Source organism: Arsenicicoccus sp. oral taxon 190, assembly GCF_001189535.1.
GTDB lineage: Bacteria > Actinomycetota > Actinomycetes > Actinomycetales > Dermatophilaceae > Arsenicicoccus.
In genome coordinates this window covers 3,322,712-3,438,054 of record NZ_CP012070.1, presented here as the reverse complement: position 1 = coordinate 3,438,054, position 115,343 = coordinate 3,322,712, and the positions used below count along the sequence as shown (strand labels likewise).

General features: G+C 72.0%; 101 protein-coding genes and 1 tRNA gene (2 of these 102 running past the window's edge). 65 read left to right on the top strand and 37 right to left on the bottom strand.

All coding sequences use genetic code 11. The features are described from left to right. Positions 1-800, bottom strand: partial view of an acyl-CoA carboxylase subunit beta gene (locus tag ADJ73_RS15960; RefSeq protein WP_050349088.1) — the 5' portion only. It extends 811 nt beyond the left edge of the window; 800 of the gene's 1,611 nt are visible here — the first part of the coding sequence; the start codon lies at positions 798-800; its stop codon lies off the left edge, out of view. Between the two features lie 74 nt (positions 801-874). Between ADJ73_RS15960 and ADJ73_RS15955 the strand changes: the two genes are divergently transcribed. Genes ADJ73_RS15955 through ADJ73_RS15945 form a run of 3 tightly spaced genes read left to right on the top strand, consistent with a single transcriptional unit; the run spans position 875 to position 3,630 of the window. Further along, positions 875-1,624, top strand: coding sequence for a biotin--[acetyl-CoA-carboxylase] ligase (locus ADJ73_RS15955; protein WP_082177198.1), 750 nt, complete (start codon positions 875-877; stop codon positions 1,622-1,624). 48 nt (positions 1,625-1,672) lie between these two features. After that, entirely contained in the window at positions 1,673-2,830 is a 1,158-nt protein-coding gene (locus ADJ73_RS15950) for an adenylate/guanylate cyclase domain-containing protein (protein ID WP_156188267.1), read from the top strand. Next, positions 2,827-3,630 carry an enoyl-CoA hydratase/isomerase family protein gene (locus tag ADJ73_RS15945; RefSeq protein ID WP_050349085.1) on the top strand — a complete coding sequence of 268 codons (804 nt, stop codon included), beginning with the start codon at positions 2,827-2,829 and terminating at the stop codon, positions 3,628-3,630. The genes ADJ73_RS15950 and ADJ73_RS15945 overlap by 4 nt, the downstream gene beginning before the upstream one ends. A 132-nt stretch (positions 3,631-3,762) precedes the next feature. Here ADJ73_RS15945 and ADJ73_RS17670 read toward each other — a convergent pair whose 3' ends face one another. Both ADJ73_RS17670 and ADJ73_RS17665 read right to left on the bottom strand, forming a co-directional pair. Next, the gene (locus tag ADJ73_RS17670; protein ID WP_050349084.1) at positions 3,763-4,287 is read right to left on the bottom strand and encodes a GtrA family protein; all 525 of its coding nucleotides are present in this window, start codon (positions 4,285-4,287) and stop codon (positions 3,763-3,765) included. Next, a complete protein-coding gene (locus ADJ73_RS17665) occupies positions 4,269-5,963 on the bottom strand; it encodes a hypothetical protein (protein WP_253272612.1) in 1,695 nt (564 codons plus the stop codon). The genes ADJ73_RS17670 and ADJ73_RS17665 overlap by 19 nt, the downstream gene beginning before the upstream one ends. A 51-nt stretch (positions 5,964-6,014) precedes the next feature. On the opposite strand from ADJ73_RS17665, the gene ADJ73_RS15930 reads away from it, so the two are divergent. Next, the gene (locus tag ADJ73_RS15930) at positions 6,015-7,244 is read left to right on the top strand and encodes a 5-(carboxyamino)imidazole ribonucleotide synthase (protein WP_050349082.1); all 1,230 of its coding nucleotides are present in this window, start codon (positions 6,015-6,017) and stop codon (positions 7,242-7,244) included. Next, entirely contained in the window at positions 7,241-7,750 is a 510-nt protein-coding gene (gene purE, locus ADJ73_RS15925) for a 5-(carboxyamino)imidazole ribonucleotide mutase (protein ID WP_050349081.1), read from the top strand. Before ADJ73_RS15930 ends, purE begins: the two co-directional genes overlap by 4 nt. 57 nt (positions 7,751-7,807) lie before the next feature. Here the strand turns inward: purE and ADJ73_RS15920 are convergent, their stop codons facing one another. Further along, entirely contained in the window at positions 7,808-10,117 is a 2,310-nt protein-coding gene (locus ADJ73_RS15920) for a VCBS repeat-containing protein (protein ID WP_156188266.1), read from the bottom strand. A gap of 182 nt (positions 10,118-10,299) precedes the next feature. Between ADJ73_RS15920 and ADJ73_RS15915 the strand changes: the two genes are divergently transcribed. Continuing rightward, complete coding sequence (locus tag ADJ73_RS15915; RefSeq protein WP_050349532.1) at positions 10,300-11,310, top strand: LLM class F420-dependent oxidoreductase; 1,011 nt, start codon at positions 10,300-10,302, stop codon at positions 11,308-11,310. Positions 11,311-11,342: 32 nt separating this feature from the next. Continuing rightward, positions 11,343-13,019, top strand: a complete 1,677-nt coding sequence (locus ADJ73_RS15910; RefSeq protein WP_050349079.1) for an alpha-amylase family protein — start codon at positions 11,343-11,345, stop codon at positions 13,017-13,019. A 6-nt stretch (positions 13,020-13,025) separates the two neighbouring features. Here the strand turns inward: ADJ73_RS15910 and ADJ73_RS15905 are convergent, their stop codons facing one another. Beyond that, the gene (locus ADJ73_RS15905) at positions 13,026-14,234 is read right to left on the bottom strand and encodes a cupin domain-containing protein (RefSeq protein ID WP_172669739.1); all 1,209 of its coding nucleotides are present in this window, start codon (positions 14,232-14,234) and stop codon (positions 13,026-13,028) included. Next, positions 14,231-14,500, bottom strand: a complete 270-nt coding sequence (locus ADJ73_RS15900) for a hypothetical protein (RefSeq protein ID WP_050349078.1) — start codon at positions 14,498-14,500, stop codon at positions 14,231-14,233. Before ADJ73_RS15900 ends, ADJ73_RS15905 begins: the two co-directional genes overlap by 4 nt. A gap of 145 nt (positions 14,501-14,645) precedes the next feature. On the opposite strand from ADJ73_RS15900, the gene ADJ73_RS15895 reads away from it, so the two are divergent. From ADJ73_RS15895 to ADJ73_RS15885, 3 genes are read left to right on the top strand one after another with little or no spacing between them, the layout of a single operon-like run. Beyond that, positions 14,646-15,812 carry an acyl-CoA dehydrogenase family protein gene (locus ADJ73_RS15895; RefSeq protein WP_082177068.1) on the top strand — a complete coding sequence of 389 codons (1,167 nt, stop codon included), beginning with the start codon at positions 14,646-14,648 and terminating at the stop codon, positions 15,810-15,812. Between the two features lie 7 nt (positions 15,813-15,819). Then, positions 15,820-16,764 carry a glycosyltransferase gene (locus tag ADJ73_RS15890; RefSeq protein WP_050349077.1) on the top strand — a complete coding sequence of 315 codons (945 nt, stop codon included), beginning with the start codon at positions 15,820-15,822 and terminating at the stop codon, positions 16,762-16,764. Next, on the top strand, positions 16,761-17,597 hold the full coding sequence (locus ADJ73_RS15885; RefSeq protein ID WP_253272611.1) for a glycosyltransferase: 837 nt from the start codon (positions 16,761-16,763) through the stop codon (positions 17,595-17,597). The genes ADJ73_RS15890 and ADJ73_RS15885 overlap by 4 nt, the downstream gene beginning before the upstream one ends. 59 nt (positions 17,598-17,656) lie before the next feature. On the opposite strand, the gene ADJ73_RS15880 is transcribed toward ADJ73_RS15885, so the two are convergent. Genes ADJ73_RS15880 through ADJ73_RS15870 form a run of 3 tightly spaced genes read right to left on the bottom strand, consistent with a single transcriptional unit; the run spans position 17,657 to position 20,119 of the window. Next, positions 17,657-19,009, bottom strand: a complete 1,353-nt coding sequence (locus ADJ73_RS15880) for an LCP family protein (RefSeq protein WP_253272610.1) — start codon at positions 19,007-19,009, stop codon at positions 17,657-17,659. A 1-nt stretch (position 19,010) separates the two neighbouring features. Continuing rightward, positions 19,011-19,439 (bottom strand): DUF2304 domain-containing protein, encoded by a 429-nt coding sequence (locus ADJ73_RS15875; RefSeq protein WP_082177067.1) that lies wholly within the window; start codon positions 19,437-19,439, stop codon positions 19,011-19,013. After that, the gene (locus tag ADJ73_RS15870; RefSeq protein WP_050349076.1) at positions 19,436-20,119 is read right to left on the bottom strand and encodes a glycosyltransferase family 2 protein; all 684 of its coding nucleotides are present in this window, start codon (positions 20,117-20,119) and stop codon (positions 19,436-19,438) included. Before ADJ73_RS15870 ends, ADJ73_RS15875 begins: the two co-directional genes overlap by 4 nt. Before the next feature lie 150 nt (positions 20,120-20,269). Between ADJ73_RS15870 and glf the strand changes: the two genes are divergently transcribed. The 5 genes from glf to ADJ73_RS15845 are packed head-to-tail and all read left to right on the top strand — an operon-like array spanning position 20,270 to position 27,142. Beyond that, positions 20,270-21,457 carry a UDP-galactopyranose mutase gene (glf, locus tag ADJ73_RS15865; RefSeq protein WP_050349075.1) on the top strand — a complete coding sequence of 396 codons (1,188 nt, stop codon included), beginning with the start codon at positions 20,270-20,272 and terminating at the stop codon, positions 21,455-21,457. Further along, complete coding sequence (locus ADJ73_RS15860) at positions 21,454-23,415, top strand: glycosyltransferase (RefSeq protein WP_050349074.1); 1,962 nt, start codon at positions 21,454-21,456, stop codon at positions 23,413-23,415. The genes glf and ADJ73_RS15860 overlap by 4 nt, the downstream gene beginning before the upstream one ends. Positions 23,416-23,431: 16 nt before the next feature. Further along, positions 23,432-24,322, top strand: a complete 891-nt coding sequence (locus ADJ73_RS15855; RefSeq protein ID WP_082177065.1) for an ABC transporter permease — start codon at positions 23,432-23,434, stop codon at positions 24,320-24,322. Position 24,323: 1 nt separating this feature from the next. Continuing rightward, positions 24,324-25,076 (top strand): ABC transporter ATP-binding protein, encoded by a 753-nt coding sequence (locus ADJ73_RS15850; RefSeq protein WP_082177064.1) that lies wholly within the window; start codon positions 24,324-24,326, stop codon positions 25,074-25,076. After that, positions 25,073-27,142, top strand: a complete 2,070-nt coding sequence (locus tag ADJ73_RS15845; RefSeq protein ID WP_050349073.1) for a DUF6541 family protein — start codon at positions 25,073-25,075, stop codon at positions 27,140-27,142. Before ADJ73_RS15850 ends, ADJ73_RS15845 begins: the two co-directional genes overlap by 4 nt. 69 nt (positions 27,143-27,211) lie before the next feature. Here the strand turns inward: ADJ73_RS15845 and ADJ73_RS15840 are convergent, their stop codons facing one another. The 3 genes from ADJ73_RS15840 to ADJ73_RS15830 all read right to left on the bottom strand — a co-directional run bounded on the left by ADJ73_RS15840 (position 27,212) and on the right by ADJ73_RS15830 (position 31,329). Beyond that, entirely contained in the window at positions 27,212-28,978 is a 1,767-nt protein-coding gene (locus tag ADJ73_RS15840) for an N-acetylmuramoyl-L-alanine amidase (protein ID WP_050349072.1), read from the bottom strand. Between the two features lie 27 nt (positions 28,979-29,005). Continuing rightward, positions 29,006-30,244 (bottom strand): SpoIID/LytB domain-containing protein, encoded by a 1,239-nt coding sequence (locus ADJ73_RS15835; protein ID WP_050349071.1) that lies wholly within the window; start codon positions 30,242-30,244, stop codon positions 29,006-29,008. A 386-nt stretch (positions 30,245-30,630) separates the two neighbouring features. Next, on the bottom strand, positions 30,631-31,329 hold the full coding sequence (locus tag ADJ73_RS15830; RefSeq protein ID WP_050349070.1) for a TIGR03089 family protein: 699 nt from the start codon (positions 31,327-31,329) through the stop codon (positions 30,631-30,633). 60 nt (positions 31,330-31,389) lie between these two features. On the opposite strand from ADJ73_RS15830, the gene ADJ73_RS15825 reads away from it, so the two are divergent. Together ADJ73_RS15825 and ADJ73_RS15820 are read left to right on the top strand one after the other, a co-directional pair. Beyond that, on the top strand, positions 31,390-32,145 hold the full coding sequence (locus ADJ73_RS15825; protein WP_050349069.1) for a hypothetical protein: 756 nt from the start codon (positions 31,390-31,392) through the stop codon (positions 32,143-32,145). Continuing rightward, the gene (locus tag ADJ73_RS15820; RefSeq protein WP_050349068.1) at positions 32,146-33,045 is read left to right on the top strand and encodes a DNA-3-methyladenine glycosylase family protein; all 900 of its coding nucleotides are present in this window, start codon (positions 32,146-32,148) and stop codon (positions 33,043-33,045) included. 12 nt (positions 33,046-33,057) lie between these two features. On the opposite strand, the gene ADJ73_RS15815 is transcribed toward ADJ73_RS15820, so the two are convergent. Both ADJ73_RS15815 and ADJ73_RS15810 read right to left on the bottom strand, forming a co-directional pair. After that, entirely contained in the window at positions 33,058-35,634 is a 2,577-nt protein-coding gene (locus ADJ73_RS15815; RefSeq protein ID WP_050349067.1) for a S8 family serine peptidase, read from the bottom strand. Between the two features lie 171 nt (positions 35,635-35,805). Further along, positions 35,806-35,877: transfer RNA gene (locus ADJ73_RS15810), tRNA-Arg, on the bottom strand. An 85-nt stretch (positions 35,878-35,962) separates the two neighbouring features. Here ADJ73_RS15810 and ADJ73_RS15805 point away from each other — a divergent pair. The 26 genes from ADJ73_RS15805 (at position 35,963) to atpD (ending at position 63,337) form a co-directional block, all read left to right on the top strand. Then, entirely contained in the window at positions 35,963-36,376 is a 414-nt protein-coding gene (locus ADJ73_RS15805; protein WP_050349066.1) for a response regulator, read from the top strand. Beyond that, the gene (locus tag ADJ73_RS15800; protein ID WP_050349065.1) at positions 36,373-37,185 is read left to right on the top strand and encodes a hypothetical protein; all 813 of its coding nucleotides are present in this window, start codon (positions 36,373-36,375) and stop codon (positions 37,183-37,185) included. The genes ADJ73_RS15805 and ADJ73_RS15800 overlap by 4 nt, the downstream gene beginning before the upstream one ends. Positions 37,186-37,188: 3 nt before the next feature. Further along, positions 37,189-38,616: a diaminopimelate decarboxylase gene (lysA, locus tag ADJ73_RS15795; RefSeq protein ID WP_050349064.1), complete on the top strand. Its 1,428-nt coding sequence runs from the start codon at positions 37,189-37,191 to the stop codon at positions 38,614-38,616. Positions 38,617-38,775: 159 nt separating this feature from the next. Continuing rightward, a complete protein-coding gene (locus ADJ73_RS15790; protein ID WP_050349063.1) occupies positions 38,776-40,110 on the top strand; it encodes a homoserine dehydrogenase in 1,335 nt (444 codons plus the stop codon). Between the two features lies 1 nt (position 40,111). After that, entirely contained in the window at positions 40,112-41,200 is a 1,089-nt protein-coding gene (gene thrC / locus ADJ73_RS15785) for a threonine synthase (RefSeq protein WP_050349062.1), read from the top strand. Position 41,201: 1 nt separating this feature from the next. Beyond that, the gene (thrB, locus tag ADJ73_RS15780; protein ID WP_050349061.1) at positions 41,202-42,152 is read left to right on the top strand and encodes a homoserine kinase; all 951 of its coding nucleotides are present in this window, start codon (positions 41,202-41,204) and stop codon (positions 42,150-42,152) included. A gap of 495 nt (positions 42,153-42,647) precedes the next feature. Next, positions 42,648-44,789: a transcription termination factor Rho gene (gene rho, locus ADJ73_RS15775; RefSeq protein WP_050349525.1), complete on the top strand. Its 2,142-nt coding sequence runs from the start codon at positions 42,648-42,650 to the stop codon at positions 44,787-44,789. 189 nt (positions 44,790-44,978) lie between these two features. After that, complete coding sequence (locus ADJ73_RS15770; RefSeq protein ID WP_050349060.1) at positions 44,979-45,374, top strand: response regulator transcription factor; 396 nt, start codon at positions 44,979-44,981, stop codon at positions 45,372-45,374. Continuing rightward, complete coding sequence (locus ADJ73_RS15765) at positions 45,371-46,468, top strand: HEAT repeat domain-containing protein (RefSeq protein WP_050349059.1); 1,098 nt, start codon at positions 45,371-45,373, stop codon at positions 46,466-46,468. Before ADJ73_RS15770 ends, ADJ73_RS15765 begins: the two co-directional genes overlap by 4 nt. Beyond that, positions 46,461-47,915, top strand: a complete 1,455-nt coding sequence (locus tag ADJ73_RS15760) for a glycosyltransferase family 2 protein (RefSeq protein ID WP_253272609.1) — start codon at positions 46,461-46,463, stop codon at positions 47,913-47,915. The genes ADJ73_RS15765 and ADJ73_RS15760 overlap by 8 nt, the downstream gene beginning before the upstream one ends. Further along, on the top strand, positions 47,912-49,885 hold the full coding sequence (locus ADJ73_RS15755; RefSeq protein WP_050349058.1) for a sensor histidine kinase: 1,974 nt from the start codon (positions 47,912-47,914) through the stop codon (positions 49,883-49,885). Before ADJ73_RS15760 ends, ADJ73_RS15755 begins: the two co-directional genes overlap by 4 nt. A gap of 139 nt (positions 49,886-50,024) precedes the next feature. Beyond that, on the top strand, positions 50,025-50,237 hold the full coding sequence (gene rpmE / locus ADJ73_RS15750; protein WP_050349057.1) for a 50S ribosomal protein L31: 213 nt from the start codon (positions 50,025-50,027) through the stop codon (positions 50,235-50,237). Between the two features lie 98 nt (positions 50,238-50,335). Further along, positions 50,336-51,415 carry a peptide chain release factor 1 gene (gene prfA / locus ADJ73_RS15745; protein ID WP_050349056.1) on the top strand — a complete coding sequence of 360 codons (1,080 nt, stop codon included), beginning with the start codon at positions 50,336-50,338 and terminating at the stop codon, positions 51,413-51,415. Beyond that, positions 51,412-52,341, top strand: a complete 930-nt coding sequence (gene prmC, locus ADJ73_RS15740; RefSeq protein ID WP_050349055.1) for a peptide chain release factor N(5)-glutamine methyltransferase — start codon at positions 51,412-51,414, stop codon at positions 52,339-52,341. The genes prfA and prmC overlap by 4 nt, the downstream gene beginning before the upstream one ends. Before the next feature lie 61 nt (positions 52,342-52,402). Continuing rightward, positions 52,403-53,170 carry an L-threonylcarbamoyladenylate synthase gene (locus tag ADJ73_RS15735; RefSeq protein WP_082177062.1) on the top strand — a complete coding sequence of 256 codons (768 nt, stop codon included), beginning with the start codon at positions 52,403-52,405 and terminating at the stop codon, positions 53,168-53,170. 47 nt (positions 53,171-53,217) lie between these two features. After that, positions 53,218-54,495 (top strand): serine hydroxymethyltransferase, encoded by a 1,278-nt coding sequence (gene glyA / locus ADJ73_RS15730; RefSeq protein ID WP_050349054.1) that lies wholly within the window; start codon positions 53,218-53,220, stop codon positions 54,493-54,495. A gap of 21 nt (positions 54,496-54,516) precedes the next feature. Further along, a complete protein-coding gene (locus tag ADJ73_RS15725; RefSeq protein ID WP_050349053.1) occupies positions 54,517-55,653 on the top strand; it encodes an MraY family glycosyltransferase in 1,137 nt (378 codons plus the stop codon). Positions 55,654-55,760: 107 nt separating this feature from the next. Next, positions 55,761-56,195 (top strand): hypothetical protein, encoded by a 435-nt coding sequence (locus ADJ73_RS15720; protein ID WP_050349052.1) that lies wholly within the window; start codon positions 55,761-55,763, stop codon positions 56,193-56,195. Further along, positions 56,192-56,422, top strand: coding sequence for an AtpZ/AtpI family protein (locus ADJ73_RS15715; RefSeq protein WP_050349051.1), 231 nt, complete (start codon positions 56,192-56,194; stop codon positions 56,420-56,422). Before ADJ73_RS15720 ends, ADJ73_RS15715 begins: the two co-directional genes overlap by 4 nt. Before the next feature lie 85 nt (positions 56,423-56,507). Then, entirely contained in the window at positions 56,508-57,308 is an 801-nt protein-coding gene (gene atpB, locus ADJ73_RS15710; protein WP_253272608.1) for a F0F1 ATP synthase subunit A, read from the top strand. Positions 57,309-57,418: 110 nt separating this feature from the next. Next, a complete protein-coding gene (locus tag ADJ73_RS15705; RefSeq protein ID WP_216593729.1) occupies positions 57,419-57,631 on the top strand; it encodes a F0F1 ATP synthase subunit C in 213 nt (70 codons plus the stop codon). Positions 57,632-57,682: 51 nt separating this feature from the next. Continuing rightward, positions 57,683-58,297 carry a F0F1 ATP synthase subunit B gene (locus ADJ73_RS15700; protein WP_082177060.1) on the top strand — a complete coding sequence of 205 codons (615 nt, stop codon included), beginning with the start codon at positions 57,683-57,685 and terminating at the stop codon, positions 58,295-58,297. After that, positions 58,297-59,109 (top strand): F0F1 ATP synthase subunit delta, encoded by an 813-nt coding sequence (locus tag ADJ73_RS15695; RefSeq protein WP_050349050.1) that lies wholly within the window; start codon positions 58,297-58,299, stop codon positions 59,107-59,109. The genes ADJ73_RS15700 and ADJ73_RS15695 overlap by 1 nt, the downstream gene beginning before the upstream one ends. Positions 59,110-59,175: 66 nt before the next feature. Beyond that, the gene (gene atpA, locus ADJ73_RS15690) at positions 59,176-60,810 is read left to right on the top strand and encodes a F0F1 ATP synthase subunit alpha (protein ID WP_050349049.1); all 1,635 of its coding nucleotides are present in this window, start codon (positions 59,176-59,178) and stop codon (positions 60,808-60,810) included. 109 nt (positions 60,811-60,919) lie between these two features. Then, on the top strand, positions 60,920-61,846 hold the full coding sequence (locus tag ADJ73_RS15685; protein ID WP_050349048.1) for a F0F1 ATP synthase subunit gamma: 927 nt from the start codon (positions 60,920-60,922) through the stop codon (positions 61,844-61,846). A 30-nt stretch (positions 61,847-61,876) separates the two neighbouring features. Continuing rightward, positions 61,877-63,337 (top strand): F0F1 ATP synthase subunit beta, encoded by a 1,461-nt coding sequence (gene atpD, locus ADJ73_RS15680; protein ID WP_050349047.1) that lies wholly within the window; start codon positions 61,877-61,879, stop codon positions 63,335-63,337. 95 nt (positions 63,338-63,432) lie between these two features. On the opposite strand, the gene ADJ73_RS15675 is transcribed toward atpD, so the two are convergent. From ADJ73_RS15675 to ADJ73_RS15665, 3 genes are read right to left on the bottom strand one after another with little or no spacing between them, the layout of a single operon-like run. Next, the gene (locus tag ADJ73_RS15675) at positions 63,433-64,707 is read right to left on the bottom strand and encodes a glycosyltransferase (RefSeq protein WP_050349046.1); all 1,275 of its coding nucleotides are present in this window, start codon (positions 64,705-64,707) and stop codon (positions 63,433-63,435) included. 25 nt (positions 64,708-64,732) lie between these two features. Beyond that, positions 64,733-65,599, bottom strand: a complete 867-nt coding sequence (locus ADJ73_RS15670; RefSeq protein ID WP_253272745.1) for a glycosyltransferase — start codon at positions 65,597-65,599, stop codon at positions 64,733-64,735. A 5-nt stretch (positions 65,600-65,604) separates the two neighbouring features. Beyond that, positions 65,605-66,597 (bottom strand): glycosyltransferase family 2 protein, encoded by a 993-nt coding sequence (locus tag ADJ73_RS15665; protein WP_050349044.1) that lies wholly within the window; start codon positions 66,595-66,597, stop codon positions 65,605-65,607. A 200-nt stretch (positions 66,598-66,797) separates the two neighbouring features. Between ADJ73_RS15665 and ADJ73_RS15660 the strand changes: the two genes are divergently transcribed. The 3 genes from ADJ73_RS15660 to ADJ73_RS17085 all read left to right on the top strand — a co-directional run bounded on the left by ADJ73_RS15660 (position 66,798) and on the right by ADJ73_RS17085 (position 70,040). Beyond that, a complete protein-coding gene (locus ADJ73_RS15660; RefSeq protein ID WP_050349043.1) occupies positions 66,798-68,342 on the top strand; it encodes a lipopolysaccharide biosynthesis protein in 1,545 nt (514 codons plus the stop codon). A gap of 202 nt (positions 68,343-68,544) precedes the next feature. Continuing rightward, a complete protein-coding gene (locus ADJ73_RS17880; protein ID WP_367379602.1) occupies positions 68,545-68,898 on the top strand; it encodes a serine O-acetyltransferase in 354 nt (117 codons plus the stop codon). A 254-nt stretch (positions 68,899-69,152) separates the two neighbouring features. After that, positions 69,153-70,040, top strand: coding sequence for a DUF4124 domain-containing protein (locus ADJ73_RS17085; protein WP_156188265.1), 888 nt, complete (start codon positions 69,153-69,155; stop codon positions 70,038-70,040). A gap of 95 nt (positions 70,041-70,135) precedes the next feature. On the opposite strand, the gene ADJ73_RS16750 is transcribed toward ADJ73_RS17085, so the two are convergent. The 4 genes from ADJ73_RS16750 to ADJ73_RS15650 form a co-directional block, all read right to left on the bottom strand. Then, entirely contained in the window at positions 70,136-70,606 is a 471-nt protein-coding gene (locus ADJ73_RS16750) for an acyltransferase (protein ID WP_082177057.1), read from the bottom strand. 86 nt (positions 70,607-70,692) lie between these two features. After that, a complete protein-coding gene (locus ADJ73_RS16745) occupies positions 70,693-72,051 on the bottom strand; it encodes an O-antigen ligase family protein (protein ID WP_156188263.1) in 1,359 nt (452 codons plus the stop codon). Continuing rightward, positions 72,048-72,887 carry a hypothetical protein gene (locus ADJ73_RS15655; RefSeq protein ID WP_050349042.1) on the bottom strand — a complete coding sequence of 280 codons (840 nt, stop codon included), beginning with the start codon at positions 72,885-72,887 and terminating at the stop codon, positions 72,048-72,050. Before ADJ73_RS15655 ends, ADJ73_RS16745 begins: the two co-directional genes overlap by 4 nt. Before the next feature lie 153 nt (positions 72,888-73,040). Then, positions 73,041-74,048, bottom strand: coding sequence for a glycosyltransferase family 2 protein (locus ADJ73_RS15650; RefSeq protein ID WP_050349041.1), 1,008 nt, complete (start codon positions 74,046-74,048; stop codon positions 73,041-73,043). A 289-nt stretch (positions 74,049-74,337) separates the two neighbouring features. Between ADJ73_RS15650 and ADJ73_RS15645 the strand changes: the two genes are divergently transcribed. Then, positions 74,338-74,610, top strand: coding sequence for a F0F1 ATP synthase subunit epsilon (locus tag ADJ73_RS15645; protein WP_050349040.1), 273 nt, complete (start codon positions 74,338-74,340; stop codon positions 74,608-74,610). Between the two features lie 12 nt (positions 74,611-74,622). Beyond that, positions 74,623-75,054 (top strand): DUF2550 family protein, encoded by a 432-nt coding sequence (locus ADJ73_RS15640; protein WP_050349039.1) that lies wholly within the window; start codon positions 74,623-74,625, stop codon positions 75,052-75,054. A 9-nt stretch (positions 75,055-75,063) separates the two neighbouring features. Here the strand turns inward: ADJ73_RS15640 and ADJ73_RS15635 are convergent, their stop codons facing one another. Continuing rightward, complete coding sequence (locus tag ADJ73_RS15635) at positions 75,064-75,681, bottom strand: cob(I)yrinic acid a,c-diamide adenosyltransferase (protein WP_050349038.1); 618 nt, start codon at positions 75,679-75,681, stop codon at positions 75,064-75,066. A gap of 149 nt (positions 75,682-75,830) precedes the next feature. On the opposite strand from ADJ73_RS15635, the gene ADJ73_RS15630 reads away from it, so the two are divergent. The 3 genes from ADJ73_RS15630 to ADJ73_RS15620 all read left to right on the top strand — a co-directional run bounded on the left by ADJ73_RS15630 (position 75,831) and on the right by ADJ73_RS15620 (position 79,101). Beyond that, positions 75,831-76,166, top strand: coding sequence for an STAS domain-containing protein (locus tag ADJ73_RS15630; RefSeq protein ID WP_050349037.1), 336 nt, complete (start codon positions 75,831-75,833; stop codon positions 76,164-76,166). Positions 76,167-76,291: 125 nt separating this feature from the next. Further along, the gene (locus tag ADJ73_RS15625; protein ID WP_253272744.1) at positions 76,292-78,379 is read left to right on the top strand and encodes a protein meaA; all 2,088 of its coding nucleotides are present in this window, start codon (positions 76,292-76,294) and stop codon (positions 78,377-78,379) included. A gap of 98 nt (positions 78,380-78,477) precedes the next feature. Continuing rightward, positions 78,478-79,101 (top strand): histidine phosphatase family protein, encoded by a 624-nt coding sequence (locus ADJ73_RS15620; protein ID WP_050349035.1) that lies wholly within the window; start codon positions 78,478-78,480, stop codon positions 79,099-79,101. A gap of 7 nt (positions 79,102-79,108) precedes the next feature. Here ADJ73_RS15620 and ADJ73_RS15615 read toward each other — a convergent pair whose 3' ends face one another. After that, positions 79,109-79,948, bottom strand: coding sequence for a beta-1,6-N-acetylglucosaminyltransferase (locus ADJ73_RS15615; protein ID WP_050349034.1), 840 nt, complete (start codon positions 79,946-79,948; stop codon positions 79,109-79,111). Between the two features lie 128 nt (positions 79,949-80,076). Continuing rightward, positions 80,077-80,772, bottom strand: coding sequence for an endonuclease NucS (gene nucS / locus ADJ73_RS15610; RefSeq protein ID WP_050349033.1), 696 nt, complete (start codon positions 80,770-80,772; stop codon positions 80,077-80,079). Between the two features lie 140 nt (positions 80,773-80,912). Between nucS and ADJ73_RS15605 the strand changes: the two genes are divergently transcribed. The 3 genes from ADJ73_RS15605 to ADJ73_RS15595 all read left to right on the top strand — a co-directional run bounded on the left by ADJ73_RS15605 (position 80,913) and on the right by ADJ73_RS15595 (position 83,893). Further along, positions 80,913-82,685 carry a 3-hydroxyacyl-CoA dehydrogenase family protein gene (locus ADJ73_RS15605; RefSeq protein WP_050349032.1) on the top strand — a complete coding sequence of 591 codons (1,773 nt, stop codon included), beginning with the start codon at positions 80,913-80,915 and terminating at the stop codon, positions 82,683-82,685. Positions 82,686-82,781: 96 nt separating this feature from the next. Next, positions 82,782-83,060, top strand: a complete 279-nt coding sequence (locus ADJ73_RS15600; protein WP_050349031.1) for a hypothetical protein — start codon at positions 82,782-82,784, stop codon at positions 83,058-83,060. A gap of 89 nt (positions 83,061-83,149) precedes the next feature. Next, positions 83,150-83,893: an alpha/beta hydrolase gene (locus ADJ73_RS15595; RefSeq protein WP_050349030.1), complete on the top strand. Its 744-nt coding sequence runs from the start codon at positions 83,150-83,152 to the stop codon at positions 83,891-83,893. A gap of 22 nt (positions 83,894-83,915) precedes the next feature. Here ADJ73_RS15595 and ADJ73_RS15590 read toward each other — a convergent pair whose 3' ends face one another. From ADJ73_RS15590 to ccrA, 3 genes are all read right to left on the bottom strand, one after another. Beyond that, on the bottom strand, positions 83,916-84,920 hold the full coding sequence (locus ADJ73_RS15590) for a glycosyltransferase (RefSeq protein WP_050349029.1): 1,005 nt from the start codon (positions 84,918-84,920) through the stop codon (positions 83,916-83,918). Between the two features lie 155 nt (positions 84,921-85,075). After that, positions 85,076-86,362, bottom strand: a complete 1,287-nt coding sequence (locus ADJ73_RS15585; RefSeq protein WP_253272607.1) for an AI-2E family transporter — start codon at positions 86,360-86,362, stop codon at positions 85,076-85,078. Positions 86,363-86,452: 90 nt separating this feature from the next. After that, positions 86,453-87,790: a crotonyl-CoA carboxylase/reductase gene (gene ccrA, locus ADJ73_RS15580; protein ID WP_050349519.1), complete on the bottom strand. Its 1,338-nt coding sequence runs from the start codon at positions 87,788-87,790 to the stop codon at positions 86,453-86,455. 241 nt (positions 87,791-88,031) lie between these two features. Here ccrA and ADJ73_RS17375 point away from each other — a divergent pair, with 241 nt between their 5' ends. Next, a complete protein-coding gene (locus ADJ73_RS17375) occupies positions 88,032-88,826 on the top strand; it encodes a polysaccharide deacetylase family protein (protein WP_050349028.1) in 795 nt (264 codons plus the stop codon). Positions 88,827-89,256: 430 nt separating this feature from the next. Here ADJ73_RS17375 and ADJ73_RS15570 read toward each other — a convergent pair whose 3' ends face one another. Together ADJ73_RS15570 and mce are read right to left on the bottom strand one after the other, a co-directional pair. Beyond that, complete coding sequence (locus tag ADJ73_RS15570) at positions 89,257-90,174, bottom strand: hypothetical protein (protein ID WP_156188262.1); 918 nt, start codon at positions 90,172-90,174, stop codon at positions 89,257-89,259. A gap of 365 nt (positions 90,175-90,539) precedes the next feature. Further along, positions 90,540-90,986 (bottom strand): methylmalonyl-CoA epimerase, encoded by a 447-nt coding sequence (mce, locus tag ADJ73_RS15565; RefSeq protein ID WP_050349026.1) that lies wholly within the window; start codon positions 90,984-90,986, stop codon positions 90,540-90,542. Positions 90,987-91,156: 170 nt separating this feature from the next. Between mce and ADJ73_RS15560 the strand changes: the two genes are divergently transcribed. The 9 genes from ADJ73_RS15560 to ADJ73_RS15520 all read left to right on the top strand — a co-directional run bounded on the left by ADJ73_RS15560 (position 91,157) and on the right by ADJ73_RS15520 (position 99,247). Continuing rightward, positions 91,157-92,356, top strand: a complete 1,200-nt coding sequence (locus tag ADJ73_RS15560; RefSeq protein ID WP_050349025.1) for an acetyl-CoA C-acetyltransferase — start codon at positions 91,157-91,159, stop codon at positions 92,354-92,356. Positions 92,357-92,459: 103 nt separating this feature from the next. Next, the gene (gene meaB, locus ADJ73_RS15555) at positions 92,460-93,419 is read left to right on the top strand and encodes a methylmalonyl Co-A mutase-associated GTPase MeaB (RefSeq protein ID WP_050349024.1); all 960 of its coding nucleotides are present in this window, start codon (positions 92,460-92,462) and stop codon (positions 93,417-93,419) included. A gap of 124 nt (positions 93,420-93,543) precedes the next feature. After that, positions 93,544-94,311, top strand: a complete 768-nt coding sequence (locus ADJ73_RS15550) for a DUF4184 family protein (protein WP_050349023.1) — start codon at positions 93,544-93,546, stop codon at positions 94,309-94,311. Positions 94,312-94,321: 10 nt separating this feature from the next. After that, positions 94,322-94,633: a thiamine-binding protein gene (locus tag ADJ73_RS15545; protein ID WP_050349518.1), complete on the top strand. Its 312-nt coding sequence runs from the start codon at positions 94,322-94,324 to the stop codon at positions 94,631-94,633. A 64-nt stretch (positions 94,634-94,697) separates the two neighbouring features. Then, positions 94,698-95,213, top strand: coding sequence for a MarR family winged helix-turn-helix transcriptional regulator (locus ADJ73_RS15540; RefSeq protein WP_050349022.1), 516 nt, complete (start codon positions 94,698-94,700; stop codon positions 95,211-95,213). 119 nt (positions 95,214-95,332) lie between these two features. After that, positions 95,333-97,147, top strand: a complete 1,815-nt coding sequence (locus ADJ73_RS15535; RefSeq protein WP_050349021.1) for an acyl-CoA mutase large subunit family protein — start codon at positions 95,333-95,335, stop codon at positions 97,145-97,147. Between the two features lie 155 nt (positions 97,148-97,302). Then, on the top strand, positions 97,303-98,238 hold the full coding sequence (locus ADJ73_RS15530; RefSeq protein WP_050349020.1) for a co-chaperone YbbN: 936 nt from the start codon (positions 97,303-97,305) through the stop codon (positions 98,236-98,238). 50 nt (positions 98,239-98,288) lie between these two features. Beyond that, positions 98,289-98,705, top strand: a complete 417-nt coding sequence (locus ADJ73_RS15525) for a hypothetical protein (protein WP_050349019.1) — start codon at positions 98,289-98,291, stop codon at positions 98,703-98,705. Further along, a complete protein-coding gene (locus tag ADJ73_RS15520; RefSeq protein ID WP_050349018.1) occupies positions 98,702-99,247 on the top strand; it encodes an ArsR/SmtB family transcription factor in 546 nt (181 codons plus the stop codon). The genes ADJ73_RS15525 and ADJ73_RS15520 overlap by 4 nt, the downstream gene beginning before the upstream one ends. Here ADJ73_RS15520 and ADJ73_RS15515 read toward each other — a convergent pair. The 8 genes from ADJ73_RS15515 to ADJ73_RS15480 all read right to left on the bottom strand — a co-directional run bounded on the left by ADJ73_RS15515 (position 99,180) and on the right by ADJ73_RS15480 (position 112,743). Beyond that, the gene (locus tag ADJ73_RS15515; RefSeq protein WP_050349017.1) at positions 99,180-100,421 is read right to left on the bottom strand and encodes an MFS transporter; all 1,242 of its coding nucleotides are present in this window, start codon (positions 100,419-100,421) and stop codon (positions 99,180-99,182) included. The two genes, ADJ73_RS15520 and ADJ73_RS15515, sit on opposite strands and share 68 nt — an antisense overlap. 51 nt (positions 100,422-100,472) lie before the next feature. Then, positions 100,473-100,910, bottom strand: a complete 438-nt coding sequence (locus ADJ73_RS15510) for a GNAT family N-acetyltransferase (RefSeq protein WP_156188261.1) — start codon at positions 100,908-100,910, stop codon at positions 100,473-100,475. Beyond that, positions 100,907-101,707, bottom strand: a complete 801-nt coding sequence (locus tag ADJ73_RS15505; protein WP_050349016.1) for an inositol monophosphatase family protein — start codon at positions 101,705-101,707, stop codon at positions 100,907-100,909. Before ADJ73_RS15505 ends, ADJ73_RS15510 begins: the two co-directional genes overlap by 4 nt. Before the next feature lie 54 nt (positions 101,708-101,761). Further along, a complete protein-coding gene (gene pgm / locus ADJ73_RS15500) occupies positions 101,762-103,426 on the bottom strand; it encodes a phosphoglucomutase (alpha-D-glucose-1,6-bisphosphate-dependent) (RefSeq protein ID WP_050349015.1) in 1,665 nt (554 codons plus the stop codon). Between the two features lie 114 nt (positions 103,427-103,540). Then, positions 103,541-104,815 carry a lipase family protein gene (locus ADJ73_RS15495; protein WP_050349014.1) on the bottom strand — a complete coding sequence of 425 codons (1,275 nt, stop codon included), beginning with the start codon at positions 104,813-104,815 and terminating at the stop codon, positions 103,541-103,543. Between the two features lie 157 nt (positions 104,816-104,972). Next, complete coding sequence (glgB, locus tag ADJ73_RS15490) at positions 104,973-108,974, bottom strand: 1,4-alpha-glucan branching protein GlgB (RefSeq protein ID WP_082177053.1); 4,002 nt, start codon at positions 108,972-108,974, stop codon at positions 104,973-104,975. 1 nt (position 108,975) lies between these two features. Next, positions 108,976-110,718 (bottom strand): maltose alpha-D-glucosyltransferase, encoded by a 1,743-nt coding sequence (gene treS, locus ADJ73_RS15485; RefSeq protein ID WP_050349013.1) that lies wholly within the window; start codon positions 110,716-110,718, stop codon positions 108,976-108,978. Positions 110,719-110,721: 3 nt separating this feature from the next. Continuing rightward, positions 110,722-112,743, bottom strand: a complete 2,022-nt coding sequence (locus ADJ73_RS15480) for a maltotransferase domain-containing protein (protein ID WP_050349012.1) — start codon at positions 112,741-112,743, stop codon at positions 110,722-110,724. Between the two features lie 171 nt (positions 112,744-112,914). On the opposite strand from ADJ73_RS15480, the gene ADJ73_RS15475 reads away from it, so the two are divergent. Then, positions 112,915-115,343 carry the 5' portion of a glycogen/starch/alpha-glucan phosphorylase gene (locus ADJ73_RS15475; protein ID WP_082177052.1) on the top strand. It continues 139 nt past the right edge of the window, so 2,429 of the gene's 2,568 nt are visible here — the first part of the coding sequence; its start codon is at positions 112,915-112,917; the stop codon falls past the right edge of the window.

Genomic DNA, 115,343 nt, shown 5'->3' with positions numbered 1-115,343 from the left:
TCGTGGTTGTTGCTCGGCAGGTAGCTCAGCAGCTCCTTGACGTAGTCCATCGCGTCGGCCTCGTCGGAGCCCATGTAGTGGGCGCAGCCGGACTTGGAGTTGTGCGCCATCGCGCCGCCCAGCTCCTCCATCCCGACGTTCTCCCCAGTGACGGTCCGGATGACGTCGGGGCCGGTGATGAACATGTGCGACGTCTGGTCGACCATGACCGTGAAGTCGGTGATGGCGGGGGAGTAGACCGCCCCGCCCGCGCAGGGGCCCATGATGAGCGAGACCTGCGGGATGACGCCGGACGCGAGGACGTTGCGGCGGAAGATCTCGCCATACATGCCGAGGGAGGCGACGCCCTCCTGGATCCGGGCGCCGCCGGAGTCGTTGAGGCCGACCACGGGGCAGCCGATCTTCATGGCGAAGTCCATGACCTTGACGATCTTCTCGCCGAAGACCTCGCCGAGGGAGCCGCCGAAGACGGTGAAGTCCTGCGCGAAGACGCACACCTGGCGCCCGTCGACGGTGCCGTAGCCGGTGATGACGCCGTCGCCGTAGGGACGGTTCTTGTCCTGGCCGAAGGCCGAGGAGCGGTGCCGGGCGTACTGGTCCAGCTCGACGAAGGAGCCCTCGTCCAGGAAGGCCTCGACCCGCTCCCGGGCGGTCTGCTTGCCGCGGGCGTGCTGCTTCTCCACGGCCTTGTCCGAGGCCCCGTGACGGACCTGGTCGTTGCGGTGGTGCAGGTCGGCCAGCCGCCCTGCCGTCGTCGCCAGGTCGAAGGAGTCCACCGTCGTCGTGGAAGCGTCAGCCATGGCGACACCATAGCCTTGGGCGCGTGACCTCCGCTCTGCGACCAAGCCGTCTGACCAGCGTTGTGACGGACGCCATGTCCCCCTGGGCGTCGGTCGAGGTCCGCGACGCCGTGGGCAGCACCAACGCCGAGCTCCTCGCCGACCCGCGCCCCTGGCACGTGCTCACGACCGACCACCAGGTGGCGGGCCGCGGCCGGCTCGCCCGCTCCTGGCAGACCCCGGCCGGTATGGCGGTGGCCCTCTCCGCGACGGTGCCCGTGCCCCCCGCCCGCACCGCCGACGTGGGCTGGCTGCCGCTGCTCACCGGGCTCGCGGTGCGGGACGCGCTGACCGCGCTGGCCGGGCCCGGGCGGGCGGGTGACGTCGTGCTGAAGTGGCCCAACGACGTGCTGGTGCGCACCGACGCCGACCGCAAGGTCTGCGGGGTCCTGTGCGAGCTGGCCCCGGCCTCCAGCCTCGCGGTGCTCGGCATGGGCATCAACGTGCACCAGGGCCGGGCCGAGCTGCCGGTCGAGACGGCGACGTCGCTGGCGCTGTGCGGGATCGACGTGGGGCGCGAGGAGGTCGTCCTGGCGGTGCTGCAGGCCCTGGCGCACCGGCACTCCCAGTGGGCGTCGCCGTCACGGATGCCGACGCTGGTCGAGGACTACCGACAGGCCTGCACGACGCTGGGCCGGCGCGTGGCGATCACGCTGCCCACGGGCGCGGTGCAGTCCGGCGAGGCGGTGCGGGTGGACGACGCCGGCCGGATCGTCATACGGACCCTCGGGCGCGAGCTGACCCACGCGGCAGGGGACGTGGTGCACGCGACCCTCACGGGCTGAGGCATCATGGCGGGGACCGACAGCGACGACGTGACCGGGGAGGAGCGCATGAGCGAGCCCACCGACCGGCCGACGTCCCTGTCGCAGGCCAACGCGCGCCTCGACCCGCGGGTCGAGGCTGCCCAGCGCGAGATCCTCGGCGGCGCCCTCGACCTCGACCGCCGCGACGTCTCCCGCACCGTGGGGGTCTCTCTGCGGACGGCCGAGAGGTTCTGGCACGCACTGGGATTCCCCGCCAACGAGGACGGCGCCGCGGTCTTCTCCCACGGCGACCTGACCGCGCTGCGGTCCGTCGCCACCCTGGTGCGCCGGGGCGACCTCGACGAGGAGACCGCGCTGGCGCTGACGCGGGCCTTCGCCCGGACCGCCGACCGGCTGTCCGTGTGGCAGTGCTCGGTGCTCGCCGAGTCGTTGTCGCCATGGGCCCAGGGTGACGTGCACCTGCAGCGCTCGGCCGTCGCCGACGAGGGCCACGACTCCACGCGGGCCGAGCCAGACGAGGCCACCGCGCTCGCCACCGCCGAGAAGGTCGCCGCCCTCGCCGAGGAGCTCGAGCCGCTGCTCGTCTACGCCTGGCGCCGGCACCTGGCCGCCGCCACCGCCCGCATGGTCGCTGACGCCGACCCCTCGGTGAGCGACCAGGGGCTGCGGCGGTGCGTCGGCTTCGCCGACCTGGTGTCCTTCACCTCGCTCGTGCGGCGGCTCTCCGAGCGCGAGCTGGCCCACGTGGTGCAGCGGTTCGAGGCGCTGTGCTCCGACGTGATCACCAGCCATGGCGGGCGCGTCATCAAGACCGTGGGCGACGAGGTGCTCTACGTCGCCAAGGACCCCGCCGCGGCCGCGCGCATCGCCCTCGACCTCGCCGACGCCATCCGCTACGACGACCTGCTGCCGCCGGTGCGGGTCGGGCTGGCGCACGGGCACGTCGTGTCGCGGCTGGGTGACGTCTTCGGGACCACCGTCAACCGCGCCGCCCGGCTCACCGCCGTCGCCCCGTCGGGCAAGGTGCTGGTGGACGAGCAGCTCGCCCGCCTGGTGGCGGACGTGCCCGACCTGGCCACCGTCCGCCAGCGCACCCGCACCCTGCGCGGCGTGGGTGTCGTCACCCCCTCGCTGCTGCAGCGGGCGGTGGTGCAGGCGTCGCTCGACGACCTGGAACCCCTCGACCACGACCGAGCCATGCCCAGCACGCAGGAGGACCCATGAGCGTCTATGAGCACGTGACCATCACCCGCCACGGCGAGGAGGAGCACGTCGCCGAGCTCGCCCTGGACCGCCCCGAGGCCATGAACGCCGTGTCCACCGCCCTCGCGCGCGACCTCGGCGCCGCCACCGCGACGCTCGCGGCGCTGGCCGAGTCCGGCGCGGTGAGGGCGGTCGTGGTGACCTCGACCCACCCCAAGGCCTTCTGCGTCGGGGCGGACCTCAAGGAGCGTAACGGCTTCACCGACGCCGACCTGATGGCGCAGCGACCCGTCGCGCGAGCGGCGTACGGCGGGGTGCTGGCGCTCCCCGTCCCCACGATCGCCGCCGTCGACGGCTTCGCGCTGGGGGGCGGCTTCGAGATCGCGCTGTCGTGCGACCTCGTCGTGTGCGGCGAGGTGGCGACCGTCGGGCTGCCGGAGGTGTCGGTCGGCGTGATCCCCGGCGGCGGCGGCACCCAGCTGCTGACGCGGCGCGTCGGGTGGTCCCGGGCCGCGCGGATCATCTTCGGTGCGGCCAAGATGACGGCCGCCGAGGCGCTCGCGCTGGGCGCCGTGGACGAGGTCGTGCCGGCCGGCAGCGCCCGCGAGCGCGCGCTGGGGCTGGCGGCCTCGATGGCCACCCACTCGCCGGTGGGGGTCCGCAACGCCAAGAAGGCGATGCGGCTCGGCTTCGACGTCGACCTGGCGGCGGGGCTGGAGATCGAGGACGGCTGCTGGCGGGCGACGGCCTTCAGCGGCGACCGGCGCGAAGGGGTGGCGGCCTTCGCCGAGAAGCGGGCGCCCCGCTGGCCCGGCGTCTGACCGGGAGGTCGCGCGGCTGCTGCCGATGATCGGGGAACCGTGGTGGCGCCAGTTGCACGCGGGGTTCCCCGATCCCGGGTCACGCCGCCGTCGAGGTCGCCACGACCTCGCCCCGGTCCGTCGGGGCCGCGGTCAGTGCGACCGCGACGGCTCCTGCGCCTGCGGCAGGTCCGCCGCCAGCTCCGGGTCGCCGCCCCGGTCGTGGGTGAAGACGAAGGTGCGGTAGGCCCAGAACCGGAAGGCCGTCCCCAGCACCAGCCCGACCCCGTTGCCCGCGATGTTGCGGGCCAGCGCGTTGCGCAGCTCCAGCACGTAGTCGTTGACGACGAGGCACGCCGCAGCGATCGCCATGCCCACGACGTTGAAGAGGACGAACAACGCGAACTCGTGCGCCACCGCAGGGCGTTGGCGGTGCCGGTAGGTCCAGCAGCGGTTGCCGAGGTAGGCCACCACCGTCGCGACGGCGACCGACAGGCACTTGGCCTTGGTCGCGCTGTCGTGCATCGGCCCCGGGTGCGAGGCGGTGCCCCACAGCCAGTTGGAGATCCCGACGTCCACCACGAAGGCGGCGAGACCGACCACGCCGAACCTCGCGACCTCCCGCCACAGGGCGTCGACGAGGTGCTGGGCTCGGGCGCTCAACGCGGTGGTGGGCACCCGTGCACGGTACCTGACGGATCCGCCTGCGGCCCCGAGCGCCGACCCCTCGTATGGCGCGCCGCCGAGCCGCCGGCCGCGAGCACGACGACGAGGGGCGCGAAGTCGAAGAGGTATCGCGACCGGGTCTCCATCACGCAGGTGAACGCGACCGCGCCGAGCACGACGACGGCCACGGCGGCGGCCACCGGGACTGCCACGGCGACTGCCACGGCGCCCGCCACGCGGGACGCCTCCGGCGAGAGCTCGCTCCTCGACGAGCCGCGCCCCGGACCGCGTCGTCGTGCAGCACCGTCCACACCCACCCGCAGCGCGCTGATCCCCGCGGCGGCTAAGGTCGCGAGCCACAGCCCCTGGGTCAGGCCCTCGCGCACCGCCGCCGCGGGGGCACCCGGCGTCGACAGCTGCCGCAGCGGTCCGCTCCATGCCGGTGCCGCAGCCACGGCGCGGGGCGCCGCGTCGCGGTCCCAGCCCTCGCCATACGCGTAGAACGTCCCGTCGCCGAGGTTCCAGCGGGCCTTGTCCAGCGTCCACAGCGCGAGGCCGCCGGGCCCGAGCGCGCGCACCCGCGCGGCGATCTCGCCCCGCGCGAGCCCGCGGGTCTGCGTCGTGGTGCGGTCGCCGATCTGCTGGTCGATCGCCGCCGTGTAGCCGCCCGGCACGAGCGTGCCGTCCCCGCGATGGACCGGGGTGAGCCCCAGCCAGATCCAGCGCTCGACCGGCAGCGCCAGGTCGCGGTCCAGCGCCACGTCGTGCGTGGCGACCCGGGTGGCGGTGACCGTGGTGGCGGCATACGCGCAGGCGGCGGCCACCGCGCACAGCACGAGGGGCAGGATCCACCGACGCCCACGCTGGAGGTCGAGCCGGCCGCGCCGCACCAGCAGCGGTGCCGCGAGCGCGGTCACCAGCACGGTCGCCTTGACGGCGGCCCCGACGCCGACGACCACGCTGGCCGCCACCCACCACCAGGCGGCCCGTCGGCTCGGCGCCCGGGCCGCGCGGACCATGAGCCACACCCCGAGGATCGGCAGCGGCAGCACGAGCAGGTCGCTGTAGAGGACGGTCGTCCACGGCGAGGCCGCCACGAGCAGGACGCACACCACCTGCGCGAGCACGCTGCGGGTCGTCGCCGCGGAGCGCAGCAGCCCTGGGCGCCCGCAGGTCAGCGACCCGACGAGCGCCACACTGACGCCGGCCGCCACCGCCGCGACGGCCGCCACGGGCAGCTCGGGCGGGATCGGCACCTGGGCCCGCACGCCCTCGATCGTCCGCAGCACCGCGAGCACGGGCAGGTTGTTGGGGTAGTGCGCGAGGTAGGTGGCCTGCTCGGGCGTTAGCCCCTCGCCCGCCTGCAGCCGCTGAGCCATCCACCGCAGCGTCCCCGCGTCCCACCCGGTGTCGTAGTGCAGGCCCCACGAGGTGACGCCCGCCACCGCCGCGCCCACCAGCCCGCCCGGCAGGCTGCCGCCAGGGACGGGGGCGCTCGCCGTCGGCCGCCGGGCCAGCCACGTCACCGCCGCGAGCAGCACCACGACGGTCGCCACCACGAGCCAGCCCCGGTGCGGGCGCAGCACCCGGACGGGTGCCACGACCTGCGCGACCGCCACCCCGAGCAGGAGCGCACCGGTCAGCGTCGACAGGAGCCGCGCGGCTCGGGTGGTCGGGTGGACGGTCACCCGGGCATTGTTGGGCACGACCGTCTCGCCGTGCGCCGTAGGCTGTCCCCCGTGAGCTCTCCCCGCACCGCACCCGGTGGATTTCCCGTCGTCGGCATCATCGGCGGCGGACAGCTGGCCCGTATGACGGCCCCACCCGCGGTGGGTCTCGGGGTCACCGTCTCGGTCCTCGCCGAGTCGCCGCAGGCCGCCGCCGCCCTGGTGGTGCCGTCGTCGCCGGTCGGGGACCATACGCGCGTCGAGGACGTCGTGGCGTTCGCCCGGGGGTGCGACGTCGTGACCTTCGACCACGAGCACGTGCCCACCGAGGTCATCCGCGCCGTCCAGGCCGCCGGTGTCACCGTCGAACCCACCCCCGAGGCCCTCGTCCACGCCCAGGACAAGCTGGTGATGCGCCGGCGGCTCACGGAGCTCGGCATCCCCTGCCCCCGGTGGGCGCAGGTGCGCTCCCGCGAGGACCTCGAGGCGTTCGGCGCCGAGGTGGGCTGGCCGCTCGTCCTCAAGACGCCGCGCGGCGGCTACGACGGCAAGGGGGTCCTGGTCGTCGACGGGATCGACGCCGCCGAGGGCTGGCTGGCCGAGATGACGCGGGAGGTCGAGGCGGGGGAGGGCGGCCTGTCCGACGGGCTGCTCGCCGAGGAGGCCGTGGCCTTCCGCCGGGAGCTGGCCGTGCTGGTCGCCCGCTCCCGCTCCGGGCAGGCCGCGGTGTGGCCGATCGTCGAGACCGTCCAGACCGACGGCATCTGCACCGAGGTCCTCGCTCCCGCACCGGATCTCGACCCCACCCTCGCCTCCGAGATCAGCGCGGCGGCGCTGCGGGTCGCCGGCGAGCTCGACGTGACCGGGGTGATGGCGGTCGAGCTCTTCGAGCTGGAGGCCGCGCGAGACGGCGCCGAGGGGAGCGGCGGGCGGGCGGCATACGTCGTCAACGAGCTCGCGATGCGGCCGCACAACTCGGGGCACTGGACCATCGACGGGTCGGTGACGAGCCAGTTCGAGCAGCACCTGCGGGCCGTGCTGGACCTGCCGCTCGGCTCCACCCGCGCCCACGCGCGCTGGACCGTCATGGGCAACGTCCTCGGCGGCGACTACCCCGAGCTCTACGGCACCTACCGCCACCTCATGGCCCGCGACCCCGCGATGAAGTTCCACCTCTACGGCAAGGAGGTGCGTCCCGGTCGCAAGATCGGGCACGTCAACGTCTCCGGGGACGACCTCGAGGACCTGCGTGAGCGCGCCCGCCACGCGTGCGACTACCTGCAAGGAGTGGTGACCGCATGACCAACCCCGTCGTCGGCCTGGTGATGGGCTCCGACTCGGACTGGCCCGTGATGGAGCTCGCGGCGCAGGCTCTCGAGGAGTTCGGCATCGCCTACGAGGCCGACGTGGTCTCGGCCCACCGGATGCCCACCGAGATGATCGCCTATGGCGAGTCCGCCGCCTCCCGGGGGCTGCGCGTCCTCGTCGCCGGGGCCGGTGGTGCGGCGCACCTGCCGGGGATGCTCGCGGCCGTGACGCCGCTGCCCGTCATCGGCGTGCCCGTGCCCCTGAAGCACCTCGACGGGATGGACTCGCTGCTGTCCATCGTGCAGATGCCGGCGGGGGTCCCGGTCGCCACGGTGTCGATCGGGGGGGCCCGCAACGCCGGGCTGCTCGCCGCCCGGATCATCGCCGCCGGGGACGGCCCGGAGGCGGAGCGGGTGCGCGCGGCCATGGTGAGCTTCCAGGCCGACCTGCGCGACCAGGCCCACGCCAAGGGGGAGCGGCTGCGCGCGCGCCGCGGCTGAGGACGCGGTGAGGGGGGCCGACACGCGCCGGCCCCCCTCACCGCGTCACGTCGGTGCTCAGCCCGCCCAGCGGAAGCTCGCCGCGCCGACCGCGATCTGGGTCTGGCTGTAGGGGTAGACCAGCTGGCCGTCCCCGGTGAAGAGCACGTCGACGAGGTTGCCGGCGGAGTTCACCATGACCAGGCTCGTGGCGTAGGACGAGTAGCGCTCCGCCCCGATGATCTGGGGGAAGGCGGCGAAGGAGTCCGGGACGTTGCTGAGGGTCCCGCTCCACGGCAGGTTGGCCCCGCCGGGTCCCCAGTAGTGCATGAGCCGACCGTTGTCGGTGCGGCGCGTCACCAGGTCCGGCTTGTTGTCGTAGTTGGCGTCGCCCACGCCGGCGATGACGTTGAAGATGCCCCAGCCGACGCCGATCCGGACGCGCCCGCTGACCAGCACGCCGGGGGCGTCGATGCGGTTGGTGCCCTGGTACAGCCACAGGTTGCCGCTGCCGTCGCGGGCGACGATGTCGGCGCGGGTGTCGCCGTCCCAGTCGCCGACCGAGACGAGCGTGTAGCCGTTCCAGCCCACGCCGACCTTGACGCGGGAGGAGAAGCCGCCCTGCCCTGCGCCGGGGTAGAGCCACAGGTCGCCGGCACCGTCGCGGGCGAGCAGGTCGCCGATCCCGTCGCCGTTGAGGTCGCCGGGGGTCATCAGAGCGGTCATGCCGCCCCAGCCGGTGCCGATCTGGCGGCGGGTGGCCAGCGGCGCCCCGTCGGTCCGGGTGTTGGGGTAGAGCCAGAGCACCCCGTTGGCGTCCCGGCCGACCAGGTCGTTGAAGCCGTCCCCGTCGAAGTCCGAGGTGCCCTTGCCGGACGCCTCGCGCAGGTCGAAGCCGCGGGCCACCGCGGCGGGTGCGCCGGCGACCGCGCCGATGCTCGTGATCTCCGCGGTGGTGCCGGTGAGGCGGTAGACCGCGGTGTTCTCCGGCCCGTTGGCCGGGTTGCCGTCCCCGTCGGTGTCCATGACGAAGTAGAAGGCGTTGCGGTCCCGGGTGGCCCGCGGGTTGGCGATGATCGAGCCCGCCGCGCCCGTGTAGCGCGTGGACACCGTGCCCGTGGCCGTTGCGTTGGTGCGCACCATGAGGCTGGCCACGCCGGCGGCGCTGCGGGTGGCGAAGGCGACCGCGCCGTTGGTCATCACCGTGGGGTCGTAGCCGCCCGCGGTGCCGCTGAGCGGGGTCGCGGCGCCGGTGGCGGCGTTGACCAGGACCAGCCCGGCCGCCGTCCCGCTCAGGTCGACCGCCACCAGGGAGGCGCTGTCGCGGGTCCAGGTGGGGGAGCCGTAGCGCGCGGCGAGGGTGCGGGTCGCTCCGGTGTAGAGGTCGCGGACCTGGATGTCCACCGGGACGAGCGGGGAGCCCGTGGTGGCGCCGGGACGGTAGCGGGCCCAGGCGAGGTAGCGGCCGTCGGGGGAGTAGCTCGGCTCGGCGTTGATCGGGCCCGTGGTGGCGCTGGCGGCCAGGACGGTCGCCGCGCCGCGACCGTCGGCGCGCTGCACCACGAGGTCGGAGGTCGTGCTCGAGGTGTACCGGCCGAAGGCGACCCACTGCCCGTCGGCGGAGTATGCCGGCGTCACGGTGTCGCTCGGCGCGGAGGCCGGGTTGACGGGCGTCGCGAGGGACAGGTCGTTCTGCATCTGCAGGCTCGCCGCGGCGTTGGTGGCCACCGCGAAGTCCGGGATCCCCGGGCCGGCGTCGGGGAACATCGACAGCCCCGTCACGATCCCGCCGTTGCCGTCGGTCATGTCGCAGGTCGTCGCGACGCCACCGACCGTGGTCTGCAGGCGGTAGGACGCGGGCCCGGCCGGGTTCTGGTTGGTGTCGAGCACCGCGCCGGCGGTCGCGGGCGCGCTGCCCACGGTCTGCCAGGTGGAGCTGCCCTCGCGCAGCCGGGTGACGGTCGTGGTCCCCGTGGCCTTGGTCCCGTCCCACAGCAGCCAGGTGCGGTCGCGCAGCTGGTTGGTCTGGAAGCCGAGGGAGTCGCACGCCGCCGACGCGGTGGTCGCGGCGGGCTTGACCGGGGCGGCCTGCAGCCGGCCCTGCGTCGAGGAGGTGCGCTTGCTCGTGCTCGACGTCATGCCCGTGCGCGTGGCCGTGACGGTGCGCGGGCGTCCCGTGGCGGCGGGCAGCGGGGCGTGCGCGAGCCGGGCGGTGGGTCGCAGGTCGGAGGTCGCCGCCTGCGCCCGGTCGGGACCGGGCCTGCCGGCGGCGGTCGCCGGGCTCGCGGCCATCGGCCCGGCAGCCGCCGAGGCACCCAGTGCGACGGCGAGCGCTCCCGTCGCCAGGAGGTGGCGTCGGCGCCGGTGGGGGGACTGAGAGGGAAGCATCCTCGGCTCCTGGGGGAGATTTCACAGTGGGTAATCAGAAAACTACTCCAAGCAACCACTAAGTGGGAGGAACGTCGCGCACCATCGAGACGCCGAGTCACCGGGCCGCGCCTAGGATGGCGGCGACCACGCGTCGGCATACGGCCTGGGCGACGCGGGTCGCGACCCCCGAGGAGACCATCGTGAAGTTCGGACTGTTCATCCCCCAGGGCTGGCGCATGGACCTCGTCGGGATCGCGCCGGCCGACCAGTGGGAGACCATGAAGGGCCTGGCCGAGCACGCGGACGCGGGCCCGTGGGAGTCGCTGTGGGTCTACGACCACTTCCACACCGTGCCGCAGCCGTCGGACGAGGCGACCCACGAGGCGTGGACGCTGATGGCGGCCTTCGCCGCGGTCACCGAGCGGGTCCGGCTCGGGCAGATGTGCACCTGCATCAGCTACCGCAACCCGGCCTACCTCGCCAAGGTCGCCGCGACCGTCGACGTGGTCTCCGGCGGCCGGGTCGAGATGGGCATCGGCGCCGGGTGGTACGAGCACGAGTGGCGCGCCTACGGCTACGGCTTCCCCCGCGCCGGCGAGCGGATCGCCGCGCTGGCCGAGGGGGTCGAGGTCATGCGCCAGATGTGGACCCAGGGACGCGCCACGCTGCACGGCACCCACGTCCAGGTGGACGGGGCGCTGTGCGCGCCGCGACCGTTGCAGGGCACCTCCCACCCCGGGTCGGCGCACAACGGCATCCCGATGTGGGTGGCCGGCGGTGGCGAGAAGAAGACGCTGCGGATCGCGGCCGAGCACGCCGACGCCACCAACTTCGACGGCACCGAGGAGGGTTTCGCCCACAAGAGCGAGGTCCTGCAGGGGCACTGCCGCGACCTCGGCAGGCCGTATGACGAGATCGTGCGCTCGGCCAACTACAACGTGGTCGTCGGACGGGACGACGCCGAGGTGCGCGAGCGGCTCGACCGCTACCGTGACCAGATGCTGCGCGCCGGGGTGCCCGCCGACCGCGCCGACAGGATGCGCGAGGACCAGGCCGGGCAGCCGCTCGTGGGCACCCCGGAGCAGATCAACGAGACGCTGGACCGCCTGGAGCGGCTCGGCATGACCTACGCCATCACCTACTTCGCCGAGGCGGCCTACGACCGCAGCGGCATCGAGCTCTTCGAGCGGGAGGTCGTGGCCGGGCGCTGACCGGCATACGGCCCCCGGGACCAGGTGGACCCATGCGCATCACCGAGACCGGCGACCTGTGGTGGAAGAACGCCGTCATCTACAGCCTCGACGTCGAGGCCTACAACGACGGCAACGGTGACGGGGTCGGTGACTTCAACGGCCTGGCCGGCCGCATCGACTACCTCGCCGAGCTGGGCGTCACGTGCCTGTGGCTCATGCCCTTCTTCCCCTCGCCGGACAAGGACGACGGCTACGACATCACCGACTTCTACGGCGTCGACCCGCGGCTCGGCAGCCTGGGCGACTTCGTGGAGGTCACCCGCACCGCCCACGACCGCGGCATCCGCGTGATCATCGACCTGGTGATCAACCACACCTCGGACCAGCACCCGTGGTTCACGGAGTCCCGCAAGAGCACGGACAACCCCTACCGGGACTGGTACGTCTGGCGCTCGGACACCCCGCCGGACACCTCCGACAAGGTGGTCTTCCCCGACCAGGAGGACTCGATCTGGGAGAAGGACGACAAGACGGGGGAGTGGTACCTCCACAACTTCTACAGGTTCCAGCCCGACCTCAACATCGCCAACCCCAAGGTCCGCGACGAGATCCTCAAGATCATCGGCTTCTGGGCCGAGCTGGGGGTCGACGGCTTCCGCATCGACGCGGTGCCGTTCATCTTCTCCACGGAGGGCAACCGGCCCGAGGAGAAGAAGGCCTTCGGCGACCCGCAGGACTTCCTGCGCGACATCCGCGCCCTCGTCGGGCGTCGGATCGGGGACGGGATCATCCTCGGCGAGGTCAACATCCCCTACCCCGACCAGTACACCTACTTCGGGGGCGAGCACGGCGACGGCCTGACGATGCAGTTCGACTTCATCGGGATGCAGGCCACCTACCTGTCCCTGGCCCGCCAGGACCCGGAGCCGCTGCTCACGGCCCTCAAGGCCCGCCCGACGCTGTCCCACGGCACCCAGTGGGCCAACTTCCTGCGCAACCACGACGAGCTGACGCTGGACAAGCTGTCGGACTCCGAGCGTCAGGAGGTCTTCGACGCCTTCGGCCCCGAGCCCGAGATGCAGGTCTATGGCCGCGGCCTCAAGCGCCGGCTCCCGTCGATGCTCGACGGCGACCCCCGCCGGATCCGCATGGCCTACTCGCTGCTCTTCTCCCTGCCCGGCACCCCGTCCCTCTTCTACGGCGAGGAGATCGGGATGGGCGAGGTCCTCTCCGAGGAGGGCCGGATGGCGGTGCGCACCCCCATGCAGTGGACCTCCCAGTCGAGCGCAGGCTTCTCCACCGCCCCGGTCCGCAAGCTGGTGGCGCCGCTGCCCAAGGACGGCTACTCCCCGGAGCACGTCAACGTCGCCGACCAGAGGTACGACCGCGAGTCGCTGTACGCCTTCATGCGGGAGCTGATCTTCCGCTACCGCCAGCACCCCGAGCTCGGGTGGGGGCGGCACGAGGTGCTGGAGCAGCCGCACCGCTCGGTCCTGGCGCTGCGCATCCGCCACGAGGACAGCAGCGTGGTGACCGTGCACAACCTCGGCGCCGAGGGTGCCACCGTGGAGCTGACCATCGAGGAGGAGCCCGGCTCGGTCCTCGTGGACATCTTCGGCGGCGACCGCTGCGAGCTGCAGGAGGACGGCCGGCTGCAGGTGGTCCTCGACGGCTACGGCTTCCGGTGGTACGGCGTGCACGGCCCCCACGACCGCCGGTTGTACTGACCTGCCTCAGGCGGGCAGGAGCACCCCGGCTCGCAGCAGCGTGCGCGCGACCTCCACGCCGAGCTCGTCGGCCCTGATGGCGTCGCCGGCGAGCGCCCGGTCCACGGCGTCGCGGACGGCCACCGGCAGGCGCTGCATGCCCAGGCGGCTGGTCAGCATGAGCTGCTCATCGTCGGCCGGGACCGGCTCGACCCGCACCTGCAGGTGCGGGCGCAGCCGTAGCGTCGTGCCCGGCGCCAGGTCCAGCGCGGCCTGCACCTGGGCGATCGGCGAGATGGGCGACAGGCGCCTGCTGGACTCGTCGCGCTTGGCGAGGGCCCGGCTGATGGCGGCGTCGTCGAGCTGCTGCACGGCGCGGACCAGGGCGTCGCGGGCGGTCTCGAAGCCGCTGGTGTCGGTGGTGATGTCCACGCCGAGAGCCAACGAGCGACGCACCTCGGGGTCCGCCGCGACCCGGGCGAGGGCGAGGTCGGTGATGACCTCGGCGGCGGCATACGGCGTCCAGGTGTGCACCCCGATGGTGACGTGCGAGGAGACCTCGCCGAAGGTCGACGCGGCATGGATCGTCCCGCGCGGCAGGTAGAGCACGTCGCCGGGCTCGAGGGTGACGTCGAGGACGGGTTCGGCGCGCGCGGCCTCCTCCACCTCCGAGCGGCGGGCCGCCCACGGGTGGTGCCGCAGCGGCGCGGGCAGCACCGGCTGGTGCAGCACCCACCGCTTGCGACCCGAGGTCTGCAGCACGAAGACGTCGTGCACGTCGTAGTGGTCGGCGAAGCCCTGGCTCTGCGGGGGCGTGATGTAGGCGTTGACCTGCACTGGGTGGCCGAGGTCCACCGCGAGCTGCTGGGCCAGCTCGAGCAGGGGCGGCCAGGTGCGGTGCAGGCCCTGGGCGACGATCGTCGCGCCGGCCGCGAACTCCCGGTGCAGGGCGTCGTCGTCGACCTGGTCGCGCACGCTCGCCCCGATGCCCCCCGCCGTGGTGACGAGGTCGTCCGAGAGGGGGGTGCCGTCCTTGGCCAGGCGCAGGAAGGGCGCCCGCAGCCCACGTCGCGACACCAGCTCGTCCACGGCGTCAGGGCCGAAGACGTCGCTGAAGTCGGACCCGCTCTCGGCGTGCGGGCGCAGCAGGGGACGCCGTCCCCACACATCGCGCGCGAACTCCTCGGTGTCCCCGACGAGCCGGCGCAGCGCGGGACGGTCGACGGCCTCCGTCACGCGCCCGGCTCGATCGTCGGGCCGCGGCCGTGCTCCTGGTCCTCCTCGAGGGCCGCGTCGGCGACCTCGGGGTCGTCGGTGTCGGTGTCGCCGCCGCCACCCCCGCCGTCGCCGCCCTCGTCACCGGACGTGCGCGGGTCCTCGTCGCCGGCGAGGGTGGGGTACAGGCCGGAGCGGGACACCTGGCCCGCGTCGGCGTCCTGCGCCTGCTCGAAGACCGAGCCCGTGTCGGTGGCGGTGGGGTCGGTGCTCTCGTCGACGGTCATGACGCGCCTCCTTGCGTGGTGGGGTGTGTCCACCTCGGACCATACCGAGCCGGTCGGTGCGGCATACGTCACATCCCCCGTCGAGGTCGCGGTCGACACGCTCCGGCGGCGGGTGCCCCGCCCGCTCGGCCGGTAGGCTCGGCCCGTGGCTTCCAACACCGACTTCGACCTCTTCAAGACCTCCGACGAGCACGAGGAGCTCCGCGCGATGCTGCGCGAGGTGGTCGACGAGAAGATCGCCCCCGCCGCCGCCGAGGTGGACGAGAAAGGGATCTTCCCCCAGGTCGCCTACGACGCGCTGTGCCAGGTGGACCTGCAGGCGCCGCACGTGGCCGAGGAGTACGACGGCGTGGGCCTGGACGCCCTCGGCACCTGCATCGTCATCGAGGAGGTCGCGCGCGGCTGCGCCTCGTCCTCGCTGATCCCGGCGGTCAACAAGCTCGGCTCCATGCCGGTGATCCTGGCCGGCTCGGAGGAGGTCAAGCGCCGCTACCTGCCGCCGATGGCGCGCGGCGAGGCGATGTTCTCCTACGGCCTGTCCGAGCGGGAGGCCGGGTCGGACACCGCGGGCATGCGCACCCGCGCCCGCCGTGACGGCGACGACTGGATCCTCAACGGCACCAAGGCGTGGATCACCAACGCCGGCGTCTCCGAGTACTACACCGTGCTCGCCGTCAGCGACCCCGACGGCCGCCGCGGCGCCAACGTCACCGCCTTCGTGGTGGAGAAGGGCGACGAGGGCTTCGGCTTCTCCGAGCCGGAGAAGAAGCTCGGGATCAAGGGCAGCCCCACCCGCGAGCTGCACCTCGACAACGTGCGCATCGGCGACGACCGCCGCGTCGGGGAGGTCGGCGAGGGCCTCAAGATCGCGCTGCGCACCCTCGACCACACCCGCATCACCATCGGCGCCCAGGCCGTCGGCATCGCCCAGGGAGCCCTCGACGCGGCGCTGGCCTACGTCAAGGAGCGCAGGCAGTTCGGCAAGGCGATCGCGGAGTTCCAGGGCATGCAGTTCATGCTCGCGGACATGGCCATGGAGCTGGAGGTGGCCCGGCAGATGGTCTACGTCGCGGCCGCCAAGTCCGAGCGCGGCGACCAGGACCTGTCCTTCTTCGGCGCCGCCGCCAAGTGCTTCGCCTCGGACATGGCGATGAAGGTCACCACCGACGCGGTGCAGGCCCTTGGCGGAGCCGGCTACACCAAGGACTTCCCCGTCGAGCGGATGATGCGCGACGCCAAGATCACCCAGATCTACGAGGGCACCAACCAGGTCCAGCGCCTCGTCATGGCCCGCCAGATCCTCAAGGGCTGAGGCCCGTATGCCGGACGCGACCACCGTCGTCGCGGTCGTCGTCACCTGGAACCGCCGCGAGCTGCTGCGCGAGACGCTCGCCGCGCTGCGTGCCCAGACCCACCGGCTCGCCCGGGTCGTCGTGGTGGACAACGCCTCCGACGACGGCACCGGAGAGCTGCTGCGCGACGAGCTCGCCGCGGGGACAGGCGATCTGGAGGTCGTCACCGCGCGGCACAACACCGGCGGGGCGGGCGGCTTCGCGCTCGGCATACGGCACGCGCTGGGCGACGCGGGGACGGCCTGCGACGCGCTGTGGCTGATGGACGACGACACGGTCCCGACCGCCACGGCGCTCGCGGAGCTGGTGCGCGCCCGCGACACGCATCCGCTGGGGACGCCCGCGGTGGTGGCGAGCCGGGTCGTGTGGACCGACGGGCGGGACCACCCGATGAACACCCCGCGGCCGTCGCCCTTCGCGACGCCGAGGGAGCGGGCCGCGGCCGCCGCGATCGGGTGCGTGCCGGTGCGGTCGGCGTCCTTCGTGTCGGTGCTGTGCGACGCGGCCGTGGTGCGGGAGCGCGGGCTGCCGGTGGCCGACTACTTCCTGTGGAACGACGACTTCGAGTACTCCACCCGCCTGGTCCGGGGCGGGCACGCGATCGCCTGCCCGCGCTCGGTGGTGGTGCACAACACGAAGACCTTCGGGTCCACCGACGCCGACCCGGGGCCGCGCTTCTACTTCGAGGTGCGCAACAAGGTCTGGATGTGGACCCGCTCGCGGTCGCTGTCGCCGTGGGAGAAGGCGGTCTACGGCGGCTCGTCGCTGCTGCGGTGGGGGCGCACCGTGGCCCGCTCGACGGACCGGGCGGTGCTGCTCGCGGGGCTGCGGCGCGGCCTGCGGGACGGCGTCTCGCGCGGTCCCCGCCCGACCGAGGCCGTGCTCGACGACGCCGTGGGGGAGCGCCGGTGACCGAGGGCTTCAGCGTCCTGATGTGCGTCTACCGCGCCGACGACCCCGAGCACCTGGGGGAGGCGCTGCGCTCGGTCACCGTCGAGCAGACGCGGCGCCCCGACCAGGTCGTGCTGGTGCAGGACGGGCCCGTGCCCGCCCGCCTGGCGTCGACCATCGAGGCGCTGGTGGCGGGCTCGCAGGTGCCGGTCGACCTGGTGCGCCTACCCGACAACCGTGGCCTGGGCGTCGCGCTGACCGCGGGGCTCGCCCGGTGCCGCCACGACGTGGTCGCGCGGATGGACGCCGACGACATCGCGCTGCCGCGGCGGTTCGAGGTGCAGGTGCCGATCGTCGAGCAGGGGGTCGACGTCGTCGGGTCCGGGATGCTCGAGATCGGCCGGGGGCGCGACGACGTGGTGGGGCGGCGGGTGCCCCCGCTGACCGCGGAGCACATCGTGGCGTCCTCCCGGATGGCGCAGCCCTTCAACCACCCGACGGTCGTCTACCGCCGCAGCGCCGTGGCGGCGGCCGGCGGCTACCAGGACTTCAAGCAGATGGAGGACTACCTGCTCTTCGCCCGGATGATCCAGGGCGGGGCGCGGGTGGCCAACGTGGCGGAGCCGCTGCTGTGCTACCGGGTGGGCGAGGGAGCGTATGCCCGCCGCGGTGGGTGGTCGATGCTGCGGACCGAGCTGGCGCTGCAGCGGAGGTTCCTCGCGATGGGGTTCACGACGCCGGCGCAGTGCGCCCGCAACGTGCTGGTGCGGGGGGTCTACCGGCTGGTGCCGGAGGGGATCCGCAAGGTGGCCTACCGGGCGATCATGGCGCGTCGGGGCGAGCACTCCCGCTGACGGGTCGCACGCCGGCGACCGCCGACATCAGGTCACGGCAGTCACGACGGTCACTGCAGTCACTGGAGGGGTTGGTCGTTCTTCACCTTGTCGAAGAGCGCCGACGCCTTGGCGGAGTCCCACTTCACCGCGTCGCCCGCAGCCGTGTGGTAGTTGGGGTTGCTGATCGGCACCACCAGCGACAGGCCGTCGCCGCTCGACGAGGCCCGCATCGCCTGCAGGATCCGGGTGACGTCCATCAGGGAGGTGCCGTCGCCGAGCTTGACGCCCTCGGCCGCCGCGTGCGTGAAGCCCCAGTAGCGCCACGGCAGCAGCACCGTCGCCGGGCTGGCTGCCTTGTGCATGATCGCGCCGAGGAACTGCCGCTGCCGCTTGGCGCGCCCGAGGTCGCCCTCGGGGTCGGTGTAGCGGGAGCGGACGAACCCAAGCGCCTGCGGTCCGTCGAGGACCTGCTCGCCCTTCTTGAGGTTGATGCCGGCCTTCTCGTCGTTCATGTCGAAGGGCACGTTGACCGTCACCCCGCCGAGGGAGTCCACGACGTTGGCGAAGCCGCCGAAGCCGATCTCCACGTAGCCGTCCACCCGCACCCCGGTGGCCCGCTCCACGGTCTGGACCAGCAGCTTGGGCCCGCCGATGGAGTAGGCGGCGTTGATCTTGTTCTTGTTGTGCCCCGGGATCGGGACGTAGGAGTCGCGCGGCAGCGAGATCAGCGCCGACTTCTGGCCGTTGTCCGAGACGTGCACCAGCATGATCGAGTCGGTGCGCTGGCCCGCGTCGTCACCCGTGGACAGCTGCTTCTGCTGCTCCGCGGACAACCCGGCGCGGGAGTCGGAGCCGACCAGCAGGTAGTTGCGCCCGCTCACCTGCGCGGGGCGGTCGCCCGCCGGGCTCGCGTCCACCGTGGACACGGACTGCCACGCGTGGAAGGGCGTGACCACCAGGAAGACCAGCCACAGCACGACCAGCAGGAGCACGAGCGCCACGGTCCGTCGCACCCGGTGCACCCGACGCGTCGGCCGGACCGGCCGAGCGCCCCCCGGCACCGGGCCGCGCGGCGGTGGCCCACCGGCCGGTCGGGTCGGCATCTGCCGCGTCCCCGACGGGGAGCGGTCCCGGGCGTCCTGCTCGTATGCCGCGCCCCCGCCGGACGGGGGCGCCGTCAGCCGCTGCTCCAGCGCGCCGCCCCGGTCGTACCGGTCGTCACGGGGGTACCGGTCGTCACGGTCGTCCCACTGGTCCTGCGGCTCGTCCCGGCGGCGACCACCCGTCATACGGCTCGCGCCTCCCAGCGGGCTGCGCGGCGAGCTGACCCGGCCACGTCGCCGCCGGGTGTCGATGACGTAGGACTCGGTGTCGTGGGCCTCGTCGTCGGGGCGGGGGTGGTGGCGCCGGTCGCGCTCGTCGGGCGTCATGTCAGCGGGCAGCCTCTGGGTCGGCGTCGTCGGGGTCGTCCTCTGGACGCATCACCGTAGCGTCGGGTTGTCTGCTGCCGCCGGAGGCCACCTCCGGGTGTCGCTGCAGCGCCTCGTCGAGGGCGATCCGGCGCGACAGCCGGGTGAGGCGGACCTCAAGCTCTCGGAAGCGCAGCTGCGTGCTCACCATGTAGCCGAGGAAGCCGATCACGAGGACGTAGAGGACGAGGTCGGTACCGCGGCCGACGCCGACCTGTCGCGCGACCCAGGTCCACACCCGCGGGTAGAGGATCGAGAACACCGCGAACGCCGCGAAGGCCATCAGCCCGAGCCGGCGGATCGCCTGGGTGCGGGCGCCGCGGGCCGTGACGAGCCGCAGCACCACCACGAGGACGGCGAGGCTCAGGGCGAGCTGGATCAGCGCCTTCACTTGAACATCAGCTCCACGAGGATGTTGACGGAGTTCCACATCGACTGGCCCTTGGCCATGGAGTAGTCGGTGTAGAGGATGTGCACCGGCTCCTCGCCGTAGCGGACCGGCCGACCGCCCAGCGACATCGCGCCGATCTGGGCGACGATCTCCGAGGCGTGGGCCATGCGGTTCTGCCGGATGTCGAGCCGCTCGAGCACGGGTCGGGCGAGCACGCGCAGCCCGTTGTGGGCGTCGGTGAGCCGGGTGCCGGTGGACAGGTTGGTGTAGGCGACCGCGAGCTTGAGGATCAGCCGCTTGAGCAGGCTCGGCCGGGTCCGCTCGTCCAGGAAGCGCGACCCGAAGATCACGTCGAGGTCGTCGCGGCGGATGCGGTCCAGCATCGCCAGCACGTCCTCGATCTGGTGCTGCCCGTCCGCGTCGAAGGTCACGACATAGTCCATGCGGGGGTCGCTGAGGGCGAACTCGAAGCCGGTCTGCAGCGCCGCGCCCTGGCCCATGTTGACCGGGTGCTGCACCAGGCGGGCACCCGCCTCCAGGGCCCGGCGGGCCGACGCATCCTTGGACCCGTCGTCGACGCACACGATGTTGGGGAAGGTCCGGCGGGCGTGCTCGACGACGTCGCCGATGACGGCGGCCTCGTTGTAGAGCGGCACGACCAGCCAGACGTTCTCGTTCACGCGGGACACGATACGGCGTCGGGCCGTGCCGCCCGTGGCGCCATGCGGGCGGCCCGGACCCGGGCGACACCCCCCGTGGGCTCCGGGCCAGCCCGGGCCCGTGAAGTAGGGTGAACCGAAACCTGGACACCCACCCCACGGGAGCATCGCGTGAACCCAGACCTCGTCGTCGTCGGCTCGGGACTCTTCGGTCTCACGGTCGCCCAACAGGTGGCGGAGCGCTTCGACAGGAAGGTCCTGATCCTCGACCGCCGGTCCCACGTCGGGGGCAACGCCTACAGCGAGATCGACCCGGACACGGGCATCGAGGTGCACAAGTACGGCGCCCACCTGTTCCACACGTCCAACGAACGGGTGTGGGACTACGTCAACCGGTTCACGTCGTTCACGGGCTACCAGCACCGCGTCTACACCAACCACGGTGGCGAGGTCTTCCCGATGCCGATCAACCTCGGCACGATCAACCAGTTCTTCCGGGCGGCCTACTCGCCCGACGAGGCGCGCGCCCTGATCCGCGAGCAGGCGGCCGAGCTCGGTGACAAAGAGCCGGAGAACTTCGTCGAGAAGGGCGTCTCCCTCATCGGGCGCCCGCTCTACGAGGCGTTCATCGCGCACTACACCGCCAAGCAGTGGCAGACCGACCCGGAGAAGCTCTCGGCCGACATCATCACCCGGCTGCCGGTGCGGTTCACCTACGACAACCGCTACTTCAACGACACCTACGAGGGCCTGCCCACCCAGGGCTACACGGCCTGGCTGGAGCGTATGGCGGACCACCCCAACATCGAGGTGCGGCTCGACACCGACTTCTTCGACGGGTCCGGCGAGTGCTCCAAGGGCAACGTCGTCGGCAACGTCCCGGTCGTCTACACCGGTCCCGTGGACCGCTACTTCGACTACCAGGCGGGGCGGCTCGGCTGGCGCACCATCGACCTGGAGGAGGAGCGTCTCGACGTGGGCGACTTCCAGGGCTGCCCGGTGATGAACTACCCGGACGCGGAGGTGCCCTTCACCCGCATCCTGGAGTTCCGCCACTTCCACCCCGAGCGGGACATGGCCAAGGACCGGACGATCATCCACCGGGAGTACTCCCGGTTCGCGGGGGAGGGCGACGAGCCCTACTACCCGGTCAACACCCCCGAGGACCGCCAGCAGCTGCTGGCCTACCGCGACCTCGGGAAGGCCGAGCGCGGCGTCCTCTTCGGCGGGCGGCTCGGCACCTACAAGTACTTCGACATGCACATGGCCATCGGCGCCGCGCTGAGCATGGTCGACAACAAGCTCGCCCCGCACTTCGAGCAGGGCGAGGCGCTGATCAGCGGAGGAGTGGACGCGTGAGCACCCAGACGGCCGAGCAGACCACAGGCACCCCGACCGCCTCGGACACCAACCCGGCGGACGGCTACCGGATCGCCCAGCGCGTCGTCTTCCCGCAGGACGGCGACCTGGACGTGCTCCCGCTCTACGTCGACCGCGAGGACGCCGACCACCGCGTCGAGCTGCACCCCGAGGACGTGCAGGGGCGGACCAGCTTCCTGGTGCGTGCGGGCCAGCGGGCCTCCTTCGGGTCCTACTTCAACGCCTTCCCGGCCAGCTACTGGCGCCGCTGGACCGTCGTCACGTCGGTGCGCCTGACGGTCCGCACCACCGGGCCGGCGAGCATCATCATCTACCGGTCCAACGCGCGGGGTAACCAGCAGCGGGTCGACAGCGTGCGGGTCTCGGGCGACAGCACGTTGGTCCGGGACCTGCCGCTCGCGACCTTCGGGGACGGCGGGTGGTACTGGTTCGAGGTCGTCGCCGGCGGCGACAGCGTCGTCCTGGACGAGGCGCACTGGTCCATCGACCCGCAGGGGCGGCCCGTGGGGACCGCCAGCCTCGCGGTCACGACCTTCAACCGGCCCGACTACTGCGTGCGCAACATCGCCGTCGTGGCCGAGGACGAGCGGCTGCGCTCGGTCCTGGACGAGATGATCATCGTCGACCAGGGGACCGAGAAGGTCGCGGCGGAGGACGGCTTCGAGGAGGCCTCGGCCGCGCTCGGGGACCAGTTGCGGATCGTCGACCAGGCCAACCTCGGGGGCTCCGGGGGCTTTTCCCGGGGGATGTACGAAGCCACGACCGCGGGCCGCAGCGACTACGTGATCCTGCTGGACGACGACATCCTCATGGAGCCCGAGTCGATCACGCGCCTGACGACCTTCGCCGACATGGCCCGCAAGCCGGTTCTCGTCGGCGGGCACATGTTCGACCTGCACCACCGCTCTGTGCTGCACACCTTCGGCGAGATCGTCGAGCCGTGGCTGTGGGGCCCCAAGGACGCCGGGATCGGCACCCGCCAGCGCTACGACTTCGCCAAGGAGGGGCTGCGGGAGAACACCGTGCTCCACCAGCGCGTGGACGTGGACTACAACGGCTGGTGGATGACGCTGATCCCGACCTCGGTGGTGCGCGAGCTGGGGCTGTCGCTGCCGGTCTTCATCAAGTGGGACGACGCGGAGTACGGCCTGCGCGCCAAGGCGGCCGGCTACCACACCGTGTCGCTCCCGGGCGCCGCCGTCTGGCACGTCGCCTGGATCGACAAGGACGACATGGTGGGCTGGCAGGCCTACTTCCACGAGCGCAACCGGATGATCAGCGCGCTGATCCACTCACCGGTGCAGCGCGGCGGTGACCTGCTGACCAACTCGACCATGCTGGACCTGCGGCACATGGTGTCCATGCAGTACTACACCGTCAAGGGTCGCCTGCAGGCGCAGCGGGACGTCCTCGACGGCCCGGACCGGCTCCACGAGATCCTGCCCACGAGGCTGGGGGAGATCCGCAAGGAGGCGGCCGACTTCACCGACGCGCGGGTCGCGAAGGACGTCGACGCCTTCCCGGACGTGCGGCTGCGCAAGCCGCGCCGCCCGTCGCGGGCCAACGCCCAGCCGACCCGGCGCACCGTGTGGCCGATGGCGGTCAAGGCGGTGCTGCGGCAGTTCACGCCGGTCGACGAGATGGCCAGGGAGGCGCCGCAGGCGCGGATCGCCCACAAGGACAACAAGTGGTGGCGGGTGGCGCAGTACGACTCCGCCGTCGTGTCCACCGCCGACGGCGTCGGCCAGTCGATGTACGTCCGCGACAACGCCGCCGCGCGCTCCGCGGTCGCCCAGATCGCCGCCAACCACGCCGAGCTGGTGCGCCGGTGGCCGGAGCTGGTGAAGAGCTACCGCGAGGCGCTTCCCCGCATCACGTCCTTCGAGGCGTGGGAGAAGACCTTCGGCATCACGCGCGACCAGCACCCCGAGCAGTAAGGACCAGCGTTCCCCCTTGGACAAGGCATCGGTGATCACCGCCCAGGGATTCCGGGCACCCGGGCACTCCGCCGGTCTGCTGGAGATCCCACGGTGGCGGTTCCTGCTCAAGCTGCTCGTGCGCAAGGAGCTGCGGGTCCGCTACCGCGGCTCCGCCCTCGGGCTGCTGTGGAGCTATGTCAAGCCGGCCGTGCAGATCGTCGTGTTCTACCTGGCGCTGGGCAAGTTCCTGCGCCTGGAGGAGTCGATCCACAACTACGTCGTCTACATGTTCGGCGGCATCGTGATCATCAACTTCTTCAACGAGGTCTTCGGCAACACCACCAAGTCGATCGTGTGGAACGCAGACCTGGTCAAGAAGATCTACCTGCCGCGTGAGCTCTTCCCCGTGGCCAGCGTCTGGGTCGCCTTCGTGCACTTCGTGCCGCAGCTGCTCGTGCTGGTCGTCGGCGCCTTCGCGGTGGGGTGGCGCCCCGGGCCGCTCAACCTGCTGGCCGGTCTCGGCGCCATCGGCATCGTCGGGGTCCTCGCCCTCGGCATGGGTCTGCTCTTCGGGTCCGCCAACGTCTACTTCCGCGACTCCGAGAACTTCGTCGACCTGATCGTCATGGTCGCGACCTGGCTCTCGCCGGTGCTCTACACCTGGCAGAAGGTCCACGCCCAGGTGCCGGAGTGGGCCTGGTGGCTCTACCAGCTCAACCCGCTGACGGCGGCCGTCGAGCTGGCGCACTACGCCTTCTGGGTCCCCACGCGCAACGTCGTGCCGGCCGGTCAGTCGGCGGCGGTCATGATGCCGCCGCACTGGGTCTGGTGGGGTGTGGTCGGTGCGGTCGTCGCCGTCGTCGTCCTGGTCGCGGGCCAGCTCGTCTTCCGCCGGCTCGAGGGCCGATTCGCCCAGGAGCTCTGACATGACCGACACCGACAGCGACCTGACGGTGGTCCGCGTGGACCACGTCGACAAGCGCTTCACCCTGCGCCACTCGCACTCGCTCAAGGAGTGGGCGATGTGGACCGTCCGCGGTCGCAAGGGCGAGCTCGCCGAGACCTTCCTGGCCCTCGACGACATCAGCCTCGACATCGCGCGCGGGGAGTCCGTGGGGCTGCTCGGCTTCAACGGCTCCGGCAAGTCCACCCTGCTCAAGCTGCTCTCCGGCGTCATGCTGCCGGACCGCGGCTCGGTGGGGATCCGCGGCCGGATCGCCGGGCTGATCGAGGTGGGCGCGGGCTTCCACCCCGACCTCACCGGGCGCGAGAACGTCTACCTCAACGGCTCCATCCTCGGCATGTCCGAGCAGGAGATCGACGCCAAGTTCCAGCAGATCGTGGACTTCAGCGAGATCGAGAAGTTCATCGACACCGAGGTGAAGTTCTACTCCTCGGGCATGTTCCTGCGGCTGGCCTTCGCGGTGGCCGCCCACTCCGAGCCCGACATCTTCCTGATCGACGAGATCCTGGCCGTCGGTGACGAGCCCTTCCAGCGCAAGTGCCTGGACCGGGTCGCCGAGCTGAAGGCCCAGGGCCAGACCCTCGTGGTGGTCACCCACGACCTGGACATGGTCCAGCGGGTGTGCGACCGCGGCGTGGTGCTCGAGCGCGGGCACCTGGTGCACGACGGCGAGATCGGCTCGGCGGTGGCGCACCTGCGCGGGGAGCACCCATGACCTGGGTCCCGGTGCTCCCGGCGCTGGGGCTGGTCGCGCTGCTGCTGGTCGGTCCCGGCTGGCTCGCCGCGCAGGCGGCCGGGCTGCGGGGGGAGCGGGCCCTCGGGATGGCCCCGGCCCTGTCGGTCACGGCGATCGCCATGGCCATCGTCGTGCAGTCGCGGCTGCACCTGCGCTGGGGCCTGACCCCGGTGCTGCTCGGCAGCGCGCTGGTCCTGCTGTGCGGCGCGGCCGTCGGCCTCGCCGGCTGGGCCGTCAACCGGCGTCGCGCCGCCCGCCGCGACCGCAGCTCGAGCGAGATCTCCGGCGCCACGGCGGCCGGCGACGGAGACGAGGCCGCCCGCGTGGCCTCCCCCTGGTGGGGCATCCTGCCGACGTGGCCCTTCCTCCTGGCCTGCGTCGTGTGGTGCGGGTGGACCGCGGCGATCCTGGTCTACGCGATCGGCGACGTCTCGTCGGTGCCACAGAACTTCGACGCGGTCTTCCACTTGAACGCCATACAGCGGGTCGTGGAGCTCCGGGACTCCGCGCCGACCGTGATCGCCGCGACCTCCAACTCCACCTCGAGCCTGTCCTTCTACCCGCCGTTGTTCCACGGCGTGGCATCGCTCGCGGTGCTGGCCACCGGGGTGCCCATCGAGGTCGCAGCCAACGTGACCGCCGTCGCCATCGGTGCCGTGGCCTGGCCCCTGTCCGCGATGTTCCTGGTGCGATCGGTGGTGGGCTGGTCCCGGTCGAGCGCGCTGCTCATCGCCGTGCTGGCCCCCACCCTGGCGCTCTTCCCCTACCTGCTGCTGTCCTTCGGCGTGCTGTGGCCCAACGCGCTGGGCCTGGCCGCGGCGCCCGCCGCCGTCGTCCTGGTCGCAGTCACCCTCCGGCTCGTCCGGATCTCGGGCCTCGGGCCCTGGCGGGCGCTCCTGCTCGGCCTGCTGGTCTCCGTCGGGCTGGCCTACGCCCACCCCGGGTCCGTCTTCGCCGTGCTCGCGCTGGCCATCCCGATGCTGGCCGTCGTCGTGGGCGCCCAGGTCGCCCGCTGGTGGCGCGCCGGAGGCCGCTACCGCTACGCCTCCGTCGGCCTCGCGCTCGGCGTCGTCCTGCTGGTCAAGCTGGGCTGGCCGAGCGTCCTGGACACCCCGCTGCTCAGCGTCGTCCCGGAGTTCAACTGGGACCGCGTCGAGACCCTCGAGCAGGCCATGGGGGAGTCGCTCGCGCTGGCCAGCTCCCGGTCGCCGGCCGGCTGGCTGCTCGCGGTGTTCGTCGTGCTGGGCGTGGTCGAGGCCATCCGCCGGCGGCAGCACGTGTGGCTCGTCGTGGCCCACGGCTGCGTGGTCTACCTCTACATGCAGGCCGCGGGCAGCGACGACCAGCTGTCCAGCGACCTCACCCGGTTCTGGTACAACGACCGGTTCCGCGTGGCCGCGATCCTCGCGATGACGGCGCTGCCGCTGGCGGCCCTCGGGGCGGAGGCGGTCCGGCGCGCGGTCGCGTCCTGGGTGGCGGGCGGACCAGCGCGGTGGGTGGGCGGCGCCAGGCGGCACACGGTGCTGGCCACGCTGCTGGTGGGCCTCGCCGTCGTGGCGCTGACGCCGGGCCGGTGGATGCCCACCGGCCCCTACCAGACGATCGTCGACTCCTACAGCCCGACCAACCCGGACGAGTGGCTGCTGGACCGCTACGAGCGTCAGCTCTACGAGCGCACGCTGCGCCCCTCGCACCCCGGCGACGACCGCAAGGTCGCCGGCAATCCTTGGAACGGCGCCGCGCTCGCCGGCCCGGTCAGCGGCCGGCCGTCGCTCTTCGGCCACCTCATCAACATCTCCGACCCCGACCACACGCTGCTGCGCAAGCGGTTCAACACCCTGGACCACGACCCGGCGGTGTGCGCAGCGATCCGCCGGCTGGGCGTGGGTTTCGCGACGGAGGACACGAAGTACTTCCAACCGTGGGACAAGCGGATCGTCGACTACTCCGGGCTGACCGGGTTCGGGCAGGTCAAGGGGCTGACCCTGATCGCCCGCGAGGGGACGACGAGCGTGTATGCCGTGACGGGGTGCCGGGCCGGCTGAGCCGCCCCCTCCCCGGGCAGGCCGAGGGGCGGCGAGCCGGTGGCTCGCCGCCCCCTCGAGGCTTCCTGGCTAGAACCGCCAGGCGGTGTTGTTCCGGGCGTTGAAGCCGATGGAGCCACCCTCGAACTTCTGCTGCCACCCGTTGGATGTGGTGGTCATCGGTGCGACGGGGGCGCCGAGGCTGCCGTTCATGCCGCCGAGCCGCAGCCAGTAGCCGCGGATCCCGCCGTTGGTGTAGAGCGAGATCCCGCTGCGGCTGTGGGTGACCGTCAGACCCTTGCTGGCGTTGAAGTACCACCCCGCCTTGCCGGACACCTCGTCCGACGTGGGGTAGCCGCCCCAGCTCGCGCCGCCCTTGGCGGTGTAGTAGTCGTCCAGGCCCGGGCCGACGATGCGCACGCCGTACGAGCTGTTGTAGAAGCGGCGGTTGCTGCCGAAGACGGTCCGCTGCAGGCCGGCGGCGACGGTGGTCTCGCCGACGTAGACCGGACCCCACTGAGAGGCGCCGCCGGTGGCGACATACCGCTTGTAGATGGGGGAGCTGAAGGTGGAGCCGTTCCACCCGGCGAGGGACGCGGCGCCGTCGCGCAGCTCCTTCAGCCGCGGGTAGAGGTAGCGCCCGGGGCAGGCAGTGTTGCTGGAGTCGCGGTGCCCGGCGATGTTGTTGGCGAGGTAGGCCTGGCCCTTGGCGTACTTCGACGTGGTGCCGTTGTACTCGGAGTACAGCGTGGTCTGGCCGTAGGGCCGGATGTAGAACTGCGAGATCCGCATCGCGATGCCCTGCTTGAGGGCCCACATGCCGGCGTCCGGCACCGGGGTGGTGTCGTAGTTGCCGAGGATCGAGATGCCGAAGGTCCGGGTGTTGAACGAGTCGGCGTGGGCGCCCTTGACCGAGCGGTTCAGACCGCCGTAGCGGCCCTCGAACTTCTGGCCGTACTTGTCGACGATCATGTTGTAGGCCACGTCGCACCAGCCGAGCCCGCCGGTGTCGTAGGCGTAGATGCCGCGGATGATGGACGCGCTCTGCGCGGCCGTGTAGCTGTTCTGGCCCGCGGTGTGGTGGACCACGACGACCTGGGTGGTCGGGTTGATCGACGGGACGCAGCCGTTGCGGAGCCGCTCGTCGGCACCCCAGCCCGCGCGGGAGATCACGGACGGCACGTATGCCGCGTTCGCCGCCCCCGGCACCGCCGTGGGGGTGAGCTGCGCGTCGGCAGCGGTCTCCTTGGAGGTGACGGCGGCGAGCGACGCCGTCTTGAGGAGGTCCTTGGCGGTGGGCGCGACCCGGATCTGCACCCGGGTGGCGCCGTCGACCCAGATGGGCTCGGTGCCGTACTTCTTGACCTTGGTGCTGCCCTGCTCCTGGACGGCGTCGACGGACAGCTCCTGCCAGTCCTGCCAGCCCTTGGCGGTCTGGGCGCGGACCGCGACGGTCGCCTTGGCGGCCATGGCGGTGGTGCCCGGCCAGGTCACGCCGACCAGGTCGCCGGTGGCGGGCAGGTCGACGACGGTGTCCGCGGCGGTGCCGGCCTCGAGCCGGGGGTCCACGGCCTGCTTGCCGGGGGTCGCGACGGGCTTGCCGGCGGCGTCGCGCGGGACCGAGGCCGAGCTGACGACCTTGGTCGCGGGGCCGGCCTGCTGGACCGAGGTGCGCACCTTGTCCGCGAGGGCGTGCTGGGTGACGTCGGGCTTGATCGGGCCGTTCTTGGCGGGCGCCGCGGCGGGGACCGGGGCCTGCACCATGGTGGACGGCAGCGCCACGAAGCCGAAGCTGAGGCCGAGCGTCGCGGACAGCAGGGTGGTGCCCTTGACGAGGGTGCTGCGGGGGGTCTTCACGTGTCTGCTCCTAGGGGATGAGCGGTCTCAGCGACCGGCGAGGGGCTGGAAGTAGGTGGAGCGCAGGGCGGCTGCGCCGACGACGCTGCGGAAGCGGTCGCCCGAGAGGTCGACGTAGCCGCGGGAGCCCTCGAGGCGCAGGGTCAGCACCCGGCCGCCCCAGAGGCCGCGGCCGTCGCGGCGCAGCACGGTCAGGCGCTGGAAGCTGCCGATGGAGGGGTAGGCGCGCTCGAGGGTGGCGACGGGCACCGTCGCGGTCCACTGGTTGGTGCTGGGGGCGAGCCCGGTCTCGAAGCCGTCGGCGGTGCCGGGCAGGTAGGTCTTGAGGCCGTCGACGCGCTGGCCGCCGTTGGACGACCCGAACTCCGCGAGGATCGGCGCGCCGCCGTAGGTGAGGATCGTGCGCGCCGACGCGGCCACGGCCTGCCGCGAGCTGGTCGTCTCGCCGGTGATGCCGCCGAAGACCTGGCAGGACGTGGTGTCGCAGATGTCGTAGGCGGCCGCGCGCGGCTGGCGCAGGGCCTGCGCGGCATACGACCGCGCCGCCACGGCCTGGGCGGCGAGCGCCTGGACGGGCCAGCTGCCGGGGCTCTCGAAGGGCACGACCTGGCGCACGTAGCTCTCCATGGTCGTGGTGACGACGGGGGAGACGGCGGTGCCGGAGCGGATCCCGGTCAGGGAGCCGACGTAGGTGGCGGCCGGCTTGAGGGTGGACCCGAGGGCGGTGACGGTCCCGTCGGTCGCGCGGATCGTCCAGCGACCGGAGGAGGTCGAGCGCAGGGCCTTGCGCTGACCCGTGGCCGTGGTGAACCACAGCGTGGCGGTGGTGCTGGTGCCCCCGGAGGTGGGGAGCCCCACCTGCCAGGAGGTGACGGGGGTGGTGCCGTCGAGCATGGCCAGGCGCACGACCTGGCCGCGGCCGTCGTCGGCCACGAGACCGGGCTCGGGCGCGACCCGCGCCGAGCTGCCCAGCCGGCCGCCGACCCCGACCCGGATGGTGGGGTCGCCGAGGACGGCCTGCGTGGCGCCGGGGTAGTAGTGGCTCACGATCTGGCGCCAGCCGACGCCCTGACGGGCGGCGTTCATGGCGCCGTACTGCGACATGCCCCGGCCGTGGCCGAAGCCGCGTCCGACGATGTCGATGGTGCCGTCGGCGGGACGGGGGTAGTACTCCGCCGCGCCGGCGGGGATGGCCGAGGCCGCCAGCAGGGCGACGCTGACCGCGGCGGTCCCGCCGGCACGCAGCGAGGCTGCAGAGATGCGCATGATCACTCCTGGACCCTGGACAGGGGGCTGGTCCAGGAGTCGTGTCGTCAGATCCGAGGGAGGGTGGCTAGTTCGCCCCAGAACGATCCAATCACTCTTCGTGACCGACCCGTTACTGTCTGTATGTGCTCACATGCGGGCGGCATCATGGAACCTTTGGCGTAGATGTCGCCCTCTTTGGACTAATTACACGCGTGTGTCTTATGGGGTTGTTGAGGACCCTGTGACTCGTGTGGCAGCGCACGGCATCCCCCGCGAGGCAGCCTCGCGGGGCCAGGCTAACCCCCGGTGACTAGCCCTGGGGGATCCGGGTGACTAGTGCGCGAACCCCAGCAGTCCAACGGGTCCCACGACAGGGCGGCGCGGTCCGCGAGGGCGGCGCAGGCTCAGGCGCGCTCGGCCCGCTCGGCCCGCAGCAGGCCCTCGAGGTCGTCCGGCGCCGACGAGGCGCGCACCAGCACCAGGCTGCCGCCCCCCGCCCACAGCGAGGTCATGGCCGACAGCGCCTCGTCGAGGTCCTCGGTGACCACGGCGAGGCGGCGGGTGTCGCCGCGCAGCGGCGCGGCATACGGCCTGGTGCCCGCCGGACCGAGCCAGCCGGTGTCACCGGCAGCGGCACTCGCCGCGGGCACGAACCGATCACCGAAGCTCGCCAGCTCGCGCGCCTCGTCCATCACCCCCGCCGGCACGGGTCCCGGGTGCGCGCGGGCCAGGGCGGCCGGCGTGACGAGCACGGCCTCGCCACCGGCGGCGCCCGCGAGCGCGGGGTCGTCGGTCACGAGCACGTCCGCGTCCACCGCGGCCGGACCGGTCACCAGGGTCGCCCCGACCCACCAGGTCGCGAGCGCCCAGTACCCCGCGCGCCAGTGCGCCGGCAGCGCGAGCCCGACGGTTGTGCCGGGCTCCGCGAGCAGCTCGTCCTGCAGCGCGTTGCCGGCCTTGGCGGCCCAGGTGAGCAGGACGCGGGCGCTGAGCTCGATGCGCTCGCCGTGGGTGGGCCCCCCGGAGCGGTCGTAGCAGGTGATGGCCGGCTGGCTGGTGTCGCCGGCGCCCAGGGTGGGGACGAGATCGCGCAGGGTAGCCACCTGCCCACCCTAGCCAGCGGAACGGCTAGGGTGACGCCAGCACGACGGAGGAGGTGGCCGATGGCGCTGGGGCACGTGGCGCGGACGTTCGCGCGCGTGGCGGGGGCGACGGCGGGAGTCGCGGCGGGCGCAGCCCTCACGGCCGGGATCGTGCGCCGACTCGGTGCCGCCGGGGGCGCGTCGGGTCCTCGCCTGCGTCGGTCGGACCTGCCGGACTGGGTGCTCCCCACCGACGTGCTGGCGTCGTATGACGAGGCCGACGAGCAACGGGGTGTCTCCGACGAGCTGGGGTTGCCGCTCGTCCTGGACGAGGTCGACGCGTGGGCGGCGCTCGGCGCCGTGGCGGCGCTGGAGCGGCTGGTCGACGACGGCACCCGCTCGAGCGTGGTGCTGGACCTCGGGGCGCGGCGCTCGGCGCTGTCCCGGTGGAGCAGGGCGCGGGGGTTCCGGGTGGTGCGGGAGGCCCCGCCGGAGCGTGGCGCGGTGGACCTGGTGACGCGGCTGCATCCCGACGGCGCCGTCGCGGGGGACGTCGACGCGGTGCTCGAGCTGGCGGCCACGGTGCTGCGGCCGGGCGGGGCGGTCGTCGTGACCGTCCCCGTGGGGGGCCTGGAGGCGCCGGGTGCCATGGGCCGGGCGGACCTGCGGGCCCTGGAGGCGCGGGCCCACGACCTGGGCCTGGTCCTCGTGGGGGACCTGGACGGCGAGGTGGGCCGGCGGCTGGCGGCCGCCGTGCAGGGGGCCTGCGACGACGAGGGCCGGCGGGCCGAGGGCAGTGCCTTCGCGCTGGCCCGGCTGACGCTGAGGCGTCGCTGAGTGCGTCGGCTCCGCCCGCGCGCACCGCTGGACCTGCGCTCGACCCTGGCCTGCCTGCAGCGCGGTGGCGGCGACCCGACGGGCCGCCCGACGGCCACCGGCGGGTGGTGGCGCGCCCTGCGCACCCCTGACGGCGCCGCGACCCTGCACCTCGAGCGGCAGGGCGCCGACGTCGTCGCCGAGTCGTGGGGGGCCGGCGCGGCCTGGCTGCTCGACCGGCTGCCCGACCTGGTGGGGGAGCGCGACGACCCGACCTCGCTGGTGCCGGTCCACGGACCGGTGGCCCAGGCGGCCCGGCTGCACCCCGGGTTCCGCGTGATCCGGACCGGTCTGGTCGTCGAGGCCCTGGTCCCCGCGATCATCGAGCAGAAGGTCACCGGCCACGAGGCGTTCGGCGGCTACCGGCGGCTGGTGCGGACCTACGGCGAGCCGGCGCCCGGGCCCGGCGCCGCGCTGGGGCTCGTCGTGGCGCCGCCGGTCGCGGTGTGGCGTCAGGTGCCGTCCTGGGCGTGGCTGCGGGCCGGGGTGGACGGCGCGCGCTCGGCCACGATCCAACGGGCGCTCGCCGTGGCGCCCCGGCTGGAGGAGTGCGCGGGCCTGGAGCTGCGCGAGGCGCACCGCCGGCTGCGGACGGTGCCCGGCATCGGGGTCTGGACCGCCGCGGAGGTGCGCCAGCGGGCGCTGGGCGACGCCGACGCCGTGAGCTTCGGCGACTACCACGTGGCGCGCAACGTGACCTGGGCCCTCACCGGGGTCGAGGGCGACGACCACGCCATGGCGCGGGTCCTCGAGCCGTACGCCGGTCACCGGTACCGCGTCGCCCGGCTGCTCGAGCTGTCCGGGGCGGTCCGGCCGCGGCGCGGGCCGCGGATGGCGCCGCGCACCCACCTGCCGCGCTGACCCGCCGGTCGCTCAGGTGGTGATCCGCAGGAAGGTGCCGCGCGTGGAGGTGGGGTAGCGGGCGTACCCGACATACGTGCGGCCCGGCTCCAGCCCGGTCCACACCAGCCACGGGGTCGACGTCTGGCCGGCCGCGAGGATCGAGATGCGCGGGTTGGTCGTCCACGTGGTCGTCGGGACCGCTTGCAGGACAAGGCGTTCGGTGACGAAGGAGCCGGCCCCGCTGACCCGGTATCCCTGCACCGCGTAGCGGTAGGTCCCGGCGGCGGGGTTGGCCAGCTCCACCTGCTCCACGGCGTACGGCGAGGCCCCGATCGTCACCTCGGTCCAGCCGGTGGTGCCCAGGCGCTGGAGCTGGAGGTCGAGGTCGTCGCGAATGCCGCTGCCGGTCAGCCCGACCCGCAGCAGCGGCGCCCCGGCCGGCACGGCGAAGGAGGGGCTGGTCCACGTCCCGTTGGTGGTGACGGCGCCGCTGACCCGCGCGGGCTGGCCCAGACCGAGCGTTGGCGTGAACCGGCCCGCGGTGGGGCTCGCGACCCGGATCGGCAGCCGGCCCGAGCGTCCCGTCGCGGTCAGGTCACCGGGCTGGGAAAAGCTCGGCCGGGACACGACGGGGAGGTGCTGCGCGGGGGTGCCGTCGCTCGGGGTGAGCGTGACGGTGCCGGACGCCCACTGGCCGGTCGCGGTGCCGGCGGGGCGCAGCGTGACCGCGAGGGTCAGGCGCTGCCCGGCGGCGGTCGCCGTCAGCGGCCCCGCCACCGAGATGGCGTACCCGGGCATCGACGCGGTCGTGGTCCAGGTGCCCGCGCGGGTGGCGGTGAGGGTGCGCCGCACGGTGAGCTCTCCGCCCTGGCGGGGCACCGCGATGGAGGCCAGGTTGAGGTCGGTGGGGTCCAGCGGGACCCGGCCCGTGTCGACGCCCTGCCCCTGCGCGAACCGCGCCATGTCCTCGGGCGTGGCGTCGAGCAGCAGCCCGGGGTCGAGCGCGGCGGCCGGGACCACGTAGCCCGCGCCCTGCGCGAACGGCGAGGGGGTGGACGTGGCGCGGCTGGTCGTCATCAGCGCGGACCGGATGGCGCTCGGGGTCCACAGCGGGTCCGTGGCGTGCCGGGCGCGCAGCAGCGCCGTCAGCCCGGCGACGTGCGGGGTCGCCATCGAGGTGCCGTCATAGCTGGCGAAGGCCGACGGGGCGCTGGTCGACCAGCTGGTCGGGGTGACCGCCGCGACGATGCCGACGCCCGGCGCGGCGAGGTCGGGCTTGAGGATCCCGGCGTCGGCGGCCTGGCTCGGCCCCTTGCCGGACCAGGACGCCACGCCGTATGGCGCGTTGTAGCCGGACGCCGCCACGGTGGTGACCCACGGGGCGACGTGGTCGACGCTGCCGGCTCCCGTGTCGCCGTCGTTGCTCGCGGCCGCCACCACGGAGACCCCGGCGGCGTCCGCGGCCTGGAAGGCGCGGGACACCGGGTCGGCGACGGTGTTGGACGCGCCGGACACCGAGTAGCTGATGACGTCGACGCCGTCGGCCACGGCCTGCTCGACGGCGGCGACCACCGAGTCGTCCAGGCAGTAGTTGTCGGGGTGCCCGTCGTGGTCGTCGTCGACGCCGTAGAAGTCCCAGCAGACCTTGTAGGCGGCGAGCGCGGCCCCCGGCGCGATGCCCGCGCTGGTGCCCCAGGTGCCGCCCATCGGCACCTGCAGGCCGGCGGCGGTCGAGGCGGTGTGGGAGCCGTGGCCCTCGTTGTCGCGCGGGGACCAGTAGTCCGGGTCGGTGGTGCTGGTGGCGGGCGACTTCACGAAGTGGCCGTCGGTGGTGGGGAAGGCGCGGGCGGAGACCAGCTTCTGGTTGCAGGCGGCCGGGCTCCACGCCTCGACGGGGTTGGTGCCGACGGCTCCGGTGCAGCTGCCCGTGAAGGTGGCGCCGGTGGCCTTGACCAGGGAGGTGGTCGCCCCGCCGGTCGTGCTCCACGCCACCCCGGGTGACGTCGAGGGGGTGGTCGCGAGCGCGCCGCCCCGGAAGCTGGAGTTCTCCGGCCACGCGCCCGTGTCGAGCACGCCGACGACGACGCCCTTGCCCGCCTGCAGCGGGCTGCCGGGCACCGGGGACACCTGGCTCCACACCCCGGTGGAGCCGGTGAGGCCCAGCGTGTCCGGGGTGCGGTAGACCTGCGGCCGACGCCGCTGCACCGGGTCGACCGCCGCGACGGCCGGGTCCTGGCGCAGCGCCGCGACCTGGGCGGCGGTCAGCCGGGCGCTGAACCCGTTGGTGGTGAGGGTGAGCTGGCGGTCGATGGTGATGCCGAGCCGGCGGGCCAGGGCTCGCTGCCGGGCGGCCTGTCCCTGGGTGTAGGCCTGCGTGGTGGCCGAGCGCGCCTGGAACCTCGACCGCGGGGTCGCCCTGGTGGCCGGTGCGAGCGCGGCGGGTGGGGCGGTGAGCCGCACGATGTAGGAGCCGGGGGAGGCGGTGGACGCGGCGCCCTGTCGAGCCGGTGGTGCCTGAGCCGCCTGGGCGGGACCGGAGGCGGCGGCGGGCGTCACGCCCGCCAGGGTGCCCAGGGCGAGCAGGGCGGTGACGGCGACGCTGACCACGTAGGGTCGCCGCGGGGAGGGGAGAAAGCGGGGCACCGGGGACACTCCGTTCACTGGGTACCAACGCAGAGTAGTCGTCGGTCCCTCCACCGGGGGCCCGACTCCGGCAATCCGCCCCGAGGGCAGCACGAAGGCCCGCCCACCGTGGCGGTGGACGGGCCTCGTCGAGAGCGCCCCCAGTAGGATTCGAACCTACGCACCCGCCTCCGGAGGGCGGTGCTCTATCCCCTGAGCTATGGGGGCTCAGCAGCACGATCACGCGACGACGCGCCCTGTCGGAGCGTCAGGCTCGTGCGAGGAACGACCATACCAGCCTAGGCTCCCAAACATGGAATGGGTCCACGGCGACACGGAGCGGCTCGCCACCGTGCTCGTCTGCGACGACGCCGACCAGATCCGCACCCTGATCCGGCTCAACCTGGAGCTGGAGGGCTACGCCGTCATCGAGGCGGCGGACGGCATCGAGGCGCTGGAGATCCTGCGCGACCCCACCGTGGCGCGCCCCGACGTCATCACCGTGGACGCGCTGATGCCACGCCGGGACGGCTGGTGGATGGTCGCCATGATCCGCGCCGACCCGGACCTCGAGGACATCCCGATCGTCATGGTGACGGCCTCGGTGCAGCCGCACCACCGGGTGCAGGCGGAGCAGGCCCAGGTGGACGGCTTCATCGCCAAGCCCTTCGAGCCCGACGAGCTCCTCGCCATGGTCGGGATCCTGGCGGCGTCAGGGCGCGTATGACGCCCCCCTGGTCACCGTCCCACCTCATCACCGGGGCCGCGGCGCGGCTGGACCTGCCGCTGCCCGCCGCCGGGCCGCCGCTGGAGCCGGGCAGCGCGGGCGTGGACTGGGTGAGCGCCCTGCCGCTGCGGCTCGCGGCGGGGGACCCGGCGGCCGCGGCCGACCTCGCGGGGCGCCTCGCCACGGTGCTCGCGCCGCACCCCGCTGTCCGCGCCGCCGCCGTCTCGAGCGGGGGGCACCTGCTGCTCACGCTGACCGACGACGCCCTCGTGACGCTGGTGCGGCAGGTCCCGGCGCGGTGGGCCGAGATCGCCGCCCCCGGCCGGCCGCCTACCTCTTCCCCCGCCTCTCCCCCCGCCTCCTCCCCGGTCGCCCGGCGGCGCTCGCTGGAGGACCCGGTCTACCGCGCCCAGCTCGGCCACGCCCGCCTCACGGCGCTGCTGCCACCCCCCGACGCGGCCGGCGCAGACCGCCATCTCCGGGAGCCGTCGTGCTGGGGGACGGGGGAGACGTCGTGGGGCGGGACGGGGGAGACGTCGTGGGGCGGGACGGGGGAGACGGCATACGGGCTGCCGTCGCACGAGGTGCTCGTCGCGGGGGCGGACGCGCTGCGCGTGGCCGACCGGCTGGGGGCGGGTGGCCGCCCGCACCACCTGACGGACTGGCTCGCGCGGACCGGCGAGGCTGTGGTGTCGTGGACCCGCGAGCCGCGTCCCGAGCGCCCCGACCCCACCCTGGTCGCCGCGCTGCGGGACGCGCTCGCGAGCGCCCTGCGCGCCACCGGGACGACTCCGATCGAGAGGTTGTAGCTGATGCACGCACACGAGGCCGGCGCCCTGCACGCCCCGGGATACTCGGCGGCGCCGGAGTGGCTGCCCTGGCCGGACGACGTCAACGCCCTCGAGCCGGGGCTGTGGCCGCGCACGGTCACCAAGGATGACGAGGGCGTGCTGACGGTCGCCGGGGTGCCGGTGACGGCGATCCAGCAGGAGTTCGGGACGCCGGCCTATGTCATCGACGAGGACGACTTCCGGGCCCGCGCCCGCGACTTCAGGACCGCCTACGACGCGGCGTTCGCCGACGTCGGGGGCGGCGCGGACGTGTACTACGCCGGCAAGGCGTTCCTGTGCACCGCGGTGGCCCGCTGGGTCCGCGAGGAGGGGCTGCACCTGGACGTCTGCAGCGGCGGCGAGCTCGCCACCGCCCTGCGAGCGGGCATGCCGGGGGAGCGGATCGGCTTCCACGGCAACAACAAGTCGGCGGCCGAGCTCGAGGCCGCGGTGGCCGCCGGGGTGGGCCGCATCATCGTGGACAGCCACACCGAGATCGACCGTGTCTCGGCGCTCGCCCGCGACCGCGGCGTCGAGGTCGGCGTCATGGTGCGGGTGACCGCGGGCGTGGAGGCGCACACCCACGAGTTCATCGCGACCGCGCACGAGGACCAGAAGTTCGGCTTCTCCTTGTCCGGCGGCGAGGCCTTCGCCGCGTGCGAGCGCATCGTCGCGCGCCCCGGCCTGCGGCTGCTCGGGCTGCACAGCCACATCGGCTCGCAGATCTTCGAGACCAGCGGCTTCGAGCTGAGCGCCCGGCGCATCCTCGGGCTGCACGCCCGGGTCCGCGACGAGCTCGGCGTCGCCATGCCCGAGGTGGACCTCGGGGGCGGCTACGGCATCGCCTACACCACCCAGCACTCCCCGCTGACGCCGACCGAGCTGGCCGAGCAGATGGCCGAGATCGTGCGACGCGAGTGCCGCGCCCTGGAGCTCGACCCGCCGCGGGTGTCCATCGAGCCGGGCCGTGCGATCGCGGGGCCCTCCACCTTCACGCTCTACGAGGTCGGCACCGTCAAGCAGGTGCACGTCGACCGGGCCGCCACGCGGCTCTACGTCTCGGTCGACGGCGGCATGAGCGACAACATCCGCACCGCCCTCTACGGCGCCGACTACTCGTGCACGATGGCGGGCCGCCGCTCCGACGCGCACCCCGTCGTGTCGCGCGTCGTGGGTCGGCACTGCGAGAGCGGTGACGTCGTGGTCCGCGACGAGTACCTCCCCGCCGACGTCCGCCCCGGCGACCTGATCGCCGTGCCCGGCACCGGCGCCTACTGCCGCGCCATGGCCAGCCAGTACAACCACACCCCACGACCCCCTGTCGTCGCGGTGCGTGACGGCGCCGCCAGGGTGATCGTGCGCCGCGAGACGATCGAGGACCTCCTCGCCCTCGACGTCGCCGACGCCTGAGCCCTCGACTGTCTCGCCTGGAGGGACGGCCTCGTCCCGCATGGTGGGCAGCGGCGAGCAGGGCCCGCGAGACCGGACGAGACTGAGACGGCGGGCGACCCGGCATACGGGCTGCTCCCGCAACCCAGCCGCGCCCACGAGGACCGAGGAGCACCACAGGTGGAGGACAGCGACAAGCAGACCCCGATCCGGGTGGCCCTGCTCGGGTGCGGCGTCGTCGGGTCGGCGGTGGCGCGGCTGCTGACCGAGCAGGCCGACGACTTCGCGGCCCGCACCGGTGCGCCGCTCGAGCTCGTGGGCATCGCGGTGCGCCGGATCGGCCGGGACCGCAGCGCCGCCGGCGTCGACCCCGAGCTGTTCACCACGGACGCCGAGGAGCTCGTGACCCGAGCCGACGTGGTCGTCGAGGTCATCGGCGGGATCGAGCCCGCCCGGATGCTGATCCTGCGCGCCTTCGAGCACGGAGCCTCCGTCGTGACCGCCAACAAGGCGCTCCTCGCCGAGCGCGGTCCGGAGCTGTATGCCGCAGCCGAGGCCGCCGGCGTCGACCTCTACTACGAGGCGTCGGTGGCGGGCGCCATACCGCTGCTGCGCCCGCTGCGCGAGTCCCTCGCCGGCGACGACGTGCGCAAGGTCCTCGGCATCGTCAACGGCACCACCAACTACGTGCTGGACAAGATGCACACGACCGGTGCCGGCTTCGGCGAGGCCGTCGAGCAGGCCCAGGCGCTGGGCTACGCCGAGGCCGACCCGACCGCCGACGTCGAGGGCTTCGACGCTGCCGCCAAGGCTGCGATCCTCGCCTCGCTGGCCTTCCACAGCCGGGTCAGCGGCAGCGACGTCTACCGCGAGGGCATCACCGACGTCAGCGCCGCGGACGTCGCCGCCGCCGAGCGGATGGGGTGCGTCGTCAAGCTCCTCGCCATCTGCGAGCGCGTCGACGGCGAGGACGCGCAGCCGAGCGGGGTGAGCGTGCGGGTGCACCCCGCGATGATCCCCACGAGCCACCCCCTGGCCGGGGTGCGCGAGGCCTTCAACGCCGTCTTCGTCGAGGCGCGGTCCGCCGGGGAGCTCATGTTCTACGGTCGCGGCGCCGGCGGCGACCCCACGGCCTCCGCCGTGCTGGGAGACGTCGTCGCCGTCGCGCGGCACCGGGTGCTGGGAGGCCGTGGCGCGGGGGAGTCCGCCTACGCCGACCTGCCGGTGCTGCCCATGGGAGAGGCCCGCACCCGCTACTTCATCAGCCTCGACGTGGCCGACGAGCCCGGCGTGCTCGCCGCTGTGGCAACGGAGTTCGCCCGTCACGAGGTGTCCATCGAGACGGTCCGTCAGCAGCAGGCGCGCGAGGACGAGCACGACGGCGAGGAGCGCGCCGAGCTCGTCGTCGTGACCCACGCCGCCCCCGATGCCGCGCTCGCGGCGACCGTCGAGGCGCTCGCGCAGCTCCCGCAGGTGCGCGAGGTGTCGTCCGTCATGCGTGTCGAAGGAGAGTGACATGGCCCACCAGTGGCGCGGCGTGATCGAGGAGTACTCCCAGCGGCTGCCGATGCTGTCCGGCGCCCCCGTGGTGACGCTGCGGGAGGGCGGCACCCCTCTCATCCCCGCCGAGCACCTGTCCGAGCTCGTCGGCGCCGAGGTGCACCTGAAGTACGAAGGGCTCAACCCGACCGGCTCCTTCAAGGACCGCGGCATGACCGCGGCGATCTCCGTGGCGGCGCGCGCCGGCGCCAAGGCCGTCATCTGCGCCTCCACCGGCAACACCTCCGCCTCGGCCGCGGCCTACGCCACGAAGGCCGGGATGACCTGCGCCGTGCTGGTCCCCGAGGGCAAGATCGCGCTGGGCAAGCTGTCCCAGGCTATCGCCCACGGAGCCACCCTCCTGCAGGTCGACGGCAACTTCGACGACTGCCTGACGGTGGCCCGCAAGCTCGCCGAGGCCTACCCCGTCGAGCTCGTCAACTCCGTCAACCCGGCGCGCATCGAGGGGCAGAAGACCGCGGCCTTCGAGGTCGTCGACGCCCTGGGCGACGCACCCGACATCCACTGCCTGCCGGTCGGCAACGCCGGCAACATCACGGCCTACTGGCGCGGCTACCGGCAGTATGCCGAGGTCACCGACCGCCTCGAGCCGGTCGCGACGCTGCGGCCGCGGATGTGGGGCTTCCAGGCGGCCGGGGCGGCCCCGATCGTGCTGGGGCACCCCGTCGACCACCCCGAGACCGTCGCCACCGCGATCCGCATCGGCAACCCCGCCTCCTGGGAGCAGGCTGAGGCGGCGCGGGACGAGTCCGAGGGCCTCATCGACGCCGTCACCGACGAGCAGATCCTCGCCGCCCACCGCCTGCTGTCCTCGCGCGAGGGCGTCTTCGTCGAGCCGGGGTCGGCCGCCTCGGTCGCCGGCCTCCTCAAGAGCGCCGAGGCGGGCCTGGTGCCCCGCGGCGCGCGGATCGTCTGCACCGTCACCGGCCACGGTCTGAAGGACCCGCAGTGGGCCCTCAAGACCGCCGACGGCTCCGAGGTCGCGCCCGTCACGGTGCCGGTCGACGCGATGTCGGTCGCCGCTGCGCTCGGCCTCGAGGACTGACGTGAGCACCGCGACCGCCCTGCCGCTCGGCACGGCCGTCCGCGTCAACGTCCCGGCCAGCAGCGCCAACCTCGGCCCGGGGTTCGACGCGATCGGGCTGGCCCTCGGCGTCTGGGACTCCTACGACGTGGTCGTCGAGGGGTCCGGCCTCGCGATCGACGTGACCGGCGAGGGCGCCCAGGAGGTGCCCCGGGACCGCAGCCACCTCGTCTACCGCTGCCTCGCGCTCGGGCTCGGCCGGCTGGGTCTGCAGGTGCCCCCGGGTCTGCGACTCGTATGCCGCAACGGGGTCCCGCACTCGCGCGGCCTCGGGTCCTCGGCGACCGCGGCCGTGGCGGGCTACGCGGCCGCGTCCGCGCTCTTCAACGTCGCCCTGTCGGGGGAGGTGGGCATCGACCTCGACCTGGTCAACGAGCTGGCCGCCGACCACGAGGGGCACCCCGACAACTCCTCGGCCAGCGTCTTCGGCGGCATGACGCTGTCCTGGTCGGAGCGTCCGCCGGCCGTCACCCCGGTGCGCACCGTCCAGGTCGTCGTGCACCCCGACATCGTGCCGGTCGTGCTGGTGCCGGGGACCACCCTCGCCACCGCGGCCGCCCGCGCCGCGCTGCCGCAGGACGTCCCCCTCAAGCACGCGGCGCTCAACTCCGCGCGTGCGGCGCTGCTCGTGGAGGCGATGTCGCGCCGGCCGGAGCTGCTGCTGCCCGCCACCGTCGAGTGGCTGCACCAGGAGCCCCGCCGGCTCGCCTACCCGGACTCGATGCGGCTCGTGGACTGGCTGCGGTCCCTCGGGCACGCCGCCGTCGTCTCGGGGGCGGGGCCGTCCGTGCTCGTGCTCTCGACGACGGACCGGGCGGCGGAGGTCCAGGCGCTCGCGATGCCGGACGGCTGGCGGGTGCTGGTGCCGGGGATCCCCACCGTGGGCGTCTCCGCGGTGCGGCTCGACGGCTGACGCCTGTGACGTGCCGGCGCCTGAGGTGACGCTGCGCGACGCGTCGGTGTCGGACCAATGTGCTGCGAGCAGCCACGGCGGTGGTAGCGTGGGGCTTGCATCGAGCACGACCGTGGTCCGGCCCGATGATTCCCGATCTCCAGGCGTCGTCCTGCAGGATCGGTCCTCATCACCCCGGCCGGCATCTCATGTCGTGGCCACGCTCCTCCCCGTGACGGCCGCCCAGGCTGCGCGTCCCGAGCGTCGGGTCCCACCACGACGCGATGCGACCCATCGACGGAGTGGTTCTCCTGGTGCGCGCCTCCGCCCCGCGGCCGGCGCGGCTCCGGTGAGGACCCAGGTCGATGGACCAGTGCCGAGCCACCGACTCGGCTAGACCTCCTGCCCAGGCACGGGTGCCGGGCAGACGACGAGGGGGAAGGAACCTTCGTGACCGACATCATCGAGACCGCCACCACCGGCGGGACTCAGCGACGCACCACCGCCCTGTCGGCGATGCGTCTCCCGGAGCTCCAGGCCACCGCGGCCGAGATGGGGATCCCGGGCACCGCCAAGATGCGCAAGAGCGACCTGGTCGCCGCCATCCGTGAGCGACGTGGCGGCGGCCGCGCCCAGGGTGCGGCCGGCTCGGCCGACGCTGCGCCCGCCGAGGCGCAGCGTCCGGCGAGCGGATCCGCTGCTCGGCAGGAGCCCGCCGCCCGTCAGGAGCCTGCTGCCCGTCAGGAGCCTGCTGCCCGCCAGGAGCCCGGCGCACCTGAGACCTCGGGTCGCCCGGACACCGAGCGCGGCCAGGACGACAACCGTGGCCGCGAGCAGCAGGGCGGTCGCGAGGCCCAGGACACCCGCGGTCGCGAGGGCCAGGACACCCAGGGCGGTGACCGCGACCGGCAGTCCGGCGAGCGGCGCACCCGCCGTGGTCGTCGGGTCGCCTCCTCGCCGGCCGGCGCGGCGTCCGACCGTGACCCCGAGGCCGACCGGCGCACCGCCGACCTCGCCGCCGAGCTGCGCGAGCAGGCCGAGCGGCAGTCCAGCGAGGGCCGCGACGCCGGTCGGGACCAGCGTGAGGGCCGCGCCCGCGACAACCGCGACGGCCGCGACAGCCGTGGCGAGCGCGACAACCGTGGTGAGCGGGGCGAGCGGGACGCCAACCGCGACAGCTACCGCGACAACCGGGCGGAGCGGTCGCGGGACACCAACCGCGACGCCGGCCGCGACAACCGCTCCTCCGATGCCCGCGGCAACGACACCCGCGGTGACCGGGCGGACAACCGGGGCTCCGACAACCGGGGCGGCGACAACCGCGCCGACAACCGGGGCTCCGACAACCGGGGCTCCGACAACCGTGGCGGCGACAACCGCTACGACGACGAGCAGGGCGGAGGCCGCCGGCGCGGTCGCCAGCGCAACCGCGACCGCAAGCGCCGCGGCCGCGACACCGAGGTGCGCAGCGAGGACGTGTCCTACTCCGACGACGACGTGCTGCTGCCCGTGGCCGGTGTGCTGGACGTGCTCGACAACTACGCCTTCCTGCGGACCAGCGGCTACCTGCCGGGGCCGGGCGACGTCTACGTCACGCTCGGCATGGTCAAGAGGTTCGGGCTGCGCAAGGGCGACGCCGTGCAGGGCGTCATCAAGGACCCGGGCGAGGACGGGGTCGGTCAGCACCAGCACGGCAAGCAGGGCAAGTTCAGCGCGCTCGTGCGCGTCGACGCCGTCAACGGCCAGACCCCCGAGCAGGCCCGCGACCGGGTCGAGTTCACCAAGCTGACCCCGCTCTACCCCCAGGAGCGGCTGCGGCTGGAGACCCAGCCCAACGTCCTCACGACGCGGATCATCGACCTGGTGTCGCCGATCGGCAAGGGGCAGCGCGGGCTCATCGTCTCCCCGCCCAAGGCGGGCAAGACGCTGATCCTGCAGGCGATCGCCAACGCGATCACCGTCAACAACCCCGAGGCCCATCTCATGGTCGTGCTCGTCGACGAGCGCCCCGAGGAGGTCACGGACATGCAGCGCACGGTCAAGGGCGAGGTCATCGCCTCCACCTTCGACCGTCCCGCGTCCGACCACACGACGGTCGCCGAGCTCGCCATCGAGCGGGCCAAGCGGCTGGTCGAGCTGGGCCAGGACGTGGTGGTGCTGCTCGACTCGATCACCCGCCTCGGTCGCGCCTACAACCTGGCGGCCCCGGCCAGCGGCCGGGTCCTGTCCGGTGGTGTCGACTCGTCGGCGCTCTACCCGCCCAAGCGGTTCTTCGGCGCCGCGCGCAACATCGAGCACGGCGGCTCGCTGACGATCCTCGCGACGGCGCTGGTCGAGACCGGCTCCAAGATGGACGAGGTGATCTTCGAGGAGTTCAAGGGCACCGGCAACATGGAGCTGCGGCTGTCCCGCCAGCTCGCCGACCGCCGCATCTTCCCCGCCGTGGACGTCAACCCCTCCGGGACCCGGCGCGAGGAGATCCTCATGAGCAGCGAGGAGCTCAAGATCATGTGGAAGCTCCGGCGCGTGCTCTCGGCGCTGGACTCCCAGCAGGGTCTGGAGCTGCTCCTCGACCGGCTCAAGAAGACCAAGAGCAACCTGGAGTTCCTCATGCAGGTGCAGTCCAGCACGCCCATGCCGGGGGCGAGCGAGGGCTGACCTCGACCAGGGTCACCGGCATACGACGAGGACCCGCACCGGCCGACACCCCGGCTGGTGCGGGTCTGGTCGTATGCCGGGTCGGCCGCCGTCCCACCGGGGGCCATTTCGTCACTTTCCGTCAAGTTCTGCGTACTGCCTGTGTATGTTTGGGCAGTTAGAGCAACCTGACTGGGGAGAGACGCGGACATGACAGCCGACGTGCGCATTGTGGTCGCCGACGACGACGCGGACATCCGCGACCTCGTGACCTTCAAGCTGGGCCAGGCCGGTCACGCCGTGACCGCCGTGGGGGACGGCGCCGCGGCCCTGGAGGCCATCCGCACCGAGCACCCCGACCTCGCGGTCCTCGACGTGATGATGCCCGGCCTGTCGGGCGTGGACGTGCTGCGCGAGGTGCGCGCCGACCCCACCCTGGCGGACGTCGCGATCATCCTGCTGACGGCCCGCTCCCGGGACACCGACGTCGACGAGGGGTTCGCGGCCGGCGCCGACGACTACGTCGTCAAGCCCTTCAGCCCGCGCGAGCTGGGCCACCGCGTCTCCAGCGTGCTGCAACGACGCGCCCGCCAGGGGGTGCGGTGATCGCAGGACCCGCCTGGCTGAGCCTGCAACTGCTCACGATCGGGCTCACGGCCGTCCTCGCGAGCTGCGGCGTGCTCGCGTCGCTGGTCGCCAGCACCAAGGGCCTGCGCCTGCACCGCCGACGGCAGCACGACCGTCACCTCGCCCCCTACCGCCCGGCGCTGCTGCAGCTGGCCGCCGGGGACGACGACCCCGATGCGCTGGACCTGCTCCGGCGGGTGCCCGCCCGGAGCTGGCCGGTCGTGCAGGAGGCCATCGTGGGCTTCCTCGGCAAGGTCAAGGGGGAGACCGCCCACGAGCTCGTCGAGGTGCTCGACGAGCACGAGGCCATCGCGCGCGCCCGCGAGGACGCCACCTCGCGCCGGGCCGTGGCGCGGGGCCGGGCGGCGGTCCTGCTGGGCCGGTGCGGGCGACCCGAGGGACTGCCCACCCTGCTGCGGCTGCTGCAGGACCGCGACCCGCTGGTGCGGCAGTCCGCCGCCACCGCGGTGGGACAGTTCGGTGACCCCGAGGGGGCCGCCCCCATCCTGCGCGCCGTCCGCGGCGACCACGGGCGCGCCGGGCTGCCGAGCAGCACCGCGGTCGACGCCCTGCTGGCCCTGCGCTTCGGCATCGAGGACGCGCTGCGCTCCTCGCTGCGCGACCCGGACCCCGGCGTCCGCGCGGTCGCGGCCCTCGTGGTCGCCGAGCGCACGTCGGTCGCCGCCCGGCCCACGGTCCGCGAGCTGCTCCTCACCGAGCGCGACCCGCAGGTGCAGGTCGCGCTGTGCCGCGCCCTCGGGCGGCTGGGGGACGCCGGCGACGTGCCGATGCTGGTGGACGCCGCCACGAGCGGCGGCCCGCAGCGCCGAGGCGCGGCTGTGGCGGCCCTCGGTGAGCTCGACGCCCCGGCCAGCGTGCCCGTGCTGCGTGACCTGCTGGCCGACCCGGACCGCCGGCTCGCGGCCCGCGCTGCCCAGGCCCTCGCCGACATGCAGCACCCCGACGCCCGCCGCGCCCTGGCCGAGCTGACGGATGGACCGCAGCGGGAGGCTGCGGCATACGTGCTCGCCCTGCAGGAGCTGCGTGAGGGGAAGGGGGAGGACCGTGGGTGACCTGATCCCGTGGCTGCACGACGCGGTGCTGGCGGTCTCGCGGGTCCTCGCGTGGCCGATCCTGGTCTACTTCGCGCTCGTCAACACGTCCTACCTGGTGCTGATCCTGCTGGCGGCGCGCCGGTTCGCCGTCGAGCAGCGCCGCCGTCACGTGCTCGGCGCGTCCGAGTCCGTGTCCCGGTCCGCCCCCGGGGTCTCGGTCATCGTGCCGGCCTACAACGAGGCCGCCGGCATCGTCACCGCGGTGCGCTCGATGCTCGCCCTGCGCTACCCGAGGTTCGAGGTCGTGGTGGTGGACGACGGCAGCAGCGACGAGACGCTCGAGCGCCTGGTGCGTGCCTTCGACCTCGTCGCCGTGCCCCGCGAGCTGCCCACCGACGTCGTCACCCGCGAGCAGCCCACGGCGATCTACGTGCCCCGCACCGGCCGCGGCTCCCTCGTCGTCGTGACCAAGCCCAACTCCGGTCGGTCGGAAAGCGTCAACGTCGGCATCAACGCCTCCAACGAGCCCCTCGTCGTCTTCGTGGACGCCGACTCGATCCTCGAGCCGGACGCGCTCGTCGCGGTCGCGGCGCCCTTCGTCGACGACCCGGTCCGCACCGTGGCGACCGGCGGGGTCATCCGCGCCGTCAACGGCTGCAAGGTGTCCTCGGGCCGCGTCATCGACGTCCGGCTCGGCCGCCGCTGGATCGAGCGGATCCAGGTGGTGGAGTACCTCCGTGCCTTCCTGCTCGGCCGCACCGGGTGGGCCTCGCTGCGCTGCCTGATCCTGATCTCCGGCGCCTTCGGCATGTTCCGTCGCGACGTGCTGGTCGAGGTGGGCGGCCTCGACGCGGGCTCCATCGGCGAGGACTTCGAGCTGGTCATGCGCGTCCACCGGCACCTGCGGCGTGCCGGGCGTCCGTACCGGGTGGAGTTCGTCCCGGAGCCGATCGTGTGGACGGAGGTGCCGTCGACGCCGGCCGTCCTGCGCCGCCAGCGCTCCCGCTGGCACCGGGGTCTGTGGGAGACCCTGTGGGCCTACCGCGGCATGCTGCTCGACCCGCGGCACGGTCGCATCGGCCTGCTCGCGCTGCCCTACTACTGGGTGTTCGAGCTGCTCGCCCCCCTGCTCGAGGTCATCGGGATCGTGGTCGTGCTCGTGGGCCTCGCGGTGGGTGCCGTGAACGTCCCCTTCGCGATGCTGTTCCTCGCGGTGGCCTACGCCTACTCGATCTTCGTGGCCGTCGCCGCGCTCGCCGTGGAGGAGGCGAGCTTCGCGAAGTACTCCCGTTGGGGCGACCTGGGTTGGCTCGTGCTGGCCGCGGTCGTGGAGAACCTCGGTTATCGCCAGGTCGTCGCCTGGTGGTGCCTCGAGGGGTGGTGGGCGAGCTTGCGCGGCCGGCCGCAGAAGTGGGGCGTGATGACCCGGGCCGGCTTCGACGATGAGCAGAAGCTGCCGGCATGAGCGAGCGCCACCGTCGGCACCGGCCCCGCAGCCTCAGCCAGGACATCCGCCGGGTCTGGGTCCAGATCATGCTGCTCGTCCTCCTCGTCGCGGTCACCGCAGGCGCCGGGCTGGTGTCCACCGAGGCGATTCGGTCGACCACCCTGGCCCGTCACCGCCCCGCCGTGGCCGCCAACGAGCAGCTCCTGCGGGATCTGCTTGCGGCCCAGTCAGGTCTGCGGGCCTTCGTGGCGACGGGGGACGAGACCTTCATGCGCGCGCCCACCCCGGGCCTGGCGGAGCTGCGCCGGTCGCTGGACGCCGTCGAGCGCCTTGCACCCGCGACGTTGCAGGATCAGGTGCGCGCCCAGGAGGAGGCCCTGGCCTCCTGGTGGGCCTTCCACGAGCGCGTCGTGGCCACCCGCCGGGCAGGTCGCGACGCGGACAGGTTGATCCCGACCACGCCCTTCCCACGTCTGGTCGCGGCCAACCGCCAGATCCAGCAGCCGCTCCAGGCGCGGGTCACGGCATCGGTCAGGCGCACCTCCACCGTGATCATGGCCACCGGTGTGGCGCTGGCCCTGGAGACCGTGGTCCTGGCCTTCGTCCTGATGCGGACCAGGCACCGGCTGATCGACCAGGTGGTCCGACCGCTGACCGCCCTGCGTCTACTGGTGTCCTCCGGAGGCCGCACCCACCCTCCCGTGGACACCGAGGTGGGACCGGTCGAGGTGCGCGAGCTGGGCCGGGTCGTGAAAGCCCACGTGCAGGCCACCCGCCAGGCGGAGGACGAGAGCGCGCTGAAGTACCGCCTGGCCGCCGCCCAGTCCGGCGTCGCGCTGGCGATCCGCCGGGAGCTGACCGAGGAGGGTGTCCTGGACCGCATGGTCTCTGGCCTCCAGCAGGGCCTCACCGGTGACGACGTGCGGCTGCTGGCGCCCGAGCCGGGGTCCGCGCCGTGGGAGGCGGTCACGCGGATCGCGGAGGGCCCGGAGCCCCTCGCGGTGGACGGGGACGCCCCGGTCCCCGACGACCTCCGCCGGCGGGCCGAACCGCTCGGGGAGGGGCCGTGGATGGCGGTGACCGTCCGGTCGCAGCAGGGCCCGGCCGGCGCCGTCGTGGTCGAGGGCGCGCCCGGACGCCGCTGGCGCCACCAGGAGATCCAGTTCCTGGAACAGGTGTGCACCTTCGCCACCCGCGGCATCGACCAGAGCCGGTTCGAGGCGGAGCAGGCGGCCGCGATGACCCGGCTCAGGGCGCTGGACAGGCAGAAGACCGACTTCATGGCGACCGTGAGCCACGAGCTCCGCACACCCCTGACATCCATCGCGGGCTACCTGGAGATGCTCGAGGACGGCGACTTCGGTCCGCTCCCGGCCGACCAGGCCGACGTGGTCGGGGTGCTCTCGCGTAACACAGCACGGCTGCGGGCGCTGATCGAGGACCTGCTCGTGCTGAGCCGGATCGAGTCCTCGGGCGTCGAGCTGCGTCTCGCGACCGTGCGCCTGCAGACGCTGGTCGACGACGTCGTGGAGAACCTCCGCCCTCAGGCCATCCAGGGCGCGGTGACCCTGCGCGTCCGCACGGCGAGCCCGGAGGCCGTCCTGAGAGGGGACCCCGACCAGCTCGAACGGGCCCTGACCAATGTCATCGGCAACGCCCTCAAGTTCACGCCGCCCGGCGGGCGGGTGACCGTCGACGTCGCCTGGGACGGGCACGCGGCCGCGGTCCGGGTCGAGGACACCGGCATCGGCATACCCGAGGAGGACCTGCGCGACGTCGGGCGACGGTTCTTCCGCGCCAGCAACGTGACGGCGCAGACGATCCCCGGGACGGGGCTCGGGCTGTCGATCGTGCAGTCCATCGCGGCGGCCCACGGGGGGCGGATGAGCCTGGACTCGGTCGCCGGGCAGGGCACGACCGTCACCCTGCACCTCACCTCGGTGGCCGAGGGAGAGGGCACCGAGGAGGAGCACCACGGTGCCTCCTGACCCCGTGTGACCAGGAGGAGGAATGTCCGCGGCCGGGCCTGCGTTAGGTCAGGTGTGCCGCCGTCTGGCACAATGGAGAGGTTGCCGGTTCACGAGAACACGCTCGACCCGGCGCACGAGATCTCAGAGGGAGACCACCATGAAGAAGGACATCCACCCGGAGTACGTCGAGACGCTGGTCACCTGCACCTGCGGCTCGCAGTTCACCACCAGGAGCACGGCGACGTCCGGCAAGATCAGCGCCGACGTCTGCTCGCAGTGCCACCCGTTCTACACCGGCAAGCAGAAGATCCTCGACACCGGTGGTCGCGTGGCCCGCTTCGAGGCGCGCTACGGCAAGCGCCAGAAGTAACCACCCCGCCTGGGCCGGTCCGCTCCCGTTGGAGCGGACCGGCCCTTCGCGTCCCACCCGAGCGCCCACCTGATCCTTCACCTGCCCCGGAGCACGCCATGCTGGAGTCCGCCCACGCGATCGTCGCCGAGCACGCCGACCTCGAGCGGCAGCTCGCCGACCCGGCGGTCCACGCCGACCCCGCCGCGCTCCGCCGCCTCAACAAGCGGTATGCCGCCCTCGCGCCCACCGTCGCCGCCTACCAGGGCTGGCAGACCGCGGTCGACGACGTCGCCGCCGCCGAGGAGCTGGCCAACGAGGACGAGGCCTTCGCCGAGGAGCTGCCCGGGCTGCGCGAGGCGCGTGACGCCGCGGAGGACAAGCTGCGTCGGCTGCTGATCCCGCGCGACCCCGACGACGACCGTGACGTGATCCTCGAGGTCAAGGCGGGGGAGGGCGGGGAGGAGTCGGCGCTCTTCGCCGGCGACCTGCTGAGGATGTACCTCCGCTACGCCGAGCGGCGCGGCTGGCGCACCGAGATCATCGACGCCACCGAGTCCGACCTCGGCGGCTACAAGGACGTCTCCGTCGCCGTCAAGGCGCGTGGCCAGCTCGAGCCCGGGGACGCGCCCTGGGCGCTGCTGAAGTACGAGGGTGGCGTGCACCGCGTCCAGCGGGTCCCGGTCACCGAGTCCCAGGGGCGTATCCACACCTCCGCCGCGGGGGTGCTGGTGATGCCCGAGGTGGAGGACGTGACCGAGGTCGAGATCCACGACAACGACCTCAAGATCGACGTCTACCGCTCCTCGGGGCCGGGCGGGCAGAGCGTCAACACGACGGACTCGGCGGTGCGGATCACCCACCTGCCGACCGGCACCGTCGTCTCCTGCCAGAACGAGAAGTCCCAGCTCCAGAACAAGGAGTCGGCGCTGCGCGTGCTGCGCGCCCGGCTGCTGCAGGTGGCGCGCGACGAGGCGGCGGCCGCGGCGTCGGACGCCCGCCGCTCGCAGGTCCGCACCGTGGACCGCTCCGAGCGGATCCGCACCTACAACTTCCCCGAGAACCGCATCGCCGACCACCGCACCGGCTACAAGGCCTACAACCTCGACCACGTGCTCGACGGGGACCTCGACCCGGTCGTGCGCTCGGCCGTCGAGATGGACGAGGCGGCCCGGCTCGCGGCGGTTGCCGGGTCATGACGACCTCGCTGCGGGCCGCGGTCCGGGAGGCGACCTCGCGGCTCGCGGCGGCCGGGGTGCCGTCCCCGGAGGTCGACGCGGTGGCGCTCGCGGCATACGTGCTGAGCCAGGGGCCCGGCGAGGTGCACCGGGGCATGGTCCTCGGGGCTCGCCTGTCCGAGACGCAGGCCAGCCGGTATGCCGACCTCCTGTCCCACCGGGCCGCCCGGGTGCCACTGCAGCACCTGACCGGCCGCGCCGGCTTCCGGCGGCTCGAGCTGGGCGTCGGGCCGGGGACCTTCGTGCCGCGGCCCGAGACCGAGCTGGCGGTCGAGCTGGTGCTGGCCGAGCTCGACCGGGTGGGTGCGGCGTCGTCTGGCGCTTCGGTGGTCCCGGTGGTCCCGGTGGTCCCGGTGGTCGTCGACCTCTGCACCGGCTCCGGGGCGATCGCGCTGGCCGTCAAGGACGAGCGACCGCACGCCCGGGTCCTCGCCGTCGAGCTGTCCGACCTGGCCTATCGCCGCGCGCAGCACAACGCCCGCAGCCTCGACCTCGACGTGACGGTCATCCTCGGGGACGCCACGGCCGACCCTCGAGCCGGGGTCGACCTGCCCGGTCTCACCGAGGTGGTCGGCCGTGCCGCCGTGGTCGTCTCCAACCCGCCCTACGTCCCGACCGACGCGGTGCCGCGGGACCCGGAGGTGCGCGACCACGACCCGGCGCTGGCGCTCTACGGCGGCTCGCAGGACGGGCTGGCGATCCCGCTCGCGATCGCCCGGACGGCCGCCACGCTGCTGCGGCCCGGCGGGCTGCTCGTCATGGAGCACGCCGACACCCAGGGGGAGACGTTGCCGGCCGGGCTGCGGGCCGAGGGGTGGGACGAGGTGCACGACCACCACGACCTGGCCGGGCGGCCGCGCACCACCACCGCACGACGCGCGCCGTGACGACGCGCACCGTGACGACGCACACCGGGGCCTGTCGGCGCCGGCCAGTAGGCTCAGCCGCATGAGCCAGACCTTTGACTGCACGACGCCCGAGGGGCGCGAGGACGGGGTGTCGGCGGCGGCCGCCGCGGTGCGGCGCGGGGAGGTCGTGGTGCTGCCGACCGACACCGTCTACGGCGTCGGGGCCGACGCGTTCAGCCCCGAGGCCGTCGCCTCCGTCCTCGCCGCCAAGGGGCGCGGCCGCAGCATGCCGCCGCCGGTGCTGGTCCCGCACGCGCGGACCGTCGACGGGCTGGCCGTGCAGATCCCGGGCTACGCCCGCGACCTCATGGAGCGGTTCTGGCCGGGGCCGCTGACCCTGGTCCTGCTCGCCCAGCCCTCGCTCATGTGGGACCTGGGGGAGACCAACGGCACCGTGGCGCTGCGGATCCCGGAGGACCAGACCGCCCTGGCGCTGCTGTCGGAGGTGGGGCCGATGGCGGTCACCAGCGCCAACCTCACCGGTGAGCCGGCCGCCATGTCGGCGGCCGAGGCCGAGGCCATGCTCGGGGACGCCGTGGCCGTCTACCTCGACGGCGGCCGCTGCTCGGACGGGGAGGCCTCGACGATCCTGGACTGCACCCAGGCGCAGCCCCGCGTGCTGCGCGACGGCGCCGTCGACCTGGACACGCTCCGCGCGGCCCTGGGGACGGTGCGGCTGGAGGGGGACGACGAGACCGCCCCCGCCGCCGCGCCCGAGCCCCGGGCCGACGCCCTCGATGGCCCGCACGACCCGCTGGCCGCCGACCCCGGAGGCGCGTCGGGTCGCCATACGGACCCCACCCTCTAGGCTGAGGCTCTGGCCCGGTCCCGACACCTCACCCCAGGAGCACCTGCATGTCCGACACCCCCTTCTACGGCTCCGACCATGAGGCCCTCGCGGCCCTCGACCCCGAGATCGCCGACGTCCTGCAGTCCGAGCTGCAGCGCATCCGCGGCGGTCTGCAGCTCATCGCCAGCGAGAACCTCTCGAGCCCCGCGGTCCTGACCGCGCTCGGGTCGACCCTGTCCAACAAGTACGCCGAGGGCTACCCCGGCCGGCGCTACTACGGCGGCTGCTCCGAGGTCGACAAGGCCGAGCAGATCGCGATCGACCGGGCCAAGGAGCTCTTCGGGGCCGAGCACGCCAACGTCCAGCCGCACTCGGGTGCCAGCGCCAACCAGGCCGTCTACGGCGCGTTCTGCCAGCCCGGCGACAAGCTGCTGGCCATGTCGTTGCCGCACGGCGGGCACCTGACCCACGGCGCCAAGGTCTCCTTCTCCGGCAAGTGGTTCGACATCGCCCACTACGGCGTCGACAAGGACACCGAGGACATCGACTACGACCAGGTGCGCGACCTCGCGCGCCAGCACCGGCCCAAGGTCATCCTCGCCGGGGGGTCGGCGATCCCGCGGCTCATCGACTTCCAGGCCTTCCGCGACATCGCGGACGAGGTCGGCGCGATCTTCTGGGTCGACGCCGCGCACTTCATCGGTCTCGTGGCCGGCAAGGCGATCCCCTCGCCGGTGCCGTATGCCGACGTCGTCACCTTCACGACCCACAAGGTGCTGCGGGGCCCGCGCTCGGGCGCGCTGGTCTGCAAGGAGGAGCACGCCGCCAAGCTCGACAAGGCCGTCTTCCCGCTCATGCAGGGCGGCCCGCAGATGCACACGATCGCCGCCAAGGCGGTCAACTTCAAGGAGTGCCTGCAGGCCGACTACCAGGCCTACGCCAAGGACGTCATCGCCAACGCCCAGCGGCTCGCGGCGGGCCTCGCCGAGCGTGGCATCCGTCCCACGACGGGGGGCACCGACACCCACCTCGCGCTGCTCGACCTGCAGGGCGTGGGCGTCACCGGCGCCGACGCCGAGCGGCGCTGCGACGCGGCCGGGATCGTGCTCAACAAGAACGCCATCCCCTTCGACCCGCAGAAGGCCAACATCGCCTCCGGGATCCGGGTGGGGACCCCGTCGGTCACGACGCAGGGCATGGGGCTGCCGGAGATGGACGTCATCGCCGACCTGATCCACCGCGCCGTGACCCAGACCGACGGCGACCCCGACCACGCGGTGGCCAAGGAGGTGCGGGGGACCGTCGAGGAGCTCGTGACGCGCTTCCCGGCCTACCCGCGCTGAGGCTGACGGGGGCGGGCCGGCGTGCGTGAGTACCTCTTCGTCATGGTGGTCGCCGCGGCGATCACCTTCCTGACGACGCCGCTCGTGCGCTGGCTCGCCGTCCGCGCCGGGGCCGTCACGGCCGTGCGCGACCGTGACGTGCACGTGGTGCCGATCCCGCGCCTCGGCGGGGTCGCCATCCTGCTGGGCTTCCTCGGCGCGGTGCTGCTGGCCTCCCGGCTGCCCTTCCTCGGCGGTTATGTCGAGGGGCGCCCGGCGGCCGACAGCGTCTTCAGCGACGGCCGGCTGAGCGGCGTGGTGATCGGGGCGGTGCTGGTCTGCCTGGTGGGCGCGGTCGACGACATCCGCGAGCTCGACTGGCTCACCAAGCTCGCGGGGCAGGTGCTCGCGGCGGGGATCATGGCCTTCCAGGGGCTGCAGCTGCTGTCGGTGCCAATCTTCGGCCAGACGGTGTTCCCGCTGGCGGTGATGATCGCGCTGACCATCGTCGTGGTCGTGGTCACGACCAACGCGGTCAACTTCGTCGACGGGCTGGACGGCCTCGCCGCGGGGATCGTCGGCATCGCGGCGCTGACCTTCTTCGTCTACAGCTACCTCGTGTCGATGTCCTACAACCCGCCCAACGTCTTCTCCTCCGCGACGCTGATCTCGGCGGCCCTCGCCGGCTGCTGTGCGGGCTTCCTGCCCCACAACTTCCACCCGGCCCGGCTCTTCATGGGGGACAGCGGCGCCCTGTTGCTGGGGCTGCTGCTGGCCGCCGCCACGATCTCGATGACCTCGCTGGACCCCACCCAGGTCGGGACCGGCGCCGGTCGCTCGGGCGAGGTGCTCGCGTGGATGCCGCTGGTGCTGCCGCTGGCCATCCTGTCGCTGCCCCTGCTGGACGTCGTGCTCGCGGTGGTGCGCCGGACCCGCGCCGGCATCCAGCCCTGGCACCCGGACGCCCACCACCTGCACCACCGCATGCTGCGTGCCGGCCACCGGCACCCGCACGCGGTGCTGCTGCTCTACCTCTGGGCGGCGATCGTGTCCGTGGGGGTGCTCGCGATCGCCATGTTCGACGGCTGGGTGCCGGTGGTGACGGTCGCGGCCGCCGTGATGGTGGCGAGCTATCTCACCTTCGGTCGTCGTGGCTCGCTGGACCGACAGACCTTGTGATAGCGTTCACAAGCACGATGACAGGCTCGGTGAGGCCCGCGACGACGCAGTCTCCCGCCGCCTTCCCACCGCATCCCGGCACTGCCCCCGACCTCGAGGACAGCCTCTTGCCCGCACGGCGCAACCCCAGCCCGGACGTGACGTCCGCGACGCTGCGCGTCGCCGTCGCCGGGTCGCTGCTGGCGCTGCCGGTGGCCGGCGCGGTCGGTGCCCTGTGGCGCGGCTGGCGCGGCGCGGCCGGCGCGTCGGTCGGCGTCCTCACCACCACCGTCTTCTTCTCCCTCGGCATCCTGGCGGTCGACGCCCTCACCCGTGGTCCCGCCGCGGTGGTGCTGCCCGGCGCCTTCGTCGTCTACGCCACCCAGCTCGGTCTGCTCTTCCTCGTCTACGTGCTGCTGCGCCAGACCGGCCTCGTCGAGCCGATGGCCTTCGCCGGCGGCGCGGTCGCGGGAGTCCTGGTGTGGCAGCTGTGCCACACCGTCGCCTTCCTGCGCGCCCGGCACGAGATCTACCCCGGCCTCGGGGAGGGGGTGCGGCGATGAGCGCCACCCGCGACCGTGACGGCGAGGGCCCGCGCAGCGCCGACGCCGCCGCCCACTCCCACGCGACCGACATCACGTCCTACCTGATCTCCGGGCCCGTGGCGTTCGGCCTCATCGGCTACGCGCTCGACCGGTGGTGGGGGACCGGATTCTGCGTCCCGGTGGGCATCATCGTGGGCTTCGTGCTTTCTCTGTATGTCGTCTGGGTCCGGTACGGTAGGGCCTGACTGCGATGACGAGACCGACCAGGCCGACGACCGCCCCCGGGCCCTCCGTCCGCACCACACCGAACACCTTCAACGAGGAGACACCGTGACCGTCACCGTGTGGCCTGCCCTGAGCAGCCCCCCGGCGTCAGGCGGCGAGGGATTCACCCCGCCTTCCCCGGACGACTTCTACGTCCCCCTGATCGGTGACTGGTTCACCCGCCCCATGCTGCTGGCGCTGCTGTCGCTGGTCCTGCTCGTGGGCTGGCTGCTGTGGGCCACCAAGCGCGTCTCGGTCGTCCCGACCAAGCGGCAGTGGTTCCTCGAGAACATCTACGACTTCGTGCGCAACGGCGTCGCCCGGGACATGATCGGCTCGCACGACTTCAAGCGGTTCACCCCGCTGCTGTTCGCGCTGTTCATCTTCCTGCTGCTCAACAACTGGTTCGGCTCGATGCCGTTCACCAACTTCCCGACGATGTCGCGCATCGGCATGGTCATCCCGCTGGTCGCCATCGTCTACATCGGCTACCACTACGCCGGCATCAAGAAGCACGGCGTGGGCGGCTACTTCAAACAGCTCGTGCCGGCGGGGGTGCCGATCTTCCTCGCGCCGATCATCTTCATCCTGGAGTTCGCGAGCTTCTTCGCGATCCGGCCCCTGACGCTGACGCTGCGACTCTTCGGCAACATGTTCGCGGGTCACATGCTCATGGGGGTCTTCATCCTCGGTGGCGCCTACCTGCTGATGTCCGGCAGCCCCGGGCTCATGGTGGCCGGTGCCGGCTCCTTCGTCATGGGCTTCCTGATGCAGCTGCTCGAGCTGCTGATCCAGGCCATCCAGGCCTACGTCTTCGTCATGCTCGCCGCCTCCTACTTCGGTGGCGCGGTCGCTGACGAGCACTGATCCACCAGCCCAACACCGTTTCGCCACAACCGAATACACCCCACAGTCTCCCGGGCGGGCAGCCACCCGGGTCACCCACAGAGAGAGAATCACTAGAGATGCAGCACTTCCTGGAGATCAGCGGCTCGATGTCCCTCGTCGGCTACGGCCTCGCGACGCTGGGCCCGGCCATCGCCATCGGTCTCATCTTCGCCGCTCTGCTCAACGGCATCGCCCGTCAGCCCGAGGCCGCAGGCCTCCTCCGTCCGCAGGCCATCTTCGGCTTCGCGGTCGCCGAGGCCCTCGCCATCCTGGGCTTCGTTCTCTTCTTCATCAACAACTGACGACCTCGCGCGTCGATCGCCCGAAGTCCGTCGTCTAGGTAGGAGAAGAACGTGCAGCTAACTGCCACGTCGCTGATCTCGGCGGTGCCTGCCGCCGAGGGCGGGCACCAGATGCCCCTGATCCCGCACATCCCCGAGCTCATCTTCACCCTCGTGGTGTTCGTGATCCTGTGGGTCGTCGTCGCCAAGAAGGTCGTGCCCGCGCTGGAGAAGGCGTATGCCGAGCGCACCGCCGCGATCGAGGGCGGGATGGACAAGGCCGAGGCCGCGCAGCGCGAGGCCGAGGCGGCCCTGGCGGAGTACAAGGCGCAGCTCGCCGAGGCTCGCGACGAGGCCGCTCGCATCCGCGAGGAGGCCAAGGAGCAGGGCGCGGCGATCGTCGCGGAGATGCGTGGCCAGGCGCAGGCCGAGGCCAACCGCATCACCGAGTCGGCGCACAAGCAGATCGAGGCCGAGCGTCAGCAGGCCGTCGTGTCGCTGCGCTCGGAGGTGGGTCGCATCTCGACCGACCTGGCGAGCCGCATCGTCGGCGAGTCGCTGCACGAGGAGACCCGCCAGAAGGGCATCGTCGACCGCTTCCTCGCGGAGCTGGAGGCCGGCGAGGTCCGCCCCGAGGTCGTCGGCCAGGGAGCCACCCGCGGCGGTTCCACGGACGGGGCCTTCTGATGCAGGGCGCGTCGCGTGGAGCCCTCGTCGCGAGCCGCAAGGCGCTGCAGGGCGTCCTGGACTCCGGGGCCGACTGGTCCGCGGTGTCCGAGGACCTCTTCGCGGTGGCCGGCGTGATCGACGGGTCCGCAACCCTGCGTCGCGCGCTCGCCGACCCCACCCGTGACGCCGAGAGCAAGCGCGGGCTGGCCCGCCGCCTGCTCCAGGGCAAGGTGCAGCAGGGCACGCTCGACGTCCTGGAGGCCGTCGTCGCGCAGCGTTGGTCGGCCGAGCGAGACCTGGCCGACGCCGTGGAGCGCCTCGCCGTCGAGACCCAGGTCGCGATGGCGGACGCCGCAGGTCGGGCGGACGACGTCGAGGAGCAGCTGTTCCGCTTCGAGCGCACCGTCTCCGGCACCCCCGAGCTGCGCGAGGCCCTCGCCGACCGTCAGCTCCCGGTGGACCGCAAGGTGGAGGTCGTCGAGCGGCTCCTGCAGGGCAAGGCCCACCCCGAGACCGTGCGCCTCGCCCGCCAGGCCGCGGCCGCGGGCCGGGGACGCACGTTCACGAGCACGATCGAGGAGTACCTCTCCGTCGCGGCTGCTCGTCGCGAGCAGCTGAGCGCCGTCGTGACGGTCGCCTCGCCGCTGACCGCCGAGCAGCACGACCGGCTGGCAGCCGCCCTCGGGCGGACCTACGGCCGACCGGTGCTCCTCAAGGTCGTGCTCGACCCCCAGGTCATCGGGGGCATCCGGGTGCAGGTCGGCGACGAGGTCGTCGACGGCACCATCGTCACCAAGCTCGACGCAGCCCGCCGCCACTTCGGCGCCTGAGCGGGTCCGACGCCCACCAGACACAACCGTCGGTCCCCGCGACCGTCACGAGGAGAGAGACAGACAATGACGGAGCTTTCGATCCGTCCGGAGGAGATCCGGGACGCCCTGGACAACTTCGTGCGGTCGTACCACCCCGGTGCGGCCAGCCGCGAGGAGGTCGGGCGCGTCGTCGACGCCGGCGACGGCATCGCCCACGTCGAGGGCCTGCCCTCGGCCATGACCAACGAGCTGCTGGAGTTCGAGGACGGCACCCTCGGCCTCGCGCTCAACCTCGACGTGCACGAGATCGGTGTCGTCATCCTGGGCGACTTCTCGGGCATCGAGGAGGGCCAGACGGTCAAGCGCACCGGCGAGGTCCTGTCCGTGCCGGTCGGCGACGCCTTCATGGGCCGTGTCGTCAACCCGCTCGGTCAGCCCATCGACGGCCTGGGCGAGATCAAGGACGAGGGCCGCCGCGCCCTCGAGCTGCAGGCCCCCAACGTCGTGAGCCGCAAGTCGGTGCACGAGCCGCTGCAGACCGGCATCAAGGCCATCGACTCGATGATCCCGATCGGTCGCGGCCAGCGTCAGCTGATCATCGGTGACCGTCAGACCGGCAAGACCACGGTCGCGGTCGACACGATCATCAACCAGCGCGCCAACTGGGAGTCCGGCGACCCCGACAAGCAGGTCCGCTGCATCTACGTCGCCATCGGCCAGAAGGGCTCCACGATCGCCTCCGTGCGCGGGACCCTGGAGGAGGCCGGTGCGATGGACTACACCACCATCGTCGCGGCCCCCGCGTCCGACGCGGCCGGGTTCAAGTACCTCGCCCCCTACACCGGCTCGGCCATCGGTCAGCACTGGATGTACCAGGGCAAGCACGTCCTCATCGTCTTCGACGACCTGTCCAAGCAGGCCGAGGCCTACCGCGCCGTGTCGCTGCTACTGCGTCGCCCGCCGGGCCGCGAGGCCTACCCCGGCGACGTGTTCTACCTGCACAGCCGCCTCCTGGAGCGCTGCGCCAAGCTCTCCGACGAGCTCGGCCACGGCTCCATGACGGGTCTGCCGATCATCGAGACCAAGGCGGGTGACGTGTCGGCATACATCCCGACCAACGTCATCTCCATCACCGACGGGCAGATCTATCTGCAGGGCGACCTGTTCAACGCCAACGTGCGCCCGGCCGTCGACGTGGGCATCTCGGTGTCCCGCGTCGGTGGTGCCGCCCAGATCAAGGCGATGAAGGAGGTCTCCGGCCGCCTCAAGGTGGACCTCGCGCAGTTCCGCGCCATGGAGGCCTTCGCGATGTTCGCCTCCGACCTGGACCCGGCCTCGCGCCAGCAGCTGGCCCGCGGTGCCCGCCTCGTCGAGCTCCTCAAGCAGCCGCAGGCGTCGCCGATGGCGGTCGAGGACCAGGTGCTCGTCGTCTGGGCCGGCACGGCTGGCAAGCTGGACGACGTGGACGTCGACGACGTGCGCCGCTTCGAGGCGGAGTTCGTCGACTACGTCAAGCGCGAGCGCGGCGGCATCCTCGACGCGATCCGCGAGACCAAAAAGCTCGACGACGACACCAAGTCGGCGATGGACGACGCGATGACCGCTTTCAAGCAGCAGTTCCGTCCGGGCACCGAGCACGCGGGCATCCACCCCGGCCACGAGGAGTTCGACTCCCTCGAGGACGACGGCATGGACCGCGCGCAGATCGAGAAGCGCTGACCTGACGCGCGACCGGTGCCGGGGGAGACCCCCGCGGGGTGGACCCCGGCACCGGCGCCGCCAGCAGCGGCATACCGGACACCAGACACAGCAGAGAGGCGGCAACTACATGGGTGGGCAGATGCGGGTCTACCGCCAGCGCATCCGGTCCGTCAGCGCGACCAAGAAGATCACCAAGGCGATGGAGCTCATCGCCGCCTCCCGCGTGGTCAAGGCCCGCGAGGCGGTCATGAGCTCGGCTCCCTACACGCACGCGCTGACGCGTGCGGTGTCGGCGGCGGCGTCGTTCGCCGGTGAGGAGCACCCGCTCACGACCAACCGCGAGGGCGGTCACCGGGCGGGCGTGCTCATCATCACCAGCGACCGTGGTCTCGCCGGGGCCTACTCGGCGTCCGCGCTGAAGACGGCCAACGAGCTGATGGAGCGGCTGCGCGGCGAGGGCAAGGAGGTCGTGCCCTACCTCGTGGGTCGCAAGGCCGTCGCGTGGTTCAAGTTCCGTGACCGGGGCTACGCCGAGGCCTGGGAGGGCTTCACCGACGCGCCGCGCTACGAGCACGCCCGGGAGATCGGGGAGCGGCTGATCGCGGACTTCCTCGACGAGAGCGGCGAGGGCGTCGACGAGATCCACATCGTCTACACCCGCTTCCGCACGATGGTCACCCAGCAGCCCCGGGCCCTGCGGCTCCTGCCGCTGGAGGTCGTGGAGAAGGGGGAGCGCGTCGAGGTGGACGAGGGCTACCTCGAGGAGCCGGACCGCGAGGGCCTGCAGCCGCAGTTCAGCTTCGAGCCGGACGCCGAGACCGTGCTGGACGCTCTGCTGCCCAGGTACGTCATCTCCCGGATCTTCACGTGCCTCCTCGGCGCGGCCGCCTCGGAGCTGGCCTCGCGCCAGCGGGCGATGAAGTCGGCGACGGACAACGCCGAGGAGCTCATCAAGACCTACACGCGTCTGGCCAACCAGGCCCGTCAGGCCGAGATCACCCAAGAGATCAGTGAAATCGTGGGCGGCGCCAACGCCCTCGCGGACGCCCAGTAAGCCGCCCAACACAAGAAGGTAGAGACAGCCATGACTGCCACCATGAACGAGGCCCAGCAGGGCGCCCCCGCCGAGGGCGGCGTCGGTCGGGTCTCCCGCTCCATCGGCCCGGTCGTCGACGTGGAGTTCCCCGTCGACGCCATGCCTGAGATGTACAACCTGCTCAAGGTCGACGTCGAGCTCGGCGGCGAGACCAAGACGCTCAACCTCGAGGTCGCCCAGCACATCGGTGACAACCTCGTGCGCGCCGTCTCCCTGCAGCCCACCGACGGCCTGGTGCGCGGCGCGGCGGTGCGCGACACCGGCGGCCCGATCAGCGTGCCCGTCGGCGACGTGACGCTCGGCAAGGTCTTCAACGCCACCGGTGACTGCCTCAACCTGGAGGAGGGCGAGCACCTCGAGGTCAACGAGCGCTGGGGCATCCACCGCCCGGCGCCGGCCTTCGACCAGCTCGAGTCCAAGACCCAGATGTTCCAGACGGGCATCAAGGTCATCGACCTGCTGACCCCCTACGTCCAGGGTGGCAAGATCGGCCTCTTCGGCGGCGCCGGCGTGGGCAAGACGGTGCTCATCCAGGAGATGATCGCCCGTGTCGCCCGTGACCACGGTGGTGTGTCGGTCTTCGCCGGTGTCGGTGAGCGCACCCGTGAGGGCAACGACCTGATGGTCGAGATGGAGGAGGCGGGCGTCCTCGGTCAGACCTCGCTCGTCTTCGGCCAGATGGACGAGCCGCCGGGCACGCGTCTGCGCGTGGCCCTGTCCGCCCTGACGATGGCGGAGTACTTCCGCGACGTGCAGAAGCAGGACGTGCTGCTCTTCATCGACAACATCTTCCGCTTCACGCAGGCCGGCTCGGAGGTCTCGACGCTGCTGGGTCGCATGCCGTCGGCCGTGGGTTACCAGCCCACCCTCGCCGACGAGATGGGTGTGCTCCAGGAGCGCATCACCTCCACGCGCGGTCACTCGATCACCTCGATGCAGGCGATCTACGTGCCGGCGGACGACTACACCGACCCGGCCCCGGCCACGACCTTCGCCCACCTCGACGCGACCACGGAGCTCTCCCGTGACATCGCCTCGATGGGTATCTACCCGGCCGTGGACCCGCTGACGTCGACCTCCCGCATCCTCGACCCGCGCTACATCGCGCAGGACCACTACGACACGGCGGTCCGCGTCAAGGGGATCCTGCAGCGCAACAAGGAGCTGCAGGACATCATCGCGATCCTCGGCATGGACGAGCTCAGCGAGGAGGACAAGATCCTCGTCAACCGCGCTCGCCGCATCCAGCGCTTCCTGTCCCAGAACACCTACGTCGCCAAGCAGTTCACCGGCATCGAGGGTTCCACGGTGCCGCTGGAGGACACGATCGAGGCGTTCACCAAGATCTGCGACGGCGAGTACGACCACGTCGCCGAGCAGGCCTTCTTCATGTGCGGTGGCCTCGACGACGTCGAGCGCCAGTGGGCGGAGATCCAGAAGTCTCTCTGACCCTCACCCGGCACCACGGCGGGCCATCTCCCTTGGGGGAGATGGCCCGCCGTCGTCGTGCCGGGCCGTATGCCGTCCGCCCGCCCGCAGCCCCGTCAGGACCGGGCGCGCCCCTCCGTCACCCGGCGCAGGAAGGCGATCATGCCCGGCGCCGCGGTGCTGGGCGTGAACTCTCGCAGGACCGCCGCGCGGCCTGCCGCGCCCTGCGCCGCGCTGAGCTCGGGCCGGCAGGCGACCTCGCTGAGCGCCTGGGCGAGCAGGTCGGCGCGACCGGCGGGGATGACGTGGCCGTTCTCGCCGTCCACGACCAGCTCGGTGATGCCGGCGATGCGGGTGGTGACGACGGGCAGCTCGGTGGACATGGCCTCCATGAGGACGACCGGCAGGCCCTCCTGGAAGCTCGGCAGGCAGAAGACGTCGGCCTGGCGGTACTCGTCGGGGAGCTGCTCCTGGCCGAGGGGTCCGACGAGCTCCACGACGTCACCGAGCCCGCGCTCGCTGATCGTCCGGGCCAGCGACTCGTGCAGCGGGCCGGCGCCGACCATGCGGACGCGGAGGGGGACCCCCTCCTCGCGCAGGCGTGTCACGGCGTCCAGCAGCACCGGGCCGCCCTTCTCCGGGACGAGGCGGCCGACATACAGCACCCGCAGGGGGTCTGACGCGGTGCGGGCGCGGGGCTGGGCCGGTGGGGGATAGTCCTGCGGGTCCACGGTCATGCGGACGACGTCGAGGCGAGGCCAGACCGCCGGGTCGACCATCCGCATGAGCTGGCTGCGGCAGAAGTCGGAGATGCAGGCCACGCCGTCGGCGGAGCGCACCTTGGCCGGCAGGTCGAAGCGCTCGACGGACTCGAACTCCGTGGGTCCGTGCATGCTGAAGCTCCACGACCAGTCCTCGCCGAGGTCCCGGGCGAGGGCGACGGTGAGCCGGGCGACGTCGGCGGCGGCGTTGGCGAAGTGGACGTGGACGTGCCGCAGCCCCCGGCGTCGCATCTCGCGGTGCAGCGTCACCGCCTCGGCGAGGTAGAACAGCTGCCAGAGCCGCGGCCGGGGCGCCAGCTCGCCGGTCCGCAGGGCCCGGCGCACGCCGCGCAGCCACACGTCGGGCTGGCTGCGCAGCAGCGCGAGGTTGGCCAGGGCCGCGCGGCGCTTGTCCTTGACCACGTAGGTCTGCCGGGCGTCCTCGCGCATCGTGGCCGAGACGAGCTGCTCTGGCGGGCAGGGGTTGAGGGTGAAGGTGTCGACCCGGGCGCCGTGGCCGCGCAGGGCGTGCACCTCGCGCTCGATGAACGCGTGGGACAGCGCGGGGTACTGGCTGACGAGGTAGGCGACCCCGAGGTCGCCGGCGTCGGTCGTGTGCTGGTCGGGCACGTGGCTCCTTGGGTGTGCGGGCGCGTCAGCGCGTGGAGGTGTCGCGTTCCCAGGTCTGGGCGGCGGGCGACGTGCGGGAGGCCGCGCGCCGGGCGTAGGCCGTGACGAGGACGTAGACGACGGCCGCGGGGATCAGGGTGGGCCGGCGGCGCAGCAGGTCCACGAGGGCGCGGGAGGTCGACCGGGTGGAGGTGGAGAAGTCGGTGGTCCGACCGTCGTCCACCATCGCCCCGGGGTCCTCCTCAGCCAGCTGGGCGTTGCCACGGGCCACCCGGGTGCGCACCTTGACGAGCTGGCGCAGGGTGCGGGGGACCTGGACCTCGAAGGTGCCGTCGACGATCTCGCGCTCGTCCAGGGAGAAGATGCGCTGGGCGAAGAGGTCGTCGCCGAGCAGGTCCGGGAAGGTGACGAAGCGGGCGCGGCCGGCGCGGGACATGCCGTAGACGCCGAGCCCGACGAGCTTGTCCTGCACGTAGGGCAGCTGGGAGAACACGTCGTAGAAGGCCCGGACCGGCCAGCTCGCCCCGCGTGTGGCGAAGTGCACCTGCGGCGCGGCCGCGCGTGGCTCCTCGGTCTGCAGCGCCTCGACCATGGCGGCGAGCGCCCCGCGGTCCAGGACGATGTCGGCGTCCAGGTAGATCCGGGGAAAGGCCGTCGCCACGGCGTCCGCCGCGTTGATGGCCTGCACCTTGGACGGGGTGGGCAGGTCCAGGACGGTCACGCCCGTATGCCGCCGGGCGCGCGCCACCGTGTCGTCGGTGCAGCCGTTGGCCGCGACCACGACCTCGAGGGGCAGCCCGGAGTCCTGCAGGGACTGCAGGCACCGGTCGATGACCTTGGCCTCGTCGTGGGCGGGGATGATCACGGACGCCGCCGGCGTCTGGGGGTGCATGTCCGTCACGAGCGGGTGTCCTCGGGGGTGCGTCCGGTCTCCTGGTCCTTGGTGGCCAGACGACGAGCGTAGACCGACCCGGCCGCAGGGAGGCGACGCAGCAGCTCCGCCTTGAGCCTGATCCGGCGCGAGCTCGGCATCAGGCGGGCGGCCAGGGCGAAGTGGTCCGCCGCAGCCGCACGATCGCCGCGGCGCAGCGCGCGCTCGCCCAGGTCGACCTGCTGCACCGCCGAGCCCTGCTCCAGACGCAGCTCGAGGAAGGCCCGCTCCGGCGCGGCCAGCGAGTCGGCGTACTGCTCGGCGACGTGCCGCAGCACCTCCTGCTCCCCGGCATACATGCGCTCGCTCTGCGTGGACAGGGTGCCGGACACCCGGCGGTAGAGGGCGTGCTGGGCGGTGAGGTACTCCGCGCGCCAGCCGGCGTAGATCGCCCGGGCCCAGAAGTCGTAGTCCTCGCAGACCCGCATGGACTCGTCGTAGCCGCCGATCTCCTCCCACATGCGCCGGGGGAAGACCGCGAAGCCGGACACGAAGTTGTTCTCGAGGATGTGCTGCCGCTGCCGGTCGGGGGAGGGGGTGCCCGAGGGCAGCACCGTGCGCCCCGGCACGATGCCGGCCGCACTCATCAGCAGGGCGTCGCAGGTGACGAAGCTCCGGGTCGTGCCGGCAGACGCCCACACGTCCACGGCCGCCTGGACGTAGGGCGGCAGCAGGATGTCGTCGGCGTCGAGCAGGCAGATGAGCTCGCCGCGGGCCTCGCGGATCGCCGCGTTGCGGGCCCCGGGCAGGCCCTTGTTGTCCTGGGTCACCACGCGCACGAGGTCGCCGTACGCGGCGAGCAGCTCCGGGGTGCGGTCGCTGCTGCCGTCGTCGGTCGCCACGACCTCGATGTGCGGGTAGGTCTGCGTCAGGGCAGAGGTGACCGCTGCGCCGAGGAATCTCTGCGCCTGGTAGCAGGGGATGACGATCGACACGAGCGGCTGGCTCGGTGAGGGCATGGGTCCTCCAACTGGCGGGTGACGAACGCCGGACCTGGGAACCGTCACCGCAGACGACGTGCTGGTACCAACCAGTCTAGATGGGCGCCTCTGGAGAGCACGTGTTTCGCCGGATTGCCCTTGCCATGCGGATCACTCTCTATGATGGGAGGCATGGCCCGTACTCATCGTCCCGCTATGCCCACCGAGCGACTCCACTGATGGTGGAGGGCGACACTGTCGGCGGAGGGATGCTCAAGACTCTCCTGAAGGGCACCACGTGGCAGGCCTTGGGCCAGTTCCTGCCTCTGATCATCAACCTGGCGCTGACTCCCTACATCATTGAGGGGCTCGGAGCGAAGATCTACGGAATCTTCTTGCTCATCAACACGATTCAGTTGGTGATGTCAAGTTTCGACGGTGGAATAGGGCCGAGTGCGAGTCGATACTTCACCCTTTACGCCGGCAGGGCGGATGCAGCGGCGACAACCCGACTGCTGGTCACGCTTCTGACCATTGTGCTGGGCACGACCACGGTGGTTTTTGGCCTCTTCTTTCTGGCTACGCCCGCGATCATCGAGTTTTTCCCGGTTACGCAGCCGGACCCCGAGGGGGCAGCCCTGCTGCTGCGTACGATGGTCGTACTAGTGGCGATGGCCCAGATCCGCGGGCTCTTCGCCTACGTCCTCTTTGCCGAGCACAAGTTCGCCGTTACGACCACTACCGGCCTTGCAGGACATCTGATCTACGTTATCGGTCTTATCTGGACAATTGAAGGTGGGCACGGACTCACGGGTATCGCCCTAACCTTTGTGGTCCAGCAACTCATGGCGACCATCGCTATCATCCCTGCAGCGCTGCAGCATCTATCCAGGGCGGGGGTTGGGCTTTTGACGTGGGCTGACCTCAAAGATTTCTTTGGCTACTCCTGGAAAGTGCAGTTTTCGAGTCTGCTTGACATGGTATCCCTGCAGGGAGACATGCTCATTGTCTCTAAGTTCGCGGCGGGGCAGCAACCACAGTTTGGCCCGGGGGCCAATTTTGCACAACAGCTGCGCATGGTCCCCATGAACGCTTTCAGCCCGGTGCAGGCCATGCTCGGTCGCGCGGTCGGAGGCAAAGGGGAGGCCGCAGCGGTCGCTGAGTACGTGCGGATCCAGAAGTTGTGGGTGCTGGGAGTGGTGGGCTGGGTTGCTGTAGGCGCGCCCGCCGCCTATTTCGGAGTCTCCCACTGGGTCAGGATGGGGTCTTCCCTTCCAGGTCTGGTTAGCGCAGTGCTGCTGGTGGGACACCTGTTTTACCTCATTGGGATCATTCAGGTGTTGTGGTGTCTGGCGGTGGGCCGATCGGACCTTGAGCTCAAGTATGGTCTTATTTCAACGGGCCTCAACCTAACCCTGACGTTGCTGCTAGTCATTCCTTACGGCGTCGTTGGGACCATCGTGGCGACGGTATTTGCCCAGATTGTGGGATGCATGGCCCTGACGATGATGATGAGGCACTCGCTCGCGTGTCGGGTGCCCTCCCCTTGGAGACACATTCCCTACGAGGTGGCACTGTTGGCCGCGTCCATCTCCTATCTGTGCGTATATGGGGCCCAGTTGCTTGTCGGGACAACCGTCCCCGCGGGTCCGATTGCCTTGCTGCTTTGCGGCTTCGCTGCGACCCCAGCCGCTTTCCTGTACGCAGTGCTCGTGGTGGGCCCGGCGGAACTTCGGTCGCTAGTCGGTCGTTTGCTCAGCGGACGAATTCGAGTGGGAAGGTGACGGCGTGAAGCGCGACAAATCGGGCGGGGACCTCGCCGCAGCGGCCGAGGCGTTCCGGCGCCTGTGTGCCACCGACCGAGCGGTCAACGACCAGCCTGGTAGCATCGTGACGCTCGCTGTGTGGCGCGCAGGACAGGTTTTGAATGGCGTCCCAGGTATTCGTGCCTTTGCTCTCAGGCGCCTCTGGCAGTTGGTGGATGCCATGTGGGTCCGAGGGGTCATCGGGGCTGAACTGCCGCCTCAAGTAGTCGTTGGGTCCGGGTTGTGCCTAGCCCACGCCGGCCGTGGCGTCATCTTGCACCCGGAGACCCGTATCGGCGCCGGGGTTAAGATTTACCACCAGGTGACGGTCGGTGTACGCGACCCGCACGGCGCGCCAAATATCGGGGACCGAGCGATGCTGGGTGCAGGAAGTAAAATTCTGGGGCCAATTGTCGTAGGAGACGACACCCAAGTAGGGGCGAACGCGGTCCTACTGACGAGTACGGAGCCAGGTAGTACGTACGTAGGGATTCCGGCTCGGCGAGTCGGGGGTGGCCAAGGTGGGAAGGGGTAGTAAAGCTAATGAAAGCCCAGAGTGTTTGGTTGACAGCGATCTTAACGGTGGGAGTGCTTGCCTCAGCCGGTTGTCAGTCAGATGGTGACCATTCGAAGGCTGGGCCGAGCAGTGATCAGTCAGGCGCCGGTGCGCCCATCCCCACTGCGATGGCGACAACGGGGTTTTCAGCGACTCCGGTTCCCGACCCTAAGGCTTCCGATACGCTCCCCAGCCAGATATTTTCCCCCGCAATAAATGTGTTCAAAGTGGATGTGAGCAAAGCCCCCACTTACGCCAATTCCGCTGCGATGGTCCAGAACCTACAGAGTCAGATCACTCCTCATTGGGGTGGTATCGCGGCGTTTAACAATGATCGCTACAACCCCAGTTACTACGTAGTGAGCAGCAACACGCCCCGCGTCGACGTGGCTTTCTTGAACTGTCAGAACAAACCCGGTGTTCCCGAGGGGCTCATGAACGGGCCAGCAATGTTCAAGCAGGTGCCTATCCCAGTAGGGGCGATTCCTGCGGCCGGAACCGACTCGACGCTCACCTTGTACGACCCCAGCACAGACCAGCTTTGGGAGTTCTGGGTACTGCGTAAGCAAGCGACCAAACCCAACAAATGGGAGGCGTGCTGGGGCGGACGCATCGACAACGTATCTAAGTCCCCCGGATTCTTCGACCCCCCTTATGGCGCCAGTGCGTCCGGTCTCGTCACGACTGGATCTATGGTAACAATCAAGGAGGCGGCGGAAGGCAAGATTGAGCACGCCATGGCCCTTAACCTAATTGAAACTGGCCACCACAGTCGCATTTGGTATCCGGCAAACCGAAGCGACGGCAACTCCAGCAATCCGAACGCTATCCCCGAAGGGGCGAGGCTGCGCCTGGATCCCTCCGTGAACGTTGATGCTCTGCAGATCACCCCGTTGGCTAAAGCCATCGCCAAGGCTGCTCAAAAATACGGATTCATCGTGGTGGATACAGCGCACGCGGTCGCCGTGATCGCTGAGAGTGGGCAGGCGCAGCAAGCAAAGACAGGAAAGGATCCGTGGGGGCCGATTCTGGGAGACGTGCCCAATTACAAACAACTGGAAGGTTTTCCCTGGGATAGGGTGCAGGTTATCCAGCAAGATTATGGCAAGCCTGGGTCTTGATGAGTTTCCTTGGTGCGTTCAGCACGATGAAGGCCTTGCGACATAGCTCTGCGAGATGGCGCTCACCAACAGCACCCTGAAGAGGGGGACCCGGGCTAGCGCGTATTGATTCGAGCGCTAACCTGGCGGGCTGGCGCCCCAGCCATGATGGCCAGCGCAGGGACTTCACCTCGAACGACCGATCGAGAAGCGATGACTGCTCCATCCCCGATCCGTGCTCCCGGCAGAATAGTTGCGCCAGCTCCAATCCAGACGTCGCGGCCGATGACTATCCCGTCTCCGTGCCAAGGCTGCTCTCTGACCAATTCGTTGGCGCGTGTGCCGTGATTGGATCCTACGAGAGTGCACTGTTGTGACACCAGGCAATCAGGGCCGATAATGATAGGTGCGCCTGCGCAGCGAATATTGTTAAATTCCCCCACGTATGTCCTCGCACCTATCTCGAGTCGGGCGCCTTCAAGCCCCCCGCCGTTGGAGATTGACAGGACAGTGGGGCCAGCGACGTGTACCTCGTCCCCTAGGAGCACGTCTTCCACTCGACCGTCGAAAAGCACGCCCGTCGTCATCCGAGCTGTGGGATTAGCCGTGCGAAGGCGGTGAAGGGGGAGAGCCGTGCGACGCACGTGTCGAACCAGTTCCTTAGCAGTGGCAATCATGAATCCTCCCGAGGCCAAGGGCGCTCAATGCCGTCCTCACCCGTGTGGCTCGTGCAATTTCGGACTAAAACCGTTCGACCAGCAATGCCAGCAATGAGCCACATCAGGTAGTTTGGAAATGGGTAGGGATTGGGGCTCGTCATGCTGGGGACGAACCAGACTGCTAGCGCGAACACGAGGAAGAGCCACCACGAGCGCAGCTCTCCTTGAGTTTGCCTCGCCCGCCACAGCATGGTGACTGGCCCTAGGACAATGACTGTAATCCACAAGAGTGCACCAGGGATCCCCGTTTCAACGGCGCGCGACAGGAAGACGTTGTGGATCTCGATGGTCACAGTCGTGATGGGGTAATCGGGTGCTTGCCGAACCCATTCTGTTCCGATGTCGATGAACCGACTCCAGCCGATTCCGAATAGCGGTTGCTCTCCTAGCGCCCTCCAGCCCGCCTCGTACGTGTTGGCTCGATCGTACAGGGAGCGAGAAGTTGTCAGACGCCCTGTAGCCAACTCCATCAGACTTGGCATGGCCAGAAGCGCCGAGCCCAAGGCCGCTGCTCCCAACACGCCCGCAAGAGCAAACCATCGTCTGGCCCGAGGAACGACCAGGGCAATCAGGGCGATCCCGAGAAGCGCAGCCAGCCAGGACGACCGCGTAAGCGTCAATATCAAACCCGCAGCTGAGGCCGGTATCGTTAGAAGTACCAGCAGTCGCCAGCCCGCATTGCGCGTTCGTGTCCATAAGAGAGCGGCCGCAAACGCGCACAGGGCCAAGGCCATCCCGTTGGCCTCACTTGATAGGAAGGGGCCCACGGCTCGCGGATCATCCCTGGCCATGGGGTTATTGGCAAGGTAGTCCATGATGTATCGCGGAAATACAAGTTGCTTGGGCCCAACCATGCAGAGTACGGAAACCGCTCCAAGGTAGAGACCGATCAAGGTGAGGGTGCGCAGGAGGAGGTCGCGGCGGTGAGTGGTGGAGAAGAGTAGTCCTCCGACTGAGAACATTAGGAACGGCACCATGATGCGGTCTAGCAGCGCGTAGAAACCATTGTCGCTCGCGAGAGTCCCTGCGCTTAGCGCCGACCAAGCAGTCCACAAGGTGAGTACGCCCATCACCACGTACACAGGCATAGGGCGCAGCCGGTCGCGGTGCGGTTCAAGGGCCAACAGCACCAGCGACCCCAAAAGAAGCACCCTGTCAGGTGGCACGGGGAAGCCCATTAGGCCGCTGTTGCCGGAGAATAGGTTGAGCGCTGTTGACGCGAGAAAGAGCCACACGTACGCAGGTATCCGCTCGGGAGGTGTCCCCGCCGGGGGCAGGGGATCCAGAGCGCGCTGAGTCACCTTGGCCGTCACGGCCGAGCGTCAGACTGGGTGCCGGGATTGGTCCCCACCACATGCGATCCCTCAGGTTTGGTCACCGGGTCGCGATGGTGGCGCCCCTCCTGGGCGGCCCGGGCCCGTCCGGCGCGCGCCTGACGGCGGTCGAGCAGGACGGCGAGGAGCAGCGCGAGGGCCAGGCCGACGACGAGGCCGCCGAGGGCGTACCGCTGCTGGTTGCCGGCCTTGGTGGAGGCGCTCAGCTCGGCGGGCTTGACGACGACGAGGTTGGCGGCCTGGGAGCCCTGGGAGATCTGCTGCTGGTACTTCTGCCCCACGGCGTCGAACTGCACGCGGAGGGTGGCCTCCTTGGCGTGGGCCTGCGCGGCGGCGCTGCGGGTGCTCGTGATGGCGGCCTGGCTGGTGGCCCGGCCGGCGGCCTGCCCGGCAGCGGTGTCGGCGGCGTCGGACGCGGCCTTGGCGGCGCCCCACTCGTCACCGAGCTTCTTCAGCTGGGCGAGGGTCGCCTCGGGGTCGCTCTCCGTCTTCTTGGAGTTGACGGCCTTGACGAGGTCGTCGGCGGCCTTCTGCGCCGCCGTGACGACACCGTCCTTGTCCGGCCCCTTGGCCTCGATCCGGATGACGTTGGAGTCCGGGACGGGGGAGGCGCTGACCTCGGTGCCGGCCGGCACGTCGCCCTTGCCCTGGATCCCGCGGTCGTTGACCCAGCGGGAGTAGTTGGCCGCCATCTCGGTGGTCGCCTGCGGGAAGCCCGCGATCTGGCCGGCGGAGATGTTGCCGGTGCCCACGGAGGTCCGTGCCTCGGCGGTGTAGGTGGGGGCCTTGGCGGCCCCCGCCAGGTAGCCGATCACCGCGAGCGCGAGGGGCAGGGCGAGAGCCAGCCACCAGCGCCGGGCCAGGGCCGTCAGCGGTTAGGACGGAGCAGTCTGAGGATGGGCAGTGGTCACGAGTCTCCTTCGGGGCACGGTGCGTGCTGGTCGTGGTGCGGTCGGTCGGGGCCGCCGTCAGTGGTCAGGGGTGGGTGCGGTGGCCGTGGGCGCCGAGGCACCGAGGTAGGCCTCGCGTCGGCGCTGGCTGATGCGGGTGCCGAGCCGGCGGGGCAAGGACCCCAGCACCAGGGTGGCAGCCGCACCGGGCGTGGGGCGAACCCGCAGGCTCGCGAGGGCCGAGCGGCGGCACCGGCCCGTGTCCCCGCGCAGGAGATACTCCCGCGCGAGCCTGGCATCGTCCTGGGCGATCCGCTGCCGCATGACCTCGCGGTCGCCGTGCTGCCCGGAGGCCTGGGCGTCCTGCAGGATCCACTGCGAGGCCTCCAGGCTGGGGACGACGTTCTTGACGCTGTCGTTGGCGCCGTGGATCCGGTACCGCACCAGCGGCCGCTTGGTGTACCACGCGGCGGCGCCGCCGCGGGCCGCCGCCATGGTCAGGTAGAGGTCGTAGGAGGTGCCGGCCTGCTCGGGGACGCGGTCCCAGTCGATGCTCGCCCGTCGCAGCAACGACCCGGACAGCGAGACGGCCCCCTGCGCGGCCAGCCCGCTGAACGGCTGGTGCAGGCCGGGTGCGAGCTCGGCCCGGTGCGTGTCGCGCTGGACCTGCTCGGTGTCGGCCGCGAGGGTCTGGCCGTGGACGTCCACGAGCCGCAGGTCGCAGAAGGAGGCGGTGACGTCGGGGCGGTCGTCGAAGCCGGCCAGCATCGTCGCGAGCGCGTCGGGCTCGAAGGCGTCGTCGTCGTCCAGCTTGATCACGAACTCGCCCCGCGCCCGCCGGAACCCGTCGAGGGCGTTGCCGATCATGCCGAGGTTCTCCGGGCGACCGAGGTAGGTGATGCGGTCGTCGGCGAAGGACTCCACCACCTGGCGGGCGGCGGGGTCGTCGGCGTTGTCGCAGACCAGGATCTCCAGGTCGCGCAGGGTCTGGGCCACCGCCGACCCGAGCGCCTCGCGGAGCATCTCCGGGCGGCGGTAGGTCGGCATCACGACGGTGACGCGTGGCGCCGGGTCGAGCGTGGTCATTCGGTCCCCCATCGGTGGCGAGCGTGTTCCCCCCGGCCGCGGGAGGGCAGGCTCCAGCGGCCTCGTACTCCGTCAACGTTACCTAGAGTGCTTGCCCTAGGCCCGGGAGCAGCCGAAACGCCACCCGAATCGCAGGCATCGACCCCGCTGGGTAATCAGTTTTCACGCTCCGTCCAGGAGCGATTCGGACAAAGAGTGACAAAGCCCCATCCGTTCGGCCTAGTCGGGTGCTCTCGGGGGCGCCTAGTACCATGTGTCCACACCATCCCCGAGGTCCGAGGAGATCCCCGTGCCCCTGCAGGTCCAACTCGTCGCCGCGGATCGCCCCGTCTGGGAGGGCGAGGCCTCGTCGGTCACCGCCCGCACGACCGAGGGCGAGCTCGGCATCCTCCCCGGCCACACCCCCCTGCTCGGCGTGCTGGTCAGCGGCGACGTGTCCATCACCTCGGGGGAGGGCCGGCGCACGGTCCGCATCGACTCCGGCTTCCTGTCCGTCCACGACGACCACGTGACCCTGGTCGCGGAGCACGTCGACGAGGCTGCTGCCTCCCACGGACGCTGACCCGGCCGCACCGTGGACGGCATCGAGATCACCGAGATGGTGGCCGCCGGTGCTGCGGTGCTGCTGGTGCTGGCTTTGCTCGGCACCTACCTGCGCCGGCGGCTGATCGCCGCCGGCGCTCCCATGTTCGTGTGCGCCTACCGCCGCCCGGGGCGGGCGTCGTGGCGCTACGGGCTGGCACGCTTCGAGTCCGAGCACCTCGTGGTCTTCCCGCTGAGCGGCGCGACGCTGCAGCCGAGCCACCGGGTGAGCCGCACGGGGATGGCCCTGCTGCACGCGGGGGAGCCCGCCCGCGGCCAGGCGCCGCTGGTCGAGGACCCGGTGGTCGTCGCGCTGTCGGACTCCGGTCGGCAGCTGGAGATGGTGCTGCCCCGCGACTCCTACACCGCCGTGCGGTCCTGGCACGAGGCCAGCCCGCCGGGGTGGCCGCCGCGGGTCGCCTGACCGTACCGCCTACTCGCGGCCGCCGCCCGGCTGCCACAGCACGTCCCCGCCGTGGTCCCGGTTGGCCACCCGCGCGAGGATGAAGAGCAGGTCCGACAGCCGGTTCAGGTACTTCGCCGTGAGGACGTTGACGCCACCGGCCCCCCGCTCGGCGCCCTCGGGGGCGGGGTGGTCGCCATACGTGTCGATCGCTGCCCAGGTGCTGCGCTCCGCGCGGCGCACCACGGTGCACGCCAGGTGCAGATAGGCCGAGCCGGCCGACCCCCCGGGCAGGATGAAGGAGCGCAGCTTCTCCAGCTCGCCGTTGTAGGTGTCGCAGTCGGCCTCGAGCTCGTCGATCCACGCGGCCTGGACACGCAGCGGGGGGTACTCCGGCGTCTCGCTGCGCAGCGGGTTGCACAGGTCCGCGCCGACGTCGAAGAGGTCGTTCTGCACGCGGGTCACGGTCGCCACGACGTCCTCGCGCAGGTCGCCCGCCGCGATGGCGATCCCGAGGCAGGCATTGGCCTCGTTGGCGTCCGCGTAGGCCTGCAGCCGCGGGTCGGTCTTGCGGGTCCGGCTGAAGTCGCCGAGGTGCGTCGTGCCGTCGTCGCCGGTGCGGGTGTAGATGCGCGTGAGGTTGACCATGAGGCCATCGTGGCACGCCCCGATCGCGCCAATCGGGCGCTGGTGTCCTCCAACGGGCGCCGATGATCACTCCACGTGGTGCAATATGTCCATCAGAGTGACGTCAGGCTGCTCGGCGCGCCCACCGTGCCGGGACCGCAGGAGGCCGTATGGCGAGGGGGCGCACCACCACCGGGGACACGGTCGTCGAGGTCGTGCTGCCCGGCTACGAGCTGCGGGTGCAGGGGCGGCTGGACGCCCGCAACGACCACGCGCTGCGTGAGGAGATCCACCGCGCCATCGTCCTCGGGGAGGGTGAGCTGCTGCTGCACCTCGACGCGGCCGAGATCCACGACGCCACCGCCCTCGCGCTCATCGCTGGGGCCCACCACCGGGCGCGCAGAGCCGGGCGCCGGCTGGTGATCGTCAACCCCTCGGCGAGGTTCGAGCGGGTGGTCGCGGCGATGCGGCTGGGCAAGGTGCTGGAGCGTCGCGACACCCGCTGACCCCTGTGGGCGGTCTCACCCTGTGGCGGCCGTCACCGGGTCTCCCGCCGGGCCGGACCCGCCGGTAGGTTGCGGGCATGGCCGACGAGACGATGATCGAGCGCCCCAAGGACCGCCCCTGGGTGATGCGCACCTACGCCGGGCACTCCTCGGCCGCCGCCAGCAACGCGCTCTACCGCACCAACCTCGCCAAGGGGCAGACGGGGCTGTCGGTGGCCTTCGACCTGCCGACGCAGACCGGCTACGACCCGGACCACGTGCTGGCGCGCGGCGAGGTCGGCAAGGTGGGCGTGCCGATCAGCCACGTCGGCGACATGCGGGCGCTCTTCGACGGCATCCCGCTCGCGGAGATGAACACCTCGATGACCATCAACGCCACCGCGATGTGGCTGCTCGCCCTCTACGAGGCCGTGGCGGAGGAGCAGGCGCAGGAGCAGGGGCTCGACGCGGCGGAGGTGCGGCGCCGGCTCGCCGGCACCACCCAGAACGACATCATCAAGGAGTACCTCAGCCGCGGCACCCACGTCTTCGGCCCCGCCCCGTCGCTGCGGCTGATCACCGACATGATCGCCTACACGGTGACCGAGATGCCGCGGTGGAACCCCATCAACATCTGCAGCTATCACCTGCAGGAGGCCGGGGCCACGCCCGTGCAGGAGCTCGCCTACTCCCTGGCGACCGCCATCGCGGTGCTGGACGCCGTGGTCGAGGCCGGCCAGGTGCCCCGTGAGCGCCTGGGCGAGGTGGTCGGGCGCATCTCCTTCTTCGTCAACGCCGGCGTGCGCTTCGTGGAGGAGATGTGCAAGATGCGCGCCTTCGTGCAGCTCTGGGACCAGCTGACGCAGGAGAGGTATGGCGTGCAGGACCCCCGCCAGCGGCGGTTCCGCTACGGGGTGCAGGTCAACAGCCTCGGCCTGACCGAGGCGCAGCCCGAGAACAACGTGCAGCGGATCGTCCTGGAGATGCTCGCCGTCACCCTGTCCAAGGACGCCCGGGCCCGGGCCGTGCAGCTCCCGGCCTGGAACGAGGCGCTCGGCCTGCCCCGGCCCTGGGACCAGCAGTGGTCGTTGCGGATCCAGCAGGTGCTCGCCTACGAGTCCGACCTGCTCGAGCACGAGGACCTCTTCGCGGGGTCGCACGTGGTCGAGGCCACGGTCGCCGAGCTCGTGGCCGGCGCGACGGCCGAGCTGGAGCGGATCCAGGAGATGGGTGGCGTCGTCGAGGCCGTCGAGTCGGGCTACCTCAAGTCGGCACTGGTGGCCTCCCACGCCGCGCGGCGGCGCCGGATCGAGGCCGGCGTCGACAAGGTGGTCGGGGTCAACTGCTTCGAGACCACCGAGCCCAGCCCGCTGACGGCCGACCTGGACACCGCGATCCACGTCGCCGACCCCGACGTCGAGGACCGCGCGGTGGCGGCGGTGCGGCGGTGGCGCGAGGAGCGCGACGCCGACCCGCAGCGCCGCGAGGCGGCCGAGGCGGCGTTGCAGCGGCTGCGGGCGGACGCCGCGACCGAGACCAACCTGATGGCCGCGTCCATCGCGTGCGCCCGCGCCGGCATCACGACGGGGGAGTGGACCGACGCGCTGCGAGACGTCTTCGGGGAGTACCGCGCCGCCACCGGCGTGGGCGCCGCGGCGGCGGCCGGGCCGGAGGCGGGGCCGAGGTCCGGACGGGAGACCGGGCAGGGAGCGCGGCCCGGCAACGGCGACGGCGACGAGGCATGGCACGAGGGTCTGGCGGACGTCCGCGAGGCGGTCCGCCGCACCGGCGAGGAGCTGGGCACGCACCTGCGCTTCCTGGTCGGTAAGCCGGGGCTCGATGGTCACTCCAACGGCGCGGAGCAGGTGGCGGTGCGGGCGCGCGACGCCGGCTTCGAGGTGGTCTACCAGGGCATCCGGCTCACGCCGGAGCAGATCGTCGCGGCGGCGGTGGCCGAGGACGTCCACGTGGTCGGGCTGTCGATCCTGTCCGGCTCGCACATGGCGCTGGTGCCCGCGGTCCTCACCGGTCTGCGCGACGCGGGGGCCGAGGACGTGCCCGTCGTGGTCGGCGGCATCATCCCGGACGCGGACGCGCGGCGGCTGCGCGAGCTCGGCGTCGCGGCCGTCTTCACGCCCAAGGACTTCGGGCTCAACGACATCATGGGCCAGGTCGTCGACGTGGTGCGCGCCGCCCGCGGGCTGGCCCCGTCGGGCGGCACCGTCCGCGACTGAGCCGTGCGGTGCGCGCCCGCGGGCAGGCCGGCGCGCGGCACTGTCCGCGACCGACCGTGCGGTGGCGCCGTCCGGGAGCCTCGCTAGAGTGAGGCCCCATGAGCGACCTGCAGTGTCCCGCAACCGTGCTCGTGGCAGCGCACGGTCACGCGGCCTTCGCCGAGCCGGGGCTGCTGACCGATGACGGCGGGTGGCTCACGGACGCCGGCGTCGCGCAGATGGCCGCGCTCGCCGACCGGTTGCGGCAGGACCCGACGGTGCGGATCAGCGCCGTCTGCACCAGCAGGCTGTCCCGAGCGGTCCAGAGCTGCCGGGTGGTGTCCGGGGCGCTCGGGGTGCCGTCGGAGGTGGTCGACGGCCTCGAGGAGCACGAGGTGGGCGAGCTGGCCGGCCAGCCCGTCGGGGACGCGCGGCTGACCGCCGTCGTGACGGGGTGGTGCCGTGGCGACCTCGCCCTCGCGCCCCCGGGCGGGGAGGACGGCTACCAGGTCGTGCAGCGGTTTCGCCGGGCCCTGGAGGGGATCGCCGACGCGCACCGCGGGGAGACGGTGCTCGTGCTCAGCCACGAGAGGGTGATGATGACCGCCCTGCCGCGGCTGTGCGACAACGTCCGCAGCGACCTCTTCGCCGGCGGGATCCCGCAGCGCGCCGAGCCCGTGCGGATCCGCATCGACGCCGACGGCTGGGTGATGGACGACTGGCCCGGTCGCGCCTCGGCGTGAGCCCGGGCTAGCGTCCGGCGGCCGCGTCGAGCGCGGCGAGGACCTCGGGGTCGGCGTCCGGGTGCAGCTTGCGCGCGAACGGCGACCCCGCCGCCACCGCCTCGCGCACGTGCTCCCGGGTGAGGTACTCCGGGCTCGAGCCGTCCTCCGGGAAGTGCGCGAAGGTCGTCGGGGCCGCCACCACGTCCACCCCGGCCGCGGTGAGCGTGGAGGCGACGTAGAGCTCGTCGGGGACCTTGCAGCTGGCGAAGAACGCCCGCTCCTGCGGGTCCTGGCGGTAGTGCTGCAGCAGCACCTCGACGGCGTGGCGGGACAGCACCTTCCACTGGCTGGCCTTGCGGACCGGGCGACGCTCCCCGCGGCGTGGCACGCCGATCCACCACCGGTGGTCGGCCCGCTTGGGGGAGTCGTTGAGGTATAGGCGGCCCCGTGCGGCCAGCGTGATGCGCCAGGCGACGGCGACCGCGGCGCGGTGCACCGGGCCGGGCAGCGCCGGACCTCGGACGATGCGCCAGCGGTTGTCGACGGTGACCGGGTCGGGGTCGTGCAGGGCCAGCATCGCGTCGGCCCCTCGCTGCGCCACCTGCTGCTCCCACGCCCGCAGGTCCGTGATGGGGTAGTCCTGGCCGGACACGAGCACGACGTGGTCGGGGTCGACCAGGCGCAGCGCCGTCTCGTAGCACTCCAGCTCGGCGTCCACGAGGGACCAGTCGCCCCACCAGGTCGCGATGTCGCTGACCAGGACGGCGGCGCCGGCCTCCTCCAGGACGGCGCGGTCCAGCGCCGCGGCGGAGCTGTAGCGGACCAGGACGGCAGCCTCGGGGGACAGGTGCCGGATCCGGCGCACGAGCGTCGACCCGGGTGTGGCAGAGGACGATGTAACAGAATCGGGGCTCGGTCACGGGCGCACTCTACCGTCCTGGCCTGGGCCGCCCTCCGACGACGACGAGGTCCTGAGCGGGGCGCCACCCCGCCTCAGAAGAGCCGGAACTCCGACAGGTCGACCCCCTTGAGGTCGTCGTAGTCCAGGGTCACGCACCGGATCCCGCGATCGGTCGCGAGGGTGCGGGCCTGCGGCTTGATCAGCTGCGCGGCGAAGACCCCGGTGACGGGCGCCAGCGCGGGGTCGCGGTTGAGCAGCTCCAGGTAGCGGGTGAGCTGCTCCACGCCGTCGATCTCGCCGCGCCGCTTGATCTCGACCGCGACGTGGGCCCCGCTCTCGTCGCGGCACAGGATGTCGACCGGCCCGATCGCCGTCATGTACTCCCGCCGCACCAGCGAGTAGCCGTCGCCGAGGGTGGTGATGTGCTGGGCCAGCAGCTGCTGCAGGTGGGCCTCGACGCCGTCCTTGACCAGCCCGGGGTCGACCCCGAGATCGTGGTCGCTGTCGTGCAGGACCTCGTGGATCGCGATGCGCAGGGCGTCGCCGGACTTGGCGTTGCGGACCACCCACACCGCGGTCGCCCCCTCCTGCGCCTCCTCCTCGTCGGGCACCACCTCGGCCAGCGCGCACGGCGGCGTCATCCAGTTGAGCGGCTTGTAGCTGCCGCCGTCGGAGTGCACCAGCACCGAGCCGTCGCCCTTGACCATGAGCAGCCGGGTGGCGAGCGGCAGGTGGGCGGTGAGCCGACCCTGGTAGTCGACGGAGCAGCGGGCAATCACGAGTCGCACGGCACGTCACCCTAGTCCGCAGCGGCTGTCAGAGCCGTATGCCGAGCCCCGGCCGCCCGGCATACTGGCCGGTAGTTTTGTGACCAAGCCCGCAGTCCGACAGTCTTGCAAGCCGCAGCACCCCCCTCAAGACTTCCAGCATGGAGCGCGCAGTGGACAACATCGGAGTGGTCGGGCTCGGCACCATGGGTGCCGGCATCGTCGAGGTCTGTGCCCGGCACGGCCTGCGGGTCGTCGCGGTCGACATGGACGACGCCGCCGTCGAGCGCGGTCGCGGCCACGTCGAGCGGTCCACGGGTCGCGCCGTGGAGCGCGGCAAGCTCGGCGCCGACGAGCAGCAGGAGCTGCTGGGTCGCATCACCTTCGCCGCGAGCCTGGACGCGCTCGCCGACTGCGACCTGGTGCTCGAGGCGGTGCCGGAGGTGCTCGAGATCAAGCGGGAGCTCTTCGGGCGGCTCGACCAGGTCGTCCCGGACGCCTGCATCCTCGCCACCAACACCTCGAGCCTGTCGGTCACCGAGATCTCCGTGGCGACCTCCCACCCCGAGCGGGTCGTCGGCCTGCACTTCTTCAACCCCGCTCCCGTGCAGAAGCTCGTCGAGATCATCTCCACGGTCGTCACCGACCCGGACGTCGTCACGGCGGTGCGCGCCCTCGCCGAGCGGCTCGGCAAGACCCCCGTGGTGGTCGGGGACAAGGCCGGCTTCATCGGCAACTACCTGCTCTTCGGCTACCTCAACCACGCGATGAGCATGTACGAGTCGCGCTACGCCACCCGCGAGGACCTCGACGCCGCGATGCAGTTCGGCTGCGGCTACCCCATGGGGCCGCTGGCGCTGCTCGACCTCATCGGCCTGGACACCGCCTACCAGGTCCTCGACACGATGTACCGCCAGGGCCGCGACAAGCTGCACGCCCCCAGCCCCATCCTCAAGCAGATGGTCACGGCCGGGTTGCTGGGCCGCAAGACCGGGCGCGGGTTCTACACCTACGACGCGCCGGGCTCCGGCACGGTCGTCCCCGACGCCCAGACCCCCGCGGCGGACACCGGGACCGCGCCGACCCGAGAGGTCCGCTCGGTCGGCGTCGTGGGCACCGGCACCATGGCGACCGGCATCGTCGAGGTCTTCGCCAAGGCGGGCTACCCGGTGACCGTGGTCGGGCGCAGCGACGACAAGGTCGCCGGCGTGACCGCCGCCATCACGGCCAGCCTCGACAAGGCGATCAGCAAGGGCAAGGCCACGCCGGCGTCCAAGGAGGAGGCGCTGCGGCAGGTCACCGGCGCCACCGACGTCACCGCGCTGGCCGACGTCGACCTGGTCGTCGAGGCCATCGCCGAGGACGTCGAGGTCAAGACCGCGATGTTCCGCCGCCTCGACGAGGTCTGCCGGCCCGGCGCGATCCTCGCGACCACCACGAGCTCGCTGCCGGTGATCCAGGTGGCCGCGGCCACCAGCCGGCCTGCTGACGTGGTCGGGCTGCACTTCTTCAACCCCGCCCAGGTCATGAAGCTTGTCGAGGTCGTCTCGACCGTCTCCACCGCCGCCGACGTCGAGGAGACCGCCGTCCAGCTGTGCCGGGCGCTCGGCAAGGTGCCGGTGCGGTGCGGCGACCGGGCCGGGTTCATCGTCAACGCGCTGCTGTTCCCCTACCTCAACGACGCCGTCAAGATGCTCGAGGCGCACTACGCCACCGCCGACGACATCGACACCGCCATGAAGAACGGCTGCGCCCTGCCCATGGGGCCCTTCGAGCTGCTCGACGTCGTCGGCCTGGACGTCTCCTACGCCATCCAGCGCCAGCTCTACCTGGAGTTCCGAGACCGGGGCTACGCCCCGGCCCCGCTGCTGGAGCACATGGTCACCGCCGGCTACCTCGGGCGCAAGACCCGGCGCGGGTTCCGCACCTACTGACCGCACCAGCCCGTATGCCGGGCACCAGCCCGTGTGCCGGGCGCGGGGCACCTCGTCCCGGCCCGGCGCCGCGCTGCGGTTTGCGACAATGGCGCCATGCCCCGCGCCAACCGACGAGCCGACCGCCACGTCCCGCTCGCGACGGGACGTCTCGCCGGCATGGAGCGGCGGGAGGTCCACCCCGACGGGGCGTGGATCGTGCGCCGGGTCCGCGGCGCCGCGACGGGCAAGGTCTACCGCTGCCCCGGCTGCCAGCAGGAGCTGAGCGACGCGGTCGCCCACGTCGTCGCGTGGCCCGCGGACGGCCTGCGCGGCCTGCCCGACCGGCGCCACTGGCACGGCCCCTGCTGGGCGGCGCGGGACCGTCGCCACTAGTCCGGACGGCGGCCGCCGGCGAGCCGCAGCCCCGCGGGGCGGGGCGGGCGGCATACGAGCCCATCCACCACCAGGAGACACGAGCACCCTTGAGCACGCACGAGATCCGCGCCAACACGATCCTGCCGGCCCGCCGCGAGGAGATCGAGCTGCACACCGCCGACGGGCTCACCCTCGTCGGCGAGCTGGCGCTGCCGCTCGACCGGGACCCGGTCGCGACGCTGGTGACGCTGCACCCGCTGCCGACCCACGGCGGCTTCATGGACAGCCACGTCTTCAAGAAGGCGTCCTACCGGCTGCCGGCCCTGGCCGACATCGCGGTGCTGCGGTTCAACACCCGCGGCACCAGCTCGCCGCGCGGGACCTCCCAGGGCAGCTTCGACCACGCCGACGGGGAGCGGTTCGACGTGGCGGCGGCGATCGAGCTGGCGGAGTTCCATGAGCACCCGGCGCTGCCGCACCGCTGGCTGGTGGGGTGGTCCTTCGGGACCGACCTGACGCTGATGTACGGCCTCGACCCCGCCATCGAGGGGGCCATCCTGCTGAGCCCGCCGCTGCGCTGGACCGGCCCGGAGCACCTGCGCGATTGGGCGGTCGACGGGCGGCCGCTGGTGGCCCTGGTGCCCGAGCACGACGACTACCTGCAGCCGGAGCAGGCGCGGGAGCGCTTCGCCGTCGTCCCGCAGGCCGAGGTCGTCGGGATCGACGGGTGCAAGCACCTGTGGGTGGGGGAGACCTACGTGCGGCGGGCGCTGGACGAGATCGTCGCGCGGGTGCGACCGGGCTTCGGGCCGCTGCCGACGGAGTGGGACGGCGCGGTCGAGGAGGGCTGAGGCCGGGCCGACCGAGGATCGGTCAGGACGACGCCGCGGGACCGTAGCCCAGTGCGGCGACGAGGTGCTGCACGTAGTGCTCCGGCATCCGCCGGCCGAGCACCTCGGCGCGGGCCCGCGCCCCCATCTGGCGGTAGTGCTCGGCGTTGGCCGGGTCCATGACGTGGTCCAGGGCCTCCCGCAGGCGCGCCGCGTCGGGCGGGACGATCACCCCCGTGACGCCGTCCTCGACGTAGTCCCGCACGCCCATGGCGTCGGTCACGATCACCGGCTTGCCGAGGACCATGGCGTTGAGGTAGGTCTGCTGGCCGGCGCTGCGCGAGGACGGCTCCAGCGGCAGCACCATGGCGCGGCACCCGAGGAGCAGCTCGGTGAACTCGTCGTGCGGGGTGGGGCGCGCGTGCAGCCCCGGGACCGGGGCGGCGGGCGTCCACCGGCTCGCGACGTGGGTCTCGTAGCCGGACCCCGCCAGGGCGGACGCCAGCAGGTCGTAGTCGCGCAGCGAGTTGCCGCCGGCGAAGAGGTAGCCGCCGTCGTGCGGCTGCCGGTCGTAGTCGTCGTACAGAGTCATCGGGAAGGGCGTGAAGACCACCCGCTCCACCGGCACCCCCCACGTCTCGGCGAAGACGGCTCGCTCGTCCCGGGACAGCACGGCGTAGTGCACGTGCGGACCGTCCAGCGCGCCGATCATCAGCCGGGCGATCCGGGGCAGGTGGGCCTGCAGCCACGGCAGGCGGGACGCGAGGGTCCGGCTCCCCGGCTCCCAGGTCGCGTCGGTCACCAGCGTCCGGGGACGGCGCCGGCGGTGCCGCAGCGCGAGCGAGAAGACCAGGTCCCGGTAGAGGTCGCGGGCCGTGACGGAGCCCCGCAGCACCAGCGCCTCGCGGCGGTGCGACCGCGCCCACAGCTCCAGCAGGGACAGGACGGGTCTGCCCGCCCGGGGGTGGCAGGCTTCCACGAGCCCGCGCCAGGCGGGCTCCTGCGGGTCTCCGACGGTGGACAGGATCGGCGGGGGTGCCGGCGTCACGGCGGGTTCACTCCTCGTCGCGGTGGGGGTCGGCTGCAGGGCGTCGACTCATCCTCGCACCGTCGCCGGGGGCGGCTCGAATCGGCCCGCTCCCTGGTCACCCTTTCGCGCCACCCTCGGGCGTCGCTGTGGTCAGACCAAAACGAGGAGTGCGGTCAGAGCCGGCGCTGGCGGGGCACCAGGACCTCTTCGTAGAGCAGCAGCAGCGCCGCCGCGGTCGGGATCGCGAGCAGCGCGCCGAGCACCCCGAGCATGGTGCCGCCGGCCAGGGCGGCCACGACCGTCACGGCCCCCGGCACCGCCACCGTGCGCTGCATGATGCGGGGAACGATGACGTAGTTCTCCACCTGCTGGTAGACGATGTAGTAGACAAGCAGGACGATCCCGGTCTGGGTGCTCTGCAGCAGCCCCGCCAGCGTCACCAGGGCGCCGCCGAGGGTGGCGCCCACCATCGGGATCAGCCCCAGGAAGGCCACGCTGACGGCGAGGACCTCGGCATACGGCACCCCGAGGAAGCGCATCGCCACCCAGCTGAGCAGACCGTTGATGGCCGCCACGCCCACCTGGCCGATGGCATAGCTGCCGACCCGCCGCATCATCTCCTCCGACAGGTAGACGACGCGGGCCCGGCGGGACGCGGGGACCACGGCGTAGGCCGCCTTCTTGGTGGTGGGGAGGCTGGCGAGGAAGTAGAGCGTCAGGATCAGCACGGTGAACGTCTGGAAGATGCCGCTGCCGACCGCCTGGCCGGCCCCGATGATGCCGCCGGCCACCGTCGACAGGAAGCCCTGGTCGGTCAGCCGGTCGTTGACCTGCTTCTGGATCTGGGCGGTGAGGTTGTAGTTCTTGTCCAGGTCCTGCACCCACCGCTGCTGCAGCAGCTCATTGACATAGCTCGGGGCGTTCTGGACCAGCGCGCCCGCCTGCTCCGCCACCGGCGGCACCACCAGCCACGCCAGCAGCGCGAAGACCACCAGCGCCCCGAACATCACGAACGCCACAGCCGGTCCCCGGGACATCCCGCCGCGGATCAGCCGCTGCACGATCGGGTCGAGCGCCAGGGTGAGGAAGAGCGCGACCGTCAGCAGGGTGAAGGTCAGCGACAGCGTGCCGATGGCGTTCCACAGCGTGACGGCGGTGAGCACGCCGAGGGCCCCCACGAAGCCGATCGCGAAGGGCGACTGGCGGTTGAGCGGCACCCCCGGCGCGCGGGACGGCTGCTCTCCCGGAGGCGTCGCCTCGGGGGCGCCCGGCCCGGCCGGCCCCACCGGGTCGGCCGTCCCCGCGGGCTCCGCGCCTGCGGGCACGTCGCCTGCGGGCACCTCGCCTGGAGGCACCTCCAGCCGATAGCTCTCGGTCAGGGTGGCCCGCTGACGGGCACGGTAGGCCGACCAGCGTCGACGCGCGGCGCCCCACCGGTCCAGCAGCTGCGGTCTCCTCACGGGTCGAGCGTATGCCGCCCCCCGCGCGCGGTGCCGCCACCACGCGGGCGGCGGGGCGGCGGCATACGGCCCGGGTCGGTGAGGGGATCCTCAGACGTTGCGGAACCTGTTGATCGACGACAGCAGCTCGTCGCGCAGCTCCGGCTTGCTGACGCCGAGACCCTCCTCGGGCGCGAGGGTGAGCACGCCGACCTTGCCCTGGTGGGCGTTCTTGTGGACGTCGAGGGCGGCCTGGCCGACCTGGTCCATGGTGTAGGTCTTGGACAGCGTCGGGTGGATGAGGCCGCGGCGGATCAGGGAATTGGCCTCCCAGGCCTCGCGGTAGTTGGCGAAGTGCGAGCCGACGATGGACTTGAGGTTCATCCACAGGTAGCGGTTGTCGTACTCGTGCAGGTAGCCCGAGGTCGAGGCGCAGGTCACGATGGTGCCGCCCTTGCGGGTCACGTAGACGGAGGCGCCGAAGGTCTCGCGGCCCGGGTGCTCGAAGACGATGTCCGGGTCGTGGCCGTTGGTCAGCTCCCGGATCTTGGCGCCGAGACGCTTCCACTCCTTGGGGTCCTGGGTCTGCTCGTCCTTCCAGAACCGGTAGCCCTCGGCGTTGCGGTCGATCACGAGGTCGGCGCCCATCTTGCGGCAGATCTCGGCCTTCTCCGGGGAGGAGACCACGCAGATGGGCGTCGCTCCGCCGGCCAGCGCCATCTGGGTGGCGTAGGACCCGAGGCCGCCCGACGCGCCCCAGATGAGCACCCGGTCGCCGAGCTTCATGCCGGCGCCGTTGCGGGAGATCAGCTGGCGGTAGGCCGTGGAGTTGACCAGACCGGGGGACGCGGCCTCCTCCCAGGTGAGGTGCTCGGCCTTGGGCATCAGCTGGTTGGCCTTGACGATCGCCAGCTGGGCGAGGCCCCCGAAGTTGGTCTCGAAGCCCCAGATGCGCTGCTCGGGGTCGAGCATCGTGTCGTTGTGCCCGTCGTGGTGCTCCAGCTCGACGGACAGGCAGTGGGCGACGACCTCGGTGCCCGGCTGCCAGACGTGCACGCCGGGGCCGGTGCGCAGGACCACGCCCGCGAGGTCGGACCCGACGATGTGGTAGGGCAGGTCGTGCCGCTTGGCGGCCTCGCTGGTGCGGCCGTAGCGCTCGAGGAAGCCGAAGGTCGGCACCGGCTCGAAGATCGAGGTCCACACCGTGTTGTAGTTGATCGAGCTCGCCATGACGGCCACGAGCGCCTCGCCCGGGGCCAGCTCGGGGAGCGCGACCTCGTCGAGGTGCAGGCTCTCGCGCGGGTCCTTGTCGCGGCTCGCGCGGCCCTCGAACATCCCCACCTCGTCCTTGTGGACCGTCACGGCCTGGTAGGACTGCGGCAGGCTGAGCCCGGCGTAGGTCTCGGGGGTGCGGTCGCCGCTCGTGATGGCGTCGCGGATGGCGATCATGGCGTCGTTCGTCATCGTTCGCTCCTGGGCAGGGCGGCACCACTGCGTGCCGGCTCGCCGCCGACGCTACTGGCGAGTCACCCTGGGGCGGTAGGGGTCTGAGACCCCCGCCACACCGGTGACCTTGGTCACCCGCAGTCGCTAGCATGGCGGGACGCCCGGACGAGCCGGGCGCCGGTGCGGCAGGCGGCGACCGTCGGCGCGCCAGGGGACGAGGGGGAGCATGCGGGAGGGTAGGACGGTGTCGGCGACTCCGGCAGAGCTCGTCGTCTCGCGGCGCACGGCACTGACCGGCGCCCTGCTCTGCGTCGTCTCCGGCACCGGCCTGGCCGTCGCGGACGACGGCCGCCTGGAGCTGGCACTCGGTCCCACCTCCTCGCCGCAGGCCCGCCGCGCGGCCGACAGCGACTGCGTCAGCCACGTCCGGACCCAGCGGCCCCTCCTGTCCCTCACCTTCGACGACGGGCCGGACCCGCGCTACACCCCCGCGGTCCTGGACCTCCTGCGCCGGTATTCCGCCCGCGCCACCTTCTTCGTCGTCGGCGCCAACGCCGCGGCCCACCCCGAGCTCGTGGCACGCATGCGGGCGGAGGGCCACGAGGTGGCCAACCACACGCACGACCACGCCCACCTCACCGAGATCAGCGATGCCGAGGTGCGCGACCAGATCGCTCGCGGTCGCCGGGCCGTCGGCGACGTCGGCCCCAGGCTGCTGCGCCCCCCGGTGGGCCGGACGAGCACGTCGGTCTCGCGGATCGCCCGGTCGCTGGGGGAGCGCCAGGCCTTCTGGAGCTCCTGCCTCGAGGCGTGCCTGCACGACGGCGGCCGCGCCGGGGGTCGGGACCTCGGCGGGGCGGTCGAGCCGGGGGCCGTGGTGCTCGCCCACGACGGTGGTCGGGTGGTGGGGCGCTGGGCCCAGGAGTACCCCCGCGACCAGACGCTCGAGGCGCTCCCGCACCTGCTGGAGGCGCTGGCCGGGCGGGGGCTGCGCTCGGTGCCGGTGAGCGAGCTCGTGCGGGTGGGCCTCGTCCGCTGACCCGGTCCGGGGCCGCTTTGCCCGGTCTGGACGGCCATCCTCCGTCTCTGCGGCCATCCCCGGTCTCTGCGGCCATCCTCCGTCTCTGCGGCCATCTCCGGTCTGGCGCTGCAGCCGGAGACGGGGGACGCAGGGCAAGACGGGGGATGCAGGCCTAGACGGACATCCCCGGTCCGGGGCCGCTCTGCGCGGTCTTGGTCCACATCCCCGGTCTCGACGGCCATCCCCGGTCTCGACGGCCATCCCCGGTCTGGCGTTGCAGCCGGAGACGGGGGACGCAGGGCAAGACTGGGGATGCAAGGCAGGACGGGGGACGCAGGGCAAGACGGGGGATGCAAGGCGAGACGGGGGACGCAGGTCTCGACGGTCATCTCCGGTCTGGCGATGCAGCCGGAGACGGGGGACGCAGAGCAAGACGGGGGATGCAGGCTCAGACCAGGGACGTACGGTCGCTGGCGCGGACGGCTGCTCCGTGCCGCCGACGCGCTCGGGCCCGCGCCGCCTCCACCGTGCGGCGCAGGAGGACGGGGTCGGCCAGCAGCTCGTTGGTGATGCGCACGACCTCCCACCCCTGGTCCCGGATGTCGTCCTCGCGCAGCTTCTCGCGGGGCAGCGCGCGCCGTGACAGCGGGTCGGCATACTTGTCTCGGCCGTCGTACTCGAAGCAGACCCACTCGCCGTCGAGAGCTTCGTCCACGCGGTAGTCCCCCTGGCGGCCGACGACCGTGACCTGCGGCGTCGTGGCGTAACCGAGGTGGTGCAGCGCCAGCGCGGACCGGGACTCACCGGGGGACTCGCGGCGGCCGTCGGCCAGCCGGTGCACGAGCACGACGCCCGCACCGCCGCGCGAGAACGCGAGCCGTCGGGCCCAGAGCCCGAGGTCGTCCACGGTCGTCCGACGGTTCCGAAGCGCCTCGTCGGCCGCCATGAGGGCGGACTCGGGGTCGAGCAGAGCCGTCTCCATGACGGCGCGGGCGACCCGGCACCCCGAGTCGGGGAAGAGGGCCTCGTGGACGTGGGTCCGGCCGGAGCGCTGCCGGCGCCCGGCAGACCGCCAGCGCATGTGCAGCACCGAGAGGTCGGGCTCGTGCAGCGGCAGCCGCGCGACCGCCAGGGCGGTGTGGTGACTGGGCCGCTGCTGCGGATGCAGGGCCTGCTCGATCAGGGCGTCGACGCGGTACCGGTCGACCGGCCACGGCACGGGCCGCCCGGTGTAGAACCCCCGACGAATGCGGGTGATGACGCCGTCCTGGCACGCGGTGCGGAGCTCGGCGTCGCAGGCACCGGAGGAGAGCGCATCGTGGCGGGAGAAGTACGGACGCGCGAGGAGTGCTGGTGCGATGGTCATGCCCATCACCCTGCGGCTGCGGGGCGTGTGTGGCCATACTCCTGCGGTGACTTGTGGATAACCACGTTTCGGAGAGTTTGGCCCTGTGGACGGCCGTCGACGCGCGATGACGTGGTGACCGGCGCTGACCCTCCGCCAGGTGCCGTCTCGACCACTGTCCCGCGTCTGCACGGCCATCCTCCGTCTCGGGCTGCAGCTCAAGACGGGGGACGCGGGGCGAGACGGGGGACGCGAGACAAGACGGGCGACGCCAGACAAGACGGGGGACGCGGGGCGGGCCCGGGGACGCTGGGCAGGGCGGCGGGACGCGCGAGCGCCCGGCCCCGCGGGGGGTCGGGCGCTCGGCATACGGCCTGGAGCTGGGCTCAGTGCATGCCGCCCGGCGCCGGCTCGACCAGCTCGACCAGCACGCCCCCGGCGTCCTTGGGGTGGATGAAGTTGATCCGGGAGCTGGCGGTGCCGCGCCGGGGCTCGGGGTAGAGCAGCCGCAGACCGCGCTCGCGCAGCGTCGCGCACACGTCGTCGATGGACTCGACGCGGTACGCCATCTGCTGCATGCCCACGCCCGACTTGTCGATGAACTTGGCGATCGTGCTCTGCTCGTTGAGCGGTGCGAGGAGCTGGATGTGGGAGGTCGAGTCGCCGACCGCCATCATCGCCTCGGCGACGCCCTGCTCCTCGTTGACCTCGCGGTGGGCCATCGTCATGCCGTACTTGGTCTCGTAGAACTCGATCGCCTCGTCGAGGTCGCGGACCGCGATGCCGACGTGGTCGATGTGCGTGAACAGTCCCTGCAGTGCGTTGTCAGCCATGCCTCAACCCTAGGCTGGCGGGCCCGGACCGCGCCGGGCGGGGTGGCCGTATGACGAGCCTCACGCCGCCCCTCGGGCGTACCGCCCTTCCCGGGGCAGCGTCGGGGCGGGCGACCTGGATAAGGTGGGCGGACCACAACATCCCATCACCGCTGCTGGAGGCTCCACCCATGTCCGTTGCATCCTCCCCGTCGGTCATCGTCGCCGGCGCTCGCACCCCCATGGGCCGCCTCATGGGGTCGCTCAAGGGCTTCAGCGGTGCCGACCTCGGCGCGGTGGCCATCAAGGGGGCCCTCGACAAGGCCAAGGTCTCCCCGGAGCAGATCGACTACGTGATCATGGGGCAGGTGCTGACGGCCGGCGCCGGCCAGATCCCGGCGCGCCAGGCGGCGGTCAAGGCCGGCATCCCGATGACCGTCCCGGCCCTCACCATCAACAAGGTGTGCCTGTCGGGGCTGGACGCGATCGCTCTCGCCGACCAGCTCATCCGTGCCGGTGAGGTCGAGATCGTCATGGCCGGCGGCCAGGAGTCCATGACCAACGCCCCGCACCTGCTGGCGAAGTCCCGCGACGGGTTCAAGTATGGCGACGCCACCCTCGCCGACTCGATGATCGTCGACGGCCTGTGGGACGTCTTCACCGAGCAGCCGATGGGCCTGCTGACCGAGGCGCAGAACGCCGGCGACACCGCCGTCTCCCGCGAGGAGCAGGACGCCTTCGCCGCGCGCTCGCACCAGCTGGCCGCGCAGGCGTGGCAGGAGGGCCGCTACGACGACGAGGTGGTCCCGGTGACCATCCCGCAGCGCAAGGGCGACCCCATCGAGTTCAAGACCGACGAGGGGGTCCGGGGCGACACCACCGCCGAGTCCCTCGGCCGGCTCAAGCCGGCCTTCAGCAAGGACGGCACCATCACGGCCGGCTCGGCCTCGCAGATCTCCGACGGCGCCGCTGCCGTGGTCGTCATGAGCAAGGCCAAGGCCGAGGAGCTGGGCCTGAGCTGGATCGCGGAGATCGGCGCGCACGGCATCGTCGCCGGGCCCGACTCGTCGCTGCAGCTGCAGCCGTCGGCGGCCATCGCGGCCGCCTGCCGCAAGGAGGGCATCGCGCCCTCCGACCTCGACCTCGTCGAGATCAACGAGGCCTTCGCGGCGGTCGGCATCGCCTCGGCGCGCGAGCTCGGCCTGGACCAGGACCGCATCAACGTCAACGGCGGCGCCATCGCGCTGGGTCACCCGCTCGGCATGTCCGGCGCCCGCATCGTGCTGACCCTGGCGCTCGAGCTGGGCCGTCGTGGCGGGGGCACCGGCGCGGCCGCGCTGTGCGGCGGCGGTGGTCAGGGCGACGCCCTGATCATCAAGGTCACCCCCTGACCTCCCTGCCGCCGGTCGTCGATCTCGCCTGCTCGGGCGAGCGAGACCGACGACCGACGGCAGGTCCTGACAGCCGGCGCACCACCCAGGAGGAGCTGACACCGTGACCCGTCCGGTCGACATCCCGACCCTCGTCGAGCAGGCCCGCAGGGGTGCGCCCCGGGCGGTTGCCCGGCTGATCTCCATGGTGGAGGACGCACACCCGGCCCTGCGCGAGGTGATGGCCGCGCTCGCCCCCTACAGCGGGCACGCCCACATCATCGGGATCACGGGCTCGCCGGGCGTCGGCAAGTCGACCTCGACCAACGCCCTCGTGACGGCGCTGCGCCGCCGGGACCTGCGGGTGGGGGTGCTGGCCGTGGACCCGTCGTCGCCCTTCTCGGGGGGTGCCCTGCTCGGGGACCGCATCCGGATGACCGACCACGTCCTGGACCCGCGGGTCTACATCCGCTCGATGGCCTCGCGCGGTCACCTTGGCGGTCTGTCCTGGACCACCCCGCAGGCGCTGCGCGTCCTCGACGCGGCCGGCTGCGACGTGGTGCTCGTCGAGACCGTCGGGGTGGGCCAGTCGGAGGTCGAGATCGTCGGTCTCGCCGACACCACGGTCGTGCTGCTGGCACCCGGCATGGGCGACGGCATCCAGGCTGCCAAGGCCGGCATCCTCGAGATCGGCGACGTCTTCGTCGTCAACAAGGCCGACCGCGACGGCGCCGACAACACCGTCCGCGACATACGGCACATGATCTCGCTCGGCGACCGGACCGAGCCCGGGCTGTGGCGCCCGCCGGTGGTGAAGACCGTCGCGTCGCGCGACGAGGGCGTCGACGAGGTGGTTGAGGCGCTCGACAAGCACCTGACGTGGATGAAGGACAAGGGCGAGCTGCGCGCCCGCCGGCTGCGTCGCGCCGCCGACGAGATCGAGGCGATCGTCATCAAGTCGCTGCGCGAGCGCATGGGGGACCTGCGCGGGGAGCACGGCGTCGACACGCTGGCCGCCGCGGTGGTCGACGGCGAGCAGGACTCCTACTCCGCGGCCGACCAGATCCTCGCCGACCTCACCTGACGCCGCGGCTCGCCTCACCACGACGGCGTATGCCGTAACCGCCCGCACGCCCACGCCCACGCCCACGCACGTCGTCATCGTCGGCCGACTCTCCCGCGGGGGAGGGCGTCGATAGGATGGTGGGGTGCCGTTCACCCTTGCCCACCCAGCGCTGATCCTGCCGCTGCGGCGCTCGCCGCTGCCCTTCGCGGGGCTCGTGTGCGGGTCGCTGGTGCCGGACGTGCCGCTCTTCCTGCCGGGTGCCGTGGTCGGCAGCCGGGACGCGGCGCACGCCTGGACGCACACCGCGGTCGGCCTCGTGGCGTTCTGCCTCCCGGTGGGGGTGCTGCTGACTGTGCTGTGGTCGTTGCTGCTGGCCGAGCCGCTGCTGGACGCCGCCCCCGACCTGCTGCGGGAGCGGCTGCGGACCCGCTCGGCGCGGCACCGCAGCTATTGGTGGTGGCTGCTGCCGTCCGTGGCCATCGGCGCGGTGGCCCACCTCGGCTGGGACCAGATCACCAACGACGACAGCTGGGCGGCCGGGCACGTCCCCTGGCTGACCCAGGACCTGGCCGGCCACCCCGTGGCGCGCTGGTCGATGTACCTCTCCTCGATCCTCGGCCTGGCCGTCGTCGCGCTCGTCGCGTGGCGGGTGCTCGGCCGCCGGACCCCGGTCCGCCGTCCCCGCCGGGTGCCGCAGCTCGCGCCGTGGCTGATCCCGGTGCCGCTGCTGGCGGGCGGCGCGGCGGCGGCATACGAGCTGATCACGGTGGGGCCCTACATGGGCTACCACGCGCTGGCCTACTTCATGCTGACCGCCGCCATCGGCGTCGCCGGGGCCGGGCTGGTGCTGCTCTCGGTCGTCTGGCAGCTGCTGTCACCCCTCGATGACGTGGCCGCCTCCGCCGGGTAGCGTGCGAGCCATGCTCTTCGCCTTCTCCATCGCCCCCGCCACCGCCGCGGACGAGTCGGGATCGGTCTCCGACGCCGTCGCCGACGTCATCCAGGTCGTCCGGGACTCCGGCCTGCCCCACCGCACCGACGCGATGTTCACCACCGTCGAGGGGGAGTGGGACGAGTGCCTGGCCGTCATCAAGCGCGCGTGCGAGGCCTGCGCCGAGCACAGCCCCCGTGTCAGCCTGGTCCTCAAGGCCGACCTGCGCCCGGGCCGGACCGGCGAGCTCGACGGCAAGCTGGAGCGCCTCGAGGCCAGGCTCGCCGAGCGCTCCTCCTGAGGCGCGAGCCGGGTGCCTCGCCGGGCGGCGGGCCGAGCGGCATACGGGCCTCTATCCTGCCCAGGTGACCACGCCGCTCAACCTGCCCTTCGACCCGATCGCCCGCGCCGAGTCCTCGTGGCGCGAGCGCTGGGGCGACGCGGCGCCGTCGCGGCAGATGGCCACCGCGACGAGCCTGCTGCGGGTGGCGCAGATGCTGACGACGCAGTTCGACCAGGCGTGCGCGCAGCACGGACTCACGTTCGCGCGCTACGAGGCGCTCGTGCTGCTGGCCTTCGGGCGGGACACCGGGCTGCCGATGTCCAAGATCGGCGAACGCCTCATGGTGCACCCCACGAGCGCGACGAGCATCGTGCAGCGGCTCGAGGCCCAGGGATACGTCCGGCGGGTGCCCAACCCCGCGGACGGCCGCGGGACGCTGGCCCAGATCACCGAGGACGGACGCGCCGTGATGGAGGCCGCGACCCAGGATCTGCACGAGCTGGGCTTCGGGCTCGACGTGCTGAGCACGCAGGAGCACGAGCAGCTCTTCGGGCTGCTGCGGCGGGTGCGGGTCGCGGGCGGCGACTTCACCGGCTGACCGGCTGACCGGCTTCACCGGTCGACCGGCTCTATCGGATGACCCGCTGACCGCCCGTGGCGCGATCTGCTGCGCCGGCCTGGTGACAGATACTAGGACGTCCTAGTAAATTGGGGTCCATGACCATCCAGGAGACCCAGCGCAGCGCCTCCGCGGCCCCCGCCCCCGACTCGCCCGAGCGCCGCCGCGACGGGCGTCGTCGCTGGCAGGAGCGCTACGACGAGGCGGTCGCCAAGGGCCGCGTCCGCGACGCCGACTTCACCACCCTGTCCGGCGTCGAGGTCGAGCCCGTCTACGGCCCCACCGACGAGCAGGCGGCCGCCGACGAGCGCATGGACCGCATCGGCTGGCCCGGCGAGTTCCCCTACACCCGAGGGCTGCACGCGACCGGCTACCGCGGCAAGAGCTGGACGATCCGCCAGTTCGCGGGCTTCGGCAACGCCGTGCAGACCAACGAGCGCTACAAGATGATCCTGGCCCGCGGCGGCGGTGGCTTGTCCGTCGCCTTCGACATGCCGACGCTGATGGGGCGCGACTCCGACGACCCGATGAGCCTCGGCGAGGTCGGGCACTGCGGCGTCGCCATCGACTCGGCGTCCGACATGGACATCCTCTTCAGCGACATCCCGATGGGTGACACGACCACCTCGATGACCGTGTCCGGTCCCGCGGTGCCGGTCTTCTGCATGTACCTCGTCGCCGCCGAGCGCCAGGGCGTGGACATCTCGACGCTCAACGGCACGCTGCAGACGGATATCTTCAAGGAGTACATCGCGCAGAAGGAGTGGCTCTTCGCCCCCGAGCCGCACCTGCGCCTCATCGGCGACCTGATGGCCTACTGCGATGCCAACATCAAGGCCTACAAGCCGCTCTCGGTCTCCGGCTACCACATCCGCGAGGCCGGCGCGACGGCCGCGCAGGAGCTCGCCTTCACCCTCGCCGACGGCTTCGGCTACGTCGAGCTCGGCCTGTCCCGCGGCCTGGACATCAACTCCTTCGCCCCGGGTCTGTCCTTCTTCTTCGACGCGCACGTCGACTTCTTCGAGGAGATCGCCAAGTTCCGCGCCGCCCGCCGCATCTGGGCGCGCTGGATGCGCGACGTCTACGGCGCCACCTCGGAGAAGGCCATGCAGCTGCGCTTCCACACGCAGACGGCCGGGGTGTCGCTCACGGCGCAGCAGCCCTACAACAACGTCGTGCGCACCGCGGTCGAGGCCCTCGCCGGCGTCCTCGGCGGCACCAACTCGCTGCACACCAACGCCCTCGACGAGACCCTCGCGCTGCCCACCGAGCAGTCCGCCGAGATTGCCCTGCGGACCCAGCAGGTGATCATGGAGGAGACGGGCGTCACCAATGTCGCTGACCCGCTGGGTGGTTCGTGGTACGTCGAGGCCCTGACCGACACGATCGAGGCCGAGGCGGAGGCGATCTTCACCCGCATCCTGTCCATGGGCAAGGTGCCGGTCGACTCCGCCGACAAGGCCCGGCTCGCCGAGGTCGTGCGCGACAACGTCGGCAAGGCCGAGGGCGGGGTCTGGCCAATGACCTCCGGCATCCTGCGCGGCATCGAGGAGGGCTGGTTCATGTCCGAGATCGGGGACGCCGCCTTCACCTACCAGCTCGCGCTCGAGTCCGGCCAGAAGAAGATCGTCGGCGTCAACTGCCTCACCGAGTCCGTGAGCTCCGAGCTCGACATCCTGCGCGTCTCCCACGAGGTGGAGCGCGAGCAGGTGGAGGTGCTCGGCCAGCGGCGCGCCGGTCGCAACGAGGACATCGCCGCCGACGCCGTCCGCCGGATGGTCGAGGTCTCCCGGACCCAGGACAACATGATCCCCGCCATGCTCGACGCGGTCCGCGCCGAGGCGACGCTGGGCGAGATCTGCGACGCCCTGCGCGCGGAGTGGGGCATCTACCGCGAGCCCGCCCGCTTCTGACCTGCACCCGGACCAGCACGACCAGCGCCCCCTCGCACCCATCCCAGGCGAGGGGGCGCTCCGGTGCCCCGGCGCGGTCTCCCGGCGCCCCGGCGCGGTTTCCCGGCGCCCCGGCGCGGTTTCCCGGCGACCGCGGTCTGGGACACAATGCCCGTATGACGTCGCAGCCGTTCTCCCACGCCGCCGCCCGAGGCGCGGTCGACCTGTCCGGACTCGCGCAGCAGCCCCCTGGCTCGCCGGTCTCCGACGCCTCCCGGGGCGCCGCTCCCGGGGGCGGCTCCGGCTCGCCGCTGGTCGTCGAGGCCACCGACGCCACCATCTCGCAGATCATGCAGCAGTCGGTGAGCGTCCCCGTGGTGCTGCTCGTGTGGAGCGCCTCGCGCGGCGGCAGCGAGGTCGTCGCCGACTTCGCAGCGGTGGCGCAGGGCGCGGCCGGGCGCTTCCTGCTCGCGACCGTCGACGTGGACGCCAGCCCCGGTCTCGGCCAGGCCCTCGGCGTCCAGCAGATCCCCATGGCCGTCGGGCTGCTGCAGGGGCAACCGGTGCCGCTCTTCGTCGGGCCGCAGCCCCGCCAGGTCATCGAGCAGTACGTCGACGAGCTGCTCAAGGTCGCCGTGGCCAACGGCATCACGGGGCGCCTCGACGTCGGTGAGCAACCGGACGCCGAGGAGCTCCCCGGGTCCCCGGAGCACGAGGAGGCCTTCGCCGCCCTCGAGCGCGGTGACTTCGACGGCGCGCGGGCGGCATACGACAAGGCCCTGGCCAAGGACCCCCAGGACCGGGACGCTCAGGTGGGCAAGGCCCAGGTCGACCTGCTGGAGCGCACGACGGGCGTGGACCTGCAGGCGGCCCGCCAGGCCGCCGCCGACGACCCGGCCGACATCGGTGCGCAGCTGCTCGTCGCCGACCTGGACGTCATGGGCGGGCACGTCGAGGACGCCTTCCTGCGGCTCGTGGATCTTGTGCGCACGCTGGCCGGTGACGACCGCGAGACGGTCCGACGCCACCTGATCACGTTGTTCGACGTCGTGGGCAGCGAGGACCCCCGCGTCAAGAAGGGCCGCACCTCCCTCATGTCCGCCCTCTTCTGACCGTCCGAGACACACCCGAGACACGCCCAAGACCCCCTGACGGAGCGCCGATGCCCGACCTGCAACCGGTCTACGACGAGCTGGTGCGACGCCTGTCGGTGCACGAGGACGTCTTTCGCGCCACCGGCAACGTCACCGAGGCCAACTGCGACGGCGGCCGCAAGGAGGCGCAGGCGTCCGACCCGGGCAGCTATCTCCTCCTCGGGGCGCCCTACCGCACCTACTCCGACGGTTTCATGTTCGCCGGGGTGCGGCTCAGCAAGCGCTACGTCAGCTATCACCTGATGTGCGCCTACCTGCGGCCCGAGATGGTGGAGGGCCCGTCGCCGCAGCTGCGCAAGCGGCTGCAGGGCAAGTCCTGCTTCCGGTCCACCTCGGTCGACCACGAGCTGTTCGACGAGCTCGACGACCTCACCCGCCGCGGGCGCGAGCTCTTCGCCGCCGAGGGACTGACCCTGCACCGATGACGGAGCATGCCGACGACGAGGAACGCCGCCGCCTGCGGGCGGTGGCCCATCCGCTGCGGCTGCGGATGCTGTCCCTGCTGACAGGGGCGGACCTCAGCGCCACCGAGGTAGCGGCCGAGCTCGACATCACGCAGGCCAACGCCAGCTATCACCTGCGCACCCTGCTGGGGGCCGGGCTGGTCGAGGTGGCGTCCGAGGAGCGGGTCCGCGGCGGTATGGCGGTCCGCTACCGCCATCCCTGGGAGCGCGAGCGCAGGACGGCTCCGGACGAGGACGGATCCCTCATGGCGGTGATCCTGGAGGAGCTGGGGCGGCGCAACCTGCACCGCGACCGCGCTGAGCAGGGCCACGGCACGGACGCCGAGGTCTGGCTGCCGCAGGAGGCATGGGACGAGGTGCTCGAGGCGATGCGCGAGGTGTCGCGCACGGTGCACGCCCGGGCCGTCCCACCCCGGACGGAGGGCGCGGTGCCGGTCAACGTGACGATAGTGGCGTTCCGGATGCAGCAGTCGGATCGCACCGCAGGTCGCGGACGTCCCTGACCAGCAGCGTGGCGAGGCTGACGAGGGCGAACACCGCGGCGGCCCACAGGAGCACCAGGTGCGGGTCGTGCCGGCTGCCGAGCCACCCGAAGGCCAGCTGGCCGGCCGGCATGGCGAGGAAGCTGCCCAGCATGTCGTAGGCCGACACGCGCGACAGCAGGTGCTCGGGGATCTCGTGGGTCATGGCGAGGTTCCAGCCCACGCCGAAGGTCTCCATCCCGAGGCCGCCCAGCATCGAGGCCAGGAGCAACGGCCACAGCTTGGCGCGCAGCCCGAGCGACACCAGGGGCACGGCGAAGCCGGCGATCGCTGCCACCCCGACGAGCAGCGGTCGGCGCAGCGGCACCCGCAGCAGCACCAGCGTGACGAGGACAGTGCCGGTCGCCTCCGCGCTGACCGCGAGACCCCACCCTCGGGCACCCAGGTGGGTGTCGGAGGTGGCGACCACGGGGCCGAGCACCCCCCAGGCGCCGGTGTGGATGGCGTTGAGGACGCCGAAGGCCAGCACGATCACCCACAGCCAGCGCCGGGAGCGGAAGGCGCCCCAGCCCTCGCGGAGCTCGTCCAGCATCGTCGTGGGCTCACCGGACCGCGGACGGTGGGGCAGTCGCAGGCGGCTCAGGCAGGCGAGCGCCAGGAGATAGGTCGTGGCATTGATCGCCAGCGCCCACCCCGGCCCGGAGGTGACGACGAGGAGGGCGCCCAGCGACGGGCCGAGGACCAGCAATCCGTTGCGGCTGAAGGCGATCAGCGAGTTGGCCTGCTGGAGCGGCGATCTGGGCCCGACCTGCGGGATGATGCCCTGCATCGCCGGCATGGTGAAGGCCGAGACGGCGCCGTTGAGCGACTCCAGCACCAGCAGGTGCCAGACCTCGGCCTGGCCGGTGATCAGCAGGTAGGCCGCGGCGCCTTGCGTGAGCGCGGTCAGTGCGTGCGAGACCTGCAGCACGAGGCGGCGGGACACCCGGTCCCCGACGGCGCCGCCGACGAGCAGGCAGGCGCACAGTGCGACCGTCCGCGCCGCCAGGACCTGGGCCAGCGCCGAGGCGTCGCCGATCCCCAGCACGGCGAAGGCCAGCGCCACCCCCACCATGCTGGTGCCGAGCCAGGAGATCGACCGCGCTGTGAAGTACCACGCGAAGGACGGCAGGCGCAGGACCTCGAGAGCGGGCATGGGCCCCAACCTAGGGCCGATGCCATCAACCGTCAAGCAGTTGTTTGGAGGTTAGCGGGTGGCGTGCCCACCCTCCCACTCCAGGATCGTCGTGCCGCTCGACTCCCGGGCTCCGAGGGCGCGGTATGTCGCCATCGCCGCGGCGTTGTCGGTCTCGGTGATGGTCCACACCGCGTAGCAGCCACGCTCGGCCGCGATCGCCTGCAGCTCGCGCAGCAGGGCGGAGCCGATGCCGCGCCGCTGCTGCTCCGGAGCCACGGCCAGCTCGTAGACGAACATCTCGGTGCCCTTGTCGGGATGGCTCATCTCGACGCCGCTGACGAACCCGACCGGCCGGTAGCCCTCGATGGCCAGCACGAGGTGGTGTCCCGGCAGCTCCAGGAAGCGGCGGGCGCCCTCCTCGGTCGGCGGGGTGTCGAAGAGGTCCCCGGCGGCCAGCACCAGCAGGGCGTCCCGTGGCCCGAGCCGCGTCAGCCGCAGGGTGCTCATCGGGCGGCGGCCTCGCGCTCGTCGCGTGGCAGGCACTGCATCATGGCGTCGGCCACCTGGTCGACGGCCGTGGGCGACCCGGCGACGTGCCAGGTGTGCCCACCCACCGGCACCAGACGCGTCACCCCGCCCGCTGCCTCGACCAGCGCCTGGCCGGGATACCAGTCCCACGGGTGACAGTCGGCCTGGTACCACACCCCGACCCGGCTGTCCGAGGTCCAGGCCAGGTCCACCGACGCGGAGCCGAGCATCCGCACGGTCGCGCACAGCCGGGTCGCCTCGGCCCACGGCGCGATCATCTCGGGGCGGCCGAACCTCGTGGGGTGCAGGTAGGTCGCCGCGCTCACCAGGTCCAGCGGCAGGTCACGGACCGGCTCCACGGGCACGCCGTTGCAGGTCGTCGGGTGCTCGCGACCGCCGAGCCACAGCTGGTCGCTCTCGGGGTGGTAGACCGCCCCGAGGATCGGCCCGTCGTCGTCGACCAGGGCGAGGGCCGAGCACCAGTGCGTCATACCGTGCAGGAAGTTGTAGGTGCCGTCGACCGGGTCGATGAACCACGTGCGCCCACTGTCAGCGGGGGAGCTGGTCCCCTCCTCGCCGACCAGGCCGTCCTGCGGCCGCTCGGCGCGCAGGCGGGAGCCGACCAGCTCCTCGGCGGCGTGGTCGGCGGCCGTCACCACGTCGGACACGGAGGTCTTGCGCTCACCCTCCACGCCGGCCGACCGCATCTGCAGGGCCAGCCTCCCGGCGGTCCGGACGAGTGCGGCGGCGAGCTCGAGGTCCTCGGCGAAGGTCATGCGCACCAGCCTAGTGGCGGACGTCGCGTGGGAGCGGCGCCCGCCCGCGGGGCCTCAGCTGCCCAGGGCTGCGGAGACCACCTGGCGTGCCTCGTCCTGCACCTGCTTGAGGTGCTCGGGACCCCGGAAGGACTCGGCGTAGATCTTGTAGACGTCCTCCGTGCCGGACGGCCGCGCCGCGAACCACGCGGACTCGGTGGTCACCTTGAGCCCACCGATGGCGGCGCCGTTGCCGGGTGCCTCCGTGAGCTTGGCCGTGATCGGCTCTCCCGCAAGGGACTCCGCGGTCACGTCGGAGGGGGAGAGCGCCTTGAGCTTGGCCTTCTGCTCGCGGTCGGCCGGGGCGTCGACCCGGGCATAGGCCGGGTCGCCGTGGCGCGCCACGAGATCGGCGTAGTGCTGCGACGGGCTCTTGCCCGTCCTGGCCTGGATCTCGCTGGCCAGCAGGGCCAGGATGATGCCGTCCTTGTCGGTCGACCACACGGACCCGTCGAACCGCAGGAAGCTCGCGCCCGCCGACTCCTCGCCGCCGAACGGCCCGGACCCGTCGAGCAGCCCCGGCACGAACCACTTGAAGCCGACCGGCACCTCGACGAGCGTGCGCCCCAGGTCGGAGGCCACGCGGTCGATCATCGAGGACGACACCAGCGTCTTGCCGATGAAGCCGTCACCCGGCCACTGCGGGCGCGCGCCGCCGTAGAGGTACTGGATCGCGACGGCGAGGTAGTGGTTGGGGTTCATCAGCCCACCGTCGGGGGTGACGATCCCGTGCCGGTCGGCGTCCGCGTCGTTGCCCGTGGCGATGTCGTAGGAGTCCTTCTGCGCGATCAGCGACGCCATCGCGGAGGGGGAGGAGCAGTCCATCCGGATCTTCTCGTCCCAGTCGAGCGTCATGAACCGCCAGGTCGGGTCCACGAGCGGGTTGACCACCGTCAGGTCGAGGCCGTAGTGCTCGCCGATCGCGCCCCAGTAGTCCACCGAGGCGCCGCCGAGGGGGTCGGCGCCGATGCGCACGCCCGCCTCCTTGATGGCCGCCATGTCGATGACGTTGGCGAGGTCCTCGACGTAGATCCGCTTGAACTCGTAGGGCTCGCAGGCCGCCCGCGCCTCGGTGAAGGCCATCTGCTTGACCCCGTCGAGCCCGGCCTTGATGTAGTCGTTGGCGCGAGCCGCGATCCAGCCGGTCGCGTCGGTGTCGGCGGGTCCGCCGTGGGGCGGGTTGTACTTGAAACCGCCGTCGGTGGGCGGGTTGTGGGAGGGGGTGACCACGATGCCGTCGGCCAGGCCGGAGTCGGCCGGGAGATCATCCACGCCGGAGACGCGGCCGTGATTGGCGCGCAGGATCGCGTGGGAGACCGCGGGCGTCGGAGTGTAGCGGTCCTCCGCGTCCACCATCACGTGCACGCCGTTGGCGACGAGCACCTCGATCGCCGACGCCCACGCCGGCTCGGACAGCCCGTGCGTGTCGCGGCCGAGGAAGAGCGGGCCGTCGAAGCCCTGCTCGGTGCGGTAGTCCACGATCGCCTGCGTCGTCGCCAGGATGTGGTCCTCGTTGAACGCGGTCTTGAGGCTGCTGCCGCGGTGCCCCGACGTCCCGAAGGCGACCTGCTGGTCGATGTCGTCCGGGTCGGGCTTGCCGGTGTAGTAGGCGGTGACGAGGTGCGCCACGTCGACGAGGTCGCGGGGCTCGGCGGGCTGTCCTGCACGGTTCGCGGTCATGGGCTCATCCTCGCACCCGACGGCCGGGGTGGCACCTGGCAGGTTCACCAGGTGACGCACCCCGCCCGGTCGGTCCGGTCGGTCAACCGGGTTGTATGCCGATCCGGTTGCGGCTCAGTACATCCCGCAGTTGGAGACCTGCTTGATCCCGTTGAAGCGCGACTCGAAGAAGGTCGTCGCGTAGGACGCCGTCGGCACCGCGCCACCGAGGTGGGTCGGCGTCAGGATCGGCTGGAACCACACGTTGGCGCCCTGGGCGCACCAGTCCTTGCCGAGCTGCTGCCCCACAGCGTAGGGGATCACGTCGTCGGAGACCGAGTGGGTGATCAGGACGGGGGCGCTCGGCCTGGACCGGCCGATCCGGTTGTCGGCGAGCATGGACCGCAGCGGCTCCTCGGCGAAGGTCTGGTCCATCGGCCGACCGTCCTTGGTCAGCGTGCTGCTCTTGATGAACGCCAGGTCGAAGAGGTTGGTGACGCAGTTGGACTCGACCTTGGGCCCGAGGGCCAGCCCCTTGTCGTTGAGGAAGTTCTTGGGGTCGATGTGGTAGGCCGTGAACATGCCCGCGGTGGCGTAGAGCTCGAACGCGGAGTACATCGACCTGTCGATCTGCCTGGACACGGCGGCGAGGTCGGCGGGGACGGCGCCGGCCACCGTGCCCTTGACGTCGAGCTCGGGGGCGTAGGCCGCGGCCATCTCGGCGGCGGCGGCCGCGGCGCCACCGCCCTGGGAGTAGCCGGACAGCCCGACCGGGGTGCTGGTGTCGGTGCCGGGCAGGCCGACCCGCTGCGTGGCGCGCGCCAGGTCGAGCACGGCGTGCCCCTGGGCCTCGCGGACCATGTAGGTGTGGGTGCCGGGGGTGCCGAGACCCTGGTAGTCGGTCAGCGCCACCGTGTAGCCCCGGAAGAGCAGGTCCTTGAAGAAGATCGTCTCGTACTCCGTCATGGCCTGCAGCTGGCGGGAGGGGGCGCAGGCGTCGGCCATCCCCTGGGTGCCGGCGGCGTAGCTGATGATCGGGCGCTTGCCGGGCCCGACCCAGGGGGCCTTGGGCGACACGACGAGCGCGGTGACGGCGATGGGGTTGCCCTCGCGGTCCTTGGAGGAGTACATGACTCGGCGTGCGTCGTAGGACAGCGACGAGGCGTCGAGCGGGTCGAGGACGTTGTCGGCCTTCTCCTGCCGGATGACCGTGCCGGGGGTGCTGGGGATCTGGGCGGGGGGCTCGTAGAACGCAGGTCGGGCGGGCTCGGGGGTGTCGCTCAGGGTGCTGGCCCCGGCGGTGCCGGGGATCGCGTGCTCGTCGGCGGCGGCGACCGGCGCGAGCGTGAGGAGGGAGGCGGCGAGGACGGCCGTCGCGAGGGTGCGACGGCGGGGCAGGGCAGAGGACAACGGTGTCTCCTGTCGTCAGGGTGAGATGCCGTGAGGCTACCGGCGGGTAGGGCTCTCGGCTAGACCCCCTGCACGACCCGAGACGTATGCCGAAGCCCCGTGGTCCCCGACCGGCGACGGTGGGGGCCACGGGGCTGCGGCACACGGGACCGGTTGGTCAGACCTGGGTCTCGCCAGGGGTGGCGGACAGCTCGGGCCGCTCGGCCGAGTCCGCCGCGACGGCGGCCTCGGAGGTGGAGGTGAGCTCCGGGCGCTCCTGGCGCTGCACCTGCTGCGTCGGCGCCTGGACGCCCTCCTGCGGCGCGAACCACACCGTCGCGAGCGGCGGCACGGTGATCTCCGCGGAGCAGGGCAGCCCGTGCCAGGGGATCTCCTCGGCGACGACCTGACCGAGGTTGCCGACCCCCGAGCCGTTCCACTCGGTGGCGTCGGTGTTGAGGACCTCGTGCCAGACGCCGGGGTGGGGCAGCCCGATGCGGTACTGCAGGTGCGGGCCGCCCGCGAAGTTGGACACGCACGCCAGCGCCGGGGCGCCGTCACCGGTGTCCTTGCCGTAGCGCAGGAACGAGAAGACGTTGCCCTGCGCGTCGTTGGCGTCGATCCACTGGAAGCCCTCGCCGGAGGCGTCCAGCTGCCACAGCGCGGGGGAGTCCTTGTAGACGGCGTTCATGGCCTTGACCATCTGGTGGACCGCCAGGTGCCAGGGCTGGTCGAGCAGCCACCAGTCGAGGGACCGGGCGTCGGCCCACTCGGCCTCCTGCGCGAACTCCTGACCCATGAAGAGCAGCTGCTTGCCGGGGTGGGCCCACATGAAGCCCAGGTAGGCGCGCAGCGTCGCCAGCTGCTGCCACCGGTCGCCGGGCATCTTGCGCAGCAGCGAACCCTTGCCGTAGACGACCTCGTCGTGGGAGATCGGCAGCACGAAGTTCTCGCTGAAGGCGTAGACCAGCGAGAAGGTCATCTCGTGGTGGTGGTACTGCCGGTGGATCGGCTCGTGCTCGACGTAGCTGAGCGAGTCGTGCATCCAGCCCATGTTCCACTTGAAGCCGAAGCCCAGGCCGCCGATCTCGGTGGGCCGGGTCACGCCCGGCCAGGAGGTCGACTCCTCGGCGATCATCATCGCGCCGGGGTGACGGCGGTAGACGGTCGCGTTGGTCTCCTGCAGCAGCTGGACGGCCTCGAGGTTCTCCCGGCCGCCGTACTTGTTGGGCAGCCACTCGCCGTCGTTGCGGGAGTAATCCAGGTAGAGCATGGAGGCGACCGCGTCGACCCGCAGCCCGTCGATGTGGAACTCCTCGAGCCAATACAACGCGTTGGCGACGAGGAAGTTGCGCACCTGCGGGCGACCGAAGTCGAAGACGTGGGTGCCCCAGTCGGGCTGGTCGCCGCGGCGCGGGTCCGGGTGCTCGTAGAGCGCCTGGCCGTCGAACTTGGCGAGCGCGAAGGCGTCCTTGGGGAAGTGTGCCGGGACCCAGTCGAGGATGACGCCGATGCCGGCCTGGTGCAGCGCGTCGACGAGGTGACGGAACTCGTCCGGCGAGCCGAAGCGCGAGGTGGGCGCGTAGTAGCCGGTCACCTGGTAGCCCCACGAGGGGCCGTAGGGGTGCTCGGCGACCGGCAGGAACTCCACGTGGGTGAAGCCGAGGTCACGCACGTAGTTGACGAGCTGGTCGGCGAGCTCGGTGTAGCTGAGCCCGGCCCGCCAGGAGCCGAGGTGCACCTCGTAGACGGACAGCGGCTGCTCGTGACGCTGCGTGGCGTTGCGCTCGGCGACCCACGCGTCGTCGCCCCACTCGTAGCGGGTCTCCTCCACCACGGAGGCGGTGGCGGGCGGGATCTCGGTGGCGCGGGCCAGCGGGTCGGCCTTGGCCCGCCACTGGCCGTCCTTGCCGAGGATCTCGTACTTGTAGCGGGTCCCCGGCTCGACGCCGGGCACGAAGAGCTCCCACAGCCCGGACGACCCGAGGGAGCGCATCGGGTGGGCCTGGGAGTCCCAGGTGTTGAAGTCGCCGGCGACGCGGACGGACTGCGCGTTGGGCGCCCACACCGCGAAGCTCGTGCCGCGGGTCGACCCGAGCGGGCCGTCGAACTCCCGCACGTGAGCGCCGAGGACGCGCCACAGCTCCTCGTGGCGACCCTCGGTGATGAGGTGGATGTCGACCTCGCCGAGCGTGGGGAGGAAGCGGTAGGGGTCGTCGGTCGTGTGCTTGAACCCGTCGCCCCAGTCGACGGCGACGCGGTAGTCCGGCACCTGGTCGCCCTCGATGCTGGCGACCCAGACGCCCTCGTGCTCGTGCTCGAAGGGCACCGTCCGGCCGTCCAGGACCAGGTCCACCGCCGTCGCGCGGGGCTTGAGGGTGCGGATGCTGACCGTGCCGTCCGCGACCCGGCCGCCCAGCACGGAGTGGGGGTCGTGGTGGTGTCCGTGGACGAGCCGGTTGATCTGGTCGGTGTGCATCGGCAGGTGCCGCGGGCCGCGTCCGGCGCTCGCGGCCTTGTCCCGGCCGTATGCCGTCGCCTGCTTGGCGACCTCGGCGCCGCTGCGCGCGGCCGCCCCCACTACGGAGGCGGCCAGGCCGGCCACCGCGCCCGCGACGCCGGCGACGCCGCCGTCCTTGGTGGGCCGGTCGGTGCCGGTGGGCCGCTGGTAGCGGGTGGCGCCTCCGGTGGGCTGCTCGGGCGTGCGGTCGTCGGTGGGCTGGTGCACAGTGTCTCCCTTCGCTGCGGCCACGAGCCGCTCGACGGCGGTCGTGGGGATGGGCAGCCACGAGGGGCGGTTGCGTGCCTCGTAGACCACTTCGTACAGGGCCTTGTCGAGCTCCAGGGCTCGCAGGACCTCGGGCTCGTCGCGGGGGTCGCGGCCGGTCGCCTCGGCGTAGCCGTCGAGGAAGGCCTCGCGCGACGCGCGGGCCCAGGCGTCGGCGGCGTCGGCCCGGCCGGCGTCCTCCTGGCTCACCGAGCCGGCGGCGTAGTCGAAGGACCGGAGCATCCCGGCGACGTCGCGCACCGCCAGGTCGGGCAGGGTGCGCTCGGCGAGGGGGCGCAGTGGCTCGCCCTCGAAGTCCAGCAGCACCCACCCGCGGCCGGGGACGTCCAGCACCTGGCCGAGGTGGTAGTCGCCGTGGATCCGCTGCAGCGGCGGCCACTGCGCGTCCTGGGCGGCGCCGAGGAGGCGCTCCACGTCCGGCTCCAGCTCGCGCAGCGGCGGGTGGGCCTCGGCGGCCAGGACGTAGCGGGAGCGCATGGACAGCGACAGCGCCTTGTGGTCCTCCGGGCCGGCCTGCACCGTCGGCATGACCTCGGCGAGAGTGCGGTGCACCTCGCCGGTGGCGACGCCGAGGGCGTGGGCGCGCTCGGTGAAGTCGTCGCCGGCCGCGGCCGCCTCCAGGGCGACCCGCCAGGCATCCCGCACGCCCGGGAGGAACTCCTGGGCGAAGGCGAGGTGGCCGTGGGCCTCGTGGCCGTCCACCGACCAGCGGCCGCGCAGCGCGCCGAGGGGCGCGGGCACGAGCGTCGAGCCGGCGTCGGCGAGCGCCGACTGCACCGTCACGTCCGGGTTGTCCCCGGCCGACAGCACGCGGAACACCTTGACGATCAAGGGAGTCGCAGACCGACCCGGGTCGCCGGACGGCTCGATGATGATGGAGGTGTTGGACTGCTCGCCCTTGAGGACCGAGCTCCGGCCGACCTCCGGCGCCGCGGGGGCGGAGCCCGAAACGCTCGTCACGGGCTCGCCCGCGACGAGCGTGTCGACCACGCCGTGGTCGGGCGTGGAGCCGGTGTCGCCCTCGGCGATGGTGCGCAGCAGCTCGGCGACGTAGACGGGGTCGTGCGGACCGTCGTAGACGTAGCGGGTCCCGAGCACCGAGTGCTCGACGGTGCCGACGAGGGCGTGCTCGGCGCCCTCGAGGGGCTCGGCGCGGTAGGTCAGCGGCACCTGGTAGAGCACCGCCGGCTCCGCCGCGGTGTCGCGCAGCAGCAGCGTCTCGATGCCGACCTGCCCCGCGGGGTCCTCGAAGCGGTAGCCGCCCACGCGGGTCAGCGCGGGCTCATGGTCCTTGCCGACGTACCACCGCTGCGCGCCGATCCACGCCTGCACGGTCTCCACCTTGGTGGGGGTCAGCTCGGCGCCGGCCTCGATCTTGGACGTCCCGGCCATCTCAGACCTCACCTCCTGCCGCGCCGGTCTCCTCGGCGGGCGTCCTGCGGATCAGCTGCAGCCAGAAGAAGTCGCGCGATCCCATCGTCACGGTGAACCTGCCGTCGGCGTCGACCGAGCCGAAGCCGGAGCCGCCGAACAGGTCGACGGCCTGGGCGCCGGCATACGACGCGGGCAGCTGCACCCGGGTCCCCTGGGGCCGCGGGGAGAGGTTGTTGACGCACAGCACGCTCTCCGCGGGCGCATCCTCGGTGGCGTCCTGCGGGCTGAGGTCGCGCACGAAGGCCAGGATCGCGTCGTTGTCGGTCGGCATGACCTCGAAGGTGCCCATCCCCATGACCGGGTGGTGCTTGCGCACCTGCAGCATCCCGCGCATCCAGTGCAGCAGCGACGAGCTCGACGCCATCGCCGCCTCGACGTTGACGTTGTTGTGGTGATAGACGAGCGACTGGATGACGGGCAGGTAGAGCTTGCCCGGGTCCGCGGTGGAGAAGCCGGCGTTGCGGTCCGGGGTCCACTGCATCGGGGTCCGCACCGCGTCGCGGTCGGTGAGCCAGATGTTGTCGCCCATCCCGATCTCGTCGCCGTAGTAGAGGCACGGCGACCCCGGCAGCGACAGCACCAGCGCGTTGATCAGCTCGATCTCGGCGCGGGAGTTGTCGAGCAGCGGCGCGAGGCGGCGCCGGATGCCGACGTTGGCCTTCATCCGCGGGTCGGGGGCGTACCAGCCGTACATCGCGGCGCGCTCCTCCGCGTCCACCATCTCCAGCGTCAGCTCGTCGTGGTTGCGCAGGAAGGTGCCCCACTGGGTGCCGGTCGGGATCGCGGGCGTCTCCTCGAGCACCTTGACGATCGGGGTCGCCTTGCCCTCGCGCAGCGCGTAGTAGAGCCGCGGCATCACCGGGAAGTGGAAGCACATCTGGCACTCCGGCGCCTCCTCGGAGCCGAAGTAGTCCACGACCTCGTGGGGCATCTGGTTGGCCTCGGCCAGCAGGATGCGGCCGGGGTACTCCTCGTCGACCATCTCGCGCAGCCGCGCCAGGAACTCGTGGGTCCGGGGGTGGTTCTCGCCGTTGTGCCCCTCCTCCTCGAAGAGGTAGGGGACCGCGTCGAGCCGGAAGCCGTCGATGCCCATGTCCATCCAGTAGCGGACGATGTCGAACATCTCGTCCTGCACCTTGGGGTTCTCGAAGTTGAGGTCCGGCTGGTGGGAGAAGAACCGGTGCCAGAAGAACTGCCGCCGGACCGGGTCGAAGGTCCAGTTGGACACCTCCGTGTCCACGAAGATGATCCGGGCCTCGGAGTACTTCGTGTCGTCGTCGGACCACACGTAGTAGTCGCCGTAGGGGCCCTCGGGCTCGGACCGGCTCGCCTGGAACCACGGGTGCTGGTCGCTGGTGTGGTTCATCACGAAGTCGGTGATGATCCGGATCCCGCGGGCGTGGGCCTGCGACACCAGCTCCTTGAACTCCGGCAGCGTCCCGAACTCCGGCAGCACCGCGCGGTAGTCGGCGATGTCGTAGCCGCCGTCGCGCAGCGGCGATGCGTAGAACGGGGGCAGCCACAGGCAGTCGACGCCGAGCCACTGCAGGTAGTCGAGCTTGCCGAGCAGACCCGTGAAGTCGCCCGCACCGGAGCCGTTGCTGTCCGCGAAGGCGCGCACCAGCACCTCGTAGAACACGGCTTTGCGGAACCAGCTGGGGTCGTGCTTGAGACCAGGCTGGTTGAGGTTGAGGCCTTGCACCTGTCAGAACCTCCGAACGTGGACGATGTGGACGGGCTCCGCGTCGCGGCCGACCCGCACGAAGTTGTGCGCGCCCCAGTGCCAGCTGGCGTCGCTCAGCTCGTCGTGGGCGACGAAGGTGTCGCCGTAGCCGAGGCCGAGCGCCGGCATGTCCAGGTGGACCCAGGACTCTCGCGTGGAGTGCGGGTCGAGGTTAGCGACGACGATGACGGTGTCGTCGCGCCCGTCCGGTGTCCGGGCGGTCTTGGAGAAGACGATGATGTTCTCGTCCTCGCAGTGGTGGAAGGTGATGTTGCGCAGCAGCCGCAGCGAGGGGTGCCAGTGCCGGATCTGGTTGAGCCGGCGCAGGTAGCCGTCCAGCGACTGCCCCTCCTTGACGCCCCCGGGGGCGTAGTCGGCCCAGCGGCGGTCCTTGAGCTGGTACTTCTCGTTGTCGACCTGCTCCTCGGCGCCCGGCCGCGCCACGCACTCCATGAGCTCGTATCCGGCGTAGATGCCGTAGGTGGGGACCAGGGTGGCCGCGAGCGCCGCCCGGGCCTTCCACGCCGCGGGCCCGCCGTACTGCATGTACGGGGTGAGGATGTCGTGCGTCGTCGGCCAGAAGGACGGGCGCATGTAGGCCGCCGCGTCGCCCGACAGCTCGTTGAGGTACTCCTCGATCTCCCACTTCTCGTTGCGCCACGCGTAGTAGGTGTAGCTCTGCTGGAACCCGATCTTGCCGAGGGTGTGCATCATCGCGGGCTTGGTGAAGGCCTCCGCCAGCCAGATGATGTCCGGGCGGGACTCCGCGACGTCCTGGATCAGCCACTGCCAGAACTCCACCGGCTTGGTGTGCGGGTTGTCGACGCGGAAGAGCGTCACGCCGTGGTCGATCCACACCTGGATGACGTCCCGCACGGCCTGGTAGATGCCGTCGGGGTCGTTGTCGAAGTTGAGCGGGTAGATGTCCTGGTACTTCTTCGGCGGGTTCTCGGCATACGCGATGGTCCCGTCGGCGCGGGTCGTGAACCACTCCGGGTGCTCGGTGACCCACGGGTGGTCCGGGGAGCACTGCAGCGCGATGTCCAGCGCCACCTCGAGGCCCAGCTCGCGGGCGCGCGCCACGAAGGCGTCGAAGTCCTCGAAGGTCCCGAGGGTCGGCTCGATCGCGTCATGCCCGCCCGCCTCCGACCCGATGGCGTATGGCGACCCCGGGTCCAGCGGGCCGGCGTGCAGCGTGTTGTTGGGGCCCTTGCGGTTGGTGCTGCCGATGGGGTGGATCGGGGTGAGGTAGACGACGTCGAAGCCCATGTCCCGGATCGCCGGCAGCCGCTCGGCGGCGGTGCGCAGCGTGCCCGTGTGCCAGGTGCCGTCCTCGTCCTGGTAGGCACCCTCGGAGCGCGGGAAGATCTCGTACCACGCCCCGGCCAGCGCGAGCGGGCGCTCCACCAGCCACGACTGCTCGGGCGAGGGGGAGACGAAGTCGCGCAGCGGCCGCGCGGAGAGCTCGCGCTCGACGGGGGCGCCGGCGCCGGCATACAGCCGGTCCAGGGCGGGGCTGGAGGTGTCGCGCAGGCTCGCCACGGCGTCCAGCAGCACCTGGCGCTGCTCCGGGGTGCGGTCGACCTCGGCGAGGGCCCGCTCGAGCACGCGGGCGCCCTCCTCGAGCATCAGGCCCACGTCGACGCCGGCCTCGACCTTGATGATCGCGTCGTGGTGCCAGGTGCCGTAGGGGTCCGACCAGCCCTCGACCCGGAAGGACCACAGGCCCTCCCGGTCGGCGCTGATCTCGGCCTCCCAGAAGGACAGGCCGACGTTGCTGCACCGCATCGGCACGTGGTGCACGACGCCGTCCGGGTCGGTGAGCGCGACGCTCGCGTTGACCGCGTCGTGGCCCTCCCGGAAGACCCGGGCGGTGACGGGGAACGGCTCGTGGGTCACGGACTTGGCCGGCCGGCGGCCCTCGTCGACCCGCGGGGTCACGTCGAGCACGGGGATGCGGCCGATGGGGAGCTGGGGGGCGGATGACAGTCTTGTGGCGGTCACTCGGTTCACGCTACCCACATCGGACCCGGGACACTCGTCGGAGTTCGCGCCACCGGGCGGGGGAGGGTCCACTACAGTGGCGACAGGTCCCGGACCGTGGCACACCGCGTCGGAGCGGCCCAAGACCTTGATCCGCCACGTGCCGGGCAGACCACGACCCTCGGAGGCGAGATGACCCAGCACCCCGCGCGCCCGGCTTCTGACAGCAGCTGGCTGGCGGACGAGAACCCGCAGGCCTACAGCGACGACTACACCGGGCCGGCCATCGCGCCGACCAACGCGCTGGCCTCGGCGCCGGTGGGTGGGCCCCCGCGGACCGTCGACGGCTTCGCCCGGGAGTTTTTGCGCGAGCTCAACTTCGGGGAGGGCGTGGCGCTGTCCCGGTCCTCGCGCAACGACCAGTACCTCGCGCTGGCCCGCACGATCCGGCACTACCTCATGGCCGACTGGCTGGAGACGGCGCGCCGGCGCCGCGAGCAGCCCACCAAGATGGTCGGCTACCTGTCCGCGGAGTACCTCCTCGGCCGCCAGCTCGGCAACGCGCTGCTGGCCACCGACCTCGGCAGCATCGCCGAGCAGGCGCTCGCCTCCCTCGGCCTGGACCTGCAGACGCTGCGCGCGCAGGAGGTCGAGCCGGGCCTCGGCAACGGCGGCCTCGGCCGGCTCGCAGCCTGCTTCATCGACTCGCTGGCCACGATGGACGTGCCCTGCATCGGCTACGGCATCCGCTACGAGTACGGCATCTTCCGGCAGACCTTCGAGGGCGGCCGTCAGGTCGAGGTCCCCGACAACTGGCTGGAGTACGGCGCGCCCTGGGAGTTCCCGCACCCCGACCGCGCCGTCCAGGTGGGCTTCGGCGGCCGCACCGACAAGACCGTGGGCGAGGACGGCGTGGAGCGCTCCCGCTGGGTGCCCGACTGGAGCGTCCTCGGCGTGCCCTACCACTACATGGTCCCGGGCTTCCAGAACGGCGTCGTCAACACCCTCCGGCTGTGGAGCGCGCGGGCGACCAAGGAGTTCGACCTGCAGATCTTCAACTCCGGGGATTACGCGCAGGCGGTGCGCTCGCAGACCTTCGCGGAGAACATCTCCAAGGTGCTCTACCCCGAGGACTCCACGCCGCAGGGGCGCGAGCTGCGGCTGCAGCAGCAGTACTTCTTCGTGGCCTGCTCGCTCAAGGACTACCTCGACCGCACCCTCGAGCCGGGCTTCGACCTGCACGACCTGCCCGACCGGATCATCTTCCAGCTCAACGACACCCACCCCGTCATCGCCATCCCCGAGCTGATGCGCCTGCTCGTCGACGAGAAGGGCTTCGGCTGGGACGAGGCGTGGGAGGTCACCCGCCGCTGCTTCGCCTACACCTGCCACACGCTGCTGCCCGAGGCGCTCGAGGTCTGGCCGGTCGAGCTCATGGGGCGTCTGCTGCCGCGCCACCTGGAGATCATCTACCGCATCAACGAGGAGTTCCTCGCCCAGGTGCGCGAGACCTTCCCCGGCGACGAGCTCCGGGTGCGGCGCATGTCGATCATCCAGGACCACCCCGAGCGCGCGGTGCGTATGGCGAACCTCGCCACCGTCGCCGGGGTCAAGGTCAACGGCGTCGCCGAGCTGCACTCCCAGCTGCTGCGCGACAAGGTCCTGCCGGACTTCTCGGCGATGTGGCCGGAGAAGTTCACCAACGTCACCAACGGGGTGACGCCGCGCCGCTTCATGCGGCTGGCCAACCCCTCGCTGTCGCAGCTGATCACCGAGACGATCGGGGTGGGCTGGGAGACCAAGCTGGACCGGCTGGCGAGCCTGGAGGCCTACGCCGACGACGAGGAGTTCCGCGAGCGCTTCCGCGCGACCAAGCAGGCCAACAAGGACCGGCTGCGCCGGCTGCTCGTGGTCCGCGACGGCATCGAGCTCCCCGAGGAGGGGATGGTCGACGTCATGGTCAAGCGGCTGCACGAGTACAAGCGGCAGACTCTCAAGCTGCTGCACATCGTCTCGACCTACCAGCAGATCGTGGACGGCGAGGTGGCTCGCGAGGACGTGGTGCCGCGCACCTTCGTCTTCGGCGCCAAGGCGGCTCCCGGCTACCACATGGCCAAGGAGATCATCTACCTGATCAACGCCGTCGCGGCGACGATCAACGCCGACGAGCGGGTCCGCGGCACGCTGACGGTGGCCTTCCCGGCCAACTACAACGTCACGCTGGCCAACAAGCTCATCCCGGCCGCCGACCTGTCCGAGCAGATCTCGCTCGCGGGCAAGGAGGCGTCCGGCACCGGCAACATGAAGTTCGCCCTCAACGGCGCGCTCACCATCGGCACCGACGACGGCGCCAACGTCGAGATCCGCAAGCTCGTCGGGGACGACAACTTCTTCCTCTTCGGCATGTCCGAGCCGCAGGTCGCCGAGCTGCAGGCCAAGGGCTACGTCCCGACGTCCTGCTACGAGTCCAACCCGCGGCTGCGCGCGGCGATGGACCTGCTGGCGAGCGGTCACTTCACCGGCGGCGACCGCGGGCTGGCGGCTCCGGTGGTGGACGACCTGCTCTACAACGACCGGTTCATGACGCTGGCGGACTTCCAGTCCTACGTCGACGCGCAGGC

What these genes read in the sequence shown, in the direction of transcription:
- ADJ73_RS15955 (WP_082177198.1), top strand. Translation starts at nt 875, where the DNA reads ATGTCCCCCTGGGCGTCGGTCGAGGTCCGCGACGCCGTGGGCAGCACC.
- ADJ73_RS15950 (WP_156188267.1), top strand. Translation starts at nt 1,673, where the DNA reads ATGAGCGAGCCCACCGACCGGCCGACGTCCCTGTCGCAGGCCAACGCG.
- ADJ73_RS15945 (WP_050349085.1), top strand. Translation starts at nt 2,827, where the DNA reads ATGAGCGTCTATGAGCACGTGACCATCACCCGCCACGGCGAGGAGGAG.
- purE (WP_050349081.1), top strand. Translation starts at nt 7,241, where the DNA reads ATGACCAACCCCGTCGTCGGCCTGGTGATGGGCTCCGACTCGGACTGG.
- ADJ73_RS15920 (WP_156188266.1), bottom strand. Translation starts at nt 10,117, where the DNA reads ATGCTTCCCTCTCAGTCCCCCCACCGGCGCCGACGCCACCTCCTGGCG.
- ADJ73_RS15910 (WP_050349079.1), top strand. Translation starts at nt 11,343, where the DNA reads ATGCGCATCACCGAGACCGGCGACCTGTGGTGGAAGAACGCCGTCATC.
- ADJ73_RS15900 (WP_050349078.1), bottom strand. Translation starts at nt 14,500, where the DNA reads ATGACCGTCGACGAGAGCACCGACCCCACCGCCACCGACACGGGCTCG.
- ADJ73_RS15890 (WP_050349077.1), top strand. Translation starts at nt 15,820, where the DNA reads ATGCCGGACGCGACCACCGTCGTCGCGGTCGTCGTCACCTGGAACCGC.
- ADJ73_RS15880 (WP_253272610.1), bottom strand. Translation starts at nt 19,009, where the DNA reads ATGACGCCCGACGAGCGCGACCGGCGCCACCACCCCCGCCCCGACGAC.
- ADJ73_RS15850 (WP_082177064.1), top strand. Translation starts at nt 24,324, where the DNA reads ATGACCGACACCGACAGCGACCTGACGGTGGTCCGCGTGGACCACGTC.
- ADJ73_RS15845 (WP_050349073.1), top strand. Translation starts at nt 25,073, where the DNA reads ATGACCTGGGTCCCGGTGCTCCCGGCGCTGGGGCTGGTCGCGCTGCTG.
- ADJ73_RS15835 (WP_050349071.1), bottom strand. Translation starts at nt 30,244, where the DNA reads ATGCGCATCTCTGCAGCCTCGCTGCGTGCCGGCGGGACCGCCGCGGTC.
- ADJ73_RS15825 (WP_050349069.1), top strand. Translation starts at nt 31,390, where the DNA reads ATGGCGCTGGGGCACGTGGCGCGGACGTTCGCGCGCGTGGCGGGGGCG.
- ADJ73_RS15805 (WP_050349066.1), top strand. Translation starts at nt 35,963, where the DNA reads ATGGAATGGGTCCACGGCGACACGGAGCGGCTCGCCACCGTGCTCGTC.
- ADJ73_RS15800 (WP_050349065.1), top strand. Translation starts at nt 36,373, where the DNA reads ATGACGCCCCCCTGGTCACCGTCCCACCTCATCACCGGGGCCGCGGCG.
- lysA (WP_050349064.1), top strand. Translation starts at nt 37,189, where the DNA reads ATGCACGCACACGAGGCCGGCGCCCTGCACGCCCCGGGATACTCGGCG.
- thrC (WP_050349062.1), top strand. Translation starts at nt 40,112, where the DNA reads ATGGCCCACCAGTGGCGCGGCGTGATCGAGGAGTACTCCCAGCGGCTG.
- rho (WP_050349525.1), top strand. Translation starts at nt 42,648, where the DNA reads ATGCGTCTCCCGGAGCTCCAGGCCACCGCGGCCGAGATGGGGATCCCG.
- ADJ73_RS15770 (WP_050349060.1), top strand. Translation starts at nt 44,979, where the DNA reads ATGACAGCCGACGTGCGCATTGTGGTCGCCGACGACGACGCGGACATC.
- ADJ73_RS15755 (WP_050349058.1), top strand. Translation starts at nt 47,912, where the DNA reads ATGAGCGAGCGCCACCGTCGGCACCGGCCCCGCAGCCTCAGCCAGGAC.
- rpmE (WP_050349057.1), top strand. Translation starts at nt 50,025, where the DNA reads ATGAAGAAGGACATCCACCCGGAGTACGTCGAGACGCTGGTCACCTGC.
- prfA (WP_050349056.1), top strand. Translation starts at nt 50,336, where the DNA reads ATGCTGGAGTCCGCCCACGCGATCGTCGCCGAGCACGCCGACCTCGAG.
- prmC (WP_050349055.1), top strand. Translation starts at nt 51,412, where the DNA reads ATGACGACCTCGCTGCGGGCCGCGGTCCGGGAGGCGACCTCGCGGCTC.
- ADJ73_RS15735 (WP_082177062.1), top strand. Translation starts at nt 52,403, where the DNA reads ATGAGCCAGACCTTTGACTGCACGACGCCCGAGGGGCGCGAGGACGGG.
- glyA (WP_050349054.1), top strand. Translation starts at nt 53,218, where the DNA reads ATGTCCGACACCCCCTTCTACGGCTCCGACCATGAGGCCCTCGCGGCC.
- ADJ73_RS15715 (WP_050349051.1), top strand. Translation starts at nt 56,192, where the DNA reads ATGAGCGCCACCCGCGACCGTGACGGCGAGGGCCCGCGCAGCGCCGAC.
- ADJ73_RS15695 (WP_050349050.1), top strand. Translation starts at nt 58,297, where the DNA reads ATGCAGGGCGCGTCGCGTGGAGCCCTCGTCGCGAGCCGCAAGGCGCTG.
- atpA (WP_050349049.1), top strand. Translation starts at nt 59,176, where the DNA reads ATGACGGAGCTTTCGATCCGTCCGGAGGAGATCCGGGACGCCCTGGAC.
- ADJ73_RS15685 (WP_050349048.1), top strand. Translation starts at nt 60,920, where the DNA reads ATGGGTGGGCAGATGCGGGTCTACCGCCAGCGCATCCGGTCCGTCAGC.
- atpD (WP_050349047.1), top strand. Translation starts at nt 61,877, where the DNA reads ATGACTGCCACCATGAACGAGGCCCAGCAGGGCGCCCCCGCCGAGGGC.
- ADJ73_RS15670 (WP_253272745.1), bottom strand. Translation starts at nt 65,599, where the DNA reads ATGCACCCCCAGACGCCGGCGGCGTCCGTGATCATCCCCGCCCACGAC.
- ADJ73_RS15665 (WP_050349044.1), bottom strand. Translation starts at nt 66,597, where the DNA reads ATGCCCTCACCGAGCCAGCCGCTCGTGTCGATCGTCATCCCCTGCTAC.
- ADJ73_RS15660 (WP_050349043.1), top strand. Translation starts at nt 66,798, where the DNA reads ATGGTGGAGGGCGACACTGTCGGCGGAGGGATGCTCAAGACTCTCCTG.
- ADJ73_RS17880 (WP_367379602.1), top strand. Translation starts at nt 68,545, where the DNA reads ATGTGGGTCCGAGGGGTCATCGGGGCTGAACTGCCGCCTCAAGTAGTC.
- ADJ73_RS16750 (WP_082177057.1), bottom strand. Translation starts at nt 70,606, where the DNA reads ATGACGACGGGCGTGCTTTTCGACGGTCGAGTGGAAGACGTGCTCCTA.
- ADJ73_RS15650 (WP_050349041.1), bottom strand. Translation starts at nt 74,048, where the DNA reads ATGACCACGCTCGACCCGGCGCCACGCGTCACCGTCGTGATGCCGACC.
- ADJ73_RS15635 (WP_050349038.1), bottom strand. Translation starts at nt 75,681, where the DNA reads ATGGTCAACCTCACGCGCATCTACACCCGCACCGGCGACGACGGCACG.
- ADJ73_RS15630 (WP_050349037.1), top strand. Translation starts at nt 75,831, where the DNA reads ATGGCGAGGGGGCGCACCACCACCGGGGACACGGTCGTCGAGGTCGTG.
- ADJ73_RS15625 (WP_253272744.1), top strand. Translation starts at nt 76,292, where the DNA reads ATGCGCACCTACGCCGGGCACTCCTCGGCCGCCGCCAGCAACGCGCTC.
- ADJ73_RS15620 (WP_050349035.1), top strand. Translation starts at nt 78,478, where the DNA reads ATGAGCGACCTGCAGTGTCCCGCAACCGTGCTCGTGGCAGCGCACGGT.
- ADJ73_RS15605 (WP_050349032.1), top strand. Translation starts at nt 80,913, where the DNA reads ATGGAGCGCGCAGTGGACAACATCGGAGTGGTCGGGCTCGGCACCATG.
- ADJ73_RS15600 (WP_050349031.1), top strand. Translation starts at nt 82,782, where the DNA reads ATGCCCCGCGCCAACCGACGAGCCGACCGCCACGTCCCGCTCGCGACG.
- ccrA (WP_050349519.1), bottom strand. Translation starts at nt 87,790, where the DNA reads ATGATCGCCATCCGCGACGCCATCACGAGCGGCGACCGCACCCCCGAG.
- ADJ73_RS15570 (WP_156188262.1), bottom strand. Translation starts at nt 90,174, where the DNA reads ATGACCATCGCACCAGCACTCCTCGCGCGTCCGTACTTCTCCCGCCAC.
- mce (WP_050349026.1), bottom strand. Translation starts at nt 90,986, where the DNA reads ATGGCTGACAACGCACTGCAGGGACTGTTCACGCACATCGACCACGTC.
- ADJ73_RS15560 (WP_050349025.1), top strand. Translation starts at nt 91,157, where the DNA reads ATGTCCGTTGCATCCTCCCCGTCGGTCATCGTCGCCGGCGCTCGCACC.
- ADJ73_RS15545 (WP_050349518.1), top strand. Translation starts at nt 94,322, where the DNA reads ATGCTCTTCGCCTTCTCCATCGCCCCCGCCACCGCCGCGGACGAGTCG.
- ADJ73_RS15535 (WP_050349021.1), top strand. Translation starts at nt 95,333, where the DNA reads ATGACCATCCAGGAGACCCAGCGCAGCGCCTCCGCGGCCCCCGCCCCC.
- ADJ73_RS15530 (WP_050349020.1), top strand. Translation starts at nt 97,303, where the DNA reads ATGACGTCGCAGCCGTTCTCCCACGCCGCCGCCCGAGGCGCGGTCGAC.
- ADJ73_RS15525 (WP_050349019.1), top strand. Translation starts at nt 98,289, where the DNA reads ATGCCCGACCTGCAACCGGTCTACGACGAGCTGGTGCGACGCCTGTCG.
- ADJ73_RS15520 (WP_050349018.1), top strand. Translation starts at nt 98,702, where the DNA reads ATGACGGAGCATGCCGACGACGAGGAACGCCGCCGCCTGCGGGCGGTG.
- ADJ73_RS15515 (WP_050349017.1), bottom strand. Translation starts at nt 100,421, where the DNA reads ATGCCCGCTCTCGAGGTCCTGCGCCTGCCGTCCTTCGCGTGGTACTTC.
- ADJ73_RS15510 (WP_156188261.1), bottom strand. Translation starts at nt 100,910, where the DNA reads ATGAGCACCCTGCGGCTGACGCGGCTCGGGCCACGGGACGCCCTGCTG.
- ADJ73_RS15505 (WP_050349016.1), bottom strand. Translation starts at nt 101,707, where the DNA reads ATGACCTTCGCCGAGGACCTCGAGCTCGCCGCCGCACTCGTCCGGACC.
- pgm (WP_050349015.1), bottom strand. Translation starts at nt 103,426, where the DNA reads ATGACCGCGAACCGTGCAGGACAGCCCGCCGAGCCCCGCGACCTCGTC.
- glgB (WP_082177053.1), bottom strand. Translation starts at nt 108,974, where the DNA reads ATGGCCGGGACGTCCAAGATCGAGGCCGGCGCCGAGCTGACCCCCACC.